The following is a 111,926-nucleotide window of genomic DNA, read 5'->3' on the forward strand; positions in this document are numbered from 1 at the left end:
CGGACAGTGCCGGGCCAGGTGGTGGCTGAACATGATCGCCTCGACCTCGATGCCGTTCATCGTGATGATGCGGCACCGCGTGTACGGGTCGGCGTGGTCGGGATCGGTCGGCGTGACGTTCAGCTCCCGCCAGTTGCGCAGCTGTTTGTCCAGCGGGATGCCCCGCTCCTGCAGTGGGTTGAAGGTCATGTGCGTGCGCTCCTTCGCGCTGGGTTCGAGTGAGCAAACGTGGCTTGCCCGGCTACCCGAGGGCTTCCCGGCGCAATCTCTGCGCGCGCCCCGCTGGACCTCCGCGTTCGGTAATGATGCCCGGATACGGCCGGTACGGACGATCCTTGGCCCGCGCCGGATGCTCCCTTGACGGGCGGCGGGGCAGGTCCACCCCCGGACTCACCGCTACGGGAAGACCGCTACGGGAAGACAGGGCGTGGAAGGGACGACAGGTAGGGCAGTCAGGCCGGCCCGCGTGCTCGGCGCGCTGTCGCTGCTGGCCATGACAGCCGTGCAGGTGGTGTCAGGGCTGGACGCGCGGCCTGACCGGTACGTCACGGTCATCGTGGCGCTGCTCGCGGCGTCCGCGGTCGCCTTCGCGGCGGAGAGCTGGGGGGCGCGCAGGGCGGTGCGCGCCTTCGGGGCGGCGGTGCTGACCGGGTACGCGGCCGAGCTGATCGGCGTGCTGACCGGGTTCCCGTTCGGCTCCTACCGCTACACGGACGTGCTGTGGCCGCAGATCGGCGGCGTACCCCTGGTGGTGACGCTGGCCTGGGGCGGCATGGGGCTGGCGGCGTACGCGGTGGGCGCGGCACTCGCCACCGGCTGGGGCCGCGTGTGCGCGGGGGCGGGCGCGCTGACGGCGTGGGACCTGTTCCTCGACCCGCAGATGGTCAGGCTCGGGCTGTGGACGTGGGCCGAGGACGGCTTCTACCGCGGCATCCCGCTCACCAACTTCGCCGGCTGGCTGCTGGTGTCGGCGCTGGTCATGCTCGCCATCGGGCGCGTGGCCGGCGACCCGCCGCCGGTCGGCGGGCTGCTCGTGCTCTACACGGTCATGGCGGTGATGGAGACGGTCGCGTTCGCGGCGGTGTTCGTCCCCGCCGACCCGCTGGTGGCGGCGGCCGGCGGGATCGCGATGGGCGCGTTCGCCGCGCCCGCCTGGAGGCGGTCATGGCAGAGGTGACGGTGATCGGCGGCGGCGTGGGCGGCATGGTGTGCGCGCTGCTGCTCGCCAGGCAGGGCCACGAGGTCCGCCTGTACGAGCAGTCGCCGCGGCTCGGAGGCAAGCTGGCCGAGCATCACAGGGACGGTTTCACCTTCTCGCTCGGCCCTTCGCTGCTCACCATGCCCGGCCTCTTCCGCGAGCTGGGGCTGCGGCGCGAGCTGGTGGAGCCGGAGCCGCTGTGCCGCTACCGGTTCGCCGACGGAAGCGTGCTGGACGCGCGCCGGGACCCCGCGCTGATGGCCGCGGCCGTGGACCGCCTGGCGCCGGGCGAGGGGCGGGCGTGGCACGCCTTCCACGACTGGGCCCAGGGCTGCCTGCGGGCGGCCGGACGGACGGTCTTCGCCGGACCGCTGATCCAGTTGCGCGGCAGCGGGCGGGCGGCCGGGGAGGCGCGGCTGTCCGACCTGATGGCGGTGGCGCCGGGGCGGACGCTGGACGGGCTGGCCCGCCGCTTCTTCCGCGATCCCCGCCTGCGCCAGTACGTCGGCCGCTACGCCACCTACGCCGGGTCGAGCCCGTACCGCGCGCCCGCGGCGCTGGGCTGCGTGCCGGCGCTGGAGCACGGGCAGGGCGTCTGGTACGCGCCTGGCGGCCTCGCCCGGCTGGCCGACGACCTGGTCCTGCTGCTCAAGGCCGCGGGGGTGCGGGTGTTCCTGTCGGAGCCGGTCGCCGCCGTCGAGACGTCGTGCTCCCGCGTCACGGGGGTGCGGCTGGCGAGCGGGCGGCGGGTGCGGGCGGACGTCGTGGTGGCCAACACCGACGCCGCCGCCCTGTACGGGAACCTGCTGCCGGACCGCCGCCGGCTGCGCGGCATCGCCCGGCTCGGCCTGTCGTCGTCGGCGCTGCTGGTGCTGGCCGGGGTGGAGGGCCGCACGCCGGGGCTGCCCCACCACTCGGTGCTGTTCTCGGGCGACTACGAGCGGGAGTTCGCCGACATCTTCGACCGCCGGGTGCCGCCCCAGGATCCGACCGTCTACGTCGGCTGCTCGGCGGTGGACGACGCCTCCCAGGCGCCATCGGGCTGCGAGAACTGGACGTTGCTCGTCAACGTCCCCGCCCGCAACCCGGCGCGCTGGCCGATGCGGGTGGACGCGTACCGGGACCTGGTCTTCGAACGGCTGGCCGAGCGCGGCCACGACCTGTCCGGCCGGCTGCGGTTCGCCGACGTGTTCACCCCGGCCGACCTGCGCGACCGCTACGGCGCTTGGGGCGGCGCCATCTACGGCGCCGCGCACCACGGCCGCCTCGCCCCTTTCCGCCGCCCCGCCAACCGCGGCCCCCGGCGCGGCCTGTATCTGGTCGGCGGATCCACCCACCCGGGCGGCGGCCTGCCGATGGTGACGATGGGCGCGAGGATCGTCGCCGGCCTGGTCGCACACGACTTCCCCGGAAGCACGCGAGCCATCGCCGGCCCGGCCGCTGGCGGCGGGCGATGAGGGCGCTCACCGCCGAGCCGCCTCGGCGGCGGATGAGCAGGGCGCTCGGCGTCGCGCAGGCGGTCGCGGGGGCTGTCGTCGCGGTGCGGCTCGCGAGAGGGCGGCGGCGAATGGCGGCGCTCTCCCCGGTCACCAAGGTCGCTGGGACGATCTCCGTGGTGGTGCCGGCGCGCGACGAGGAAGGGCGCATCGGGCCGTGTCTGCGGGCCGCGCTCGCCGACCCGGCCGTGTCCGAGGTGATCGTGGTGGACGACGGCTCACGGGACGGCACCGCCAGGGTGGCCGCCGAGCTGGGCGCCAAGGTGATCACCGGGGCGCCGCTGCCGGACGGGTGGGTGGGCAAGCAGTGGGCGCTGCGCCAGGGCGTGTCCGCCGCCACCGGTGAGGTCGTGGTCACGCTGGACGCTGACGCGCGGCCGGCGCCTGGGCTGTTCGGGGCGATGGCGGCCGCGCTCGAACGCTACGACCTGGTGAGCGCAGGCCCCCGGTTCGTCTGCGACGGGGTGCTGGAGCAGGCGCTGCACGCGTCGATGCTGGCGACGCTGGTCTACCGGTTCGGCCCCGTCGGGCCGGCGACCCCGCCACCGCCGCACCGCGCCGTCGCGAACGGCCAGTGCCTGGCGTTCCGTCGCGGGCAGCTGGCCGCCGTGGACGCCTTCGCCCTCGTACGCGACCGCATGACCGACGACGTGGCCCTGGCCCGCTGCCTGGCCCGCCGCGGCTGGTCGGTGGGGTTCCTGGACGCGGGCGCGCTGCTGGAGGTGGACATGCACGACTCGGTCGGCGAGCTGTGGCGGGAGTGGGGACGCTCGCTGCCGCTGCGCGACGTGACCGGGCCGGGATGGCAGGCGGCCGACCTGGCCGTCCTCTGGCTGACCTGCGCGCTGCCGGCGCTGCGGGTGATCGCGGGCCGCCCGACCGGCCTGGACGCCGGGCTGCTGGCGATGCGGCTGCTGCTGGCGTACGCGCTGCGCGGCAGCTACCGCGACCCGGGCGCGGGCCTGCTGCTGTCGCCGCTGCTCGACCCGGCAGCCGCGGCCCGGCTGACCCAGGCGACGCTCAGCCCGGTCCGTACATGGCGCGGCCGCACGTACCCGAAGCTCACCGGCGGCGCCCGGCGAGTGCGGCCTGAGCGAAGCGCAGCCCGATGAGGCACATCAGCCCACCGGTCGCCGCCACCATCTCGACGGGCGCGAACAGCAACTGCAGCACCGGCACCCCGAACACCGCCACCCGCGCCCCCACCGCGAACGACCGCGCCGCCCACCCCACCACCAGCAGCGCCACGAGCCCCAGCAGGAACGCCGCAGGACAGATGACCGCCACCCCACCCGCGAACGTCAAGATCGACCGTCCGCCACGGAACCCGGCGAACACCGGCCACGCGTGCCCTGCCATCGCCGCCGCCGTGGCGAGGTACACCGGCGCCACGCTGTCCCCCGTGACCGTGCCGACCCCGGTGACGTGGGCCCCGCTGACCAGGAGCGCGACCAGCGCGGCCAGCGTCCCCTTCAAGGTGTCCCCGGCGAGCACCGGCACCGCCGCCCGTCGCCCGAGCTGCTCCTTGACGTTCCAGTACCCGGGGTTGCGGTCGCCCGAGCGGCGCGGATCGACGCCGTGCCCGCGCGCCACCAGCACCGCGACCGGCACAGAGCCGAGCAGGTAACCGGCGATGACCGCCACCAGCGCCTCACCCATCGCGTCGTTCCATCTCGTCCGGTACGCCGACGCGGGCGCGATGAGCCACATGGCCTTCGACCGGCCGCTGCTGCGCGCCACCCCTGGGCTGCGGTTCTGGCGGCTCCTCGGGACGGGACGCGGGCGGGCCATGTCGCTCGGCGCCGATCTGCGGCGGTGGGCGCTGTTCGCGGTCTGGCGCGGGGAGGCGGATCTGGAGGCGTTCCTGCGGACGTCCTCGATCGCCGCCCGCTGGCGGAAGGAGGCGCGCGAACGCTGGCAGGTTCGGCTGGCGCCGCTGTCCTCCCGGGGCACCTGGTCCGGCCACGACCCGTTCCCCGCCACCGGGCAGGCCGCTCGGAGCGGCGGCGCGGTGGCGGTGCTCACCCGGGCGTCGATCAGGCCCCGGCGGCTGGTCGCGTTCTACCGGTCGGTGCCGCCGGTGGAGGAGCTGCTGCGGCGGCAGGACGGCTGCCTGGCCTCGATCGGCATGGGCGAGTGGCCGGTGGCCAGGCAGGCGACGTTCTCGCTGTGGCGGGACGCGGACGCCATGCGCGCCTTCGCCTACCGGGGCGCCGCCCACCGCCAGGTCATCGACCAGGTACGCGCCCACGACTGGTACGCGGAAGAGCTGTTCGCCCGCTTCACCCCCTACGCCAGCGAAGGCGCCTGGGACGGCGCCGACCCCCTGCGCCTTCCCTGAGGCCGTCATGGGACCGGCTCACGGGCTGTGCTGTCGTGCCGGGCCAGGTCGCGGGCGACGACGCAGGCGCGGGCGATGGTGGCAGGGGGTGAGGAGCCGTGGGCGACGACGACCGTGCCGCGCAGCCCCAGCAGGGCCGCGCCGCCGTGCGTCTCGGGGTCGTAGCGGCGGGCCACCTCGGCCAGCCGCCCGGGGGACGCGATGCCGGCCTCGGCGACCATGGCCAGCGTCGTGCGTACGCAGCCTTCGACGTTCTTCAGCAGCACGTTGCCGGTGAAGCCGTCGGTGACGATCACGTCCACGACGCCCGCCAGCGCGTCGTGGCCCTCGATGTTGCCGTGGAAGCGCACCGGAAGGCCGGCCAGCAGCTCCTCGGCGCGGCGGGTCAGCCGGTTGCCCTTGCCCGGCTCGGCGCCGATCGACAGCAGCCCCACCAGCGGGTCCGGCCGTCCGAGCACCGCCCGCGCGTATCCCGCGCCCAGCAGGGCGAACTGGGCCACCATCGCCGGGCTCGGGTCGGCGGTCGCGCCCGCGTCCACCAGCACGCTCCCGCCGCCGCGCAGCGCGGGCAGCACCACGGCGAGCGCGGGCCGCAGCACGCCGGGGGCGCGGCCGATCCCGCGTACCGCGCAGGAGACGGCCGCCCCGGTGGACCCCGCCGTCACGAACGCGCCGCCCTCGCCCCGCCCGACCAGCGCGCATCCCACGGCGAGACTCGACCGGGTCAGCGCGGCGGCCCCCGCCCCGCTCCCGGCCATCGGCACGACCTCGTCGGCGTGCGCGACCGGCAGCTCACCGAGCGCCTCGTGTTTGCGCAGCTCCGCGTCGATGACGTCGCTCGCCCCGGCCAGCATGACCGGCACCCCGTGCTCGCGCCACGCCAGCAGAGCCCCCGCGACGGTCGCGACGGGCCCGTGATCGCCGCCCATCGCGTCGAGCACCACCGGCGGGTTCATGGGAGCGTCACCTGGACGCGGCGCTCGGCGCGGGCGGCCCCGGCGGAGGCCAGGAGGTGGCGGGCGAAGATCGCGCCCTTGCGGTGGCCGGGGACACGGACGCGGGCCGCCAGCACCTCGTACGATCGCCGCTCGATCTCGTCCAGGATGCCGCCGTAAAGCTCGAAGGCGGCGCGCACGCACGGTCGTGACGACGCGGTGAGCAGGCCGATCCCCTGGGCGGCGGCGCGGTAGTGGTCGCGGGCGCGCTCCGCCTCGTAGGCGAGCAGCTCGCGGACGGCGGGCCCGGCGCGGCGGGCGCCCAGCGCGTCCGGGCGGACGCCGAACTTGTCCAGGTCGGCCATCGGCAGGTAGACGCGGCCACGGGCGTGGTCCTCGCGGACGTCGCGCAGGAAGTTCGTGAGCTGGAAGGCCAGGCCGAGCTGGCGGGCGGGCTCGCGGGCCGCCTCGGCGCGGCCCGGCTCCGGCTCCAGCACGGGCAGCATCATCGTGCCGATCGCGGCGGCCGAGCCCGCCATGTAGCCGAGCAGGTCGTCGTAGGTGGCGTAGCGGGTGACGGACAGGTCGGCGCGCATGGAGGCGAGGAAGACGGCGACGTCGTCGTGGCCGATGCCGAACGAGCGCACGGTGTGCAGGAACGCCGGCAGCACCGGGTCGTCGGCGGGCCCGTCGCCGGCCAGTCCCGCCTCGACCCGGGCGGTCAGCCGGTCGAGCGCGCGGGCGCGGTCGTCGGTCATCGTGAACGAGTCCACGATCTCGTCGGCGTACCGGGCGAAGCCGTACAGGGCGTGCACGTGCCGCCGCTTCCACTGCGGCAGCAGCCGGGTGGCCAGGTAGTAGGAGCGGCCGTAGCGGGCGTGCAGCCGGCGGCAGCGCTCGTAGCCGGCGGTGAGCGTCACCGGTGCTCCTCCAGGATGCGCGCGGCGGCGAGCCGCCCCGAGATCAGCACCGGCGGCACGCCGACCCCCGGCGCGGTGTACATGCCGGCGAAGTGCAACCCGGGCACCCGGCGGGCCACGGCCGACGGGCGCAGCCAGGCGGTCTGGGTGACGCGATGGTCCAGCGCGAACGGGGTCCCGGCGCTGTGCCCCCTGGCGGCCCAGGCGGGCGGGTCGAGCACCAGCCTGGGCGCGTCCGCGAGGTCGCCGTAGCCGAGCTGGGCCAGGCGCTCGAGCAGCCGCCCCTCCAGCCGGGGGCGCAGCCTCCGCCAGTCGGTGCGGCGCAGGTTGGGCGCGGGTTCGAGGACGCTGAGCGTGGCGTGGCCGGGCGGCGCCGCCTCGCCGTCGGGGCGCGGGCAGGTGACCAGCAGGCTCGGGTCCGGCTGCGGCCGGCCCTCCTCCAGCGCCGTGAACGTCTGCCGCCAGGCCCGCCCGAAGTGCAGCGTGTGGTGCGCCTGGTCGGGCAGGACGCGGGCGAGGCCGGCGTGCAGCACCAGGCAGCTCGGCGAGTGGCGGGGCCGGCGCAGCCGCCAGTCAGCCGCCAGGGCGGGCAGCATCCGGCGGGCCGCCAGCCGGTCGCAGGCCACCACCACGTGGCGGGCGGGCAGCCGCTCGCCGTCCTCCAGCAGCACGCCGGTGACGCCGTCGCCGTCGGTCAGCACCTCCTGGGCGCGGACGCCGTACCGGGTGGTCGCGCCCAGCTTCTCCAGCAGGGACGCCAGGGCGAGCGGGATGGCGTGCATGCCGCCGCGCTCGGGGAAGTAGACGCCGCCGATCGTGTCCATGTGGGCGATGACCGCGTAGATGCCGAGGGCGCGCTGGGGTGACAGGCCGACGTACAGGGACTGGAAGGTGTGGGCCATGATCAGCCGCGGGTCGGTGAGGTGGCGGGCCGCCAGGCGGTCCAGCCGCCGGAAACCGCCCAGCGCGGCCAGCCGCAGCAGCGCGGCCGGCCTGGCGAGGGCGCGCAGCCTGGTCATGTCGGCGTCGATGAACGCCGGCCACTCCACCCTGAACAACTCGCCGAGCAGCCGGCGGTAGCGGGCGTAGCGGGCCGCCTCGGCGGGGCCGCACAGCGTACGGACCTGCTCGGTCATCGCCTCCGGCGCCGCCCGCACGTCCAGCCGCGACCCGTCCTCGAACACCATCCGGTACGCCGGGTCGAGGCGGCGCAGCGGCACCCAGTCGCGCAGCTCCTCGCCGGCCGCGCCGAAGACGTCGGCGAGCACGTCCGGCATGGTCAGCACGGACGGCCCCGCGTCGAACCGGTACGGCCCCACTCTGGCGACGCCGCAGCATCCGCCGGGCTCGGCGGTGGCCTCGACCAGGGTGACCTCCCGCCCCGCCGCCGCCAGCCGCACCGCCGCCGCCAGCCCGCCGAGCCCGCCCCCGATGACCACGACCCCGCTCATCGCCCCTGCCCTTCCTGCCGCGTCGCGGTGACCGCAGGCTCGCTCACCGCCGGCTCGGTCGCGGGCGCCGTAGCCGGCTCGGTCGCGGCCGGGGTGGCCGTCGCAGTGGCCGTCGCAGTGGCCGTCGCAGTGGCCGTCGCAGTGGCCGTCGCAGTGGCCGTCGCAGTGGCCGTCGCAGTGGCCGTCGCAGTGGCCGTCGCAGTGGCCGTCGCAGTGGCCGCCAGGTCGGTCAGGGCCTTCCTGGCCTGCGGTGGGAGGCCGGGCGGGTGGGCGAGGGCCGCGACCGCCTCGGCGGCGAGGCCGGTGATGCGCCGCTCCGCCGCGTCCAGGGCGCCGCACTCGACGATCAGCCGGCGGGCCGCCGCCACCCCATCTGCGTCCTTGATGTCGTCGAGCGCGTCCGCGCCGCCGGTGCGCCTGCGCGCCTCGGCCAGCAGGTACGTCGCCTTGCCCTGGAGCAGGTCGGCCCCGGCGGGCTTGCCGGTCTCGGCCGGGTCGCCGAACACGCCGTTGACGTCGTCCCTGAGCTGGAACGCCTCCCCCAGCGGCAGCGCGTACGCGCTGAGCAGCCGGCGCGTCGGCGCGCACCCGCCCGCGACCGCATGCCCGAGCAGCAGCGGCCGCTCGACGGTGTACTTGCCCGACTTGTAGAGCGAGATGAGCCGCGCCTGCTCCTCCTCGCCGCCTTTGGACGAGCCCTCCCCGCACGCCTCACGACCGGCGCGGGTCCCGGAGGCAGGGGTGTCCGCGCCGCGTTCCTCCCAGTCGGTGCGGGGACCGGAAGCGGAGGTGTCCGCCCCGCGCGCCTCGCGGGCGGCGCGGGGCCCGGAGGCGGGGCTGCCCGCGAGACGGGCGCCCCAGGTGCGGGTCAAGTCGAGGTACTGGCCGCCGATCGCTTCCACGCGGAGCCTGGTGAGGTGGTCGAGGGCGGCGGGCAGGTGCGGGCCCGACTCCAGGAGCGCCGCGTCGGCCCAGGTCAGCGCGAGCAGGGCGAGCAGCGTCGCCGCCGACTCGCCGAACCGGTCAGGGTCGCCCCGGCGCCCCCTCGCCCGGTGCAGGCCGGCCAGGGCGACATGGGCCGCCGGGCGGCCACGCCGGGTGCCTGCCTCGTCCATCATGTCGTCGAGCAGCAGCGCCGCCGCGTGCACGAGCTCCACGGCGCACGCCGCGGGCAGCACGTCCTCGGGACGCTCCCCGCCCCCGGCCAGGTAGCCCCAGTAGACGAACTCGGGACGCAGCCGCTTGCCGCCCCCGAGCACGAAGGCGACGAGGTGCTCGCGTATCAGGCCGGCCTCCTCCTCGCCCAGGAAGGCGAGCCGGCCGAGCTGCCGTTCGAGCAGGCGCTCCAAGTGCCGGTCGACCAGCTCCTTCACGTGGCCGGTCCGCGCCGTCACCGTGTCCATGCACACAGCTCCTTGTCGCCGTTCGAATGTCTTCAGGAGGAGCTGACTCCATCACGCAGAGTTATGACCCGAAGCAACACGGTAACCATCGGACGCCGGTTCCCAACCGGGACACGCCAGGAAAGGCGGCCAAGCATCCCTTATCGCCAGCCGACCAGAACCCGCGAAATTGCGAAATATCGCAATTCATAGGAAACTTATCCCCGTCCCCCTATGGCTCCCCGGCGAAAGGACGCGCGTGCCCATGTCGGTGCCCCTGTACGAAGCCAAAGCGGAGCTCTTCCGGCTGCTCGGGCACCCCGTACGCATCCGCGTCCTGGAGCTGCTGCAGGACGGCCCCAAACCGGTGCGCGACCTGCTGGCCGAGATCGAGGTCGAGCCCACCGGGCTCTCGCAGCACCTGGCCGTGCTGCGCCGCTCCGAGCTGGTCACCGCCCGCCGCGACGGCTCCACCGTGGTCTACGCGATGTCCGGCGGCGACGTGGCCGAGCTGCTGCGCGCGGCCCGCCACCTGCTCCAGGCCAAGCTGTCGGGCCGGCACGAGCTGCTGAACGAGCTGCTCGAGGCGGAGGCCGAGGAGAAGTGAGCACCGTGCTTTCGTCGGGCTGGGCCCGCCTGCGCTCGATCCTGCCCGCCCGCTCCGACCTGGCCGCCATGGGCCGCCACCCGCGCCGCGACCTGCTGGCCGGGCTGACGGTGGCGATCGTGGCGCTGCCGCTCGCGCTGGGCTTCGGCATCTCCAGCGGGCTCGGCGCGGCGGCCGGCCTGGCCACCGCCGTGGTGGCCGGCGTCCTGGCCGCCGCGTTCGGCGGCTCCGCGCTGCAGGTGTCGGGCCCCACAGGGGCGATGACGGTCGTGCTGGTGCCGATCATGCACGCGCACGGCACCTCGGGGGTGCTGACAGTCGGCGTGCTGGCCGGCCTGCTGCTGCTCGGCCTGGCGCTGGCGCGGGCCGGGCGGTTCATGACGCTGGTGCCCGCCCCCGTGGTGGAGGGCTTCACGCTGGGCATCGCCTGCGTGATCGGGCTGCAGCAGGTGCCCGCCGCGCTCGGCGTGCCGACGCCCGAGGGCGACAAGGTGCTCGTTGTGGCCTGGGAGGCGGTGCTCGCCTTCGCCGCCCGCCCGCACTGGACCGCTCTCGCCGTGTCCTGCACGGTCGCGGCGGTGATGCTGGCCGGCGGGCGGTGGCGGCCCTCGGTGCCGTTCTCGCTGCTGGCGGTGGCCGCCGCGACGATCGTCGCCGAGCTGGCGAGCCTGCCGGTGGCCCGCATCGGCACCCTGCCCGCCGGGCTGCCCGCCCCTTCGCTCGGCTTCCTCGACGTCTCGGCGCTGCCCTCGCTCATCGCGCCCGCGATCGCGGTCGCCGCGCTGGCCGCGCTGGAGTCGCTGCTGTCGGCCGCCGTCGCGGACGGCATGACCGTCAACCACAAGCACGACCCCGATCGGGAGCTGTTCGGGCAGGGGCTGGCCAACCTGGTGGCGCCGCTGTTCGGCGGGGTGCCCGCCACGGGGGCGATCGCGCGTACGGCGGTCAACGTGCGGGCGGGGGCCGCGTCCCGGCTGGCCGCGATCGCGCACGCGGTGATCCTGGGCGTGATCGTGTTCACCGCCGCGGGGCTCGTGGCGCGGATCCCGCTGGCGGCGCTGGCGGGCGTGCTGCTGGCCACGGCGGTGCGGATGGTCGAGGTCGGCTCCGTACGCGCGATGCTGCGCTCCACCCGCTCCGACGGCGTCGTGCTGGCGCTGACGGCGGTCGCCACGCTCGCCCTCGACCTGGTCGCGGCGGTCATCCTCGGCCTGATCGTGGCGGGGGCGCTCGCGCTGCGCGCCATCGCGGGCAACGTGCGGCTCGACCCCGTGCCGCTCCACCCCGACCTGCCCGGCGATCACGACGCGGAGGAGCACGCGCTGCTCGCCGAGCACATCGTGGCCTACCGGCTCGACGGGCCGCTGTTCTTCGCCGCCGCGCACCGCTTCCTGCTGGAGCTGTCGGAGGTGGCCGACGTCTCGGTGGTGATCCTGCGCATGTCGCGGGTGACCACGATCGACGCCAGCGGCGCGCTGGTGCTCGGCGACGCGATCACCCGCCTCGAGCGGCGCGGCGTCACGGTGCTGGTCTCCGGCATCCGCGACGACCACCACCGGCCGCTGCACGCGCATGGCGTCATCGCCCGCCTGGACGAGGCCGGCCAGGTCTTCGCCTCCACCCCCGAAGCCATCGCCGCGGCCCGCCACCACCTCCGCGAGACCGGCATCCTCCCCCCGGCGCCCGGCCCGACGTCGTCACAGCCCGAGCCCGCCGGCTAGGGCAGCGGCTCAGGCGGCCGGCCGAACAGAACGTCAGGGGTCAGGCGATCGCGTCGGCGGCGGCGCGGCCGGCCTGGCGGCCGGAGAAGAGACAGCCGCCGAGGAAGGTGCCCTCCAGGGCGCTGTAGCCGTGGACGCCGCCCCCGCCGAACCCGGCCGCCTCGCCCACCGCGTACAGGCCGGGGACGGGTGATCCGCCGGCCGCGAGCGCGCGGGAATCGAGGTCGGTCTGGATGCCGCCGAGCGTCTTGCGAGTCAGGATGTGCAGCTTGACGCCGATGAGCGGCCCGGCCGCCGGGTCGAGCACGCGGTGCGGCACGGCGGTACGGGTGAGCCGATCGCCGAGGAAGCGCCGCGAGTTGTGGATGCCCTGCACCTGCACGTCCTTGCTGTAGGGGTTGGCGATCTGCAGGTCGCGGGCCTCGATCTGGCGGCGCAGCTCGGCGGCGTCGAGCAGCGGCTTGTCGGTCAGGTCGTTCATCTTGGCGACGAGCTCTTCGAGGGTGGCCGCCACCACGAAGTCGGCGCCGTGCCGCTTGAACGCCTCGACCGGCGCGGGCGCGCCCTTGCCGAACACCCGGCTGCGCAGCACCGCCTTGCGGTCGCCGCTGGTGATGTCGGGGTTCTGCTCGGAGCCGGACAGCGCGAACTCCTTCTCGATCATCCGCTGGGTGAGGATGAACCACGAGTGGTCGTACGCGGCGATGTCAGGCGTGGTGCGCAGGTGGCGAAGAGTCGCGAGCGTGTCGTAGCCGGGCAGGCAGGGATCGGGAAGGCGGCGGCCGAGCGCGTCGAACCACAGCGACGACGGCCCCGGCAGGATGCGGATGCCGTGGCCGGGCCAGATGGGGTCCCAGTTCTGGACGCCTTCGGTGTAGTGCCACATGCGGTCGCGGTTGACCATGCGCGCGCCGGCGTCGGCGGTGATGGCGAGCATGCGCCCGTCCACGTACGCCGGAACGCCCGTGATCATGCTCTGCGGCGGCGCGCCGAGCCGCTGCGGCCACGACTGGCGGACGAGGTCGAGGTCGGCCCCGATGCCGCCACTGGCGACGATGACGGCCTGCGCGGTCAGCTCGAAGGCGCCGGTGACGTCGCGGTTGGAGGCGACCCCGCGCGGCGAGGAGTCGTCGGCCAGGACGCTGCCGCGCACCCCGGTGACGACGCCGTCCTGCACGATCAGCTCGTCCACCCGGTGGCGGTGGTGAAAGCGGAGCAGCCCGGCGTCGGCGGCCCGCTGCGCGGCGCGCACGAACGGCGCCACCACCCCGGTGCCGGTGCCCCAGGCCACGTGGAAGCGGGGCACGGAGTTGCCGTGGCCGTCGGCGCGCAGGCCGCCGCGCTCGGCCCAGCCGACCATGGGCGTCAGCTTGATGCCGTGGCCGTCGATCCAGGAGCGCTTCTCCCCCGCGGCCCACTCCACGTAAGCGCGTGCCCACCGCGCCGCCCACAGGTCCTCGTCGTCGAGGCGGTCGAAGCGGGCGCTGCCCTGCCAGTCGTTCCAGGCCAGCTCGAAGGAGTCCTTCACGCGCAGCCGGCGCTGCTCGGGCGAGTCGACGAGGAACAGCCCGCCGAACGACCAGTACGCCTGCCCGCCCAGGTTGGCCGCGCTCTCCTGGTCGACCAGCGCCACCTTGCGTCCCCTGCTGGTCAGCTCGTGGGCCGCGACCAGTCCGGACAGGCCCGCGCCCACGACGATGACGTCCGCGTCCATGGCGGAACTCCTTTCTCCAGCACCCAGGCGGCGTGCTGCTGCTGTGGCGAGGAAATCGTGACTCCTCCGCTCCCTGAAGGGAGCGGCTTCTCGCTAAGCCGCTTCCGCAGCCTGGCGAAGGGCAAGCCCTGCCCTGAGGACGTTGGTGGCCGCGTTCACGTCGGCGTGCGCGGCATGCCCGCACCCCTGACATCGGAACACGGCCTGGCTGACGCGGTTCTCCTTCGCACCATGCCCGCAGCGCGAGCACGTGCGGGAGGTGCCGGCGGGGTTCACCGCGATCAGCTCTCGACCGGCGCTTTCAGCCTTGTACGCGAGGACCGTCAGGAACACCCCCCAACCCGCGTCGAGAATGGACCGGTTCAGGCCGGACTTGGCGGCCACGTTCCGGCCGGGCTGGTCGATCGTGCCGGACGCACTGCGGGTCATGTTCCTGATACGCAGGTCCTCGTGCACGATCACGTCGTACCCGCGGACCAGCACGAGCGCGGCCTTGTGCGCGTGGTCCAGCCGCTGGCGGCGGACCTTGCCGTGCAGGGCGGCCACCCGTGCGACGGCCTTGCGGCGGCGCTTGGAGCCGCGTTTCTTGCGGTCCAGGACGCGCTGCGCTTCCGCGAGGCGACCGGAGGTCGTGGCGAGATGGCGCGGGTTGGCCAGATGCGCGCCGTCGCTGGTGGTGACCAGCGAGGCGACACCCATGTCGATGCCGGCCGTCGCGCCTGTGGCGGGCAGCGGCTCGGCGGGCACGTCGTCGCACGACAGGACCACATACCAGCAGGAGCCTTCCCGCTTGGCGCTGATCGTCTTGACCCGGCCCCGGATCGGGCGGTGCTGGTGGACGCGGACGTGCCCGACGCCCTGGAGCCGGACGTAGGTCGCGGTGGGGTGCTCGGGCTGGGAGTCCCACCGGCAGCCGTCACCGTCTTTCGGCCATTCCACGCTGTCGAACCGGCCCGGGCCCTTGAACCGGGGGAAGCCCGGTGTACGCCCGGCCTTGACGCGGTCGAAGAACGCGCGGAACGCCCTGTCCAGCCGCCGCAGCGTGGCCTGCTGAGAGGAGAACGACCACCGGCCCTGCCCACCGGGATCGTCGGCACGGATGTGCTTCAACTCGGCCGACTGGTCACCGTACCGGACGCTCACCCCGGCCTTGGCATAGGCCGTACGCCGGTGCTCCAGCGCGGCGTTGTACAGCGCGCGGTGATCCTCCAGACACGCCACCAGCGCGGCGGCCTGCTTGCTGGTGGGGCGCAGCAGGAACCTGTACGACCTACGCACGGCCACCACCCTTGGACGGCCGCTCGTACCACGTCTCGATGCAGCGCTGCACCGTCTCGGCCGACACCGCGCCCGGGGAAGTGCGCACCTGACGAGCCACACGATCATTATCACCGTGTCATCCATCCCACGCGCGACGAACGGAGATCTCTGATGCAGGGACCTGACGCGTCATTGCACGCTCGGGCCTTGACGGCGCTCCCGCCCCCGATTCCCCCGTCCGCTGAAGGCGACGGTCCCCTCGGGAGAGTCTGATGGCGTATCGGGGCGGCGTTCCCTGACGCGGGCGGCGACGGCCTGGCCGAGCTCGACGGTGGTGCCGTGGCCGCCGAGGTCGGGGGTGAGCGGCGCGTCGGCGGGACCGGCGGCGAGGACGTCCTCGATGGCGCGCAGCAGGTGGGCGCCGGCGTCGGGGTGGCCGAGATGGTCGAGCATCATCGAGGCGGACCAGATCTGCCCGACAGGGTCGGCGATGCCGCGGCCCGCGATGTCGGGGGCGGAGCCGTGGACGGGCTCGAACAGGCTCGGGTGGGCGCCGTCGGGGTTGATGTTGGCGCTCGGGGCGATGCCGATGGTGCCGGTGCAGGCCGGGCCGAGGTCGGACAGGATGTCGCCGAACAGGTTGCTGGCCACGACGACGTCGTAGCGGTCGGGGTGCAGCACGAAGTTCGCGGCCAGCGCGTCGATGTGGCACTTGTCGTGCCTCACCTCGGGGAACTCGGCGGCCATCGCCTCGACGCGCTCGTCCCAGTAGGGCATGGAGATCGAGATGCCGTTGCTCTTGGTGGCCGAGGTGAGGTGGCGGGCGGGCCGCCGCTCGGCGAGCCTGAAGGCGTAGCGCAGGACGCGGTCGACGCCGACGCGGGTCATCACGGTCTCCTGCAGCACGGTCTCGCGCTCGGTGCCCTCGAAGATGCGGCCGCCGATCGAGGAGTATTCGCCCTCGGTGTTCTCCCTGACGACGAGGAAGTCGACGTCGCCCGGCTCGCGGCCGGCCAGGGGGCTGCGCACGCCGGGCATGAGCCGGCAGGGGCGCAGGTTGACGTACTGGTCGAACGTGCGCCTGAACTGCAGCAGGCTGCCCCAGAGCGACACGTGGTCCGGCACGACGTCGGGCCAGCCGACGGCGCCGAAGAAGAGGGCGTCGTAGGAGCCGAGGACGTCCTGCCAGTCGTCGGGCAGCATCGTGCCGTGGCGCTGCCAGTAGGTGGCGCTGGCGAAGTCGAAGTGGTCGAAGCGCAGGTCGAGCCCGAAGACGGCGGCGGTGGCCTCCAGCGCGCGCAGCCCTTCTGGGACGACCTCCGTGCCGATGCCGTCGCCGGGGATCACCGCGATGCGGTGGGTCATGCCTGCTCCTTTCGTGGCCGGGTGCGCAGCGCCGCGAGCCCGCCCTGGGCGTCCTCGATGACCAGGCGCTCGGCGGTCGCGGAGTCGCGCTCGCGCAGGGCGCGGACGAGCGCGCGGTGGGTGGCGTAGCGGTCGAGGCCGAAGCGGTGGTCCTCGGCGATGCGCTCCAGGCGCAGGGCGCGGCGCTCGGAGCGGGAGAAGACCTGGGTCTGCTCCAGCAGCCTGATCAGCACCGGGTTGTGGGCGCAGGCGTTGACCGTGTCGTTGAACTCCTGCATGCGGTCGAGCAGCGCGCTCAGGTGGCGCTCGACGTCCTCGCCCTTGCCGTGCCGGGTGACGATGACGATGAGCAGGTCGTCGGCGGCGTCGAGGATCGCGTCGAGGGCGTCGAGCTGCTCGGGCGTGGCGTTCCTCGCGGCGAACCTGGCCACCAGGCCGCGCAGGCCGATCTCGACCTCGGCGAGGTCGTCGATGGCGCGCTCGGCGATCTCGGCGACGACGACCGTGCGGGGGCCGGTGCGCTCGATGAGGCCGTCCTGCTCCAGGCGGCGCAGCGCCTCGCGCACGGGGGTGGGGCTGACCGCGAGCCGCTCGGCCAGGCCGCGCTCGGTCACCTTCTGGCCGGGGCGCAGCGCGCCGCTGCCGATCGCCTCGCGCAGGGCCTGGTAGGCGTGGTCGGCCCGCGTCTCGGCACCGGTGGTCGCGTTGACCTTCATGCGATCACCCTAACATCGCTATGGCAAAACCAAATGCCATCGTTGACATTTTTGCTATAGCAAGTCATCGTGACTCCTGCCCCCACCCCCCGAGGAGGACGTCATGGCCGGCGTCACGCGAGCCGAAGGCCGTCCCACCAGCACCCGAAGAATCACCTTTTATGTGGCTCTAGCGGTCTTCGCGCAGGAGTCCACCTGGAACTTCTACGACAACCGCGTCCCCGAGCTGCTGCGCGACCACGTCGCCAGCGCCGCCGTGATCGGCCTGCTCATGGGCATGGACAACCTGCTCGGCGTCTTCATCCAGCCCTACATGGGCAACAGGTCCGACAACACCCGCACCTCCTGGGGGCGCCGCATCCCGTACCTGGCGGTGCTGATGCCGGTGGGCGCGGGGCTGTTCCTGCTCATCCCGCACGCCACCTCGCTCGGCTGGCTGATCCTGGTGATCTTCCTGTACGCGCTGGTGATGAACAGCTTCCGGCCGGTCAGCGAGTCGCTCATGCCGGACTTCATCGCGCCCGAACGCCGCAGCAGGGCCAACGCCGCCGTGAAGACCGCCTCCGCGCTGACCACGATCGTGGCCGCACTGGTCAGCCTGCTGCTGGTGGACGACCATCCGAAGCTGGCCTTCGCCGTCCCCGCCGCGCTCATGCTGATGGCGGCGGGCGTGCTGGTCTGGCGGGTGCGCGACAGCCGCTCCCCCGCCTACCAGGCGGCGCTGGCCGAGGACGCCGAAGCGAGCAAGGCGGCGAACGGCGAGGCGGCCGTCAAGGTGCGGATGTGGTCGATCATCCGTGACGTCCTGGTCGATCCCGACCGGAGCCGGGTGCTGCTGATCGTCGCCGTGTTCGTCTTCGCCTCGGCCTGGTTCTCCTCGCGCTCGCTGCTCACCCCGTACGGCGTGCAGGTGCTCGGGCTGTCCGACGGCGAGGCGGGCGGGCTGACACTGCCGAGCGGCATCGCGTACATCGCGGCCGCCTTCCCCGCCGCGTTCCTCGCCGAGCGGTTCGGGCGGCTGCGGGTGATCGCCGCCGGGATCGCGGTCTTCACCCTGGCCCTGGCCTTCGCGTCCCTGTTCCGCGACCCCACGGTGACCGTGGTCGCGATGTGCGTGGCCGCGGCCGGCGCGGCGGCGTTCACCATCAACGCGGTCGTCGTGCTGTGGAACCTGGCGCCGTCGAGCCGCGTGCTCGGCACGTACAGCGGCCTCTACACGGTCGGCTGGGCGAGCGGCGGCATCGCCGGGCCCGGGCTCGTCGGCCTGGCCGTCGACCTCACCGGCTGGCACCTGCTGCTCCTGCACATCGCGATCCTGTCGGCCGCCGCCGCCGTGCTGGTCGTCCACATCGACCGGCGGCGGCGGGCGGCGGGCCTACAGGAAGGCGCACGATGAGCACGATCCTGATCACCACCGACTACCTGGCGCCCGGCGACGAGGTGGACCTGTTCCTGGGCGCCGCGGGCCACACCACCCGGCACCATCCGCTGCGCGGCCCCAGGAGTGCGGACGAGCTGGTCACGATCCTGGCCGGCTGCGCGGGCGCGCTGATCGCCAACGAGCCGATGACGGCCGAGGTGTTCGCGCGCGCGCCCGCCCTGCGCGCGGTCGTCCGCACCGGCGTCGGGTACGACTCCGTGGACGTCGAGGCGGCCACCCGCGCGGGCGTCTCGGTGAGCAACCTGCCCGGCGTCAACGCGAACGCGGTCGCCGAGTACACGATGGGCCTGCTGCTGGCGCAGGCGCGCCGGCTGGTCCCCGTGGCGACCGGCGTCCAGCAAGGCCGCTGGCCCCGCGACGACGGTCGCGAGCTGCGCGGCAAGACGCTCGGCCTGCTCGGCTACGGCGCGGCGGCCAGAGCCGTGGCGCCGCTCGCGCGGGCGTTCGGGATGAGCGTGCTCTGCACGACCGGCGTCAAGGACGATCTCGACCCCTCCGTACGCTTCGTGGCCCTGCCCGAGTTGCTGGCCGAGTCGGACTTCCTGTCCGTGCACACCGCACTCACCCCCGCCACCAGGCACCTGATCGACGCCGCCGCGCTCGCCCTGATGAAGCCCACCGCGCACCTCGTCAACACCGCCCGCGGCCCCATCGTGGACGAGGCGGCCCTGGCCGCCGCCGTGGGCGCGGGCCGCCTCGCCGGCGCGGCGCTCGACGTCGCCGAGACCGAGCCGCTCCCGCCCGGCAGCCCGCTGCGCGGCGTGCCCGGCATCACCGTCTACTCCCACCTGGCGGGGCAGACCGCCGAGGCGCGCAGGGCCGCGGGCGTCGACGGCGCCCGCGAACTCGTGGCCGCGCTGCGCGGACATCCCCGTTCCTCGCTCAACGCCCATGTGCTTACAGAAAGGACATCATGACGAGTACCGAGGCGATCAGGGTCCTGGCGCCCAGCGGAATGCTGGGGGCGGGATTCCCGCCGGAGTCCATCGACCGCGGGATCGAGCTCGGGGCCGACGTGATCGCCCTCGACGCCGGCTCCACCGACTCGGGCCCCTATTACCTGGGCTCGGGCACGCCGAAGACGACCGCCGCGGCCGTCGCCCGCGACCTGCGGATCCTGCTGCGCGCCGCGGCCGGCGCGGGCATCCCGCTGATCGTCGGCTCGTGCGGCACCAGCGGCACCGACTCGGGCGTGGACTGGGTCGCCGGCATCGCCGGGACGATCCTGCGCGAGGAAGGGCTGAGCCTGAAGGTGGCCCGTGTCTACAGCGAGCAGCGGGCCGACGCGCTGAAGGAGCGGCTCAACGAGGGGCGCGTCCATCCGCTGCCGCCCATGGGCGACCTGGACGCCGCCACGCTCGACGGCTGCACCCACATCGTCGGCATGATGGGGCACGAGCCCATCGTGGCGGCCCTGGCGGCGGGGGCGGACGTCGTGCTCGCCGGGCGGGCCACCGACACCGCGCTCGCGGCGGCGTACCCGCTGATGAAGGGCCTGCCGGCGGGCCCGGCCTGGCACGCGGCCAAGATCGTGGAATGCGGCGGGCAGTGCACCACGAACCCGCGCTCCGGCGGGGTGCTCGCCACCGTCGATCACGGCGGCTTCACGATCGAGCCGCTGGACCCGGCCGTGGCGTGCACGCCGACGTCGGTGGCGGCGCACATGCTGTACGAGACGGTGGATCCGTACCGGATGCGGGAGCCCGCGGGGACGCTGGTGGTGGACGAGGCCACGTACACGGCTCTGGACGACCGCCGGGTGCGCGTGGAGGGGTCGCGCTTCGAGCCCGCCCCGCACACGATCAAGCTCGAAGGGGCCCGCGTCACCGGCTACGAGACCATGTCGTTCACCGCGATCCGCGACCCGCTCATCCTCGGCGACATCGACGCCTGGCTGGCGCTGCTGCACGAGGTGCTCACCGCCCGCGTACGCCAGACGCTCGGCCTCGACCCCGACGCCTACGTCGTGGACATCCGTCCCTACGGCTACAACGCCGTGCTGGGCGACCTCGACCCCTCGTCCGCGCCGCCCCGGGAGGTCGGGGTGATGCTGCTGGTCAACGCGCCCGACCAGGCGACGGCCACGGCCATCGCCAAGGTGGCGAACCCGCTGATGCTGCACCTGCCGACGCCCGGCATGGACTACCTGCCGAGCCTGGCCTTCCCCACGTCGCCGGCCGAGACCGAGCGCGGCCCCGCGTACGCGTTCGTGCTCAACCACGTGGTGGCCGTGGACGATCCGACCGAGATGTTCCGCATCGAGCTGCTCGAGGGGGTCTCCCGATGACCGACGACCGCAGGCCCACGCTGGGCGACCTCGCCCTGGAGGTGCGCTCCAAGAACGCGGGCCCGTTCTGGGTGACGATGGAGCTGTTCATGCGCGACGCGGCGGGCTACGCGATCGTCGCCGACGAGGGTTTCCTCAACGAGGAGGTCATCGCCCGCCTCTACGCCCTCGTCCCGGCCGACGTGCGGATCTTCCGCATCCCGGCGCTGAACGTGGTGAAGATCTCCTTCCCCCGCCCGACCCCGCAGGGCAGCCCGCTGGATCGCGACATCCACGCGGGCCAGCATCACGTGCCGCTGGCGGCGCTGGTGCCCTGATCGCCGGGCGGCGGGTACGTCAGCAGCCCGTCGCGGACCCGCGCGTGCTCGTTGAGCTGCGCGGGTCGCACCGACGTGGCGGACATGAGGTGCACGACCTCGACGCCGGCCACGATCAGCGCGTCGGTGATCAGCCGGCGGTGGCAGCGCCATGGCACGGCCTCGCTGCACATGATCGCCGGTCGTTCGTGCTCGGCGAGCCGGAGCAGCTCGTCCAGGCCGCGCCGGAACTCGGGGGTGGCCATGTGGTCGGCGTAGTCGCGGAACGCCTTGACCTCCCACGCGCCGTTGGGGCTCGGGACGCCCTGCGGCGTGTGCCGCCGCCCGCCCAGCTCGCGGATCCAGCGGTAGCCGATGTCCGGGGGCAGTGCGGCGGTGATGGCGGGCTGGTTCCACTGCGGGAACTTGCGCGACGACGGGTACGACCTGACGTCCACCAGGCAGGTGACGTCGTGGGCGCGCAGCATCTCCAGCACCTCGCCGAAGGTGCGGTTGGAGTGGCCGAGCGTGCGGACGCGGTTCGTCATCGTGTCGCCTCCCCCGAGGAGCACACCTCCACGCTAGCGCGGGGGCCCGATCAGGCCACGTTCCAGGGCCACGACCACGGCTGCGGCCCTGGTGTCCACGCCGAGCTTGGCGAAGACGTGCTTGAGGTGGGTCTTCACGGTCGTCTCGCTGATCAGCAGGGTCCGCGCGATCTCCTTGTTGGCCGCGCCCCGCGCGACCAGGCGCAGCACCTCCAGCTCGCGCGGGCTCGGGTCCTGCGCGGGCGGGCGGCCGATGAGGGCGGAGGCGACCGAGGGGGCGAGCACGGCGCCGCCGGCCGCCGCGGCGCGCACGGCGCGGTGCAGCTCGTCCCTGGGCGCGTCCTTGAGCAGGTAACCGGCCACGCCCGCGGCCATGGCCCGCGCCACGTCGGCGTCGGTGTCGTACGTGGTCAGCACGATCACCTTGATCTCCGGATGGTCGGCGCGCAGCCGCTGGATCGCGCCGAGGCCGTCGAGGCCGGGCATGCGCAGGTCCATCAGCACGATGTCCGGCCGGGCCCGCCTGGCCATGGCCAGCGCCTCGAACCCGTCGGCCGCCTCGGCCACCACGTCGATGTCGGCGATGCCGTCGAACATGCCGCGCAGGCCGTCGCGGACCACCGGGTGGTCGTCCACGATCATCAGTTTGAGGGGATGCGCAGGCACAGGGCCGTCCCTTCTCCCGGGGCCGACTCGACCGTCAGCATGCCGCCCACGCCGTCGGCCCGCTCGCGCATGGCGGCCAGGCCGTAGCCCCGCGTGCCTGCTTCTGGGTCGAAGCCGGTGCCGTCGTCGTACACGTCCAGCGTCACCTCGTCGTCCATGTAGGTCAGCGTGATCGCCACCCGGCCGGCGCGGGCGTGCTTGGCGGCGTTGGCGAGGCCCTCCTGCGCGGTGCGCAGCACGGTGGCGGTCACCTCGGGCGGCAGCGGCCTGGGCGTGCCCTCGACGGCCACGCCGGCGGTCGTGCCGTGGGCGCGCGACCACCGCGCGGCGACCTCCGCCAGCGCCGCCTCCAGCGAGGCGTCCTGGAGCGGGCCTGGGCGCAGCGCGTCGACCGAGCGGCGGGCCTCGCGGAGGTTGTCCCGCGCGAGTTCCTTGGCGAGGGCGATCCTGCGGCGTACGGCCGGCAGGTCGGGGGTGTCCTCGATGGCCTGCTCGGCGGCCTCAAGCTGGGTGATGATGCCGCTCAGGCCCTGGGCGATGGTGTCGTGGATCTCCCTGGCCAGCCTGGCCCGCTCCTCCAGGACGCCGACCGTGCGGTTCTGGGCGCTCTGGCGGGAGACGTACGCGACGAACAGCCCGATCGCCACCACCAGGCCCGAGCTGCCGGCGAGCTGCCACAGGGCGCCGGGGTCGTCGAGGTAGCCCCTGGCGGCGAACGTGCACAGGATCGTCGCCACCGCGCCCGCGTAGGACCAGGGCGCGGGCAGCATCAGGTACGGCTGCGGCATCAGCCCGAAGATCACCACGTCGAACGAGCGGTCGGCCGTCACCAGCGCGACGTACAGCCCGCAGAGCACCGCGACGTGCAGCGCCATGGGGTTGAGCCGGCCGAGCCGCTCGGGCCTGCGCCCGACGAAGAACCAGTGCCAGCCGGCCAGCGCGGCGAGCAGCGCCAGCGGCAGCGGGCCAGGGGCGGAGCCGGCCCCGAGCGACAGCACCAGGCCGAGCGCCAGGCAGGCGTAGAACAGCACGTGGAAGGCGCGCAGCCAGCGCGCCTCCCAGACGTTCACCTCGTCACTCCCATCGGAACAGCGCCGCGGCCGCAGCCGTGCCCGCGACGATTATCCCGGCCAGGATCATCATCGGGAAGAGCGCGGCGGTGCCCGACCAGGCGCTGGTGAGCGCGTCCACGCCGGGGGTCAGCGGCAGGAAGTCGCCGATCTGCCGCAGCGAGTCCGGCAGCGCCCTGCGCGGCACCGCCGCGCCCGCCAGGAAGATCATCGGAAACATGACCAGCATGCCGACCAGGTTCGCGCCTCTGGCGTTGCCGACGACGGCGGCGATGACGAAGCCGAGCGCGCACACCGTCACCGAGCAGAGCACGAACGCCAGCGCCAGGAGCGGCACGCTGCGCGGCGCCGCGGCCCCGAACGCGGTGATCGCGGTGACGATGAGCAGCGCCGACCCGGCGAGCGCGGCCGTCACCTGGGCCACGAGCTGCGCGCCGAGCAGCAGCAGCGGCGAGACCGGCGTGGTGGCCAGCCGCTTGAGCACCTTGCGCTCCCGGTAGGAGGCCACCACCCCCGGCAGCGCCCCCATGCCGCCGATGGCCGCGATCATCGCGACGTAGCCGGGCACCGCGCCGCTGTCGCCGCGCTTGAGCACCAGCAGCATCAGCGGGAAGGCCATCATGAAGAACACCGAGGCGGGGTCGCGCAGCAGCAGCCGCAGCTCCGTCGTGACCAGTGCGGTGAACGCTCTCATCGGTCCGCTCCTTCCAGCGCGAAGTACGCCTCTTCCAGCGACCCCGTGCCGGTGGCCGCCATGATCTCCGCAGGGGTGCCGGTCGCCTGGACGCGGCCGCGCGCGAGGATCGCGAGACGGTCGCACAACGCCTCGGTCTCGTCGAAGTAGTGGCTGACCAGCACCACCGTGGTGCCGGACGCCCGCAGGTCGTTCACCAGCCGCCAGGTCTCCCGCCTGGCCACCGGGTCGAGGCCGGTCGTCAGCTCGTCGAGCACCACCACCTCGGGGTCGCCGACCAGCGCCAGGGCCAGCATGAGCCGCTGCTTCTGGCCGCCCGACAGGTCGCCGTACGCCTGGCGCGCCAGCGGGCCCAGCCCCCAGCGCTCCATCACCTGCCGCCAGTCGGCGGGGGCGCGGTAGAAGGCGGCGTACGCCCGCAACGCCTCGGCCACCTTCATCCGCTCCGGCAGCGCGCTCTCCTGGAGTTGCACGCCGATCCGCTGCGCCACGGCGCGGCGCCGGCGCGCCGGGTCCTCCCCCAGCACCCGCACGCTGCCCCCGTCGGGCCTCCGCAGGCCGATGAGGCATTCGACGGTGGTCGTCTTGCCCGCCCCGTTGTGGCCGGCGATCCCGAAGATCTCACCGGCGTGGACCGTGAACGTCACGCCGGCCACGGCCGGGGTGCTCCCGTACACCTTGCGCAGGTCCTTGACCTCGATGGCTTCCATGCCTCAAGGCTCCCGCCGCCCCGCTCGCGGCGGCATCGCCCGTCACGTCACCCGGCATCCTCCGTTCGGGTGAGTTGACACCTGGAGGGGTGACCGCTATTTCTTGGCTAACCGTTAGGGGGGTAGGCAAAATGTCGCATTTCTCCTGCGGATCTTGTCGCCGGATGAGTGAATAGGGACCTGTGAGTTACGACAGCTACGAACCGGAGCCGTCCGGACGGCCGGACGACGCCCAGGAGCGGCCCCGGCCCGCGGCGCGTCAGAGCAGGCGGCGGCGCCCGTCCAGTCGCCGCCCGTCCACCCCACCTACGTCCGCCTCTCCTGCCTCCGCCCCTGGTGCGTCCCCTGGTGCGTCCCCTGGTGCGTCCACCTCTCGCGCGTCCGCCCCGAGCCGGGCGGACGCGGCCGGCTCGGAGCCGCGGCAGGGTGACGGTGGCGGTGGCGGGCGGCGGCGTACCGGGTGGCGGCGGTTCGTGCCCGGGTGGAAGGCCGTGGTGCTCGGCATCATGGTCCTGGTGACCGGCCTGTTCGGGATGATCATGGTGGCGTACGCGAACACGCCGCTGCCGACCGACACGCAGGAGCACGCCACCGAGCAGGGCAGCATCCTCTACTACCGGGACGGCAAGACCGAGCTGGCCAGGCTCGGCACCAAGCGCGAGATCGTCCCCATCTCGAAGATCCCCCGGCACGTCCAGGACGCCTTCATCGCCGCCGAGAACCGGTCGTTCCGCACCGACCCCGGCTTCTCGATCTCGGGCATCATGCGCGCGGCGTACAGCACGCTCACCGGCCAGCAGGTGCAGGGCGGCTCGACGATCACACAGGAGATGGCGCGCGGCTACTACGACGGCCTCAGCCAGGAGCGGACCGTGCAGCGGAAGGTCAAGGAGATCTTCGTCTCGATCCGCGCCAACCAGGAGATGTCGAAGGACGAGATCCTCGCCAACTACCTCAACACCATCTACATCGGGCGGGGCGCGAACGGCATCCAGGCCGCCGCCCAGGCGTTCTTCGACAAGGACGTCGACGAGCTGACCCCCGCCGAGGCCGCCTACCTGGCCGGACGCACCCAGCAGCCGGACCGCTTCGACAAGGCCGAGCAGGAGAAGAACTGGGCGCTGACGCGGGAGCGGTTCGCGTACACCATCGACGGCATGGCGAAGGTCGACCCGGCGCGGTACGGCGACCTGCCGAAGACGGCGAAGTTCCCCAAACTGGCCCGGCAGCAGAAGGTGGAGACCTTCAAGGGCATCAAGGGCTACATGGTCGACATCGTCCAGCGGGAGCTGGCCTCGCGGGGCATCGACAAGAAGGCGCTGAGCATCAGCGGCTACCGGGTGACGACCACGTTCGACAGGAAGCTCATGCTGGCCGCGAAGAAGGCGGTGGAGAGCAACCTGCGGGCGCTCGGCGACAAGCACATCCGCGCGAACATGGCCGCCGTCGATCCGCGCAACGGCCGGGTGATCGCCTTCTACAGCGGCCACGACTACCTCAAGAGCTTCACCAACAACGCCTTCGACGCCTACAAGCAGGCGGCGTCGGCGTTCAAGCCGTACGTGCTGGCCGCCTGGCTGGAGCGGGGCTACAGCCTCAAGAGCCGCGTCTCCGGCAAGGGCCCCGTCACGCTGCCCGGCACCAAGCCGATCCGCAACTCCCACGACCTCGGCGCGGCCGTGACCATCGACCAGGCCACCGCCCAGTCGGTGAACACCGCGTTCGCCACCATGGCGCAGGAGGTGGGGCTCGAACAGGTCGCGAAGATCGCCGAGGACGCCGGGATCAGCGAGAAGAACCTCGAAGAGGCGATCGAGACCCACGCGTACGGCATGTCCATCGGCGCGGGCCTGGTCACCCCCGTGCAGCAGGCGACGGGGTACGGCATCTTCGCCAACGGCGGCGTGCACCACGACGCGCACGTGGTCGTCGCGGTCAAGACGGCCGACGGGAAGACCGTGATGAAGGAGGTCGACCCGCCCAAGCCGGTCATCAGCCCGGAGAGCGCGGCCGACGCGACGTACGCGATGCAGCAGGTCGTCAGGTCGGGCACGGCCAGGGGCACCGCGCTGCCCGGCGGCCGGCCGATCGCCGGCAAGACCGGCACCAACAACGAGAACAAGGAGGCGTGGTTCGTCGGCTACACCCCGCAGCTGTCCACGGCGGTCGGGATGTACAAGGAGGTGCCGCAGACGAACCCGAAGACCGGGAAGGCCCTGCGGGATCCCAACGGGTACGTGCTGCAGCGCGAGGTCTCGCTGGGCAGCATCGAGGGGGCCGGCACGCCCACCAAGGTCTGGCGGGACTTCATGGCGGTGGCGATGGCCGGCAAGCCGGTGGAGGAGTTCCCGCCGCCGTCGTTCACCGGGCAGGAGCACGACCTGGTGACCGCGCCCGACCCCAAGCCGACCAAGGACCCGTCGGACGAGCCCACCGACGGTCCTGACGACGGCGTGGACGACGGCGTGAACGACTCCGTGGACGACGGCGTCCAGGACGACGTGGACGACGGCATCGACGACGCCCCCACCGACCCGGCCTGCGCGGACGACCCGGCCTGTTCGGGTCAGCCCGACGACACGCCGACCGACCAGGGCGACGATCCGCTGAACGACAGCGGCGATCCCGCGCTGCCCGAGGACTCGCTGGGCGAGGCCGGCGGCTGAGGTCAGGCGGTTCGCCGGCCGGCCGTGGTGTCGAGCAGGGCCCGCAGGGCGCCGGCGACCGCCGGGATCTGGCCGGCCTCCCGGTGATAGGTCAGGTGCAGGGTGCGCGGGCGGAGCTGGAGCGCCGGGCGTACGGCGACGCCGGGGTGGAGCGCGGCGTCCAGGGCGAGCTGGGGCAGCAGCCCGACGGCCAGGCCGCGGGCGATCAGCGCCTGGGCCGCCACGTAGTCGTCCGTGCCGTGCCGCACGTCCGGCGCGAACCCGGCCGCGCCGCACGCCTCGCGCAGGTTCGCGGCGCACCGCTCGCACCCGGCGATCCACTTCTCCCCTGCCAGCACTTTCAGGTCGACCGGCGCCCCGGGCGGGCCGGCATGGGGATGATCGTCAGGCAGCACGAGCCGCACGGGATCACCCCCGACCACCACCCGCACCAACCCGGGCCCCGCGCCCTGCTCCCCTGCGATCGGGTCGGCGGTGTGGGTGAAGGTGACGGCGACGTCCACCTCGCCGGCTTCCAGGAGCGCGAGGGCCTGGGGCGGCTCGGCCTCGCGCAGCCGTACGTCGATGCCGGCGTGGCGGCGGCCGAGCAGGCTGATGGCGTCGGGCACGATCGTCGCCCCCGCGGAAGGGAACACCGCCAGCCGCACCGTGCCGGCCCGCCGCTGGCCCAGCGCGTCGAGGTCCTCCTCGGCCGCCTGCAGCCGGGCGGCGATCGCGTCGGCGTGGCGCAGCAGCGCCCTGCCCGCCTCGGTGAGCTGCACCCCGCGCGGGCGGCGCAGCACGAGCGGCGCCCCCGCCTGTCGTTCGAGGTGGCGCAGGTGCTGGCTGACGGCAGGCTGCGTCCACCCGAGCGCCCTGGCGGCGCCCGCGATCGACCCGGTACGGGCGATCTCCCGGAAGATGAGCAACCGGTTCGCGTCCATGCCTTAAGTATTACTTGGGTCAGCGCCAAGAAGTTCAAGCCTTCCTAAGAGCAGGAGCACGCGGCAAGGTGGGACGCGTGATGCGAACCATCGGCCTGATCGGCGGCATGAGCTGGGAGTCCTCCGCCGAGTACTACAAGATCCTGAACGAGGAGACCCGCCGCCGCCTCGGCGGTCACCACTGCGCGAGGAGCGTGATGCTGACCGTCGACTTCGCCGAGATCGAGGCGATGCAGCGCGAGGGCGCGTGGGACCGCGCCGGCGAGCTGCTGGCGGGGGCGGCCAAGAGCCTGGAGTCGGCGGGCGCCGACCTCGTGCTGCTGTGCACGAACACCATGCACCAGGTGGCGGACGCCGTCGAAGGCGCCGTCGGCGTGCCGTTCCTGCACCTCGTGGACGCCACCGCGCGTCGCGTCGCAGCGGCAGGTCTCACCAGGGTCGGCCTGCTCGGCACCCGCTTCACCATGGAGATGGACTTCTACCGGGCGCGGATGCGCGATCACGGCATCGACATCCTGGTGCCGGACGAGCCGGCCCGCACCCTCGTCCACGACGTCATCTACCAGGAGCTGACCCTGGGCCGGGTGGAGCCCGCCTCGCGGGCGGCGTACCGGGAGATCATCGCGGAGCTGGCCGGGCGCGGCGCGCAGGGCGTCATCCTCGGCTGCACCGAGATCACCCTGCTGGTGGGCCAGGACGACAGCCCCGTCCCGGTGTTCGACTCCACCCGGATCCACGTGGAGACCGCCCTCGACCTGGCCCTGAGCGAGCCGCCCGGCTAACCGAGCGCGGCGCGCGAGCGGGCCGCCTGGTCGCGGGCGCGGGCCGTCCAGACCGGCTCGTTGAGCGGGTCGAGCCGGTCGAGGCAGGCAGTGAAGTGCGCCAGCGCGGCCCGCTCGTCGCCGCGACGGCGGCTGATCTCGCCCAGCGCGTACGCCACCATCGCCTGCCCCTGCGCGTCCCCGGCGTCCTCGAACATCTCGGCGCACCTGGCCAGCCGGGCGACGGCGGTGTCGTAGTGGCCGAGCGCGGCCTCGGCCTGGGCCAGCCGGCGCAGCGTCACCCGTTCGCCGTAGCTCCAGCGCAGCTCCCTGCTGAGGTCGATGGCGGCCCGGTAGTGGCCGATCGCCTCGTCGGCGCGGCCCGTCTCGTAGCAGGCGATGCCGAGCGAGCGCAGGAACCGGGCCCGATGGACGGCGCTGTGGACGGCGCTCTTGACGGCGCTCTTGATGGCGCTCTTGACGGCGCTGTGGCCCTCGGCCCTGGCCAGGGCCCGCCGCAGGGTCGCCGCCGCCGCGTCGTAGCGGGACAGGTAGAACTGGATCCCGGCGATCTCGGTCCAGGCGGCCAGCAGGCCGTGCTCGTCGCCGAGCGCCTCGAACCGCTCGGCGGCCATCGTGGCGGCGGCCAGCGCGGAGCCCAGGTCGGACTCCAGCGTGGCGGCGACCCCGAGCAGCGCGTACGCGGCGGCGTGCCGGTCGCCCGTCTCCGAGCCGCGCGCGAGGAGCATCCTGAACTCCTCCGCGACCGCGCCCGCTCGCCTGCGGTCCACCTCGGCGTCGCCGCGGATCAGGCGCATCCTGATCTCGGCGGCGGTGTCGCCGGCCTCGGCGGCGGCCTCCGCGACCGTGCCGAGCAGGCGTACGGCGTCGTCGTGGAAGCCGCGCACGATGAGGAACGGCGCCAGCGCCTGGGCGAGCAGGGCCGCCTCCCGGACGAGGCCGGTCCGGGCCGCGGCCACGGCCAGCGCGACGAGCACGGCACGTTCCGCGGCGAGCCAGGCGCCGCCCTCGGGGCAGGGCGGGGTCCTCGCGGGCAGCCCGGGCGGCGGCGGGGCGAAGGCCGGCGGCAGCTCGCGGGCCGCCTCCGTGGTGCGCGCGCACGCCTCGGCGGCGGCGCGGCGCAGCGCCGCCGTCCTGCTCCGCGCGCTCTCCTCGGTCGCGAACAGCTCGCCGGCGAAGCCGCGCAGCAGGTCGTGCATGCGGTAGCGGGGGGCGGCCGCGGCGTCGCCGTCACCGGCGGTGATCAGGCCGGCGGCGGCCAGCTCCTCCAGGGACGCGTCCACGTCGTGCGCGGAGACGCCGGCCAGCGCGGCCACCGTCCAGGCCGCCACCCCGTCCGCCGGCACCGCACCCAGCAGGCGGAACGCTCTGCGCGCGGGCTCGGACAGCGCGGCGTAGCTCGCCTCGAACGTGGCGCGCACGTCCAGGGGGCCGGAGCGCAGCTCGTTGAGCGGTGAGGCGGTGCGGAGCCGGCGCGCCAGCTCGGCCGGCGGCCAGGCGGGGCGGGTGGCCAGGCGGGCGCCGGCGATGCGCAGCGCCAGCGGCAGCCGCCCGCAGGAGCGCACGATCGCCTCGGCCGCCTCGGGGTCGCCGGCCATGCGCTGCGCCCCCGCCACGCCGGCCAGCAGGTCGCGCGCGTCGGCGAGCGGGGGCACGTCCAGCGCGTACGACGTCGCGCCGGGCAGTGCGGGCAGCGGGCCTCTGGAGGTGACGAGCACGGCGGACCTGGGTGTCCCGGGGATCAGCGGCTGCACCTGGTCCTCGGCGGCCGCGTCGTCGAGCAGCACGAGCACCGCGCGGTCGGCGAGCCTGGCCCGGTAGAGCGCCGCCCGCTCCTCGACGCCGGTGGGCAGGGCGGCGAAGTCGGCGCCGAGCACCCGCAGCAGCTCGGCCAGCAGGTCGGACGCGTCGCGCGGAGCCGCCGACGCCCCCGCCAGCCGCACGAACAACTGCCCGTCGGGATACCGCTCGCGCAGCCGATGCGCGACGTGCACCGCCAGCGTGCTCTTGCCCACGCCCGGCTGCCCCGAGACGGTGACGATCGGCGGCGCACCCCCACCACCCTTGAGCGCCGCGACCAGCTCAGCGCTCTCCCGCTCACGCCCGACGAAGTCAGCGATGTCCGCAGGAAGCGAGCAGGCCCCCGCCCAGGAGGGCTCCCGGCTCAAGGAAACGCCTGCGTCGCGGGAACGGACGACACCACCATCCTCGCCAAGGGCGCGGCCGGCACCGCAGGAAGCGCCCGCACGGTGGCCGGCGGCGCCCCCAGGCTCACCGGCCTCGCCAACGGCGCGGACGGTGCTTGGAGGCATGGGGTCGGTGTCGTTGAGGAGGGCGGTGTGGAGGGTGCGTAAGTCGTGGCCCGGCTCGATGCCCAGTTCGTTCACGAGGGTCGAGCGGGCGCGGCGGTACGCCTCCAGTGCCTCGGCGCGGCGGCCGGCGCGGTGCAGCGCGAGCATCAGGCGGTGCCACAGGCGTTCGTTGAGCGGGGCGCTGTCCACCAGCGGGGCCAGCTCGCCCACGAGCTCGTCGTGCAGCCCGAGCCGCAGGCGGACGTCGATCCAGGCGAGCCTGGCGTTCTCGCGGCGTTCCTCCAGCTCGGCGATGCGGGCCTGGACGGTCGCCGCCAGCGGCACGTCCTCGGCGGGCCGGCCGCGCCACAGCGCCAGCGCCCGGCCGAACAGGCGGTGCGCGGCCGCCAGGTCGCCGCGGGCCGCCTCCAGCCGCGCCCGGTGCGCGGCCTCGTCGAAGGTGAGCAGGTCGAGCCGGTCGGGGTCGAGCCGCAGCAGGTAGCCGTACGGCGCCGACTCGACGCCGATCCCGGCGCGGCGCAGCGCGGTCACGTACTGCTGCAGGTTCGGCACGGCGGAGCGGGGCGGGTCGTCCCACACCGAGGCGATCAGCCGGTCCCTGGACAGGACGGTGCCCGGGTGGAGCAGGAAGACGCCGAGCACGGCGCGCGCCCTGGCGGCCAGCCGGATCGGCCGTCCCTCGTCGAGGACCCTGACCGGTCCGAGGATCGTGAAGTCCACCGTCCTCCCTGCCACGATCAGCCGTTTCGTCCTTCTCTATGGCGACTTTATGGGCTTTCTGTCGGCGAGAGGAGGAAGTTGATCGACGACATCCCGCCGGGGAGCCAGGAAGGAGGTGCCGTAGATGAAGATCGAGGTTCGCAAGGTCGAGGCCGTGAAGGCGACGCAGTTCGTGACCTGAGGCATCGCCTCTCAGCCGGCCGGGAGGCGGTCCGCCGCCTCCCGGCGGCTCCATCCCGACGACCGATGACGGCCGGCCGAGCTGCCGCCGGCCGATGACGAACGATCCGGTGGGAAACGATGCGGGTGATGGTGAAGGAATGCGCCTGGGAGTCCCTGGGCGACGAGCTCGTGGTCGTGCACGACCCGCGCGAGGCGTACACGCTGGCCGACCCGGGCGGGCGGGTCGCGGCGCTGCTCGATGAGCTGGCCAGGGGGCCGGCCACGGCGGACGAGCTGAGCGCGGCGCTGACCGCGCGCGGCGTCCCCGTCACGGCGGACGACGTGCGCGACGGGCTGGCCGGGCTCGACTCCCTGGGGCTGGTCGAGGACGCCGACGAGCGGCTGCTGGGCGATCCCGAGGCCGACGAGCGGCATTTCTCCAATCTGACGTTCTTCGGGGCGTTCGCCCGGCTGGGGACGTCGCGGGCGGAGTTCGTCCGGCGGCTGCGCGCGTCCCACGTGCTCGTGCTCGGCGCGGGCGGCGGCGGCTCGGCCCTCGTGCAGTGCCTGGCCGGGCTCGGCGTCGGCGCGCTGACGCTGGTGGACCGCGACGACATCGAGCCGCGCAACTTCGCCCGCCAGTTCCTCTACCGGCGCGCCGACGTCGGCCGGTCGAAGGTGGAGCGGGCGGCGGAGTGGGTCCGCGAGTACGACCCGGACATCGAGGTCCGCGCCGTGGACCGGTGGATCTCCGGCCCAGACGACCTCAAGGACCTGACCGGCGACGCCGACGTGATCGCCGGCGGCCTGGACGGCGCCCCCGACGCGAACCTCTGGGTCAACGAGGCCGCGTTGCGCGCGGGCGTCCCGCTGGTGGCCGGTGGCATGACGCGGACCCAGCTCATCTACTTCTCGGTCGATCCCGGCAGGAGCGCCTGCCTGCGCTGCGACGAGTCCGACCTGCCTAACCCCGGCGAGCGGACGACCGCGGCGGTGGCCCAGCGGCTCACCCGCGGGCTGCGGCTGGCGAACGGGCTCACCGGCCCGATGGCGATGCAGGTCGGGTCGCTGGTCGCGTACGAGGTCATGCGGTATCTGACGAAGGTCGAGCCGCCGCGGGCGGCGGGGGCGCGCGTGGTGCTCGACCTGCTGGACGGGCTGGTCCCGGTGCGGCAGCCGTTCCCCCGCGACCCCGCCTGCCCGGCGTGCGCGGCGGCCCCGCAGAACGACGCCGGGCGCGTCCCGTGACCACCGTACGGCTGCGCCCGCTCACGGTGGTCGGGGAGGGCGAGGAGGTGCTGGTCGGCGACCCGGCCACCGGCATGTTCGTGGCGATGCCCGCCGTGGGCGGCGTGGTGGTCGCGGCGCTGCTGCGCGGCGCGACCGAGGAGGAGGCCGCCGCCGAGGCCGCCGCGTTCGCCGGCGAGCCCGTCGATCTGCCCGCGTTCATGGCGACCCTGGCCGAGCTGGGGTTCCTGGACGACCGGCCGGACGACGAGCGCCGAGCCGTCAGGACCGCGCCGATCCAGATGCGGCGCTGGCTGGCGGGGGTGAGCACGCGCGTGGCCCGTCCCTTCTTCGGGGAGGTCGCGTGGGCTTGTTACGTCGTGCTCGCGCTGTTCTGCCTGGCGGTCTTCATCACCTCGCCGTCGCTGCTGCCGGACCCGGCCGAGGACGCGTTCGTGCTGGACGACGTCGGGTTGAGCGCGCTGCTGCTGATGCCGTTCGTGCTGGTCTCGACGGCGCTGCACGAAGGCGGGCACTGGCTGGCCGCCCGTGCGGCGGGGCTCACGGCCAGGTTCGGGGTGGACCGGCGGATGATGCTGCTCGTCCTGGAGACCGACCTGTCGCAGTTGTGGTCGGTGCCGCGCCGCCGCCGCTTCGGGCCGCTGCTCGGCGGGATGGCGGTGGACGTGGTGGTGCTCGCCGCGCTGCTGACCGCCCGCCTGCTGATCCAGAAAGGGGTGTGGTCGCCGGAGCCGGTGGTGGACGCCACGCTCGCCGCCTGGGTGTTCGTGAAGCTGGCGGGCCTGCTGTGGCAGTGCATGATCTTCCTGCGCACCGACCTGTACGGGGTGCTCGTCCACGCCCTCGGCTGCCGCGACCTGTGGCGGGTCAAGACGTTGCTGCTGCGGCACGCGTTCGGCCGGCTCACCCGGGCGCAGGCGGCCGAGGTGGTCCGGGCCTCGCCCGCCGACCTCAGGGTGGGGCGGTGGTTCCGGTGGGTGTGGCTGGCGGGGTTCGCCGTGGTGCTGGCCTGGTTCGTGGTCTTCGTCCTGCCGGTGGTGGTGAGCGTGCTGGGGTGGGCGGCCGGCCGGTTCGTGCTCGGGCCGCTCGACCCCGCCTTCTGGTACGCGCTGCTCTGCGTCGCGCTGCTGCTCGGCCCGTACGTGCTGGCGGCCGGCCTGGCGGTCCGCGAGCACGTACGGCGCTGACCCCCGGGGGTCGGCGGGGGTCAGGTGTCGGCGAGCAGGATGGCCGGGTTCTCCACGCAGTCGGCGACGTGGCGCAGGAAGCCGCCCGCCGCTCCCCCGTCGCAGACCCGGTGGTCGAACGTCAGGGAGAGCTGGGCGATCTTGCGGGCGGTGACGACGCCGCCGTGCACCCACGGGCGGTCGATCACCCGGCCGACGCCCAGCAGCGCCGCCTCCGGGTGGTTGATGATCGGGGTGGAGCCGTCCACGCCGAAGACGCCGTAGTTGTTGAGCGTGAACGTGCCGCCCGTCAGCGACTCGGGGGGCAGCTTGCCCTCCCTGGCCAGGCCGGTGAGCCGGGTCAGCTCGGCGGCGAGCTGGGCGGTGGTCATCAGGTGGGCGTCGCGGACCACCGGGACGACGAGGCCGCGGTCGGTCTGGGCGGCGAAGCCGAGGTTGACGTGGCCGTACCTGACGATCTCCGAGCGGTCGGTGTCCACCGTCGAGTTCAGCTCGGGGAAGCGGCGCAGGCCGTCCACGCAGATGCGGGCGAGCAGGGCCAGCAGGCCGATGCCGAGCTGGGGGCGGGTGCGGCGGAGCGCGTCCCTGGCCGCGACCAGGTCGGTGGCGTCCACGTCCACCCAGGTCGTGGCGTCGGGGATCTCGGTGCGGCTGCGGCTCATCTTCTCCGCCACGGCCCGCCGGACGCCGCGCAGCGGGATGCGCTCCAGCGGTCGCGGGGTGGCGGGGCTCGCCGCGCCCGCTCGCTCGATGGCCTGCTCGACGTCGCGGCGCAGGATCACCTCGCGGGGGCCGGTGGGGGTGACCTGGGCGAGGTCGATGCCGTGCTCGCGGGCGATCCTGCGCACCAGCGGCGAGATGACCCGCGGCGCCTGCCCCGGCGTCCTGGAGCTCGCCGCCTCCTGCCTCAGCGGACGCGGGCCCGCCGAGGACGTCTTGAGCGGGCGCGCGTCCGCAGCCGAGGGCTGAAGCGGGCGCGCCTCTCCCGCGGCACTCCTGAGCGGCCGCGCGTCCTCAGCCGGCGCCTTGAGCGGGCGGGCGTCGGGGGCCGGCGCCTTGAGCGGGGCGGGGCGGCGACGGCGGCGGGAGGTCCCGTGGTGGCCGGTGCCGTAGCCGATGAGGACGTTGCCGCTGCCGGCCCGCTCCTCCTCGCGGTACCGGGACGCCGCCGGGTCCTCGGCCGGTGCTGCGCCGCCGATCTCGATGAGCGGCTCGCCCACCGACAGGACGGCGCCGGGGGCGGCGTGCAGGGCGAGGACGGTCCCCGCGTACGGCACCGGCACCTCCACGGCCGCCTTGGCCGTCTCGACCTCGACCACGATCTGGTCCACCTCGACGGTGTCGCCGACGGCGACCTTCCAGTCGAGCACCTCGGCCTCGGTCAGCCCCTCGCCGAGGTCGGGCAGGCGGAACACCTGCCGCGTACCGGTGGCCGTCATCAGAAACCTCCGGGGAAGCCCCCGCCCGCAGGCGGGGAGGGAATTGGATGCTTGCGGAACAGGACGGGGAGAGGCGATTGGCTGCCGGACAGACCGGAATCATCGAACACGCGCGCGATCGGTGGCTGAAGATGGACGCCCCGTCGGACATCGTGTGGTCGCGCCCGCTGCCGCAGGGCGGCGAGCCGTCCACGGTGACCGTGTCGAACGTGCTTGCCGCCGGGCTGGTGGAGAGCTGGAACTCCTGTGGAGCTGGTGTAAGACCTCGACGAGAGTCCTCTCGCGGGCGACCGGCTGTGAAGCGGGGAAGACCCATGGGCGACCGTGGGACTCCCCCTCCTTCGAGAGCGGGAGGATGTCAAGACGCCTCCCTGCTGAGGTGCAGCAGGTCGGGCCGGTCGTCGAACTGGAGCCGGTCCACCGCGTCGAGCACCCGGTCCACGTCGGGCAGGTGGGTGTGCTCCAGTTTGGGCGGCGGGTACGGGATGTCGAAGCCGGTGACCCGCAGCACGGGCGCGGCCAGGGAGTGGAAGCACCGCTCCTGTACGCGGGCCGCGATCTCGGCCCCCACCCCGGCGAACCCCTGCGCCTCCTGGATCACCACGCACCGCCCCGTCCTGCGTACGGACGACACCACGGTCTCGTCGTCGAACGGGACGATGCTCCGCAGGTCCACCACCTCCAGCGAGCGGCCCTCCGCGGCGGCCGTCTCGGCGGCCTGGAGCGCGACGGGCACGCCGGGCCCGTACGCGACGAGCGTGGCGTCACTCCCCTCGCGCCGCACCACGGCCCGCCCGAAGCCGGGGGCGCGGCGCTCGGCGGGCGAGAAGTCGTCCTTGGCCCAGTACAGCTTCTTGGGCTCCATGAAGATCACCGGGTCGGGGTCGTCGATGGCGTCGCGGAGCAGCCAGTACGCGTCCTCGACGGTGGCGGGCGTGACGACCTTGAGCCCTGGGGTGTGGGCGTAGTACGCCTCGCTGGAGTCGCAGTGGTGCTCGACCCCGCCGATGCCGCCGGCGAACGGGATGCGGATCACCATCGGCAGCGACACCCGGCCGCGGGTGCGGTTGCGGGTCTTGGCGACGTGGGAGGCGATCTGCTCGAAGGCCGGGTAGGCGAACGCGTCGAACTGCATCTCGACGACGGGACGGAAGCCGCCCATCGCCATCCCGACCGCGAGACCGACGATGCCGGACTCGGCGAGCGGGGTGTCGAAGCAGCGTTCCTCGCCGAACTCCCCGGTCAGCCCGTCGGTGATGCGGAACACCCCGCCGAGCGGCCCGACGTCCTCGCCGAAGACGAGCACCCGCTCGTCCTCGCGCAGCGCGTCGCGCAGGGCGGCGTTGAGTGCCTGGGCCATAGAGGTCGGCTTGGACGCGGCGACGGGTCCTGGTGCGGACACGGGCATGGCGGTCATCGTCACTCCTCCGTGGCGCTCAGCTCGGCCCGCAGCAGCTCGCGCTGCTCGCGCAGCTGCGGCGTGGGCTCGGCGAAGACGTGGTCGAACAGCTCGAACGGGTCGGTCTCCGGGTCGGCGTTCATGCGGTCGCGGACGCGGGCGGCGTAGGCGTCGGCGGCCTGCGCGGCGGCCGCGACGCCGGCGTCGTCCAGCAGGCCCCGGCCGCGCAGATAGGTCTCCAGGCGGGCCAGCGGGTCGGCCGACTCCCACCGCGCGGCCTCCTCGGCGTCGCGGTAGCGGGTGGGGTCGTCGGCGTTGGTGTGCGGGTCCATCCGGTACGTGTGCGCCTCGACCAGGAACGGGCCGCCGCCCGCTCGGGCCCGCCCGACGGCCTCGGTCAGCACCGACAGCACGGCGACCAGGTCGTTGCCGTCCACCTGCTCGGACGGCACCCCGTACCCGACGCCCTTGTACGCCAGCGCGGGCGCGGCGGTCTGCCTGGCCAACGGCACCGAGATGGCGTACTTGTTGTTCTGCACCAGGAACACGACCGGGCAGCGCAGCACGCCGGCGTAGTTGAGCGCCTCGTGGAAGTCGCCCTCGCTGGTGCCGCCGTCGCCGATGAAGGCCAGCACGACCGCGTCCTCGCCCTTGCGGCGCAGCGCCTCGGCCATGCCGACCGCGTGGATGGTCTGGGTGGCGAGCGGCGTGCACTGGGGGGCGACGCGGACGGCGGCGGGGTCGTAGCCGCAGTGCCAGTCGCCGCGCAGGAGGGTGAGCACCTCGACGGGGTCGAGGCCGCGGGAGACGAGGGCCACGCTGTCGCGGTAGGTGGGGAACAGCCAGTCGTCGTCGCGCAGCGCGAGCACCCCGCCGATCTGGCAGGCCTCCTGTCCCAGGCTGGAGGGGTAGACGGCGAGGCGGCCCTGCTTGGTCAGCGCGGTCGCCTGGCGGTCGAAGCGGCGGCCGATGACCATCCGGCGGTAGGCCTCCGTGAGCTGCTCGCCGGCCGGCATCGGGTACGCGGCGGGGGGATCGACGGCGGTGCCGTCCTCGGCGACGAAACGCACGGGGACGGGCGCGGGGAGGAGACCGTCGACCACCTGGGGATGAGACATGGCGACGCTCGCTTTCTCTGGACGGTGGACAAGAGAAGCGTCCGCGTAGCGAGCCATTCGTTCAAGACATCGGCGGCGATAGGCGACAAATGGCTGCAAACCACGCTTCTCACGGCCATTTGTCGATTTGGCCAGCGGAGGAAGCTATGACCAGCCGGACGTTTTGCCGCCACCCGCGCCACCCCTGATCCACCGGCCCTCACCCGCCGCCCTCGTTACCCCCGGGCTCGGCTCCAGTGGGCGCCCTGGCCGCGGGCCTCGTCGAAGACGAGCCAGGTCCGGGTGGCGCGGACGCCCGGGATGTCCTGGATGCGTTCGAGCACGACGTGCCGCAGCGCCGCGTTGTCCGGCGTCCTGACCAGGGCCAGCACGTCGTAGTCGCCGCCGACCATGGCGAAGTGCTCGACGTAGGCGATCTCGCGCAGCCGGGCCGACACCTGCCGCCAGGAGTTCTGCTCGATGGTGATCGACACGTACGCGCTGGTGCCCAGCCCGGCCTTGGCCGGTGCGATCTCGGCGGTGAAGCCGGTGATCACGCCGTCCTCCATGAGCCGGGTCAGCCGCGCGTACGCGCTGGCCCGGGAGATGTGCACGTGCTCGGCGAGGGTGCGCACGGACATGCGGCCGTCGCGCCGCAGCTCGGCGATGATCGCGCGGTCCACGTCGTCGAGCGCCGCGGCGGCCCGTTCTGGCCACTCCTCACCGGCCGGAACGCTCGTCGCCGTGGACGGATGGCTCTCCATGCCCCTCACTCCTTGCCGAAGGTCTCCAGGTGGCCGCCTGCCGAAGCGCTGCCCCGGCGAGCGGCCGTCACTCAGGCCGTGGCCCGGACGGCGGCCCAGGCCGTGGCTCGGACGGTGGGGTCAGCGGCCGTCGAAGGCGGGGCGGCGTTTCGACAGGAACGCCGCCACGGCGCCGGCGTGGTCGGCCGTCAGGCCCAGGCGGGCCTGGGCGCGCGCCTCGGCGGCCAGCGTCGCCCCGAGGTCGCGCCCCCACGAGTCGGCGATGAGCCGCTTGGACTCGGCGTACGCGAGGGTGGGCCCGGCCGCGAGCCGTTCGGCCAGCTCGCGCGCGGCCGGAGCCAGCTCGTCCTGCGGCACCAGCCGCCCTGCGACGCCCCACTCGACGGCCTGCCGCGCCGTGAACGGCTCGGCGAGCAGCACGAGCTCCCTGGCCCGCGACTCGCCGACCGACCGGGTGAGCGTGGCCGACAGCCCGGAGTCGCAGGTCAGCCCGATCGCGCCGAACGCCGTGCCGAGCACCGCGTCCTCGGCGAACACCCGCAGGTCGCAGGCGAGCGCCAGGGCCAGCCCGGCGCCCACGCAGGTGCCGCCCACGGCCGCGACGACCGGCTTGGGCATCGTGGCGAGCAGCCGCACCACGGGCGCGTAGTCCTCCTCGACGGTGTCGAACGCGTGCGCCGCGTTCTCGCGCAGCGCCGCCGCGTGCTCGGCCAGGTCCTGGCCGGCGCAGAACGCCCGTCCCGCCCCGGCCAGCAGCACCGCGCGGACGGACGCGTCACCGGCGACGTCCTCCAGCGCGAGGCGCAGCTGCAGCTTGGTCTTGGCGTCCAGCGCGTTGCGGCGCTCGGGCCTGTTCAGCGTGACGGTCGCCACGGCGCCGTCGCGTTCGAGGAGAACGGCGGCGCCGTTCACCGGGCGTCACCGTCCCAGGTCTTGGCGACCAGGGTGAGCACGTCGTACGTGGCCACGGGCTGCCCCTCCTGGTTGGTGACGACGGCGTCCCAGCGCACCTCGCCGTAGTCGGCGTTGCTGCGCGGCGTGATCTGCTTGACGGTGAGCGTCACCGCGATGCCGTCGCCGGCCTTGACCGGGGTGAGGAAGCGCAGCGCGTCCACGCCGAAGTTGGCCAGCACCGGGCCGGGCGCCGGGTCGACGAAGAGCCCGGCGGCCAGCGAGACGACCAGGTAGCCGTGCGCGACGATGCCGCCGAACAGCGGGTTGCGGGCGGCCGCCTCGGGATCGGTGTGGGCGTAGAAGGTGTCGCCGGTGAACTCGGCGAAGCGCTCGATGTCCTCCCGTGTGACCGTGCGCGGCGCGGAGGCGATGGTGTCGCCGATCCGCAGCTCGGCCAGCGACTTGCGGAAGGGGTGCACGTCGCTCGCGGCGCGGGCGGCGCCGGTCGTCCACCGTCCTGTGACGGCGGTGAGCAGGTCGGGCGAGGCCTGGACGGCGGTGCGCTGCATGTGGTGCAGCACCCCGCGGATGCCGCCCAGCTCCTCGCCGCCGCCGGCCCGGCCCGGCCCGCCGTGGACGAGGACGGGCAGCGGCGAGCCGTGCCCGGTGGACTCCTTGGCGTCGTCGCGGTCGAGCACCAGGACCCGGCCGTGCCACGGCGCGAGCCCGAGCACCACGGACCTCGCGACCTCGGGGTCGTGGGTGGCGACGGAGGCGACCAGGCTGCCGCGCCCGCGGGCGGCCAGGGCGACGGCCTCGTCCAGGCCGTCGTAGGCGAGCACGGTGCTGACCGGCCCGAACGGCTCGACGTCGTGCGGCTCAGTGGCACCCGGCCTGGCCCGCAGCAGGAGCGGGGTCATGAACGCGCCGCGGGTGGCGTCGCCGTCGAGCAAGGCGCCGCCCGCCGGCTCGCCGTACACGACGTCGGCGCTCGCGCGCAGGGCCTCGACGGCCTTGCGCACCTCCTCGCGCTGGGCGAGCCCGGCCAGCGCGCCCATGCGCACGTCGGGGTTGCGCGGGTCGCCGACGCTCACCTTGGCCAGGCGGGCGGCCAGCGCCTCCTCGACCTGCCCGGCCATGGCCGAGGGCACCAGCACCCGGCGGATGGCGGTGCACTTCTGCCCGGCCTTGACCGTCATCTCGGTGACGACGCCCTTGATGAACAGGTCGAACTCGGGGTCGTCCGCGCGCACGTCGGGGCCGAGGACGGAGCAGTTGAGCGAGTCGGCCTCGACGCCGAGCACGACGCCGCCGTCCAGCACGTTGGGGTGGCGGCGCAGGATGCCGGCGGTGTGGGCGGAGCCGGTGAAGGCGACGGAGTCCTGCACGGTCAGCTCGTCGAGCAGCCCGCCCGCGCTGCCCGCGAGGAGCTGCAGCGCGCCCTCCGGCAGGATGCCGGACTCGATGATCATGCGGACGGCCAGCTCGGTGAGGTACGCGGTCTGGCTCGCCGGCTTGACGATCGAGGGCAGGCCGGCGAGGAAGGCGGGGGCGAGCTTCTCCAGCATGCCCCAGACGGGGAAGTTGAAGGCGTTGATCTGCACGGCCACGCCCGGCCGCGAGGTGTAGAGGTGCTGGCCGACGAACGTGCCGCCCTTGCCGAGGCGTTCGAGGCCCCCGTCCAGGAAGACCGTGTCGTTGGGCAGTTCGCGCACGCCCTTGCTCGCGTAGCTGAACAGGGTGCCGATGCCGCCGTCCACGTCGATGGCGGTGTCGCGAGAGGTGGCGCCGGTGCGTACGGACAGGGCGTACAGCTCCTCCTTGCGCTTCAGCAGGTGCTTGGCGAGCGCCTTGAGCAGGGCGGCGCGCTCGTGGAAGGTGAGCGCGCGCACGGCGGGACCGCCGGTCCGCCTGGCGTACGCGACCATCGCGCCGACGTCGAGGCCGCGGCTGGAGATGCGCGCGACCTCCTCGCCCGTGGCCGCGTCGAGCAGCGGCTCTCCCTCGTCGGCCGCGCGGAACCACCGTCCCGCGGCATAGCTCTCCAGCAGCGTGCTCACACTGTCTCCTCTCCCCGGGCGCGACCTTGCGCGGGCACCCCTCTGTGTGCGACCTTATTACTGACCGAGCGATAAGTAAATGAGCCCGAGGCGTCGGAGGAAAGATGACGACCACCCCAGCGGAGCCGGACCTCGAGGCCCGCCTGCAAGCCGGGTTCGACGCGACCATCGCCCGCCACGACCGCATCGAGCCGCGCGACTGGATGCCCGACGCCTACCGCCGGACGCTCATCCGCCAGATCGCCCAGCACGCCCACTCCGAGATCATCGGCATGCAGCCCGAGGGCAACTGGATCGGCCGCGCCCCCTCGTTGCGCCGTAAGGCGATCCTGCTGGCCAAGGTGCAGGACGAGGCGGGGCACGGGCTCTATCTGTACTCCGCGTGCGAAACCTTGGGCGTCTCCCGGGCCGAGCTGACGGAGTTGCTGCTCAGCGGCAAGCAGAAATACTCCTCGATCTTCAACTATCCGACGCTCTCGTACGCCGACGTCGGCACCATCGGCTGGCTGGTGGACGGCGCCGCCATCTGCAACCAGGTGCCGCTGTGCCGCACCTCCTACGGCCCCTACGGCCGCGCGATGATCCGCATCTGCAAGGAGGAGTCGTTCCACCAGCGGCAGGGGTACGAGCTGCTGATGACGATGATGCGCGGCACCGACGAGCAGCGGGCCATGGTGCAGGAGTCGGTCGACCGGTTCTGGTGGCCGTCGCTGATGATGTTCGGGCCGCCGGACGACCAGTCGCCCAACAGCGCGCGCTCGATGGCCTGGGGCGTCAAGCGCAACTCCAACGACGAGCTGCGGCAGAAGTTCGTGGACATGACGGTCCCGCAGGCCGAGGCGCTCGGTGTCACGCTGCCCGATCCCGATCTGCGCTGGAACGAGGAGCGCGGCCACCACGACTTCGGCGAGCCCGACTGGGAGGAGTTCGCCGCCGTGCTGCGCGGCGACGGGCCGTGCAACGCCCAGCGCATGGCACACCGCAGGGCCGCCCACGAGGAGGGCGCCTGGGTACGCGAGGCCGCCATCGCCTTCGCCGAGCGCTCACAGCAGGAGGTCGCCCGATGAGCGCCGACCGCCGGGAATGGCCGCTGTACGAGGTGTTCGTCCGCGGCAAGCGCGGGCTCAACCACGTGCACGTCGGCTCGCTGCACGCCCCTGACGACCAGATGGCGCTGCGGCACGCCCGCGACGTCTACACCCGCCGCAACGAGGGCGTCAGCATCTGGGTCGTACGGGCCGACGCCATCACCGCCTCGTCCCCCGACGAGAAGGACCCGCTCTTCGCGCCCAGCGGCGACAAGGTCTACCGGCATCCGACGTTCTACGAGATCCCGGGCGACGTCCCGCACATCTGATCGGACCTGCTCATGAGCGACGAACCCCGCAGCGAACCCCGGAGCGGACACAGCAGTGAACACAGCAGCGAACACGGCAGCATCTTCGACGGCCTGATCGAGGGCGGTGACTCCGCTCAGTGGGCTTTCGGCACCGACTTCGAGGACCCGCTGGCCGGGGTCGACACCACCGTGCCCGAGGGGGTGGACCCGGCCGCGCTGGCCGCGTACTGCCTCATGCTCGGCGACGACGCCCTGGTCCTGTCGCAGCGGCTGTCGGAGTGGTGCAGCCGCGCGCCCGACCTGGAGGAGGACATCGCGCTCGCCAACATGGCGCTCGACCTGCTCGGGCAGGCGCGGCTGCTGCTAGCGCGGGCGGCGGCGGCCGACCCCGGCGTGGTGCCGGCGCTGCCCGACGGCTCGCCGGTGCCGGCCGAGGACGCGCTGGCGTTCTTCCGCGACGACCGCGACTTTCGCAACGTGCGGCTTTGTGAGGTGCCGAACGGGGACTTCGCGCACGTGGTGGTGCGGCTGCTGCTGTTCTCCGCGGCTCGGCTCGCCCTGTTCGAACGGCTGCGCGCCAGCCGGGACCAGGTGCTCGCCGCCGTCGCGGGGAAGGGCGTCAAGGAGGTCGCCTACCACCGCGACTGGGCCGGGCGCTGGTTCCTCACGCTGGCGCGCGGCACCGAGGAGTCGCACCGCAGGCTGCTGGCCGCGCTCGACGCGCTGTGGCCGCTGCGGGCCGAGCTGGTCACCGCCCACCCGCTCGAACGGGTTCTGGCCGACGCCGGGGTGGGCGTGGACCCGTCGTCCCTGGCGGGCGAGGTGGACGCCGTCCTGGACCAGGTGCTCGCGGTGAGCGGCGTCGACCGTCCCGAGCGGGCGCCGCTGGCCGGCGTCGCCGGACGCACCGGCAGACACGGCCTGCACACCGAGGCCCTGAGCAGACTGCTCACCGAGATGCAGGTGGTCGCCCGCGCCCACCCGATGGGGCGCTGGTGACCCCCGCTCGGCCCCGCGCGGGGTCCACGCCGGGCGACGGGCCGCCCGCTGGGCGGGCGCGCGAGGATGCGGCCACGCGGCAGCCTGCCGAGACGGCCGAGCGAGCGCGTGACAGCGCGGCCACGCGGCAGCCTGCCGAGACGGCCGAGCGAGCGCGTGACGGCGCGGCCGCGCGGGCGGACGCGGCGGTCGAGGTGGCGAGGCAGGTGCGGGATCCTGAGATGCCGATGCTGACCCTCGCCGACCTGGGCGTGTTGCGCGGTGTCGAGGTGACGCGGGACGCCGGTGGCGGCGGCGGCGAGGTGGTGGTCGCCTCGATCACGCCGACCTACACCGGCTGCCCGGCCATGGCGACCATGCGCGACGACCTCGTCCACCGGCTCAAGGACGCCGGGTTCGAACGGGTGGAGGTGCGGGTGGTGCTGGATCCGCCGTGGTCGAGCGACTGGATCTCCGAACGCGGCCGGGCCGCCCTGCGCGACGCCGGGCTGTCGCCGCCCGGCCCCGCGCCCCGGCGTACCGGGCCGGTGCTGCTGACCCTCGGCCCCAAGCGCGCGGCACCGCGCTGCCCGCGCTGCGGCTCGGCGGACACCCGGCTCACCTCCGAGTTCGGCGCCACCGCCTGCAAAGCCCTCTACCGCTGCACGGGCTGCCTCGAACCGTTCGAGCACGTCAAGGAGATTTAACGATGACCATGCCGGCGACCGCGCCGTCCAGGGCCGCCGTCTTCCACCCGCTGACCGTGGCGGCGGTGGACCGGCTGTGCGACGACGCCGCCGCGATCACCTTCGAGGTGCCGCCCGAGCTGCGCGACACGTACGCGTTCAAGGCCGGCCAGTCGCTCACCCTGCGCCGGATGGCCGACGGACGCGAGGAGCGGCGCTCGTACTCGATCTGCGCCCCGGCGGGCGCCGCGCCGCGCATCGGGGTCAGGGAGATCCCCGGCGGCCTGTTCTCCTCCTGGCTGGTCCACGACGTACGGCCGGGCACGGTCATCGAGGTGCAGCCGCCCACCGGCTCCTGGCAGGCCGACCCGGACGGCGGCGAGCGCCACCTGTGCGTGGCGGCCGGCTCGGGCATCACGCCGCTGCTGTCGATCGCCTCGACCGTCCTCACCCACCCCCGCGCCCAGGTCTCCCTCCTGTACGGCAACCGCACCAGCCGCACGGTCATGTTCGCCGAGGAGCTGGGCGACCTGAAGAACCGCTACGGCCCCCGCCTCCAGGTCGTGCACGCGCTCTCCCGCGAGCCGCGCGACGTCGAGCTGCTGTCAGGAAGGCTCGACGGCGACCGGCTGCGCCGCCTGCTCACCTCGCTCGTCCCGGTCGAGGTGTTCGACCACGTGTGGCTCTGCGGGCCGCTGGAGATGATCGAGCAGGCCAGGCCGGTGCTCGCCGAGCTGGGCGTGCCCGCCGAGCGGGTGCACGTCGAGCTGTTCTACGCCGACGCGCCGCCGCCCCCGCCGCACAGGGACGACTCGGCCCCGCCCGGCGCCACCACCGAGCTGACGACCGTGCTCGACGGGCTGCGCACCACCTCGACCGTCTCCCGGGAGACGACGCTGCTCGACGGCGCCCAGGCCACCCGGGCGGACCTGCCGTTCGCCTGCAAGGGCGGCGTGTGCGGGACGTGCCGGGCCGTCGTACGGTCGGGCGAGGTGGACATGCGGCGCAACTACGCGCTCGAACCGTCCGAGCTGGCCGCCGGATTCGTCCTGACCTGTCAGACGTATCCGGTGGGCGAGCACGTCACCGTCGACTACGACGCCTGAACAGGAGCCCACGTGACAACTTCCAGCTGCGGGGAGCGGGCATGAGCGGGCCGAGTCTTCTCATCGAGGAGGGCGCGGACCGGGTGGTGTGGCGGCTCAACCGGCCCGAGGTGCGCAACGCCATCGACCGCGAGCTGGTGGCCGCGCTGCACGAGGCGTGCGCCGCCGTCGAGGCGGACCCGAAGGTCGTGCTGCTCGTCGGCGAGGGCGGGACGTTCGCGGCCGGCGCCGACATCGCCCAGCTGCGTGAACGTGGCCGCGAGGACGCGCTGCGCGGCATCAACTCGAAGATCTTCGACCGGGTCCACCGGCTGCCGATGCCCACCATCGCCCTCCTCGACGGGTACGCGCTGGGCGGCGGCGCCGAGCTGGCCTACGCCTGCGACTTCCGCATCGGCACGCCCCGCACCAGGATCGGCAACCCGGAGACCGGCCTCGGCATCCTCGCCGCCGCCGGCGCTGCCTGGCGGCTGGCCGAGCTGGTGGGCGAGCCGCTGGCCAAGGAGATCCTGCTCGCCGGCCGCGTACTGACGGCCGAGGAGGCCAGGGACGTGCGGCTGCTGCACGAGGTCGCCGAGCCGGACGACCTGCTCGCCGCCGGGCACCGCCTGGCCGACCGCATCGCCGCCCAGGCCCCGCTCGCGACCCGCCTGATGAAGGCCGTCTTCCACGCGCCGCGCCAGGCGCACCCGTTCGTGGACGACGTGGCGCAGGCGGTGCTGTTCGAGACCGAGGAGAAGTACGCGCGCATGACGGCGTTCCTGGAACGCCGCGAGCGGAAGGGACCGCGCCCATGACCACCGACCACCCGGACCACGCCCACCCGCCCACCGACCGGCCCACCGACCGGCCCACCGACCGGCCGACCGACCGGCCCGGCGCCTTGCCGGGTGACGTCGGTGTCTTCGGCGGGGGCCGCATGGGGGCGGGCATCGCGCATGCGTTCCTCGTCGCGGGCAGCGCCGTCGTCGTCGTGGAGAGCGGCGAGGAGACGGCCGCCGCCGCTCGTGCCAGGGTCGAGGGCAGCGTGGGCAAGGCCGCCGCCAAGGGCACGCTCGGTGAGCCGCAGAAGGCCGTGCTGGCCCGGCTGCGGATCACGACCGACCCGGGCGACCTGGCGGGCTGCCATCTGGTCATCGAGGCCGTGCCCGAGGATGCCGCGCTCAAGGCGGAGGTGCTGGCCGTCGCCGAGAAGCGGGCGCCCGGCGCGGTGCTCGCCACGAACACCAGCAGCCTGTCACTGACCGGGCTCGCCGCCGGGCTGGCCGCCCCGGAACGCTTCCTCGGCCTGCACTTCTTCAACCCGGTCCCGGTGAGCGACCTCGTCGAGATCGTCGCCGCGCCCACGACCGAGTCCGGGTTGCTGACCCGGGCCCAGGGCTGGGTGGCGGCGCTCGGCAAGACGCCCATCACCGTGACCGACTCGCCGGGCTTCGCCAGCAGCCGGCTCGGGGTGAGCCTGGCGCTGGAGGCCATGCGGATGCTCGAAGAGGGCGTGGCGAGCGCGGCCGACATCGACACCGCGATGACACTCGGCTACCGCCACCCGGTGGGGCCCCTGCGCACGACGGACATCGTGGGGCTCGACGTGCGGCTGGCCATCGCCGAACACCTGGCCCGCGAGCTGGGCCCGCGCTTCGAGCCGCCCCGGATCCTGCGCGACCTGGTCGCCGCAGGCCACCTCGGCCGCAAGACCGGCCAGGGCTTCTACACCTGGTGACACCGCCTGACCAGGCCACTCCCCTGGTCAGGCCGGCCGGTCAGGTTTCGTGCTTGGCCAGGCCGTCGAAGGCGATGGAGGTGATGGCGGCGGCGACCATCGCCTGGTCGTAGGCGCCGTCGGGGCGGTACCACTCGGCGAGCGAGTTGACCATGCCGAACAGCAGGCGGCTGACCAGCGCGGGCGGTACGTCGTCGCGCAGCGCGCCCTCGGCGACCGCGTCGGCCACCAGGGCGGCGAGCCGGTCGTCGAGCCAGCGGCGCCGTTCGAGCGCGGCCAGCTCGACCTCGCTGTTGCCCCGGACGCGCAGCAGCAGCGTGACCGACGGCTGGTGCGCGACGAGCACCTCGACGCTGCGCCGCACGACCTCGCGCAGCCGCTCGTACGCGCTGCGCCCGCCCGGCTCACGGGACGCCTCGGTCACCACGGCGGTCAGCTCGTCGAGCGCGTCGTCGAGCGCCTGGCCGAGCAGCTGCTCCTTGCTGGTCACGTGGTGGTAGATGGCCGGCTTGGTCAGCCCGAGTTCCTTGGCCAGGTCGCCCATGCTGGTGGCGTCGTAGCCGCGGCGGTTGAACATCTCGACGGCGGCGCGCAGGATCGCGGACTGGTCATAGCCGGGACGGCCCCGCCGGCGGCGTGGGGCCGGTTCGGCCTGCTCAGTCGTGGTCACAAATGCAGCATCTCACGCGTCCGCCCCACGCATCGCCGGGACCGCCACGTACGGACACCGTTCTCAATCACTTGATTTACTTAAGCGGATTGACTTAGCTGGGCCTCACAAGCACCTCTGGGAGGACGTGTGAGCGCGCAGCAGGTTCCCGACTACCCGTTCGCCAACCCCACCGCCCTGGAGCCGCCGCCCGAATGGGCGGAGCTGCGCTCGGGCTGCCCCGTCGCCCCGATCAGGCTCGCGAGCGGCGACCAGGCGCTGCTGCTGACCAGGTACGACGACGTCAAGCAGGTCCTGTCGGACCCGCGCTTCACCCGCCAGCTCGACGCGCCGGACGCCGCCAGGGTGACCGCCAACGAGTCGGGCGGCGTGTTCGGCAACCGGGGCAGGAGCATGACGGGCGATGAGCACCGCGCCTGGCGGCAGCTGGTCGGCAAGGCGTTCACCGCCAAGCGGGTCACCGCGATGCGGCCGCGCATCGAGGCGATGGCCGAGCACCTGGTCGAGGAGATGATCGCGGGCGGCGCGCCGGCGGACCTGGTGTCCGCGCTGGGGTTCCCGCTGCCGGTGTGGGCCATCTGCGACCTGCTCGGGGTGCCCGACGCCGACCGCGCCAGGTTCGCGTACTGGTCGGACACGATGCTCAGCATGACCAGGTTCACCCAGGAGGAGATCGACGCCGCACAGGCCGACTTCGACGCCTACCTGGTGGCGCTGGTGGACGCCAAGCGGAAGGAGCCGGGCGACGACCTGATCAGCGAGCTGCTCGCGCTCGTCGAGGGCCTGGACGGCAGGCTGACCGAGCAGCTGCTGATCGGCACCGCCAGGGGCCTGCTGGTGGCCGGGCACGAGACGACCGCCAATATGATCGGCAAGATGATGTCGATGCTGCTGGCCGACCGCGGGCGCTGGGAGGCGCTGCTGGCCGACCGCACACTGATCCGCTCCGCCGTGGAGGAGGCGTTGCGCTTCGACGCCAACCCCGGCTTCGGCATGCCCCGCTACCTCACGGAAGAGGTCTCCGTGAGCGGCCAGACGCTGCCGAAGGGCACCACCGTCGTGTGCAGCATGGCCGCGGCCAACCGTGACGAGCGGCAGTTCGACGAGGCGGACGAGATGCGGCTCGACCGCTCACCCAACCCCCACGTCGCCTTCGGCGCCGGCCCGCACTCCTGCCTCGGGCAGGCGCTGGCCCGCACGGAGCTGCAGGCCGTGCTCAAGGTGCTGCTGGACCGGCTGCCCGGCTTGGAGCCGGCCGTCCCCGCCGCCGAGCTGCGCCGTCGCGAGGGGCTGGTGGTCGGGGGGCTGGAGGAGGTACCGGTGCGATGGTGACGTCCTCGGGGCCCGCGCCCGAGCGCCGCGGGGTGCGGGCCAGGGACACGCGCGAGGCGCTGCTCGACACGGCGGAGCGGCTGTTCGCCGAGCGCGGCGTCGGCGAGGTGTCCAACCGGCAGATCAGCGAGGCGGCGGGCCAGGCCAACAACTTCGCGGTCGGCTACCACTTCGGGTCGAAGGCCGGTTTGGTCCGCGCGATCGTCCGCCGCTACACCCACGACCTGGAACGGCGGCGGCTGCGGCTGCTGGCCGAGATGGGCGAGTCGGGTGAGCTGCGCGACTGGATCTCGTGCCTGGTCCGCCCGGCCACCGACCACCTGGCGGCGCTGGGCGTGCCGAGCGTGCGAGCCCAGTGCATGGCGCAGATCAACACCGTGCCTCCGATGCGGGAGATCGTCATCGACGAGGCCGTCTCCACGCCGTCCATGCGGACGAGCCTGGCCGGCATGTTCCGGCTGCTGCCCGGAGTGCCGGAGGGGACGCGCCGCCACCGCGCCGACATGAGCCGCCTCCTCCTGGTGCACGCGCTGGCAGAGCGGGAGCGGGCGCTCAACGAGGGCGACCCGCTCAGCCCCACCTGGGACGCCACCGCGACCAGCCTCATCGACGCCCTGACTGGCCTCTGGACGGCTCCCGCCACCGCTCCGGCCCCACCCGCCGCCATGGAGGCCACCGGCCCCACCGGCCCCGCCTGACCCGCCTGACCCGTGAGGCGTCAGCGGTTCCGGAGGCCCACGTCGGAGACCGGGCCGAGGTGGTGCAGCTTGTCGGGGTTGGCGACCGAGTGGATCGCCTGCACGTACCCGTCCGCGATCGACAGCTCGACCACGCTCGCCACCCGTCCCTCGGCGTCGTGCAGGACCGCTCCCGGGCGGCCGTTGACCCAGGCGAGACTGAGCGTGACGCCGAGCGCCCTGAACCGGCGCAGGCCGCCGAGGAGCAGCCGCGCGACCCGCAGGCGGTCGGTCGCGGGCCACGAGAGCGCGGGCACCTTGCCGCCGCCGTCCCCGTGCAGCACCACGTCGGGGGCCAGCATGTCGAGCAGCGCGTCGAGGTCGCCGCCTGACGCGGCCTCGAAGAAGCGCTGGGCCAGCTCGGCGCCCTCCGCCCGCCGCGCGGGGGCGAGCGGCCCGCCGGGTTCCCGTGCCCCCTCGGCGATCCTGCGGCGGGCGCGGGCGAAGATCTGCCGGCAGTTCGCCTCGGTCTTGCCGGTGACGCGGGCCACGTCGGGGTAGCCGTACCCGAAGACCTCGCGCAGCATGAAGACCGCCCGCTCCACCGGCGAGAGCGCCTCCAGCAGCACGAGGAACGCCATCGACAGCGAGTCGGACAGTTCGGCGTGCTCGGCGGGCCCAGCGGCGGGGCCTGAGGTGAGCCCCGCACCGAGGCCGGGGACGACGACCGGCTCGGGCAGCCAGTCCCCCACGTACGTCTCCCGCCGTACCCGCGCCGACCGCAGGTGGTCAATGCCGAGCCGGGTCACGGCCGTCGTCAGGTACGCCTTCGGCTCGGCGACCGTGGTGCCCGCCTGGCGGGCCCTGGTGAGTCGGAGGTAGGCGTCCTGGACGATGTCCTCGGCGTCGCCGACGGATCCGGTCATCCCGTACGCGATGGAGAACAGCAGGGGCCGGTAGCCCTCATCGTCCGCTCGCGACATATCCGTACCCTTCCCGAAATGTCCGGTGCTCACCAGGCCACCGGTCCCAGGCGGTCGATGAAGACGCCGCTCGGCCCGTCGGCGTCGAGGGTGGCGAGCCTGATGATCGGGTCGCTGCCCTGGGTGACGGTGAGCGTGCCGGTGTGGTGGTTCATGTCGGTGGCGGTGTAGGCCCGGTTGACGATCTCGCCGGGGGTGAGCACGTTGAACTTGATGTGCGGCAGCGCCTGCGCGTACCGAACGGTGATCATGTTGAGGGCGGCCTTCGACGAGCTGTACGCCAGCTCGTGCATCTTCGAGACCGGCTGGCCGGGGTCGGTGACCACGCCGAAGGAGCCGCCGCCGCTGCCGACGTTCACCACGCGCGGGTTGTCCGACGCCTCCAGCAGGGGCAGGAAGGCGTGGGTGACGCGGACCGGCCCGTAGACGTTGGTGTCGTAGACGGCGTGCAGCTCATCGGCCGTGGCCTGGGCGGGCGGCAGCACGTTGCCCGGCGCGCCCGCGTTGTTGACCAGCACGTCCAAGTGATCGGTGTGCTCACGGACCAGGCTCACGGCCGCCGCGACCGACTCGTCGGAGGTCACGTCCAAGGGAATCACGACGACCTCGATGCCGTCGGCGGCCAGTTTCTCGGCGGCCGCGCGGCCCCGTCCTGCGTCGCGGGAGCCGAGGAAGACCTGCCAGCCCATCTCGCCGAGCCGCCTGGCCGTCTCCAGGCCGAGCCCCTTGTTCGCACCGGTGATCACTACACTCGTTCGTTCCATGCACTCAAAGACGAGATGGCCCGCCCGGTTGTGACGGCTGTGAGTGAGGTCACCCGGCTGAGGAGAGATCGTGACGCTGCCGCCCGTACCGAAGCTCGACGTCCAGCAGGCCCTGCGCGACCTGCCCGTGCCGCTCGCCTACGAGGGGCCGTGCCCCGGCGGGCAGGTAGGCGCGGCCTACGTCCGCTGGCCCGACGGCCGCCGGTCGGTCCTGACCCGGGGGCCCGACGTCGGCCCGCTGCTTGAGGTGGCGCGGGCGGCGGGGGTGCCGGCGCCCGCGTACGAGCTGGTCCACCCACCCCTCCTGGTCCAGGAGCTGCTGCCGGGCCGTGTCCCGGAGAAGGCCACGGCGGAACTGGTCGAGCAGATGATCGAGATCAACCGGCGGTGCCGGGGCGTGCTCGCGGGCCGCTCCGACCTGCCGCCGCTACGGTTGTTCCTGCTGGAGGACGGGCCCGGCTTCTGCCTGCACGGCTCGCTGCGCTCCTACGACGGCCGCACCCGCCGCCTGCTCGACCAGATCGAGGAGGTCGGCAGGGCGTTCCCCGGCGACGTCCTCGACGGCGACGACCTCGTGCACACCGACTTCCACCCGGAGAACGTCCTGGTCGACGCGGACGGCGTCATCACCGGCGTGATCGACTGGGACGGCGCGACGCGCGGCGACGCCGGCTTCGACCTGTTCACGCTCCGCTTCGACCTCGCGCACCGGGCCCCCGGCCTGCACGTGGACGTGCCCGAGCGGGTGGCGCTGCGCTGCTGGGCGCACATGAGCCTGCGCCTGGTGGACTGGGCGATCCGCCACTTCAGCGCCTCCGAGGTGACGCGGTGGCTGGAGGTGGCCGGGCGGCTCAGACCCTGACGAAAGTAAGGGTGCGTGCCCGTCTTTCGAGCATGTCGAGCGGCCTGGGCCCGTCCGTACCGTACTCGCCATGAACAGAACCACCGTTGCCCTGCTCGCGCTCACCCTGCCCCTCACCGCGTCGGCGCTCCCCGCGCAGGCCGCCGGCACCGCCGAGGTGACCTTCGCGATTCCCCGGCCGACCGGCGCGTACCAGGTCGGGCGGGACGTCCTGCACCTGCAGGACACCGGGCGGCGCGACCCCTGGATGCCGTCGGCGCGCTCGCGCGAGCTGATGGTCTCGATGTACTACCCGGCACGTTCCGGCGGCGGCGCCGCCCCTTACATGACGACCGCGGAAGCCGCGGCGCTGCTCAAGTCACAGAAGCTGGACCAGGTGTTCAAGCCGGAGCAGGTCACCGGCGTGCGCACCAACGCGCGGACCGGCGCCCGGCCGGCCGCCGGACGGCACCCCCTGGTGGTGCTGTCGCCCGGATTCTCGCTCAACCGGGCAACGCTGACCATGCTCGCCGAAGAGCTGGCCTCGCGCGGCAACGTGGTCGCGCTGGTGGACCACGCCTACGAGTCGTTCGGCACGACGTTCCCCGGCGGCCGCACCCTGACCTGCGCCGCGTGCGACGCGGTCGAGCAGGCCCCGTCCGACGCGGCGAGCAGGCGCATGATGGCCAAGGTCGCCACCGGCCGGGCGGCCGACCTGTCGTTCGTGATCGGCCGGGTCACCCGCGCCTCCGGGTGGAAGCGCGCGGCGATGATCGACGGGAAGCGCATCGGCGCGGCAGGACACTCGATCGGCGGCAACGCCGCCGCCCTCATGGCCGCCGACCGCCGGGTGCGCGCCGGGGTGAACATGGACGGCACGTTCTTCGCGCCCGTCCCCAAGAGCGGGCTCGCCAAGCGGCCGTTCCTCATGCTCGGCACGAAGGCGGGGCACTCCCCCGGCTCCACCGACACGTCCTGGCCGCGCGACTGGCGGCGGCTGGACGGCTGGAAGCGCTGGCTGACCGTGGCCGACTCCGGCCACTTCACCTTCATCGACGTGCCCGTGCTGGGCGCTCAGGCCGGGATCACCGACCCGGAGGCGCCGCTGCCTGGCAAGCGGTCGGGCGAGATCACCACCTCGTACGTGGGCGCCTTCTTCGACCGTCATCTGCAGGGCGCGAAGCGGCCGCTGCTCGACGGGCCGACCGCCGCCAATCCCGAGGTCACCTTCCAGAACCCGTGATCTCCGCTCGTTTCCCTGACCGGAACACTTTCCATGTCTGCTGATAGGGCCATCTGGAATCAGGGAGTGTGGTCGCATGCCGTACGGACCAGAGGACCTGCCGGGCAGGCGCGCCCTGCTCCGCCCGCTCCCCGCACCGGCGGCGTACCGGCTGCACGGCAGGTCGTGGTCGGGCCGCGGCCGGATCACCCGCGTCCAGGCCGCACGGAGCTGCTGGCCCGCGCCACCGACTCGACCGGCGCCGTGCAGCCCGTAAACCACGCCCTTCAATACCTTGGGGTACCTGTTCGGCGCGATCGTGTCCCATCCGGTGCAGGTGATCTGAGCCGGCGCGGGCAGCCCCTCAGGCACCGCCCCGCCCGAGCCGGGTCAGCCGAGGAAGCCGATCAGATGGGGTGCCAGGACCTCCCAGGAGACGTTGTGGTCCTGGCCGTCGAGCACCGTGTGCCGCGCCTCGGGCAGCGCGTCCAGCAGGGCGCGGGCGGCGGCGTCCGCCCAGGGGCCGGTGCGGGAGCCGGTCAGCACCAGGACGGGCGCCGTGACGGCGGCGAGGCCCGGCGGCAGGCCGCCGTCGCCGAGGACGGCTGCGTCGTACGCGAGCGTGGGCGCGATCTGTTCCATGGACGGCCACATGGGAGCGCGACGCATACCCTCGATCGCCTCGGCCGGCATCCCGACCGAGCGCAGGAACAGCGCCATGGCGTCCCCCGGCCGCCCGCCGTCCAGGCAGGCCGCCAGCTCGTCCGCGTACGCGCGGGCGCGGGCGGGCGCGCCGGGGTCGAGCTGGAACGGCGGCTCCCACAGCGCGAGCCTCGTGATCGGCAGGCCGGCCGCGGCGGCACGCACCGCCAGCACCGCGCCCGACGAGTTCCCGAACACCGCCGCCGCGCCCCCTGCCGCCTTGATGACCGCCGCGAGGTCCTCGACCTCGCGCTCCACCGCGTAGGGCGAGGGGTCGCCGCTGTCGCCCCGGCCCCGCCGGTCATAGTTGATCACCGCACGCTCGCCGGCCAGCAGCCGGGCCAGCGGCTCGTGGACGCCCCTCGTGCAGGACGCCCCGCTCACCAGCACGACGGGCTCCCCGTCGCCCATGACGTCGAACGCGATGGGGGTGCCGTCGGCCGAACGGGTGGTCTTCATGGTCATGCCTTTCATAGAGGACGACTGTTTCCGCCCTGCCTACGAACGGGAACCGCCCAGACGGACACCCCTCCCGGAAAAGGTTCGTGCAGGCGGCGGATCGCGTGCCGCTCAGACGTGCGCGACCTCCCCGAGCCGACGGGTCAGGTGCCGTCGCTCGGGGCCGTCGGGGGCCAGCTCCACGGCCCGCCGGTAGTGCTCGGCGGCCTCCTCCGCACGGCCCAGGCGGCGCAGGAGGTCGGCGCGGGCGGCGTGGAGCACGTGGTGGCCGTCGAGGCGGGCTCCGAGCGGCTCGGTCATGGCCAGGCCACGGGCGGGGTCGGCCATGCCGGCGGCGATGGCCCTGTTGAGGCGGACGATGTCGGAGGGGACGTGGCGTTCGAGCGCGCCGTACAGGGCGGCGATCTCCGTCCAGGGCGTCTCGGCGAACGACGGCGCGGTCGCGTGGCAGGCGGCGATGGCGGCCTGGATCCGGTACGGCCCCGCGCCCGCGCCGCCTTGCCGCAGCACCTCGTCGAGCAGCGCCACGCCCTCGTCGATCTGCTCGCGCCGCCACCGTGAACGGTCCTGCTCCTCCAGCGGCACCAGTTCCCCGCCGTCCTCGCGGGCCGCGCTCCTGGCGTCGTGCAGGAGCATCAGCGCCAGCAGCCCGCCCGCCTCAGGCTCGCCCGGCAGCAGCCCGTGCACCAGCCGCGCCAGCCGGATCGCCTCGTCCGTGAGCGACCGCCTGATCGACTCGTCGCCCGCGCCGGCCGCGTACCCCTCGGAGAAGAGCAGGTAGAGCACGCCGAGCACGGCCGGCAGCCGCTCCGGCAGTTCCTCGGCCGGCGGCACATGAAAGGGCAGCCCCGCGTCGCGGACAGCACGCTTGGCGCGGGTGATCCGCTTGGACATCGTGCCCTCGGACACGAGAAACGCCCGCGCGATCTCCGCCGTCGTGAGCCCGGCCAGCGTCCGCAGGGTGAGCGCCACCCGCGCCTCGAACGGCAGGCGCGGATGACAACACGTGAAGATCAACCGCAACCGATCGTCCTCGACGACGGTCCCCGGGCCGCCGCCGCGCGAACCGGCGGGTCCGCCGGAATCGAGCAGGGTGGTGGCGTGCAGGGCGGCCAGTTCGCGGAGCTTCGCGGCGCCTGTCGAGGCGCGGCGGAGGCGGTCGATCGCCTTGTTGCGGGCCGTCGTGGTGAGCCAGGCGCCGGGGGCCGGCGGCACGCCGTCCGCCGGCCAGCGGGTCAGCGCCTGGGTGAAGGCGTCCTGGGCGCACTCCTCGGCGAGGTCCCAGTCGCCGGTCTGCCGAATCAGGGTCGCCACGACGCGGCCCCACTCCTCGCGGAACAGGGCCGCCACCGTCTCTTGGACGCCCGCCGACGCCGGTTCCTGTGGCGTCACGGTTGGAGGGCGCGGAGTTCTATCGTGCCGTGGCGGGCCACCGGGTGGGTCCGCGCGGCCTCCATGGCCTCCTCGCGGGACGCGCACTCGATCAGGCTGAACCCGGCGACGACCTCCTTCGACTCGACGAAGGGACCGTCGGTCATCAGCACCTCGCCGTCGCGCACCCGCACCGTGGTGGCGTCGGCCGGGGGTTCGAGGCCTCCGGTCGCGATCAGCCCGTCGCCGCGCGCCGCGGCCCACGCCTTGCAGTCGGGCAGGAAGCCCGGATCGGCCAGCATCGCCTGGTAGGACTCTTCGTCCCCGCAGACCAGCAGCAGGTACTTCATCCGGTCAGCCTAAAACCCCCGGCCGCCCGCCGGGGTCAGCGGAAGTCGGAGATGCGCAGCACCGCCAGCATGTCCTTGGCGCGGGAGCCGTCCGTCGAGAAGGACGCCTCGGCGCCGACCCAGCCGCGGAACGCCCCCGAGTCGTCGATGATCTGCATGAGCGGCTTGACGTGCGAGTTCCCGGTGTAGCAGAACTGGCCCCGCTCCATCGCCAGGCAGGTGCACCAGTGCCAGAGCGTGTCGCGGCGGTCGGTCTTGGAGATCATCGTCAGGTAGTACTGGATGGAGGAGATGTTGGCCTTCGTCCCGCCGCCGTACCTGGGGCAGCCGCCCTCCTTCTGGCAGGCGCTGTTGGACGAGGGCTGCAGGTACGTCAGGCACGAGGTCGTGCCGGAGCACTGGCGGAACGACGAGAGCCCGAACGGCTGGTTGGCCGACCTGACCAGCTTGCCGCCCGCCCAGCTCGTCAGGTCCTGCCTGAGCGAGCTGGGGAACGCCTTCACCGAGCTCATCGCGCGGCGGGTGGCGTAGGAGGCGTTGCTGCCGTAGCCGTAGCCGTGCGTGGCGAGCGTGCTGCGCTTGAGGTCGAGGCGGGCGAGCTTGCCGTCGGGCGACTTGCGGACGTACCACTGCTCGGTCCAGGTCTGGGCGATCTTCCACTTGATGGTGAGCACGTCGCCCGCCACCGAGTACGTCCCGGTGCGCCGCTCGCTCGGGCCGCCGGTGAAGCCGCCGGCGGTGAGCACCTTGCACCCGCGCACCCGGGTGGACTTGCCGCCGGCCTTGGTGCTGCAGCTCGCGTCGGGGGCGGTGCCGGTGCTCTGCCTGGCCTTCGGGCTCCGCTGCCACCACAGGTAGAAGCCGGCGTTCACGGTGCCGTTCCTGGCGAAGGTGTAGTTGCCCAGGCGTAGCCAGTTCTGCTGGGAGGCGGCCTTGAGATGACCCTGCGAGACCACGAACGTCGACTTGCCGCCCGGCAGCGCCGTGGCGGCGGCCGCCGGGCCGGAGGGGAGAAGGGTGAGGCCGAGCAAGAAGGTGAGGATCGCGGCTGCGATGCGCATGTGGCGTCTCCGGGGGGTTACAAGGCGTGTCCGGCTCAGCACGACACGGTAATAGGCCTGGACCGGATATGTCATCGAAACACCGCCACAAGTCCCGCTCGTCACCTCCCCAGCTCCCGCCCGCCCGCTGCGAGGGTGGGGGGCGGGGGTGAGGGTGGGCGACGGCCCCATACCCGGCGCCACGGACGGGCGAGCGCATAGCCGGCGCCACGGACGGGCGAGCGCATAGCCGGCGCCACGGACGGGCGAGCGCATAGCCGGCGCCACGGACGGGCCTGCGCATAGCCGGCGTCTCGGGCAGGCGTGCCCCTCGCCCCAGGCAGGCGGGCGCGGGGTGGTGTCATGTGACGGCGGGGTCGGACTCCGATTCCGTGCCGGGGAGCAGGTCGTCGCCCGGTTCCGGGGGCGGGGGCGCGACCGGGCGGACGTGGCGCCGGCGGCCGCCGGCGAGGCGGGTACGCCAGCGCAGGCCCGCCCGCCGCCTGCCGGGCGCCGGTGTGGCGGCGGGGGCGGGACGCGATTCCGGGGACGTCGCGGGTGCGTGGCCGTTGTCGGGCTCGCCGTCCTCGCCGTGCCAGTGGGCGAGGCGGCCGCCCCTGCCGACGGCGCGCAGCCGCCGCTCGACCTCGGTACGGGTGGCGGGCGTGGTGACGATGAGCACTTCGTCGCCCTCCCGCAGCCGGGTGTCCGGCTCGGGGACGAGCGTGTCGCCGCCCCGGATGACGAGGGTGACGATCGACGGCTTCGGCAGCCGTAGCTCGAAGATCTCCACGCCGTGCAGCTTCGAGCCCGGCGGGACGGTCAGCGTGAGCAGCTCGGCCGCGAGGACGTCGAGCGGCGCGGCCTCGATCTCGACCTCCTTGGCCTGGTGCGGCTGGATGACCTTGAGCAGCCTGGCCACCAGCGGCAGCGTGGGGCCCTGCACCAGGGTGTAGAGGATGACCAGGACGAACACGATGTTCAGCAGGTGCCTGCTGCCCGGCACCTCGGCCACGATCGGGTAGGTGGCCAGCACGATGGGCACCGCGCCGCGCATCCCGGCCCAGGCGATGAACGCCTGATGCCGCCAGCCCGTACGGAAGAAGGTCAGGCACGCGGCCACGGACACCGGCCTGGCGACCAGCATCAGCACCAGGCCGATGACGACGGCCGGGATCAGCGCGCTCGCCAGCTCGTGCGGGGTGACCAGCAGGCCGAGCATGACGAACAGGCCGATCTGCGCCAGCCAGCCGATGCCGTCGGCGAACGACCGGGTGGCGGCGCGGTGCGGCAGTACGGCGTTGCCGAGGACGAGCCCGGCCAGGTACGCGGCGATGAACCCGGAGGCGTGCACGGCCCCGGCCGCGGCGAAGGCGATGATGCCCATGCCCACGGTGGCCAGCGGGTACAGGCCGGTGGCGGGCAGCGCGACGTAGCGCAGGGCGAGCGTGCCCGCCCAGGCGCAAGCGAGCCCGATCGCGGCGCCGACCGCCAGCTCGTACGAGATCTGCGTGGCGATCGAGGCGGGATCGGGCAGGTCGGTGAACGCCGTCGAGAACACCAGCACCAGGATGACCGTCGGCGCGTCGTTGAAGCCCGACTCGGCCTCCACCATCCCGGCCACGCGGCGCGGCAGCGGCAGCGCGCGCAGCACGGAGAACACGGCGGCGGCGTCCGTGGAGGACACGATCGCGCCCAGCAGCAGCGAGAGCTGCCAGTTGAGGCCGAGCAGGAAGTGCGCGCCCGCGGCGGTGATCGTCACGCTGACCGCCACGCCGAGCGTGGCCAGCAGTCCGGCGGGCACCATCAGCCGTTTGATGTCGGACCACCGGGTGCTCAGACCGCCCTCGACCAGGATGACGCCCAGCGCCGACGTCCCCAGGGTCTGCGCGAGCTGCGCGTCGTCGAAGTCGATGCCCAGCACGTCTTCGCCGAGCAGCACCCCGAGCGCGAGGAACAGCAGCAGGCCGGGCAGACCGAGCCGGCTGGCCGTGCGCGCCGCGGCGATGCTCGCCAGCAACACCAGGCCACCGGCCAGTAAAACCCCGTAGAGCTGCTGCAGACTCATCGTGAACCCCCACATGGCATCGTTGGAGCAGTTATGTGGCGATCATTACTCATTGCACGCAAATCATGCTGAATCGGCGGACTCCTCCTGTCGCAGGGACGGCTCCTCCATCTTCACGGGCGGACCGGCCGGTGGGGGTGCGGCGCGGCCGGTGCATTCGCGTGTCGATGGGCGCGGGGTCTGTCGTACCCCGAAAAGACGTCCGAAGCTCCGGAAATCGCACCTGCCGTCCACTTACGCGAATCTGTCATCCTCGGAAAGGATCGTTCTGGGACGCCCGCGCCACGCGCCGGAGCGCTCCCGAACGGTGCGGCGCAGGACGGACGTGAGGTGACCGGTGGAGATCGAACAGACAGCGTTGCCAGGAATCGGACTGCGGCACGAGTTCACGACGAGCTCAGGGCGGCGCGTCGCCGTCGTCTCCCACCGCACCGGCCGCCGCGACCTGGTGATCTACGATCCACACGACCCCGACCAGGCGTGCGAGACCGTCACGCTCAACGACGACGAGGCCGACGCGCTGGCCGGGCTGCTCGGCGCGCCGCGCATCATCCGGCGGCTCGACGACCTGCACCGGGAAGTGGAGGGGCTGGTCAGCGAGAAGTTGCCGATCGGCACCGAATCGCCCTACGCGGGGCGGCCGATGGGCGACGCGCAGGTGCGCACCCGCACGGGGGCCTCCATCGTGGCGGTGGTGCGCAAGGCGCAGATCGTCGCCAGCCCGGCACCGGGCTTCGTGCTGGACGCGGGCGACGTGGTGGTCGTGGTGGGCAGCGCCGACAGCGTCCAGGCGGTCGCCGGCATCCTCGCCGGCGGCTGAGCGCGCCAAGGCGTCAGCCTTCGGGCGGGTGGTGTTCCTCGGACGCAGGCAGGCGCAGGGTGGCGACGGCGCCGCCGTCGGCGGCGTTGGTCAGGGTCAGCTCGGCGCCGATCACGCGGGCCTGGCCGGCGGCGATCGTGAGCCCGAGCCCGTGGCCGTGCCCGCGTTCCGCGGCGCCCGTACGAAAGCGGCGCGGCCCCTCGGCCAGGAGTTCGGGCGGGAACCCCGGCCCCCGGTCGCGGACCTCGATGACGTGGTCCCCCGCGACGATCTCGACCGGCGGGGCGCCGTGGCGGTGGGCGTTGAGCGCGAGGTTGGCGAGGATGCGGTCGAGCCGGCGCGGGTCGGTCCTCGCCTCGGGCCGCCCCTCAGCCAGCACCCGCGCCTCCACGCCCACCCGGGCGGCCGACTCGGCGGCCAGCTCGGCCAGCGGCACGCGGACGCGGTCGGCGACCTCCGCGCCGGTGTCCAGGCGGGAGACCTCCAGCAGGTCCTCCACCAGCGAGCGCAGCACCTGGACGCGGTCGCGTACCAGATCGGCCGCCTGGCCCTCCTCCAGCAGCCCGGCGGCGGCGACCAGCCCCATCAGCGGGGTGCGCAGGTCGTGGGCGACGTCGGCGGTGAAGCGCTGCTCGGCCTGGAGCCGGTGCTGGAGCGCGGCCGCCATGGAGTCCACGGCGGCCGAGATGTCGGCGATCTCGTCCCGGCCGGACCGGCGCGGCGGGCCGGCGGTGATGCGGGCGTCCAGGTCGCCGTCGGCGATGCGCCGTGCGGTACGCGCGACGCGCCGCAGCCGCCGGTTGGCCAGCTCGGCGAGGCCCACCGAGACCGGCACCACCCCGGTCAGGGCGAGCAGCGCGGCCTTGATCATGTCGCGGTCGAGCGCGTGCAGGCTGAGCAGGTCGGAGCCCATCGAGATCTGCGCCAGCACGGCGTTCTCGCCGTCGCCGTACGGCTGGACGGCCCACATCCAGGGCTCGTCGCGATGGTCGGTGCCGTACCAGGTGACGCGCCGGCCGGGCCGCACCTGGGCGGCGAGTTCGCGGGGCAGCCCGGCGACGCTCACCAGGTTCGCCGCCGGGTCGGCCAGCGCCTGGTCGAGCGCGATCTCGGCCTCGCCGCGTCCCGTCGCCAGGGAGCGGTCCCAGGTGGCCTGGTGCACCAGCAGCCCGACCACGAGGGCGACGACGGCGCAGGCGAGCGTGACGAGGGCGGCGATCTTCCAGCGCAGCGAGGCGGGGTTGGCGATCCGCCAGGTCAGCGCGGCCCGGTTCACGTGGCGCTCAGCTTGTAGCCGAACCCGCGTACGGTCTCGATGCGGTCCGTGCCGATCTTCCTGCGCAGCCGCTGGACGCACAGGTCGACCACGCGGCTGTCGCCGTCCCAGCCGTAGTCCCAGACCGTGCGCAGCAGGGTGGCCCGTTCCAGCACGATCCCCGGATGCGCGGCGAACTCCAGCAGCAGCCGCAGCTCGGTCGGCGTCAGCTCGACCCGCTCGCCGGCGCGCCTGACCTCCAGCGCGGCGGTGTCGACGGTCAGGTCACCGAAGCTGAGCGGGGCAGGCCGCCCACCGGCGGGCTCGGGCTCCGGCCGGGCGGCCGCGGCCCGGCGCAGCAGCGAGCGGATCCTGGCCACCAGCACCGGCAGGTCGATCGGCTTGACCACGTAGTCGTCGGCGCCGCCCTCCAGCCCGGCCACGATGTCGAGGCCGTCGCCGCGGGCCGACAGCATGAGGATCGGCACCTGGCTGGACTCCCTGACCCTGCGGCACAGGCTGATGCCGTCGAGCCCGGGCAGCATGACGTCCAGCAGCAGCAGGTCGTGGCCGCCCGCCAGGGCCGCCTCCAGGCCGCTCAGCCCGTCGGCGGCGGTGCTCACGCGGTAGCCGTAGCGCTCAAGGGCCAGGCCGACCGACTCGCGGATGACGGCGTCGTCCTCGACGAGCAGCAGGGATGTCATGAAAAAGCACGATATCCAGCGAAGTGCACTGTTCTCAGCATCGGCTGCCGCTCGGCCCCGTATCGGCGGTGTATCGGCCGTGTATCAGCGGCCTCCCCCGCCCGGGCGGCCATGCTCCCCCGGCAGGGGGAGGCGCCACCCGCTCCGCGCCCAGGAGCCTGTCCTCATGACCATGACCTCCACGGCGATCCGCCCGGTGCCGCACTGGGCGGCACGGGCCGCGCACGCGATCGCCCTCGTCACCTTGCCGTCAGGACTGTGGCGGGTCGCCCTGGTGACAGGGCTGCCCATCGGGTACGTCGCCGGCCGGCCCCCCATCCCCGCCGGCGAGTCCGCGTACATCATCGGCCTCAGCGTCGTCAGCGAGCTGGCCGCCCTGCTGACGATCGGGCTGGTGAAGCCCTGGGGCGACGTGCCGCCCCGGTGGGTGCCGCTGGTGGGCGGCCGGCGCATGCGCCCGCGCGCCGTGCTCGCCGCCGCCTACACCGGGGCCACGCTGATCACGCTCTTCTGCGGGTACGCGGCACTGGCCGCGATCCTGGGGCTCGGCTCGGGTTTCCCGTTCCTGTCGGCCACCGGGCACGCGATCCTGATCGTCTGTTACCTGCCGCTGCTGGCGTGGGGGCCGCTGACGTACGCGGTGGCCTTCTCCTACCAGCGCCGTCACCGGCCCGTCCGCTGAGCCGTCAGAGCGGGTCGAGGCGGCGCCTGAGCAGGCAGAAGACGTTGCCCTCCGGGTCGGCGAGCACGTGCCACGGCTCCTCGCCGCTCTGGCCCACGTCGGCGCGGCGGGCGCCGAGCTTCAGCAGGCGTTCGAGCTCGGCGTCCTGATCGCGGTCGGTGGCGTTGACGTCGATGTGCAGCCGGTACGTGTGCGCCGGCGACAGGTCCTCCTGAGGGCTGAGGATGATCGTCGGCTGCGCCCCGCCGAACCCCTCACGCGGCCCGATCTCGATGGCGCCGTCGTCCTCCCGGTCGAGCACCACGAAGTCCAGCACCTCGCACCAGAACCGCGCCAGCAGTTCGGGATCGCGGCACGCGAGCACCAGTTCGCTGATCCGTGACGCCACGCGACAACACCCCACCTTCGGTCAGAGACCCCCGAACAGTCCGTTTCCTGGCCTTCGGGCGTCAAAACGGTCCGGGGATCGTAGCGGAGCGGCCCGCGCGGACGCGACCGGAATTGCGGCGGAAGTAGCGGCCAGACCCTGTCCGCTACCCCTGGAACGGTGGTCACACCAGCAGGAACGAGCGACGAAGGAACGTCCATGTCCATCGATGTTGTGACCCACCTGAACTTCCGGGGCGACGCCCGCGCGGCGCTCACCTTCTACCAGTCGGTGTTCGGCGGCGACCTGGCCGTGATCACCTATAAGGACGCCGGGAACGTGACGGAGGAGGCCGAGGCCGACCAGGTGATGTGGGGGCAGGTGAGCGCGGGCAACGGGTTCCGCGTGATGGCCTACGACGTGCCGGGGCACCTGCCGTACGAGCCGGGCGAGAAGCCGTTCTTCGTCTCGGTCAGGGGCGGGGACGTCGAGGAGATCAGCGGCTTCTGGGAGAAGCTCGCCGACGGCGCCACCGTCGTGCAGCCGCTGGGGCCCGCCCAGTGGGCGACGGTCTACGGGATGGTGAAGGACCGCTTCGGCGTCACGTGGGTGCTGGACGTCCTCCCCCCTTACATCCCCTCCTGACCACGGCTTCCAGGGCCGGCGGGCGTCCCCCCGCCGCCCTTCTTCACAAAGGACACAAGTGATGAGAACGCGACCCCTGGGCCGTACCGGCATCCAGGTCTCGCCGTACGCGCTGGGCACGATGATGTTCGGGCAGACGGGCAACCCCGATCACGACGCGTGCGTCCGCATGATCCACCGGGCGCTGGACGCGGGCGTGAACGTCATCGACACCGCCGACGTGTACGGGCCCGGCGGCGAGTCCGAGGAGATCGTCGGCAAGGCGCTGCAGGGCAGGCGGGCCGGCGTCGTGCTGGCCACGAAGGTCAACGGCGTCATGGGCGAGGGGCCCAACCGGGGCGGGAGCTCGCGGCGGTGGATCGTGGCCGAGGTCGAGGAGTCGCTGCGGCGGCTGCGTACCGACCACATCGACCTCTACCAGATCCACCACCCCGACCCTGACACCGACATCGAGGAGACGCTGTCCGCTCTGACGGATCTGGTGCGGGCCGGGAAGGTGCGGGCGATCGGCCTGTCCAACACGCCCGCGTCGGAGATCGTCGAGGCGCAGTGGACGGCGGAGCGGCGCGGGCTGCACCGGCCGCGTACGGAGCAGGCCACGTACTCCATCCTCAACCGCGGCATCGAGCGCGAGGTGCTGCCCGCGTGCCGCCGCCACGGGATGGGGGCGCTGGTGTGGAGCCCGCTCGCGATGGGGCTGCTCACCGGCCGCTACCGCAAGGGCGGTTCCGGCCCTTCGGGGGCGCGGCTGCGCTGGGTGCCCCGGCACATGACCGACGAGCGCAAGCTCGACGCCGTCGAGCGGCTCATCCCGCTCGCCGAGGAGGCCGGGCTGCCGCTGACGCATCTGGCGATGGCGTTCGCGATCGCCCACCCCGGGGTCAGCTCGGCGATCATCGGCCCCCGGACCATGGAGCAGCTCGACGACCTCCTGGCCGGCGCCTCGGTCACTCTGGGCGACGACCTGCTGGACCGCATCGACGAGATCGTCCCCCCGGGCACCGACCTCGGCCCCATCGACGTCGCCCATCCCCCACCCGCACTCACCGACGCCACCCTCCGCCGCCGCCCCGAAGCCGACCGCCCAGCCGCCTGAGGCACGTGAAAGGAGGGGAGCGCCCGGAACTCCCGCCCTGAGCCGGCGCGTCTTGGATTCGCTCGCCGCTGAACCCGCCCGCGGTCCCCGGAGGGGCGGGTCAGTTCGGGTTGGGGCGTTCGCTGTCCAGGGCGGCCATGAGGGCTGTGGGGTAGCGGTCGCCCTTGGCGGCGTTGCGGGGGACGAGGTCCTCGATCAGGGCGAGTTCCTGGGCGGTGAACGTCACCGCGTCGGCGGCGATCATGGTGGTGACCTGGTCCGGGGTGCGGGAGCCGACGATGGGGACGATGTCGTCGCCCTGCGCGGCGACCCAGGCGATGGCGAGCTGCGCGACGGAGACGCCCTTGGCGGCGGCCAGGTCCTGGAGGCGGCCGGCGAGAGCGGCGTTGTGGTCGAGGTTGGCGCCCTGGAAGCGGGGCGAGCCGGCCCGGAGGCCCGCGACGGTGCCGCTGCCGCCGATCAGGCCGCGCGACAGCACGCCGTACGCGGTGACGCCGATGCCGAGCTCGCGGCAGACGGCCAGGATCTCGTCCTCGACGCCCCGGCTGAACAGCGAGTACTCGATCTGGACGTCGCAGATCGGCGCGACGGCGGCGGCCCTGCGGATGGTCCCGGCGCCGACCTCGCTGAGCCCGATGTGCCGCACGTATCCCTTCTGGACCAGCTCGGCGATCGCCCCCACCGTCTCCTCGATCGGGACGGACGGGTCGAGCCGGGCGGGACGGTACACGTCCACGTGATCGGTGCCGAGCCGCTGCAACGAGTAGGCCAGGAAGTTGCCCACGGCGGCAGGACGCCCGTCGATGCCGCTCATCTGCCCGGACGGGTCGCGCATACCGCCGAACTTGACCGACAGCACGACGTCGTCGCGGTCCCGCTCTCCGAGCGCCCGCCGGATGAGCAGCTCGTTGTGTCCGGAGCCGTAGAAGTCGCCGGTGTCGAGCAGCGTGCCGCCGGCGTCCAGGTACGCGTGCACGACCCGGACGCCTTGGCGGTCGTCCACAGGACCGTAAGAGCCGGACAACCCCATGCAGCCGAGCCCCGGCGAGGTGACAGTAGGACCGGTACGGCCGAGCCGGCGCGTACCGAGGTGAGTCGTCGTCATGCCTCCACTGTCCTCCCGGGCGAGAAGCGCGTTCCAGGCACTGTCAATGCCATGACGGCCGGTCACAGGCCCGGCCGGAGGGGGCGGAATGAACCGGCGGCGAGGCGTGCTGTGACGGGTGCAGCCACAGAGGAAAGAAGGCGTTTCGCATGTCAGCGCAGGCCACGCAACGGACGGCGGCCCAGCTCATCGTGCAGGCTCTGGAGGCCGAGGGCGTCGAATACGTCTTCGGCATCCCGGGCGAGGAGAACATCCATTTCGTCGACGCGCTCAACGACTCCTCCATCCGTTACGTCCTCGTCCGCCACGAGCAGGGCGCGGCGTTCATGGCGGAGATCTACGGCAGGCTGACCGGCAAGGCCGGCGTCGCGTCGGCCACGCTCGGCCCCGGCGCGATCAACCTGCAGCTCGGCGTGGCCGACGCCACGACCAACAGCACGCCGGTGGTGGCGATCACGGCGCAGGTGGGACTCGACCGCATCTACAAGGAGTCGCACCAGGTGGTGGACCTGGTCTCGCTGTTCAGGCCGATCACGAAGTGGTCGGAGCTGGCGCCGTCGCCGCAGGCGCTGCCCGAGCTGATCCGCAAGGCGTTCAAGACCGCGCAGACCGAGCGGCCGGGCGCCGTCTACCTGGCCATCCCCGAGGACGTCGAGTCGGCGCCGCTGCCCGAGGGGCTCGCGCCGCTGCCGCTCAACGTCGTACGCCCCCAGGACCCCTCACCTTCGCAGGTCGCCCGCGCCGCCGAGATCCTCGCCACCGCGCGCCGCCCGATCGTGCTGGCCGGCCACGGCGCCACCAGGGCGGGCGCGTCCGACGCGCTGGTGCGGTTCTCGGAGAAGCTGGGGCTGCCGGTGGCGACCACGTTCAACGGCAAGGGCGTCTTCCCCGACGACCACCGGCACGCGCTCGGCGCGGTCGGCTTCATGCGCCACGACTACGTGAACTTCGGCTTCGACGAGGCCGACGTGCTCATCACGGTCGGCTACGAGCTGCAGGAGTTCGACCCGGTCAAGATCAACCCGGCCCGCGACAAGAAGATCATCCACGTGCACCGCTTCCCCGCCGAGGTGGACGACCACTACCCGGTGGCGGTCGGCGTGCACGGCGACATCTCCCGCTCGCTGCACGCGCTCGGCGACGCCGTCCACCGCCGCTTCACCATGAACGGCACCGGCGAGAAGATCCGCCGCATGCTGCGCGAGGAGCTGGAGGAGGGGCGCGAGGAGGACGGGTTCCCGCTGTCGCCCCGCCGTGTGGTGAGCGACATCCGCGCGGCCATGGGCCGCGAGGACATCGTGCTGGCCGACACGGGCGCGGTGAAGATGTGGATGGCGCGCATGTACCCGACGTACGAGCCGAACACGATGCTGGTCTCCAACGGGCTGTCGTCGATGGGGTTCTCGGTCCCCGGCGCGCTGGCCGCCAAGCTGGCCCACCCGCGGCGCAAGGTGCTGGCGGCGACCGGCGACGGGGCGTTCCTGATGAACTCGCAGGAGCTGGAGACCGCCGTGCGCGAGCGCATCCCGTTCGTGGTGCTGGTGTGGGAGGACGGCGCGTACGGGCTGATCGAGTGGAAGATGGACCTCGAGCTGGGCCGCGACTCCCATGTGGCCTTCGGCAACCCCGACTTCGTCAAGTACGCCGAGAGCTTCGGCGCCCGCGGCTACCGGATCTCCAGTGCGGGCGAGCTGCTGCCGACGCTGCGCAAGGCGCTGGCCGACGACGTGGTGTCGGTGATCGCGGTGCCCGTCGACTACTCGGCGAACCTCGGGCTGACCGACAAGCTGGGCGAGCTGACCGGACCCTTCTAAGATCGTCCGGGTGAGCCTGCCCGCCGTATCCGCCGCGGGGGCGCCGCCGGTCGAGCCGGCGCGCGACCCGTACCACGTCTATCTCGACTCCCTGACCAGCCCCGAGTCGCGCCGCACGATGCGCGGCTGCCTCGACCGGCTGGCCCGCATGCTGACCGGCGACGAGCACGCCACGGGCGCGGGCCAGCCGTGGCATCTGCTGCGCTACGAGCACACCGTGCGCATCCGGACGATGCTCACCGATCAGGGCTGGTCGGCGGCTTACGTCAACAAGCACCTGGTGGCGCTGCGCCGGGTGCTGAAGGAGGCGTGGCGGCTCGGGCAGACCAGCGCCGAGGACCTGGCGCGCGCCTCCGACCTGGCTCCGGTGCGGCAGAGCCGGCTGCCCGCCGGGCACCACGTGCCGCCCGAGGTGGTGGGGGCGGCGCTGGCGGCGTGCGACGACTCCCCGGCCGGCAAGCGCGACGCGGCGCTGATCGCGGTGCTCTACTCGACCGGGTGCCGCCGCGCCGAGCTGGGCGGGCTGTCGCTGGCCGACTACGACCCGGGCGCGCGCTCGCTGCGGGTGCGCGGCAAGCGCGACAAGGAGCGCCTGGTCTACCTGACCGCCGACGCGATCGGGCTGGTGGAGCGGTGGCTGGCGGTGCGCGGCACCGCGCCGGGGGCGCTGTTCAGCCCGATCAGCACCGCCGGGCGGCTGCGGATGCGCGACGGGCGGCCGGTGGGGCTGACCGGGCAGGGCATCTCCGACATCCTGACCCGCCGGTTCGGGGCGGCCGGCGCGGCTCGCCGCACGCCGCACGACTTCCGCCGCACGTTCATCGGCGAGCTGCTGGACGCCGGCGTCGACCTCGCCACCGCCCAGGCCCTGGTCGGCCACGCCAGCCCCGCCACCACGGCCCGCTACGACCGCCGCCCGGAGCGCACCCGCCGCGAAGCCGTCGACCGCCTCAACCTCCCCAAACCCCGCCCCCTGGCCTGAACCACGCTTTCCCCCTGAACGGGTCAGGTGGCTCGGGGGCGGTCGAAAGCGCGCGCCCGCCGGGGGCTGGGCGGGCGCGGGAGGGTCAGGAGACGGCGGTGGCCTCCAGTTCGACCAGCAGGCCAGGGAGGGCCAGGCGGGTGACGCCGAGCATCGTGGTGGCCGGTGCCACGCCCGCCGCGCCGAGGCGGCCCGCCAGGACGCCGTAGTGCTCGAAGAGGCGGTCGACGTCGGTGGTGTAGACGTTCAGCCGGACGACGTCCGCCAGCGACATGCCGGCCTCGGCGAGCACCGCCTCCAGGTTGTCGAGGCTGAGCGCGAGCTGTGCGTCCATGTCATCGGCGTGCTGCGGCTTGCCGTCGGCGTCCATCGCGGTCTGCCCGGAGCAGTACAGCGTCCTGGTCTCCCCCGAGACGATCTCGCCCTGGTTGTAGCCCAGGTTCAGCGACCACGGCCACGGGTTGACCGCCGTGCGTTCCATCGTGGAGTCAGCTCCTTCTACAAGATCGGCCGACGCGGGTGAGCGCCGGCGCGGTTGTTCGCGTCAGTGATCAGCTTTCCGGCAAATCACGACATCTTGTGTCGTGTATCTCTGTAGGGTTTCGGCGTGCGTGCCGACCGCTTGGTCTCCCTGGTGTTGCTGCTGCGGCAGCACGGCCGGATGTCCGCCGCCGCGCTGGCCCGCGAGCTGGAGGTGTCCACGCGTACGGTGCTGCGGGACATCGAGGCGCTGTCCGCCGCCGGCGTCCCCGTCTATGCCGAACGCGGCCGGCACGGCGGCTTCGCGCTGCTGCCCGGCTTCCGTACCGAGCTGACCGGCCTGAATCATGACGAGGCCCTGGCCCTGCTGGTCGCCGGGTCGCGGCGCGGCGCACAGGCGTTCGGGCTGGGCTCGGCGCTCGCCTCGGCGATGCTCAAGGTGGTGGACGCGCTGCCCGACAGCTACCGCGACACCGCGGCGGGCGCGGCGGAACGCCTGCTCATCGAGCCGGAGACCGACCTGCTCGCGCGCCGTCAGCCCTCCGACGAGGTGCCTGACGCGGTGGTGGCGACGGTGCTGCGGGCGGTGTTCGGCGGGCGACGGCTGCGCCTGCGCTACGCGCCGCCCGACCGGGAGCCGTCGTGGCGCACGGTGGACCCGATCGGGCTGGTCACCGTGCGCGGGCGAGGCTACCTGCTGGCGACCCGGTCGGGCGAGGACCGTACGTACCGGCTGTCGCGGGTGCTGGCCGTCGAGGAGCTGGCCGAGCCCGCCCAGCGGCCCGACCGGGTGGACCTGGACCGGGCGTGGCAGGAGCGCAGCACCCGGTTCCGGCATGGCGACGACCAGGTCGGCGTGGTCGTACGGGTGCATCCCGAGCGGCGCGAGGAGCTGGTGGGCACCGCCCTGTCCGTACGCAGCGAGGAGACCGGCGAGGACGGGTGGCTGCGGCTGGAGGTGTCCTTCCAGGACCGCAGGCACGCCGTCTGGGCGCTGTGGCAGCTCGCGGCCGGGGCGGAGGCCCTGGAGCCGCAATGGCTGCGGGACCTCCTCCACGCCCGCGCCACCGCCATCGCCACCCGCTACCAGCCCCGCGCCTGACCCATCCCGCACGGACCCGCCGTCCTGGACGGCCGAAGCCCGACTGGGCCAGGCCGCCTGGACACCCGCTGGCCGCACCGGCTGAACATCGCCCGGCGCGGGCCGCGCAGGGAGTCAGCCGGCCAGGCGGGGGACGATGCCGGTGGTGTGGAGGCGTTCGCGGGCGGCTGCGATGGCCACGTCGGTGGTGGCGAACACGCGGCTCGCCTGGTGCAGCCGGCCGATCACGCCGAGCGCCTCGAGCGGCCGGTGGTGCCCGTCGGGGATGCCGGACACGTACACGGCGATGCCACGCTGCTCCAGCCGGGCGACGGCGTCACCGAGCACGAGCGCGCCGCTGGCGTCGATGGTGGTGACCCGGCTCATGCGCAGCACCACCACCGACACGCCGGTCACCGCCGACACCTCCAGCAGGAAGCGGTGGGCGGCGGCGAAGAACAGCGGCCCCTCCAGGCGGTAGGTGACGATGTGCTCGGCCAGCAGGGCGTGCTCCTCCACGGTGTGCTGCGGCTGCAGGTCGTGGCGGAGCGGCTCCTGGTCGAAGCGGACGTTCCCGGCGATGACCCGCAACGCCAGCGCCCCGGCCACGACCAGCCCGAGGATGACGGCCCACACGGTGTCGAGGGTCAGCGTGGCCACGGCGGTGAGCACGAGCACCACGGCGTCGGCGCGGGTGGAGCGGACCATCGCGCGTACGGCGCCGACCTCGATCATGCGGACGGCCGTGGCGAGCAGCACCCCGGCCAGCGCGGCGAGCGGGATGCGGGCGACCAGGCCGGCGGCGGTGCAGACGAGGGCGCCCAGGATGAGCGCGTGGGCCAGCGCCGCCAGCCGGGACCTCGCGCCCGAGCGCACGTTGACGGCGGTGCGCACGGTGGCGCCGGTGCCCGGCATGCCGCCGAACATCGGGGCGACGAGGTTGGCGACGCCCTGCCCGAACAGCTCGCGGTCGGGGTCGTGGCGGGTGCGCCCGGTCATGCCGTCGGCCACGGTCGCCGACAGCAGCGACTCCAGCGCCGCCAGCGCGGCCACGGCGACGGCGGGCGCGAGCAGGGACGGCAGCGCGGCCAGGTCGAGGAAGCCGAGCGAGGGCGCCGGCAGCCCGGCGGGCAGGGCGCCGATGCGGGCCAGCGGCAGCCCGGCCAGCTCGGCGACGATGGTGACGGCGGCCACGGCGACCAGCGAGAACGGCACCGCGGGCCGCAGCGCGGCCCCGGCCAGCAGGGCGACGGCGACGGCGAGCGTGGTGCCGAGTGCCCACCAGTGCGGTGTGGCGAGGAAGCCGGCGACGGCGTGCCAGGCGATCACGGCCACCTTGTCGCTGTCGTACGCGGGCACGCCGAGCGCGTGCGGGAGCTGCTGCAACGCGATCACGCAGGCCATGCCGACGGTGAACCCCGCGACGACGGGGGCGGGAACCATGGACACGTGGCGACCGGCCCCGGCCAGGGCGAGCCCGAGGAGCAGCAGACCGGCCAGCAGGCCGACGGTGAACACGCCGGTGGCGCCGTGGGCGCTCATGATCGGCATGAGGATGACGGTCATCGCGCCGCTCGCTCCCGACACCTGCACCGCGGACCCGCCGAACAGCGCGGCCAGCGCCCCGGCGACCACGGCCGTGGCCAGCCCCGAGGCGGCGCCCAGCCCGGAGGAGACCCCGAACCCGAGCGCGAGCGGCAGTGCCACGACGGCCACGGTCAGCCCGGCCATCAGGTCGGTACGCGGATGACGCCGCATCTCCGCCAGATCGCCGCGCCGCGGCAACAACGCCCGACCGCGCCGAAACACTGCGGATTCCCCGCAATACGCCAGCATGCGCCCGAACAACCCGCCAGGCCGACGGCGGAACCCCACCCGCACGCGCCCGAACAGCCCGGCGGACAGGCGGCGGGATCGCGCGGTGCGGCCGCCGCCCCCGGGCTCGGCCATCACGTCGAGTTACCGATCGGATCGTTGCTGTGACGGCATTGGCGCGCGAAAGAACCGCTCACGCTCACTCCCTCCGAGTGCCAGACAACCCCGCGAATGTCCCGAATTGCAGAGGTTTGCAATCGGTCAAGAGGTTGTCAGAATATCAACTACACCCCCTCTCACCTGCTTAAACGTCACCCCAATCGGGCATCGCGCGAGTAAGCTCTCGGCGATCACGCGGGCAACAGGGCGAAGGCGCGCTCGGCGGCCCGCACCGCCTCGGCCTCCACCTCGGCCAGCGGCCGGCCGTCGGCCAGCATCGCCCAGTTGCGCCGCGCCAGCACCCGCTGGGTGGACACCAGCAGCCCGGCCAGCAGGGTCGCGGTCAGCTCGTCGGAGGTCTCGGCCAGTGCCTCGGCGAGCAGCTCCTCGTCTCGCGCCATGTGCTGGTGCAGCCGGGCCAGCAGGCCGGGCGCGGTGAAGAAGACCATCCGGTGGTACGCCACCACCTCGGGCTCGTCGTTGAGCCCCGTCACGGGATCACGCCCGGCCAGCCCGTCGAGGAAGTGCCGGCGCAGCGCCCGCACGGGCGACTCCCCCGAGACCCGCTCGCGCACGACGCGCGCGGACTCCCCCAGGTGGTCGGCGATGCGGTGCAGGACCAGGTCCTCCTTGGTCGGGAAGTACTTGAACAGCGTCGGCTTGGACACCCCCGCCGCCGCCGCGACCTCCGTCACGGGCACCTCGTCGAAGCCGCGCTCCAGGAAGAGCGTGATGGCGGCCGAGGAGATGGCCTCGCGCACCCGCTGCCGCTGCAGCTCCCGCAGTCCCGTCATGAAGCCCACCCTAGCAAAAGTGTTAACCTGGTTAATCTCTTAACCGAGTTAACACTTTTGGGAGGTGTGATGGCGACGCTCGACGAGGAGCGCGCGTACGTCGAACGCTGCAAGGACGGCCTGCGCAGGATGCTCAAGGACGCACGGGACAACGTCATCGTGGGCGAGACCGTGGCCGGCGACCGCTACAGCGCAGAGCGGCTGGGACGCCACCTCAAGAGCCTGGCCAAGGAGCTGAGCGAGGCGCCCGAAGGCCCGCCGTTCTTCGGCCGGCTCGACTTCGGCCACGACCCAGGCGAGCATCGGGGACGCGCGTACCACATCGGCCGCCGCCACATCGCGGGTGAGCACGGCGGGACGCCCGTGGTGGTCGACTGGCGCGCGCCGGTCGCGCGGGCCTTCTACCGGGCAAGCGCCCGCGACCCGCAGGGCGTCGCCGTACGCCGCCGCTTCGGCTGGTCCGGCACCACCCTGACGAGCTTCGAGGACGAGCGGCTCGGCCAGGGCGAGCAGGGCGAGAGCAGGATCCTCGCCGCCGAGATCGAACGCCCCCGCGTCGGCCCCATGCGCGACATCGTCGCCACCATCCAGCCGGAGCAGGACGACCTCGTCCGCGCCGGCCTCGACACCTCGCTGTGCGTCCAGGGCGCGCCGGGCACCGGCAAGACCGCCGTCGGCCTGCACCGCGCCGCGTACCTGCTCTACGCCCACCGCCGCAGGCTCGAACGGTCGGGCGTGCTCGTCCTCGGCCCCAACCGCGCCTTCCTCGGCTACATCTCCGCCGTCCTGCCCGCGCTCGGCGAGATGGACGTCGAGCAGACCACACTCGAACGGCTGCTCGCCACCGTCCCCGTCACCGCCGCCGACGCCCCCGCCACGGCCGCCGTCAAGCACGACGTCCGCATGGCCGAGGTGCTGCGCAAAGCGCTCTACGGGCGCATCGGCAAGCCGGTCGAGCCGGTCGCCGTCCCCGACGGCTCCTACCGCTGGCGGGTCTACGAGGACGAGCTGCGCCGCATCGTGGACGACACCCGCCGCGCGTCCCTGCCGTACGCGGTCGGCCGCGAACGCGTGCGCGCCCGCGTCGTCGAGGCCGTCCGCCGGCAGGCCGAGTCGCGCGGCGCCATCCCGAACGCCGCCTGGCTGCGCAAGATCGGCCGCGCCGTCACGACCTGGCTCGACACCGTCTGGCCGGCCGTCAAACCCGTCCAGGTCCTGTACGAGGTCCTGCGCGGCCCCACCGGCGACGCCCCCGATCCCGCCCGCGGCCTGCTCACCGACGCCGAACGCGAAGCGCTCACCTGGGCCAGGCCGCCCCGGAGCGTGAAGACCGCGAAGTGGTCGGCGGCCGACCTCGTGCTGCTCGACGAGGTCGCCGGCCTCATCGACCGGCCGCGCGGCTACGGTCACGTCATCGTGGACGAGGCCCAGGACCTGTCGCCGATGGAGTGCAGGGCCGTCGCCAGGCGCAGCGAGCACGGCTCGCTCACCGTGCTGGGCGACCTGGCCCAGGGCACCACCCCGTGGGCGGCCACCTCGTGGGAGGACCGCCTGGCCCATCTCGGCAAGCCGGACGGCCAGGTCGTCGCGCTGACCACCGGCTTCCGGGTGCCGGCCGCCGTGGTGGACCTCGCCAACAGGCTGCTGGCCGCGCTGGAGGTGCGGGTGCCCGAGACGCGCTCGTACCGGTCGGACGGGCGGCTGCGCGTCACCCCCGTCACCGGCCTGGGCAAGGGGGTGGTCGCGGCGGTGCGCGAGGCCATGACGTTCGAGGGGTCGATCGGGGTCATCGCCGCCGACGCCGACGTCCCCGCACTCACCGCCGCGCTCAGGGACGAGGGCCTCGACGAGGACGAGCGCCTGAGCGTCATGCCCGCCACGCTGTGCAAGGGCCTCGAGTACGACCACGTCGTCGTCGCGGAGCCGGCCGCCATCGCCGAGGCCGAGCGGCGCGGGCTCAACCGCCTGTACGTCGCGCTCACCCGCGCCGTCTCCCGCCTCGACGTCCTGCACGCCCGCCCGCTCCCTCGGCAACTCGCGGCTTGAGACGGGCGGATGCCGGGAACGAACAGACCGTCACCGCCTTGAGAAGAGCCGGCAATGACCTCACCTCATGACCCGCCCGACGGCGCCCCGCGCACTCCGCCCGACGCCCGGCCCCGCGCCGGCGACCAGATGCTGTCCATCATCGGGTTCGCCTGTGCGGCCATGGCCCTGCTGTTCATCCCCATCCTGTTCGGGCTGGCCGGGGTGGTGCTCGGCATCGTCGGGCACACCCGCGGCGAGCCGCTCGGACGGTGGGCCGCCACCGCGGCGGGTGCGGCCATGCTGATCGGCACCCTGCTCGGCATCATCCTGACCACCACCTGACCCGGTCCGGGCGCCGCAACGGGCACCGTGAGGCGTGAGATCCTTGACGGATGCTTCCGCCCATCGACGAGCTGCGTCCGCAGGTCACCGCCCGGCTGGCCGCCTTCGGGCGGCGGGAGGTCCCGGTCGCCGACGGGCTGCGCAGGGCCGGGGTCACGGTGTGCGTGCTGGAGGACGCCCGCCGCAGCCCGTACGTCGTGGTGATCCGCCGTGCGGCGGCCGGGCGCAACGCCGGCCAGTGGGCGCTGCCCGGCGGGCGGGCCGACGACGGCGAGCGGCCGGAGGCGGCGGCGCTGCGCGAGCTGGCCGAGGAGACCGGCGTCACGGGGGTCGAGGTGGCCGGGCTGCTCGACGACTTCGTCACCGACTCGGGGTTCGTGATCACGCCGGTGGTGGCTTTCGGCGGGCGGCAGGAGCCGGTGGGCGATCCGCGGGAGGTGGCGTCGGTGCACGCCGTCCCCTTGGAGCGCTTCCTCGCGCCGGGGGTGCCGCGCTGGCGGGGCGACCTGCTGCAGATGCCGCTGGGCACGTCCATCGTGATCCACGCGCCGACGGGGGCGATCCTGTGGCAGTTCGCCGAGGTGGCGCTGCGGGGCCGTGAGCAGCGCGTCTTCGACGTCGCCCAGCCCCGCTGGACCCGCACCTGACCGATCTTCGCACACCGCCCGATTCCGGGTGATTCGGGACGGTACGGAGTGCCTGGTCAGAGCCTCGGGACCCCTTCCCAACAGGCCCCCAAGAGCGCGCCACGATTACCTTCAGGGCCCCCTGGTGTGCTTAACTCAAGACTGCCGATGTGGTTTGTGTCCCCCGGGCCGCAAATTACCGCCTTCACGGAATACCGTTCGGCTGGAGCCGTGTTGTGCACCTCGCCGAGGAGGCGACCGCCACATCGGCCTAACACCTTCCCAGGCGCCCCGCACACCCGCGGGGCGCCTGCTTTATTGTGGGGTGGCCGTCAGCCCGATCATCAGGAGAGCTCGTTGCTTTACCACGTGGCCAAGTTCGCCTCGACGCCACTCGTCCATGCGATGTGCCGTCCGCACATCTCCGGCGCCGCCCACGTGCCGCGCACCGGACCGGCGATCCTGGCCGCCAACCACCTGTCGGTGCTCGACTCGTTCCTGCTGCCCGCGCTGCTGCCACGGCACGTGACGTTCACGGCCAAGAACGAATACTTCTCCGGCAACCCCGTCTCGGGCTTTTTCATGCGTCTGGGCCGCAGCCTGCCGATCGACCGCGAGAGCGCGCACGCCGCGCAGGCCATGCTGGAGGAGGCCGCCGCGCTGCTGGAGCGGGGCGAGCTGTTCGGCATCCACCCCGAGGGCACCCGCTCCCCCGACGGCCGCCTCTACCGCGGCAAGATCGGCGTGGCCTGGCTGGCGCTGCGCACCGGCGCCCCGGTGCTGCCCGTGGCGCTCAGCGGCACCGAGAAGGTGATGCCGTTCGGCGCGAAGGTGCCGCGGCCCGCGCCCATCGGCATCGCCATCGGCGCTCCCCTGCGCTTCACCGGCGACCACACCAAAGCGCAGGACCGGCGCCGGGTCACCGACGAGATCATGGCCGCCATCCAGCGGCTCTCCGGCCAGGAGTACGTCCCGAAGTACGCGGCCAGCGTCAAGGCTGAGAATGGTATGTCCTGATTGGGAGCTCCCGCTAGGCTCGGAAGCTGTCGTCGAGGAGCAGGGGGCTGATCAGTGGCGCGGGGCCGTACCATCGCGATCGTGTCCGTGGCGTCGGTGCTCGCGGTGGGGGCCGCGGCCGGGGGCGCCTACTATGTGCTGCACACCCGCGGCACGCCGGCTGAGACCGCGCAGCGGTTCGCTGCGGCGTGGCAGGCGGGCGACAAGGGCGCGATGACGAAAGAGCTGGCCAAGGCGCAGCCGCTCACCGCCTACGACCAGCAGCGCAGCGCGCTCGCCGTCGAGTCCACCGCGATCGAGCTGGGCCGGGTCACCGAGGGCGACGGCCGGGCCAGCGTCCCCTACACCGCCAAGCTCGAGCTGAAGAACATCGGTAAGTGGACGTACGAGGGCAAGATCGACCTCGTGGTGGCCGACCGTACGTGGAAGGTCGACTGGAAGCCCTCGACGCTGCATCCGTCGCTGACCTCCGGCGCCGAGTTCTCGCTCAAGACCCGCTGGCCTGAGCGCGCCGCGATCACCGATGCCGAGGGCTCGCGCATCGACGACGGCACGGCCGGCGGGTCGGTGCAGCAGCTCGTGGGCTACCTGGTCAAGGCGACCAAGAAGGACGTCGCCAAGCTCGGCTCGTCCTACAAGGTCGGCCAGGCGGTCGGGAGCCACGGGCTGCAGGCGACGTTCCAGAAGCAGCTGGCCGGCACGCCCACGACCGAGATCAAGCTCGGCGACAAGACGCTGAAGACCATCGAGGGCGCCGAGGGCGAGCCCGTGGAGACCAGCCTCGACCCGCGCGCCCAGGCCGCCGCGGTGACGGCGGTCAAGGACATGAAGAAGCCCACCTCGCTGGTCGCGATCAAGGCGTCGACCGGCGAGATCCTGGCCGTGGTCAACAACGTGGGCGGGTTCAACCGGGCGCTCGACGGCCGCTACCCGCCCGGCTCGACGTTCAAGGCGGTGACCGCGATCGGGCTGCTCGCCGCCGGCGTGTCCCCGCAGGACAAGGTCACCTGCCCCATGTACGCCACCGTCGGCGGCCTGAAGGTCCGCAACTCCGACAAGGAGGAGTTCGGCTCCATCTCGTTCCTCGACTCCTTCGCCCACTCGTGCAACACCACGTTCGCGCCGCTCGCCCAGTCGAAGCTGGGGGCCGCGAAGCTGCTCGACGCGGCGGAGGACGTCGGCTTCAACCAGCCGCTGACCATCGGTGTGCCGGCCACCAAGGCCAGCTTCCCCAAGGCGCAGTCCGACGCCGAGCTGGCGGCGGAGTCGTTCGGGCAGGCCAGGATCACCGCGAGCCCGCTGTCGATGGCCTCGGTCGCCGCCGCGATCGCCGACGGCACCTGGCGCCCGCCGACGCTGGTGCCGTCGATGAAGCAGAAGCTGTCAGAGCGCGAGCTGCCTGCCAAGGTGAAGGCGGGGATGCACCAGATGATGTCGGCCGTGGTGACCAAGGGCACCGCTCGCTCGGCCGGCCTGCCCGCGGGCACCCACGGCAAGACCGGCACGGCCGAGTTCGGCACCGGCGAGAAGCTGGAGTCGCACGCCTGGTTCATGGGCTTCAAGGGCGACGTGGCGTTCGCGGTGGTCGTCGAGGGCGGAGGCGGTGGCGGCGCGGTCGCCGCCCCCGTCGCCGCCACGTTTCTGAAGAACTACTGATCGGCCCGCTCGTCACCGATCCTTGAGGAAGCGGCGGATCTCCTCGGCCGCGCGGCCGGGCCGGCCGCGGTCGGCGGTGTTGGAGGTGGCGCTGTGGTCGAGGCCCTCCATGAGCACCTTGGTGGCGTGCGGCAGCACCTCCTCGAGACCGGCGAGGGCCGCGCGCAGGTAGGGGCGGGTCCTGGTGCCGCCGAGCAGCAGCACCTCCTGCCGCACGGCCCGATACCTCTCCAGGTCGCCCGCCGCCTCCCTGGCGAGCTGGAGGTCCTGGCGCAGGGTGGGCGCCAGCTCGGCGAACGTCGCGCCCGGGCCTTTCAGCATCCTGCGGGTGAGCAGTTCCAGCAGCTTGCGCGGCACCAGGTTGAAGACGGGCGGGCCGAGCTCGGCCGCCTTCATGCCGGTGACCAGTGCGGCAGGGACGTTCCCCGCGGTCAGCTCCTGGTCGAGGCGGCTCAGATGGACGTCCAGGGCGGCGCCGTCGGGGAGCAGCGGCGGCTCGAAGACGACGGCCCCGTGCAGGTCGGGACGGACGGGCAGGGTGCGCAGCGTGATGATCGCCCCTGAGCTGACGCCCGCGACGTGGCGGGCGCCGGTGGCCTCGATGAGCGCCGAGAGGTCGGCCACCTCCCGCTCCAGCCCGTACGCGGTGCCGGCAGGACCGCTCGAGCCCCTGCCGCGCCGGTCGGGCAGGTAGCAGGTGAAGTCGGCCGACAGGGCCTGCGCGAGGTCGAGCTGGCTGCGGCCGGTCTGCATGGCGCCGTGCAGGATCACCAGCCCTGGGCCGCGGCCGACCTGGTGGTAGCCGATCGTCGCGCCGTCATCGGACGTCACGGCGCCTGTGGTGGTCATGATCATGAGAGCTCCCTCATCGGTCGGTGAAGGGGAGCCCGGCTATCGTTGTCGATGCCTTCTCGTGGCCGGGGCTCCGCTTCGGGTGCGAGATCCGCCCGGCGGCGGTGTTGCAGCACCGCCGCCGGGCCTGTCCGGTCAGTCGTCCTGCGTGCCTCGGGCGGCCAGGTCCTCCAGCCCGTCCGGCAGGTCGCCTGTGCGGTGGAAGGCCCGCCACTCCTCGATCCCGGGGAACGTGCCCCCGTCCAGCTCGGCCACCAGCGAACGCACCCAGGCGGCCTGGGCTGCGCGCATCGCCAGCGCGTACTCCGACTCGACGACGAAGAGGCGCGGCAGCTCCGCCCGCTCCGCCTCCAGCGCCCGCCGGTCGGCCTCGATCTGCTCCTCCAGCCGGGCCAGCCGCTCCCGCAGCAGCGCGCCGACCTCGTCGGGACCGAGCCCGCCCATCACGGACAGGCCGGCCTCGAACGCCGTCGGCTCCCTCTCCGGCGTGGACAGCAGCTCGCGCGTCCAGTCGGCGGCTTCGTGGCGGCCGGCGTCGGTGATGCGGTAGACGGTCCGCTCGGGCCGCGCGCCCTGCCGCCCGCTCTCCACCGCCTCAAGGAAGCCGTGTTTGTGCAGGTTGCGGACGACGGTGTAGAGCGAGCCCCACTTGATGGGCATGTCCTGGTCCTTGTCCCGGGCGCGCAGGACGGAGGCCATCTCATACGGATGCATGGGGCGCCGGCCGACGACGGTGAGCACGGCCAGCGCCAGCAGGTTCGTCACCGGTCGCCGCTTCGCCATGACCCGCTCCTAGCCATCGAATACTCGCCTGCGAGTATACGCACGCGAGTAACCGAGAGACAAGGACGCGCGTCGGCCTCTGCTCGCGGTTCGACACGTTCGCCCTGAGCCCTGACACACCCCGAGCGAGAGCGGACTTCCCCGTCCGGAACGAACCCTCGGTTCGCCTCGCCGGCTGAGGCGAAATCTCCGCGGCGCGTGATTGTGCGGCTTTTCCGGGCAGACCCCATCCCGTGATCGCCGGAAACGCACAAGAAGAGGCGACGAGCACGGAGGCTCGACGCCGGAGATCTTCGTGTGGGCCGTCCGCGGCCAGGGCTCAGAACATGGTGGACAGAGCCATGGCGGCGGCGGCTTCGTGGCGGAGAACCATGATCAGCAACGTGGCGACCAAAGTGGCGATCAACACCCAGCTGATCAAAATGATGACCGTCGAGCGGCGCGGCCCGCGCTTGGGGCCCGATTGCCCCGTGGACCTCGCCTCGCTGCGACGAACCCGCTCGTTGAACGACTCAAGCCGCGCCACAAGTCTCGGATCGTCGTCGACGAGGTGCTGCTCGATCTGGGCCAGCATCCGCTCCTCGTCCTGCGACCAGGCCATAGGTGCACCTCCCGAACGCAAGCTCCGTGGCGTCTTTCTGCCCAACCATGAAGATCATTAGCCCCAAGCTGACCATGTAATTGCGACGTCTTTCAGTTTGCGATCAACCTCGAATACTTGTTCTAATCATGGGATGCGCTGGGACAACCTGCGCCTGGCCGAGCCTGGCCGGGACGATCCGGCCGTGCCGCTGTTCGCTCGCGGCGCGGTCACCCGAACGTTCGACACGCCTGAGTTCCGCGGCATGACCTTCTACGAGATTCAGGCCCGATCCATCGTCAACCGCGTGCCCGCCGCGAGCCGGGTGCCGTTCGAGTACACGATCAACCCCTATCGCGGGTGCACCCACCGCTGTATTTACTGTTTTGCCCGAAAAACGCACGAATATCTAGATTTGGATGCCGGGGCTGACTTCGACTCGAAGATCGTGGTCAAGGTCAACGCCGCCGAGCTGGCCCGCAAAGAGCTGGCCTCACCGCGCTGGGGCGGCCATCACATCGCCATGGGCACCAACGTCGACTGCTACCAGCGCGCCGAGGGCCGCTACAAGCTGATGCGCGGCATCCTCGCCGCGCTGCGCGACGCCGCCAACCCGTTCTCCATCCTCACCAAGGGCACCCTGATCCTGCGCGACCTCGACCTGCTCACCGAGGCCGCCGAGGTGACCGAGGTGGGCGCCGACGTGTCGGTCGGGTTCGTCGATCCGGAGACGTGGCGCGCGGTCGAGCCGGGCACGCCGCACCCGGGCCGGCGGCTGGAGACGTGCGCGACGCTCAACGACAACGGCATCGCGTGCGGGGTCCTGATGGCGCCGATCCTCCCCTACCTCACCGACTCGCCCGCCCAGCTCGACCGCACGGTCAAGGAGATCGCCGCCGCCGGCGCCACCCACATCTCGCCCATAGTGCTGCATCTGCGTCCTGGCGCGCGGGAGTGGTGGCTGTCGTGGCTGTCTCGCGAGCACCCGCGGCTGGTGCCGCGCTACCTGGAGCTCTACGGCCGCGGCTCCTACGCGCCGAAGGCGTACCAGCAGCGGGTCGTCGGCATGGTGAAAGAGCTGGCCCGGCGCCACGGCGCCGGCCGCGCCACCCCCGCTGTGGCCCGCCGCCTCCCACCGGCCCGCCCTGCCACTCCCCCTGAGCCGCCCGAGCCCGAGCAGCTCCGCCTGCTCTAGCGGGAAAAGGGTTGGCGGCGGCCGTCCGGCGGATGGCAGGATGGCGGGCACCCCGACGTCGAAGATCAGGAGTTCGGAATGAGGTGCCTCGGAGTCTCCCAGCGCCCTGTTGGCTCGAGAGTTTCCCGAGGGTTCCTCAACCGTGCACATCCTGAACATCGGCATCCTCGCGCACGTGGATGCGGGCAAGACCAGCCTGACTGAGCGGCTGCTGTTCGAGACCGGCGTCATCGACCGGCTCGGCAGCGTCGACACCGGCAGCACCCAGACCGACACCGGCGAGATCGAGCGGCGCCGCGGCATCACCATCCGCGCCGCCGTCGCCTCCTTCACGCTCGGCGATCTGCGGGTCAACCTCGTGGACACGCCGGGGCACGCCGACTTCGTGGCCGAGGTCGAGCGGGCGCTCGACGTGCTGGACGGCGCCGTGCTGGTGCTGTCGGCCGTCGAAGGGGTGCAGCCGCACACCCGGGTCCTCATGAAGACCCTGCGCAGGCTGCGGCTGCCGACGCTGATCTTCGTCAACAAGATCGACCGGGCCGGCGCGCGCGAGCACGAGCTGCTGGCCGAGATGCGGCGGCGGTTGTCGCCGTCCTGCGTGCCGATCACCACCGTCGAGGGCATCGGCGGGCGCGCGGCCGTCACCCGGCCGCTCCCCTCGCTCCGGCCGGCCGCCGAGGTGCTCGCCGAACGCGACGACGACCTGCTGGAGCTGCTGGTCGAGGGTGGCGAGCCGGGCGCCGGCCAGGTGCGCGCTGCGCTGGCCCGCCAGTGCGGCGCCGGTGAGGCGTATCCGGTGCTGTTCGGCTCGGCGATCACCGGGCAGGGCGTGCCCGAGCTGCTCGACGGCATCGCCGAGCTGCTTCCCGCCGTGCCCCAGCCCGCCGAGGGCGGGCGACCGGGCGGTCCTGTGTTCGCGGTCGAGCGGGGCCCGTCCGGGGAGAAGGCGGCGTACGTACGGGTGCGCGAGGGCGTGCTGCGCACCCGCGAGAAGATCGGCTTCTACCGGGACGGGACGCACGCCTACGACGGGCGGCTGACCGCGCTCGCCGTGGCGGGCGCGCCGCAGCGGCGCACGGCGCTGGCGGGCGACATCGTCAAGGTCTGGGGCGTGCCCGAGCTCCGGGTCGGCGATCACCTGGGCGGGCCTGGGTCGTCGGGGCGGGCCCACTTCACCCCGCCGAGCCTGGAGACGGTGGTCAGGGCGCGCGTGCCGGGCGAGGAGCCGCGCGTGCACGCGGCGCTGCTCGCGCTGGCCGAGCAGGACCCGCTGATCGGCACGCGCACGGTGGCGGGCGGCGAGACCTCGGTCCTGCTGTACGGCGAGGTGCAGAAGGAGGTCATCGGCGAGACCCTGGCCAGGGAGTACGGCGTGGAGGCGGTGTTCGAGCCGAGCCGCCCCGTCTACTTCGAGCGGCCCGCCGGCACCGGCGTGGCGCTGGCGGAGATCCAGCGCCGCGGGCCCAACGAGTTCATGGCGACGGTGGGGCTGCGGGTGGACCCGGCGCCGCGCGGCTCGGGGGTGGGCTACCGGCTGGAGGTGGCGCTCGGGTCGCTGCCGCTGGCCTTCCACCGGGCGATCGAGGAGAGCGTGCGCGCGGCGCTGCACGAGGGGCCGCACGGCTGGCCGGTGACCGACGTGACGGTGACGCTGACCAGGACCGGCTACAGCGCGCCGGAGACCGTGGCGGCCGACTTCCGCGGCCGTACCCCGATCGTGCTGGCGCGGGCGCTGCGCCGGGCGGGCACGATCGTGCACGAGCCGTGCCACCGGTTCGAGGTGGAGGTGCCGCTGGAGACGTTCGGCCCGGTGACCGCGCAGCTCGCGGCGCTGGGCGGCGAGCTGCGCGACACGGCGCGGCGCGCGGACACGTGGGTGCTGGGCGGGGAGATCCCGGCGGCGGCGGTGCACGTCTTCGAGCGGCGGCTGCCCGGGTTGTCGCACGGCGAGGGGGTGTGGTGGTCGGAGGCGTCCGGCGACCGGCCGGTCCGCCAAGGGGTCGCGAGCGGCCGTTGACGGACGTCGGTGAGCGATTTCGAGAGCTGCGTGCCCGAGTAGCTAAGGGGTTACGAAGAGTACATAAGAGGCATGTCGGGTTTCGTCGTTCGATGGGTATTAAGGGGCTTGGTGTACCAATCAGGTGCATCACGTCCGTACAGGGGGGATGATCTCCATGGCTGACACGAAGAAGAAACCCACGGCCAAGTCCGGCAAGTCCAAGAAGCAGGCCATCAAGACCAGCCGGCAGGCCAAGGAGACCAAGCGGGAAGGCACCAAGCCGACCGGCGAAGAGTGATCTTCCGGGCAGCCCTCCCAGGCTGCCCGTCCGGTGAGCTGATCGGACGGCCGAGGCTGGGGGCCTCGACCGTCCGATCGACTGTGGAGCTGCGCTCATGTCGGCTTACCTGCGCTTCCCCGCCGTGTTCCAGGACGTGGTGGTGTTCGCCGCCGAGGACGACCTGTGGATGGTCTCCGCCCAGGGCGGACGGGCGTTCCGGCTGACCGCGGGGCTGGCCGAGGCCGGCTACCCGCGCATCTCACCGCGCGGCGACCAGCTCGCGTTCGTGGGGCGCGAGGAGGGTCCTGAAGAGGTGTACGTGATGCCGGCCGGCGGCGGCGCGGCCCGCAGGGTGACCTTCCACGGCGCCCGCTGCACGGTGACCGGCTGGGACCTGGACGGCCGCATCCTGTACGCCAGCGACCAGGGCCAGCCCTTCGAGGGCCGCAAGTGGCTGCACCGGGTGGCGCCCGGCGGGGTGCCGGAGCGGCTGCCGTACGGGCCGGCGAACTCGATCGCGTACGCTCCGGGCGGCATGATCGTCCTGGGCCGCAACACCGCCGACCCCGCCCGCTGGAAGCGCTACCGCGGCGGCACGGTCGGCGACCTGTGGATCGACCCGCGCGGCGACGGCGAGTTCCGCCGCCTGATCCGGCTGCCCGGCAACCTCGCCTCGCCCTGCTGGAGCGACGGCCGGGTGTGCTTCATCTCCGACCACGAGGGCGTCGGCAACGTCTACTCGTGCACCCCCGACGGTGACAATCTGCGCAAGCACACCCATCACGACGACTATTACGCCCGTAACCTGTCGGGCGACGGGCATCGCCTGGTCTACCACGCCGGCGCCGACCTGTACCTGCTGGAGCCGGGCGAGCGTGCGCGCCGGCTGGAGGTGCGGCTGGCCAGCTCCAGGACGCAGCGCAACCGCAGGTTCGTGGACGCCGCCGAGTTCCTCGACAGCGCCACCCTCGCCCCCGACGGCAGCGCGGTGGCGCTCACGACGCGCGGCAAGGCGTACGCGATGGCGAACTGGGAGGGCCCCGTGCGGCGGCACGGCTCCACCGACGGCGTCCGCTACCGCTTCCTGACCTGGCTGAACGATGGCGTCAGGCTCATCGCGGCAGCCAGCGACGACGGCGACGAGGAGCGCCTGGTGGTCCTGGAGCCGGCCGACGCCGGCGCGAGCGCCGCCCGGGAGGCGAAGGCGGGCGCAGGAGCAGACGCGGGGGCGGGCGCGAGGGCGGACCCGGCTGCGGGGGCGGGTGCTGGGGCGGGTGCTGGGGCGGACGCGGGTGCTGGGGCAGACACGAGGGGGGACGCAGGTGCGGGGGCGGGGGCCGGGGTCGAGGTGGCACGGCTGGGGCGGATCAACGAGCTGGTGCCCGACCCGGCACACGACCGGGTGGCGATCGTCAACCACCGCCACGAGCTGTACCTGCTCGACCTGTCCCAGGGCCGGTCGGTGCTGGTGGAGGCCAACCCGCACGGCGCGCCGGAGGATCCCGCCTGGTCGCCGGACGGGCGGTGGCTGGCGTACGCGAGCCCGCTCAACGCCCAGACCACCGCGATCAAGCTGCACCACCCGGAGACCGGCCGCACGGTGCAGGCCAGCGAGCCGGTGCTGAAGGACTCGATGCCGGCTTTCGACCCGGATGGCCGATACCTGTACTTCGTCGGGCAGCGCGTCTTCTCGCCGGTCTACGACCAGCTCCAGTTCGACCTGGGTTTCCCGCTGGGCACCCGGCCGTACGCGGTGGCGCTGCGCGCGGACGTGCCCGACCCGTTCGTCCCCCGGCGGCACCCGCTGACGGACAAGGACGACGAGGACGACGAAGAGGAAGAGCACGAGGAGCCGCTTCGGGTGGACCTCGACGGGCTGGCCGGCCGGGTGACCGCGTTCCCGCTGCCGGAGGGCCGCTACGAGCAGGTGGCCGGGCTGCGCAAGGACAAGGCGCTGCTGCTCACCAGCCCGCTGGAGGGCGACGGCACGCTGCACCTGTTCGACTTCGCCAAGGGCGAGAGCGAGACGTTCGCCGAGGGCGTCACCGCGTTCGAGCTGGGCCGCGACCACCGCACGCTGCTGTACCGCGCGGACGACCGGCTGCGCGTGGTCAAGGCCGGCGAGGTGCCGGGCGACGGCGACACGCCGGGGCGCGACAGCGGCTGGATCGACCTGTCGCGGGTCAAGGTGCCGGTCTGCCCTGAGGCGGAGTGGCGGCAGATGTTCCGCGAGGCGTGGCGGCTGCAGCTGGAGAACTTCTGGACCGAAGACATGGCGGGCGTGGACTGGGCGGCCGTCTACGACCGCTACCAGCCGCTGGTCGACCGGGTCACCACCCGCGGCGAGTTCTCCGACCTGCTGTGGGAGCTGCACGGCGAGCTGGCCACCAGCCACGCCTTCGAGAGCGGCGGCGAGTACCGTCCAGGGCCCGACTACAGCCAGGGCAAGCTGGGCGTGGACTGGGAGCACCGGGACGGCGTCTATCACATCCGCTCGATCGTGACCGGCGACCGGTGGGACCCGAAGGCCACCTCGCCGCTGAACCGGCTCGGTCTCGACGTACGGCCGGGCGACGCGGTGCTGGCGATCAACGGCGCGCCGATCGGCACGGCGGCCACCCCGAACGAGCGGCTGGTCAACCAGGCGGGCGAGGAGGTCGAGCTGACGCTGCGGCGCGGCGAGCGGATGTTCACGGTCACCGTACGCGCGCTCGCCGACGAGCGCCCGGCCCGCTACCGCGACTGGGTGAACCTCAACAGGGCCCGCTGCCACGAGCGCTCCGGCGGCCGGGTGGGCTACCTGCACGTGCCCGACATGGGGGCCGAGGGGTTCGGGGAGTTCCACCGGGGTTTCCTGGCCGAGTACGACCGGCACGCGCTCATCGTGGACGTGCGCTTCAACGGCGGCGGGCACGTCTCGGCGCTGCTGCTGGAGAAGCTGGCCAGGCGGCGGCTCGGCTACGACTACCCGCGGTGGGGCGACGCGGAGCCGTACCCGCCGGAGTCGCCGCGCGGCCCGCTGGTGGCGGTCACCAACGAGTGGGCGGGCTCCGACGGCGACATCTTCAGCCACACGTTCAAGCTGCTCGGCCTGGGCCCGCTGGTGGGCAGGCGCACGTGGGGCGGCGTGATCGGCATCTGGCCGCGCCACCAGCTCGCGGACGGGACGGTGACGACGCAGCCGGAGTTCTCGTTCGCGTTCGACGACGTGGGCTGGCAGGTGGAGAACTACGGCACCGATCCCGACATCGAGGTGGACATCACCCCGCAGGACTACGCGAGAGGCGTGGACACGCAGCTGGAGACGGCCATCGACACCGCTCTCGCGCTGCTCGCCGAGCATCCGCCGCACACCCCGGACCCCCGGCACCGGCCCGGAATGCAACCTTAGTCACCTCCCCGGCGTCTAATGATCATAGGTGGGGAAAGCGCACAGGGGATGAAGGACGCGTATCCCGCCGAGCACGACCGAGCCGGTGGTGAGGCTGACGCCCTCACCACCGGCGATGTGTATGTCCAGCTTTTTTGACGCTGATAGGAGACATGACAGGTGCGCGCACTGGCACGCAAGGGCAAGTCGGCGATGGTCCGGCTGTATCGGGGGTACGACCGGCGCAAGGCACGCACCGCGCCGCCGCCCTCGACCAGGCGGATCCGCATCCTCCTCCTGCACGCGCACGGGATGGGCGGCACGATCAGGACCGTGTTCAACCTGGCCGGTCACCTGGCCGACGAGCACGAGGTCGAGATCGTCTCCGTCCTGAAGGAGGCCGAGCAGCCGTTCTTCCCGGTCGACCCGCGGGTGACGTTCCGCTATCTGGACGATCGTCTCAACCCCGGGCACGACCCCGTACGCGCGATGTTGTCGAAGCTGCCTAGCCGGCTGATCCCGAAGGAGGAGTCGGCGTACCACCGGTTCAATCTGTGGACCGACCTCAAGCTGGCCCGGTTCATCCGCTCGCTGGACGACGGCGTGCTGATGGCCACCCGTCCCGGGCTGAATCTCGCGGTCGCCCAGTTAGCGCCACCGGGCGTCATCACGATCGGGCAGGAGCACGTGGCCCTGGCCACCCAGCCGGAGCCGGTGCAGGAGCTGATCAAGTGGCGCTACCGCCGCCTGGACGCGCTGGTCACGCTCACCAAGGCGGACCTGAAGGACTATCAGGACACGCTGAAGAAGGCGCCGCGCAAGCTGGTGCGCATCCCGAACGCGGTGCCGCCGATGAGCGGCGAGGTGTCCAAGCTCGACGCCAAGGTGGCCGTCGCGGTCGGCAGGATGACCCGGATCAAGGGCTTCCACCGGCTGATCACCGCCTGGGAGACGGTCGCGCAGGCGCACCCCGACTGGAAGCTGCGCATCTTCGGGGCCGGGCCGCAGGAGGAGAACCTGGCCAGGCAGATCGCGGAGGCCGGTCTGGAGGGCAAGGTCGAGCTGCCGGGGCCCACCACCGACGTCGGGGCCGAGCTGGAGAAGGCGTCGATCTACGTGATGAGCTCACGTCATGAGGGCTTCCCCATGACGATCCTGGAGGCCATGGCGAAGGGGCTGGCCATCGTCAGCTTCAACAGCCCGCACGGGCCGAAGGAGATGATCAAGAACGAGGCGGACGGGCTGCTGGTCAAGCCGCGCACCAACGCGAACCTGGCGGCCGCGATCATCCGCGTCATCGAGGACGAGCAGTTGCGGCGTGACCTGGCGGCGGGGGCGCTGGAGAAGGCGGAGAAGTACGACGTGCACGTGATCGGCCAGAAGTGGGACAAGCTCCTCGCCGACCTGCTGACCCACCGCGAGGCCCGCTACCGCAGACAAGTGGCCGCCCGGCAACCGGCATCGCCCACCGCCACGTGAGCTCGCAGGGGTGGTAGCGGGGGCCCGCCACCGTCAGGGGCTCCCGAACGCCCAGCGCACGGTCAGGCAGCGCACGGTCAGGCAGCGCACGGTCAGGCAGCGCACGATCGCCGGGAGGTCCGAAGCCGCCGCCGGCCTCCTGCGGTCAGACGCCGGTGCCGGTGAGTTCCACCGGCTCGGCGATGACGTCCACCAGAGCGCCGTTGCGGTGCACGGTGATGGGGAGCGGGCGGCCGATGGCGTCGGCGAACATCAGCCGCTGGAGGCTCTGCGCGTCGCCCACCGGGGTACGGCCCGCGCTCAGCACCAGGTCGCCCGCGCGCAGCCCGGCGCGTTGCGCGGGCGAACCGGGCACCACCTCGACCACGCGCAGCGCGCCGTCCTGCCCGGTGCGCCGGCGCAGCGGCTCGGGCAGCGGCGCCGGCGAGGTCACCAGGCCGAGGAACGCCCGCCTGACCCGGCCGTCCCTGATGAGCGCGGCGATGATGGACCTGGTGGTCGCGTTGACCGGCACGGCCAGGCCGACGCCGACCCCTGCGACGGCCGTGTTGATGCCGACCACCCGCGCCTGCGCGTCGGCCAGTGCGCCGCCCGAGTTGCCGGGGTTGAGTGCGGCGTCGGTCTGGATGACGTCCTCGATCAGCCGCATGCCGGCCCCGCTGCGGGCGGGCAGCGAGCGGCCGAGACCGGACACCACACCGGCGGTGACCGACCCGGCCAGCCCGAGCGGGTTTCCGACGGCCACCACGAGCTGCCCCACCACGAGGTCGTCGCTGTCGCCCAGCTCGGCGGGCGGCGGGATGGGGGTCTGCGCCCTGATGACCGCCAGGTCCGACAGCGGGTCGCGGCCGACCACCTCGAACCCGCCGGAACCGCCGTCGGCGAACGCGACGGTGCCGGACCGTGCGGTGCCGACGACGTGCGCGTTGGTCAGCAGGAACCCGTCGGCGGTGAACACCACCGCCGACCCGCTCCCCCGGCCGGCCCGCACACTGGCCACTTTCGGCAGCACCTCGGCCGCCACGGACGACACGACGCGAGAGTAGGCGTCGAGGGGATCCGCCATCACGCCCTCCAGGAGATGATTACGTGCTTACACGCTAACTCCCGGAGCGCGCCTCACGGGCACGGCCGGGGCGGAAACAACCGGGCGGTCAGACCAGGGCCTGGGCGGAAACAACCGGGCGGTCAGGCCAGGGCCTGGGCGACGGCCATACCGCAGTAGGCGGCGCCGAGACCGGCGACCACGCTGGCCAGCGCGCTGGCGATCGCATGGAAGCGGGCGCCCTCCTCGGCCAGCCGGACCGTCTCGTACCCGAGCGTCGAGTACGTCGTCAGCGCCCCGCAGAACCCCGTGCCCGCCAGCGCCATCACCGAGCCCTCCGCGGGCAGCGCGGCCAGGAAGCCCAGCAGCGCGGACCCGGCGACGTTGACGCTCAGCGTCCCCCAGGGGAAGGCGGTCTCGTGCCGCGCCTGCACGGCCCGGTCCGCCAGGTAGCGCAGCGGCGCCCCGACGGCCGCCCCGATCACGATCAGCAGCACCGTCATCGGGCTCGCCCTCCGGCCACCCGGCGGGTGAGCCACATGCCGGAGGCGACCGCCAGCAGCGCCGCCGCCATGGTGGCCGCCAGGTAGACCAGCGCCGTCACCGGCGCGCCGGCGGCGACCGTACGCTGCGCGTCCACCACGTACGTGGAGAACGTGGTGTAGCCGCCCAGCACCCCCACCCCCAGGAACGGCCGCACCAGCCGGTGGGCCGTGCGGACCTCCGTGATGACCACCATGAGCACCCCGATGAGCAGGCAGCCCGACACGTTGACGAGGAACGTCGACCACGGGAACCCGCCGGGCGGCGTCGGCAACAGGGCCTGCAGCCCGTGGCGGGCCAGCGCCCCCAGTGCCCCGCCGGCCGCGATCACCGCGATGACCGGCCAGTGGAGCTCGGCGCGCTGGGCGGGGACGTGAAGATCGACGTCAGGATCGATGGGACGATCAGTCACATAACCCTCCCCGTGTCGAAATACCGCGCGCCGGGAATCTCTCTAGACAACCCGGAGCTCATGGAGGTCTGCTTGAGCACCAAGGACGCCATCGCCGTCCTCGCCGGAGCCATCATCGTCGCTTCCTTCGTCGGCACTGCCAGAACCCCGCCCGCCACCGCGGCCAGCCCGCTGGGCAACGTCAGCGGCACGTTGCCCGGTTTGGCCCCCATCATCTCGGACGCGGAGAAGGGCGAGGCACGCGGGATCATCAAACGGCTGCGCACGAAGGGCTTCGGCCCCAACACCGGCTACGCCCGCACCCGCTACGGCGGCAACTGGGCCGACTCGGCCATGGGCGTCCCGTACGCCCGCAACGGCTGCCGCACCCGCGACGACCTGCTGGCCCGCGACGGGCGGAACGTGAAGTACCGCAAGGGCTCCGACTGCGAGGTCGTCTCCATGGAGCTGACCGACCCCTACACCGGCCGGGTGATCCACTGGCACAAGGACAACGCCGACGAGGTGCAGGTCGATCACGTGGTGCCGCTCAACTACGGCTGGCGGATGGGCGCGCCGCGCTGGTCGATGTCCAAGCGGCTCGACTTCGCCAACGACCCGCTCAACCTGCTGCCCGTGGACGGGCACGCCAACGAGCAGAAGGACGCCTCGGGGCCGGCGAGCTGGCTGCCCCCGAGACGCGGCATCCGCTGCGCCTACGTGACCCGCTTCGCGCAGGTCGCGCTCAAGTACGACGTGCCGGTCCGCCCGGCCGACAAGAAGATCATGCTGAAGCAGTGCCGGTAGGTCAGCGCGGGTCGAGCCAGCGGAAGCCCCGCCGGTACGTCTGCTCGGCCAGCACCCGCTGTCCCTCCGAGTTCGGGTGGAAGTAGTCCCAGCGGCTGACGTGCTCCAGCGTGAACGGGTAGGAGAACACCGCTCCCCCGTCGGTGCGGCAGCCGGGCCCGTACGCGGCGCACGCCGCGGCGGCGGCCCTGTTGTAGGCGATGACGCGGGCCCGCACCCTGGCCCGGCGCTGGTCGTCGGCGCGGCGGGTGGAGGCGGGGTTGTCCAGCATCGACTGGCAGATGCGGCCGGCGCCCCAGAACGTCCTGGCCAGAGCGCTGGACTTGCCGACCTGCCACAGCCGCCGCAGGTCGGGAACGCTGGCGAAGAACACCCTGGCCCCCGGCATGCCGGCGCGCAGCTCGGCCAGGGCGGCGTCGACGCGGCGGCGGTAGGTGGCGACCGGGGTCATCTGCTGCTCGGTGCGGACGCAGGCGTCCTGGGCGCCTATGAGGATCGTCACATAGTCGGCCTTGGCCTCGACCGCCTTCTTCACCTGGCCGAGCAGGTCGGCGCTGGTCGCGCCGGGCTTGGCGAAGTTCAGGTTGTTCTTCTGGAGCGTTCCAGACAGCTCGGACAGGCGCAGGTAGTGGCTGTTGACGTCCTTGTTGTCGCCGGACGACCAGGAGCGGGCGGTGCAGGAGACGTACCAGCCGCAGGCGTTGAACCCGGTCGAGATGGAGTCGCCGAGCGCGGCCATGACCTGCGGCACGGGCTGGGCGAAGGGGGCGGCCCGCACGGCCGTGCCCGAGGCGGTGAGAACGACGGCGGCGGCGAGCACGGAGCCCAGGCGAGCGATCATGGGCACCAAGGTAGGGACGCGATGACCGGCCTGCCACGATCTCGAGGCGCGTACTGCCTGTTCAGGACCATCTTCATAGGGCGGCTTGACAGCGGGGGCCGGCCGGGGCGGTGCACAACAGCGGGCGGCGGCCGGTTCTTTCCCGGTTCTTGACGGGTAACAATGCATTCACGGGGGTCCGAGTCGAACGTGTTCAGTTCCCGCATAGAGTGTCTTGAGTGAGTGTCGCGCTCGGAACAACCCGCCCGCTGCCGGTTCGCACCACCCCTGTAGGCGACCCCGGTGACCTGCTGGCGTCCCTCCCCCACACGGCCCCCTACGCCTGGGTCAGGAACGGAGAGGGCCTCGTCGGATGGGGTGAGGCCGCCAGGGTGGCCGTCCCTCCGGGGCCAGGACGGTTCGCTTGGGCCCGCAAGTGGCTGGCCACCGTCTTCGGTGAGGCGCAGGTCGACGACTCCGTACGCACGCCGGGCTCCGGGGCGGTCGCCTTCGGCAGCTTCACCTTCGACGAGGACGCCCACGGCTCCGTGCTGGTGGTTCCCCGGGCCGTGCTGGCCCGCAGGGGCGGCCGGGCGTGGCTGACCACGGTCGGCGAGTCGCCGCTGGAGAGGTTCACACCCATCCGCGACCCCGGACGCATCAGCTATGGCGACGGCAGCCTGTCCGCGCCCGAGTGGGAGCATGTGGTGGCGCAGGCCGCCAAGCGCATCCGCGAGGGCGAGCTGGAGAAGGTGGTGCTGGCCCGCGACCTGGTCGCCACCGCCGAACGGCCGATCGACGTGCGGCTGCTGCTGTCGCGGCTGTCCGCCCGCTACCCCGAGTGCTACACGTTCTCGGTCGCGGGGCTCGTCGGCGCCACACCCGAGCTGCTCATCCGCCGCACGGGGCAGGAGATCGAGTCGCTGGTGCTGGCCGGCACCACCCCGAGGGGCACCGGCCCGGCCGACGACCTCGCCCGCGGCGCCGCGCTGCTCGCCTCGGCCAAGGACCGGCACGAGCACGAGTGCGCGATCGCCTCCGTACGCCAGACGCTGGCCCCGCTGTGCTCGTCCCTGACCACGCCCGACGAGCCCGAGCTGCTGATGCTGCCCAACGTGCAGCACCTGGCCAGCCACGTCACCGGGCGGCTGGCCGACGGGGCATCCGTGCTCGACGTGGTCGCCGCCATGCATCCGACGGCGGCGGTCGGCGGCACCCCGACCTCGACGGCGATCCAGGTCATCCGCGAGCTGGAGGGCATGGACCGCGCGGGTTACGCCGGTCCCGTCGGCTGGATCGACGCGCACGGCGACGGCGAGTGGGGCATCGCGCTCCGCTCGGGCCTCGTCCAGGGCCGCCGGGCCCGGCTGTTCGCGGGCGGCGGCATCATGGGCGACTCCGACCCGGCCGCCGAGCTGGCCGAGGCCCAGGCGAAGTTCCGCGTCATGCAGTACGCCCTGGAGGGCTGACCGCCCGGGTCAGGCGGGGACGTGGAGGGGGTCGCCGAGGTCGACGCGGGCGCGGCCGGCCGTCAGCGTGGCGACCCAGTCGGTGAAGGCCGCCACCTCGTCCTCCCCCACCGCGACGGCGAAGGTCACCTCGCCCGCGTACGTCACGTCGCGCACCGCGTGACGGGAGGCCCGCAGGTCGTTCTCCACCCGCCCGGCCTGGTCGTGCGCGACGGCGACGTGGACGAGCCTGGCCGGCACCATCCGCACCGGCTCGGCCCGGTCGAGCGTCTCGGTGACGGCCGAGCCGTAGGCGCGCACGAGCCCGCCCGCGCCCAGCAGGGTGCCGCCGAAGTAGCGGGTCACCACTGCCACGATGTCGCTGAACCCCCGCCCCACCAGCGCCTGCACCATGGGTGTGCCCGCGGTGCCGCCCGGCTCGCCGTCGTCGTCGCCCTTCTGGATGCGCTCGCCGATGACGTAGGCGGTGCAGTTGTGGGTGGCGTCGGAGTAGAGCCTGCGGCGCTCGGCGATGAACGCGGCGGCCTCGTCGACGCTGCGCGCCGGGGCCAGCGCGCAGATGAAGCGCGAGCGCCGCGCCTCGGTCTCGTGCTCGACGACGGTGTTCAGGGTGAGGTACGGGGCTGGCACATCCGACAGGGTAGTCCCCCGCCGCGCGGCCCCGGCGAGAGCTAACATGCCGTCAGGTCGTCAGGACCGGGAGGGGTCTCATGGACAGTCCCAACGACACCGCGACCGCCGTCATGCCCTACGTGACGGCGGCGATCGACGCCTACGGCACCGGCGTGCTGGCCAGGACTCGCGAGCTGGCCGCCGACACGGAGATGGCGAGGGGCGCGCGCATCCTGCAGCGGGTCTTCGGCCGCGGCGACGCCGCCTCCCGCGAGGTGATCGGCCGGGTGGCGGGCGCCAAGCCCGACGACGAGACCTGCCGCACCGCGCTGAGGCTGGCGCTCGCGGCAGAGCTCCGCGCCGACCCCCTGCTGCGCTTCGAGGTGGCGGCCATGCTCCCCCGCACGCCCGCCTGACGAGGGGCGCGGCGAGCGAGGCCCCCGCCTTCCGATCGGGAGCGTGACGGCCTTCCCAGCACCCCCATCCTCGCCCCCGGCCTGAGGGGCGGTGCGGGGTGCACGGGTGCGGAGTGGCGGGTGTGCGGGACGCACAGGACGGCGGCGCGGGCTTCCGCGTACGGTGCGGCACATGAGTTATCGCGTCGCCATGGACATCGGCGGCACCTTCACCGACGTCGTCTGCTACGACGACACGACGGGTGCCGTCACCGCCTCGAAGGCGCCCACCACGCCGGGAGACCTCGCCGAGGGCGTCTTCGCCGCGCTCGGACGGGTGATGGACGACCCGTCGGAGATCTCGTTCTTCGTGCACGGCACCACCCAGGGGCTCAACGCGCTGCTGGAGCGCAAGGGCGCGAGGGTGCTGCTGCTGGCGAGCGGCGGCGCGCGTGACGTCTACCGGATCGCGCGCGGCAACCGCGACCGCATGTTCGACCTGCGCTACCGCAAGCCGGAGCCGCTGGTGCCGCGCCGCGACGTGATGGAGGCGGGCGGCCGGCTGGACTACCGGGGCCGCGAGCTGCAGCCGCTCGACGAGGAGTCGGTACGCGCGGCGGGCCGCAGGGCGCGGGCCGAGGGGTTCGACGCGGTGTCGGTGTGCCTGCTGTTCTCCTACGTCAACCCGGACCACGAGCTGCGGGCGGGCCGGATCCTGCGCGAGGAGCTGGGCGACGACGTGCTCGTGGTGCTCTCGCACGAGGTGGCGCGCGAGTGGCGCGAGTACGAGCGCACCTCGTCGGCGGTGCTGGAGGCGTACACGGGGCCGGTGGTGCGGCGCTACCTCGCGGGCATCGAGCGGCGCTTCTCCGAGCGCGGGCTCGGCGTGCCGGTACACGTCATGCAGTCGTCGGGCGGGCTGGTCAACGCCTCGTACGCGATGCGCAGGCCGCTGCAGACGCTGCTGTCGGGGCCGGTCGGCGGGACGATGGGCGGCGTGGCGGCGGCCCGGCTGCTGGGCCGCGACAACGCGATCTGCATCGACATGGGCGGCACCTCGTTCGACGTGTCGCTCGTGGTGGACGGCCGGCCCGACGTGAGCGCGGAGGCGAGCATCGAGGGCCATCCGGTGCTGATGCCGATCGTCAACCTGCACACGATCGGCGCGGGCGGCGGCTCGATCGCGTACGCCGAGGCGGACGCGCTGCGCGTCGGCCCCGAGTCGGCGGGCGCCGATCCCGGGCCCGCCTGCTACGGCAGGGGCGGCACGCGGGCCACCGTCACCGACGCGAATGCGGCGCTCGGGCGGGTGGATCCCGCCTGGTTCGCGGGCGGGCTGATGACGCTGGACGCCGAGGCCGCGGGGGCGGCGGTGGCGGAGCTGGCGGGGCGGCTGCGGCTGGACCCGCTGGAGCTGGCCGAGGGCGTCTGCGCGGTGGCCAACGCGAAGATGGCGCAGGCCATCCGCACACTCACGGTGGAGCACGGGGTGGAGCCGCGCGAGTTCGCGCTGGTGGCCTTCGGTGGTGCGGGGCCGATGCACGCCGCGTTCATCGCGCGGGAGCTGGGCATCTCCGAGGTGGTCGTGCCGCGCTTCCCCGGCGCGTTCTCCGCCTGGGGCATGCTGGAGGCGGACGTGCGCAGGGACCTGACGGACCCGTACTTCCGGCCGCGGGACGTCCTCGACGGTGGCGACATGTCGCAGCGGCTGGTGGCCCTGGAGCGGGAGGCGCTCGACGCCCTCGACGCGCAGGGCGTGCCCGAGGAGCGGCGCCGCGTGGAGCACGCGGTGGACATGCGCTACGAGGGCCAGGACTACACGCTGACCATCCCGCTGCGCGACGCCACCGAGCCCGCCCAGGCCGGGTTCCTGGAGTGCGTGGCCGCCCGCTACGCCGAGGCGCACACGAGCCGCTACGGGCACGCCACCCCGGAGGCGCCGGTGGAGTTCGTGATGCTGCGCAGCACCGGGTTCGGTTCCTTCCCCCGCACCGCCGCCCCCGCGGCCGGGGCCGAGGCGCCTCAGGAGATCGGCGTACGGGATGTGATCTTCGACGGTGAGGTGCACCGCACCCCCGTGCTGCGCCGCGCCGGCCTGGACGGCGAGCTGGCCGGGCCGGCGATCGTGGTGGAGGAGACCGCGACCACGGTCGTCCCGCCCGGCTGCCTGGCGAGCGTGGACGACAACGGCTTCCTCATCATGAAAGTGAACACGTGATCGACCCCGTCACCACCGAGATCATCCGCTGCGCGCTGCTGCAGGCGGCGGAGGACATGAACACCACCCTCATCCGCAGCTCCTACACCCCCGTCATCTACGAGGCCAAGGACTGCGCGGTCGCGCTGCTCGACCGCGACCACAACGTCCTCGGCCAGTCGTCCGGGCTGCCGATCTTCCTCGGCAACCTGGAGGTGTGCACCCGCGAGACCGAGCGCCTGTACGGGCCCGAGGTGTGGCGGGAGGGCGACGTGTGGGTGCTCAACGACTCCTACATCGGCGGCACCCACCTCAACGACGTCACCGTCTACGGGCCGATCTTCGCGGGCGGCGAGCTGGCCGGGTTCGCCGCGTCGCGCGCCCACTGGCTGGACGTCGGCTCCAAGGACCCCGGCGGTTCCATGGACTCCACCTCGATCTTCCAGGAGGGCCTGCGGATGGGCCCCGTCAAGGTGTACGAGGGCGGCGAGCCCTGCCGTGACCTGCAGGAGCTCATCGCCCGCAACGTGCGCTTCCCCCACGCCACGCTGGGCGACCTGCGCGCCCAGGTGAGCTGCGCGATGACCGGGCAGCGGCGGCTGAAGGAGATCGTCGACCGGTGGGGCCTCGCCACGCTCGCCGAGGCGCGCGAGCAGATCTTCGCCCAGACCGAGCGCATGGAACGCGCGGCCATCGCGGCCATCCCCGACGGCGTCTACCGGGCTTCGGGCTTCCTCGACAACGACGGCATCGACCTGGACACGCCGCTGCCGGTCACGGTGGCGGTCACGGTGTCGGGCGAGAGCATGCACGTGGACCTCACCGACTGCGCCGACCAGGCGACCGGCCCGGTCAACTGCGGCGCCGCGCAGGCGGTGGCCGCCGTGCGGGTCGGCTACAAGCTGCTGGTCTCCGGCGACGTGCCGTTGAACGGCGGCTCGTTCCGGCCGCTGTCGGTGCGCACCAGGCCGGGCTCGATGCTGGCCGCCGAGTCGCCGGCCGCCTGCCAGTACTACTACTCCCACCTGGGGCTGCTCATCGACCTGGTGGTCAGGGCACTGGCGCCGGTGCTGCCGGGCAAGGCGGCCGCCGCGTCGTACGGCGACTCGATGATCGTGCAGTTCACCGGCACCGACCCGCGCACCGGCAAGCTGTACGTCTCCCAGGAGGCCACCGTCGGCGGCTGGGGCGCCTGGGAGGGCGGCGACGGCGAGAGCTGCCTGATCAACAACGTCAACGGGTCGCTGCGCGACATGCCGATCGAGGTGCTGGAGACGTTGTTCCCCGTCCGCGTCACCCGCTACGAGGTGCGCCCCGACACCGGCGGCGCGGGGCGCTGGCGGGGCGGCAACGGCGTGGTGCGCGAGTACGAGTTCTGCGGCGACACCTCGCTGTCGCTGTGGTTCGAGCGGTCGGTGACGCCCGCGTGGGGCCTGGCGGGCGGCGCCGACGGCGCGCCGCCGCACGTCACGCTCAACCCCGGCACGCCGGGCGAACGGCACATGCTCAAGGTCAACGCGCTGCCCGTCAAGGCCGGTGACGTGCTGCGCTGCGAGTCGGGCGGTGGCGGCGGCTACGGGCCGCCCGAGGAGCGCGCGCCCGAGGCGGTGGCGGAGGACCGCGCGGAAGGCATGGTCACCGGATGAGACCCGCCCGCCGTCCCGGTGCTTTCCCCTGGCATCGGGGCGGCGGGCCTCCCCCTTCCACGCCTCGCTCTTCTACGCCTCCCCCTTCTGCGCCTCCGGCAGCACGTCACGCAGCAGCCGCCGGCCGCCGGGACGGCGTTTCCACTCGCGCGGGTAGCCGAGCGACACCTCCTCGAAGCGCACGCCGTCGTGGCGGGTGACGCGCGGGATGTGCAGGTGGCCGTAGATCATCGCGGCCGTGGGGTGGCGTACGTGCCAGCCGGCCGTGGCCGTGGTGCCGCACCACTGGGCGAACTCGGGGTAGCGCAGGATGTCGGTCGGCTCGCGTACCAGGGGGTAGTGGTTGACGAAGACCAGCGGCACGTCGTCGTCCAGCTCGGCCAGCCGGCGCTCGGTGCGCGCCACGCGCTCGCGGCACCAGGCGTCGCGGGTGGGGTGGGGGTCGGGGTGCAGGAGGAACTCGTCGGTGCAGACGACGCCGGTGCTGTGGGCGTAGGCGAGCGCGCTCTCCTTGGTGGGGTGGCCTTCGGGGAGGAACGTGTAGTCGTACAGGAGGAAGAGCGGCACGACCCGCACCGGGCCGCCCGCACCCTGCCATAACGGATAGTCGTCCTCCGGCGTGACGACGCCCAGCTCACGGCAGATGCGCACCAGCTCGTCGTAGCGGGCCACGCCGCGCAGCTCGGGCGGGTCGCCGGGCGGCGTCCACAGCTCGTGGTTGCCCGGCACCCACACCACCCGCTCGAACCGGCCGGCCAGCAGGCCCAGGGCCCACCTGATGTCGGCCAGCCGCTCGCCCACGTCGCCGGCCACCAGCAGCCAGTCGCCGGGCGCGAGCGGTTTCAGCTCCTCCACGATGGCGCGGTTCTCGGGGTAGGCGACGTGCAGGTCGCTGACGGCGAGCAGTCTGGCGTCCGGCAACGGGGGTCTCCTTTCCTGCTGCTCTCAAGAGGATGTCACGTCGGGCGTCCCCGGTGATCGCAGCAGCACGTGGCAGGCGAGCTGCAGGGCCAGCCTGGCGGGGGCGTCGTCGAGGTCGAAGCCGGCCGCCTTGATGCGTTCGAGCCTGGTCGTGATCGTGTTGCGGTGCACGCCCAGCCGTTCGGCGGCGCGCAGCGCGCCGCCCTCGTCCAGCACCGCGGACAGCGTCTCCAGCAGCGTGCCGTCCTTGTCGACGGCCAGCAGCGGGCGCAGCACCACCTCCGCGGGCGCCCGCAGCCCGCCGACCGGCAGCGCGCCCAGCAGCTCGGCGGGGCCCATGCGGTCGGCCCGCGCCACCGTGCCGGGCGCGGCCACGAACGCCGCCGCCTGCGCGCCGAGCAGCGACTCCTCCGCCGCGGCGAGCCCGTCCACCTGGGCTCCGACGCCCGCGGCGGCCGGCCACGGCATCGCGGGGAGGCAGCGCAGCAGCCGTTCGGCGACGTCCTGCGGCGGCAGCGCCGACCAGCCCGCCCAGCCGCCGGCCCGCACCAGCACCGGCACCTGACCGAGCGCGGCAGCGATCAGCGTGCCGGCGGGCACCGGGTCGGCCGGCGCCTCGGCCAGCGGGCGCACGTGGTAGGCGGTCAGCGGGCCCCGCACCGCCCAGCCCAGCGCGACCGCCGCCGCCTCCTCCTCTTCCTCGATCGGCGCGCCCGGCCGCTTCGCCTCCCGCAGCAGCCGCTCGGCCAGCGACGTCTGGAGGGCGAAGTCGTGCGAGGCGCGCAGCCGCTCGCCGGCCGCCCACGCGGTCAGCGGCGCCACCGCGAGCCCCAGTACCGTGCGCACCACGGCGGGCCAGCCGGGCGAGCGGGACGAGCCGGCCGCCACCAGCCGGCCCAGCGCCTCGCCCGCCAGGTCGGGCACCTCCACCTCGGCCGACCACCGGCCGCGCCCGGTCTGCGGGTCGAGGGCGTCGCGGCGGCCCGCGAGCGGCAGGCCGTAGCGGTCGAGGAAGGCCACGGCGGTGCCGGGCAGCTCGGCGTTCAGCACGCCCAGCACCCGCCGCGGCGAGGTGCCCGCCTCGGCCAGCCGGGTCGCGCAGCGGGCCACGAGCTGGGTGCGGGCCGCGTCGGGACGTGCCGCCGCCGACGCCACGCGTACCGCGACGAGCAGCGGGTCGTCGTCCACGAAGACCAGCGTGACGCCGAGCCGCTCGGCCAGCACCTCGCCCGAGCCCTCGCTGAGCCCGCCCGACGGCGCGATGACGCACGCGGCGGCCTGCTCCCAGGCCCGGCGCATGGCCATCTCGACCGCCCAGCCGCCGCCGGCCGCCGCCCCGCTCAGCACGACCGCCGTGTGCGGCGTGACCGTGGCGAAGACGGCCAGCTCGTCCACGATGCGCACGCCGCGTACGGGATGCTCGCCCGCGCCGTACATGCGGGCTCCCGCCAGCGGCCCCGCGTTGACCAGCTCGGCCACCGTGACGGGGGCCTCCCAGCCGGCCGTCCGCACGTCGCTCACAGCGGGATCCCGAACGCGCGCGGCCCGCCGAGCGCGAGGCCCCGCTCCGTGTGCCACACCGGCGCCGCCCGCACCACCATGATCTCCACCTCCAGGCCGGGCTCGGCCTTGTCCACGTCCACCACCATGCCGTCGAGCAGCGAGATCATGCAGATCTGGTCGGGCACGACGGCCACCACGGCGCCGTCGGCGAGCGCCAGCACCACCTCGTTGTGCGCCTCCAGCCGGACCAGCCGGCCGAGCCCTTCCGACTCGCGCAGCACGATGGACGACGGCTGCGACGGCAGCCCCATGTCGGAGCCGTGCCCGGTGCTGCCCTCCACCGCGAGTATCCGGCCCCGGCACAGCGTGCGCGCGCCGTACGGGGCCGCCGCCGCACGCGGCACGCCCGGCTCGCCCGCCCGCATGAGCAGGCTCACCGTGCCGGGCACCACCACCCGCGCGAGGTCACGGGCCGTCATCGGGTAGCAGGCGGCCACCGCCCAGCCGCCGACCGACAGCACGACGGGCCGCAGCAACTCCTCCACCCGGTCGGCCGCCGTCTCCAGCACCACCAGCTCCCCCGAGCCGCCGGCCAGCGCCAGCGGCGCCGCGCTCACCCCGCCCAGCCTGTACGTCGTCTGCTCCACCAGCGGGAACACCCGCCCCGTCCCGTCGCCGTCCACCAGCGGCACGCCCAGCGCGGCCGCCGCGATCAGCGGGACCAGCGCGTTCTCCGCGGCCAGGTTGAGCGCCACGACCGCGCCCACCCGCTCGCCCAGCCGCCGTTCCAGTGCCCGCACCGCCCGCTCGGGCTCGTCACCGGCGGGCAGCTGCTCGCCCAGCGCGGTCGTCGAGCCGACCAGGCTGACCGCCACGCACACCGTCTCATCGGGCAGCTCGCCGGCCGCCGCCAGCTCCACGCCGCCGCCGACCACCGAGTGCGCCCAGTCCAGCGCCAGGTTGTACGACGACTCCGCCGCTCCCGTCGCGAGCACCCGCGACCCGGCGGAGAGGCGGTCGAGACCGGCGGGGTCGATCAGCCGGACCACAGCTGACCGCCCGCCGTCACCCGCACCCGGTAGAGCCCGTCGGGCAGGTACGACAGCGGGTTCACCGTCGTCTCCGCGATGCGGGCCGACCCCGGCGCAGCGCCCGCGCTCACCACCCTGGTCAGCGCCTCGTCCCTGGCGTCCTGCAGTATGCGGTCCAGCTCGGCCCTGCCGCGGGCCTGCACGATCCGCTCCACCTGGGCGGCCGGCTCGCCCAGCAGCGCCCCGTACGCCGCCGCCACTCCGTCGGGCACGTCGGGGCCCAGCTCCGCGCGGCCCCGCGCGGAGCTCGCCGTCGCGCCCAGGTCGCAGGCCAGCGGGAAGCGCCGGAAGTAGTGCGCCGACACCACCCCGCCGCCGGAGCGCGCGAAGTAGGCCGGCACGCCGGGCAGCTCCCTGGCGACGTCGTCGGCGATGCGGTCGGCCTCGGCCGACAGGGCGGCGTTGCGGATGGTCTCGGCCTCGCGCTCGCGCAGCCCGGGATGGCCGAACTCGTACGACAGGGTGATGCGCGCGCCCGGCACCTCGGCGGCGATGATCGCGGCCACCTCCAGCTCGTGCTCGGGCAGGACCGGCGAGCCCGTGGCGGTCACCGCGAAGTCGAGCAGCCCGCACTCCGCCGCGAACCGGCGTACGGCCTCGGTGTCGAGCGGCGCCAGCCGCCGCCCCGTCACGCTGTGCCCGCCGCGCACGATGGTCGCCACGCCGGGGTCGGCCACCGGCCGCAGCGCCTCGGGGCAGCGGCCGCCCACCCGGATCGCGGCCACCGGCGCCACCGGCGCGCCGGTCAGGTCGAGCGCCACGCACACGCGGGCCGCCGTGCGGGCCGCCGCGCGCGACACCGGCCACACCGGACCGCCCTCGTCCGCCGCCACCAGCATCGGGGGCGGGCCCGGCCCGCCCGCCGCCTCCAGCGCGACGCCGAGTATCACTCCAGCTCGCGCCCTTCCGTCTCGGGCAGCGGCAGCGCCAGCAGCGCCGTGGCCACCATGAACGCGTTGATGATCAGCATGGTAGCGGTGAAGCCGGTGGCGCCCGCGAGCAACGCGCCCACCGCGGAGGGCGCCACGGTGGTGGCGACGAGCTGCGCGGCCGTGGCCCACGAGTAGCCGGTGCCGCGCAGGGCGGTCGGGTAGAACTCGCCGTTCCAGGTGTTCCACACACCCCACGCGCCGAGGCTGAAGAACGACAGCACGAAGTTGCCGAGGTAGAGGCCGGTCGTGGAGGAGGCGGTGGCGAACCACAGGCCGCCGAGGGCGGCGGCGACCACGTACACGAGGAAGACCTTCTTGCGGCCGTAGCGGCCGGTCAGCCAGGAGGCGCTGACGTAGCCGGGGATCATCATGAGCGCGCTCAGCGCCGCGAACCCCAGCGAGGCCGACAGCGTCAGCCCGCGCTCCTGCAGCAGCGTCGGCAGCCACGTCTGCAGCCCCCAGTAGCCCCAGTTGAAGACGAAGTTGAGCGCCAGCATGGCCAGGGTGATCCGGCCGAGCCCGCCCTTGAACAGGTCGAGCGGCCGCCCGACCCGCTCGCTCGCCACGGTGAACGTGGCATCGGCGTCGGGGCTGCCCAGCTCGCGCAGCACCGCCCGTGCCTCCTCCTGCCGGCCGCGCGCGGCCAGCCAGTACGGCGACTCGGGCACCCAGGCCCGCACCGCGAACGCCCACAGCCCGGCCACCGCGCTGGCGATCACCACGACGTGCCAGCCGAGGTCGCCGAGCAGCACGGACGCGCCGATGGCGGCCAGCATGCCGATGGGCCACCCGATCGACAGGTAGACCGCGGCCCGCCCACGGTGCCGGGTCGGCAGCAGCTCCAGGAAGAACGGGAACGTGATCGTGTAGACGCCGGCCAGCGCCAGCCCCGACGCCACCCGCAGCGCCACCAGGGCCTCCGCGCCGGTGGCGAAGGCCGAGGCCAGCGCGAGCACCCCGTAGGCGAGCAGCGACCAGAACGCGGTCGGCCGGCGTCCGATCCTGTCGGCCACCGGCCCCCAGACCAGCACGCCGGGGATCATGCCGAACGCCACCGCCGACAGCACCACGCCGATGCCCGCCTCGCCGATGCCCAGCTGAGCGCCGAGGTCGCCGGAGACGTAGACGAGCGCGAGCTGCTCCCACGACTCGATGACGAACGCGACGAAGAGCGCGAGCGCGATGAGCACGTGCCGGCGGGTGAACGGCATGCGGTCGAACGCCGCGCCGATGGGCAGCGTCCGCGCTTGGGTGGCGGTCATGGATGCTCCTCGGAGGGGGGCGGAATGCTGGCGGCACCTTACGTCCGGCCTGTGCCGGCGCGGCTGTGCGCGCCGCCTTATCCGGCCTCCGCGACCTGTGCGGACCGCCCTCCAGGAGCGGTCCGCCGCATCGGTCGCCCGGGTAATAACGGCCCCGGGGGTGGCCCCTGCCACAGGGTCATGCCGGCCGCCCTACCGCGGAGCTTCCAGCCACCGGCGGAGCTTGCCGGTGGCCAGCGCCATGGCGGCCCCGGCGGCGTTGGTGTCGCGCAGCACGTCGAGCATGACGAAGTCATGCACCATGCCCGCCATCCGCACGGTGGTCACGTCGCCGCCCGCCTCGCGCAGCCGGGCCGCGAACGCCTCGCCCTCGTCGCGCAGCACGTCGGCCTCGTCGGTGATGATGAGCGCGGGCGGCAGGCCGCGCAGCTGCTCGGTGCTCGCCCGCAGCGGCGAGGCGTGCGGGTCGGCCCGCTCGGCCGGGTCGGTGGTGTACTGGTCCCAGAACCACTTCATGCCGTCGCGGTTGAGGTAGTAGCCGGTGGCGAACTGCTGGTAGGAGCCGGTGTCGAAGGCCGCGTCGGTGACGGGGTAGAACGCGAGCTGGCCGCGCAGCCGTACGTCGCCGTGCTCCTTGGCCATCATGGCCAGCACGATCGCCATGTTGCCGCCGACGGAGTCGCCCGCGACCGCCATCCTGGAGGCGTCCAGGTGCTTCTCCGCGCCGTGCCGCATCACCCACTGGGCGGCGGCGTAGTTCTGCTCGATCTGGGTGGGGTACTTCGCCTCGGGCGCCCGGTCGTACTCGGGGAAGACGACCGCGGCGTGGACCCGTGCGGCCAGCTCGCGGACGAGCCGGTCGTGGGTGCGGGCGGAGCCGAAGACCCATCCCGCGCCGTGGATGTAGAAGATGACCGGCAGCGTGCCGGTGGCGGCCTTCGGCCTGACGATCCGCACCGGCACCGTCCCGGTGGGGCCGCCCTCGACCTGGATCCACTCCTCGTCGATGTCCGGCTTGTGCACGCCGGTGCCGGACTGGAGTTTCTCCAGCAGGTCACGGCCCTGCTGGGGCGGCAGCTCGTAGATGAAGGGCGGCGTGGCGGTGCCCTCGGCGAACTCCTGGGCCGCCCGTTCCAGCACGACCTTGCCGGTGGCGGTCGTCATGGCGATCACCTGCGCCTCTCGTGTTCGGCATGCCAGATGTCTCTGCCTGCCTTTTCCTCCAGGCGATCGCCCTATCGCGTCAAATGTCTCCCAAAGGTGGTTCGCGGCGCAGCTCGTGCTCCAGCTCCTCCAGCTCCGCGCCGCCCGCCATGAGGGCGGTCAGCTCCTGTGGGGTGATGTCCGCCCTGCCGTACTCGCCGATGGCGGTCCCCCGGTTGAGCAGCAGGAACCGGTCGCCCACCGGGTAGGCGTGGTGCGGGTTGTGGGTGATGAAGACGACGCCGAGCCCCCGGTCGCGGGCGCGGGCGATGTAGCGCAGCACCACTCCCGCCTGCTTGACGCCGAGCGCCGAGGTGGGCTCGTCGAGGATGAGCACGCGGGCGCCGAAGTACACCGCCCTGGCGATGGCGACCGACTGGCGCTCGCCGCCCGACAGCGTGCCGACCGGCTGGTCCACGTCGCGGATGTCGATGCCCATCGCGCGCAGCTCGTCGCGCGCCACCCTGCGGGCCTTGGCCACGTCGAAGGCCAGGCCCTTGCGCGGCTCCGAGCCGAGGAAGAAGTTCCGCCAGACCGACATGAGCGGGATCATCGCGAGGTCCTGGTAGACGGTGGCGATGCCGCGGTCGAGCGCGTCGCGGGGGCCGGTCAGCCGCACCTCCGCGCCGTCCACCAGGTACGCGCCCGCGTCGTGCTGGTGCACCCCCGACAGGATCTTGATCAGCGTGGACTTGCCCGCGCCGTTGTCGCCCAGCACGCAGACCACCTGGCCGGCCGCCACGCTCATCGACACCTCGCGCAGCGCCAGCACCGAGCCGAACGTCTTGCCGATGCCACGGGTCTCCAGGATCGGGGTCAATGCCGCACCTCCTCGGCGTAGCGCCGGACCAGCCGGTTGGCCAGCGTCGCCAGCAGCAGCATCGCGCCCAGGAAGAAGGTGAACCAGTCGGCGTCCCAGCCGAGGAACACGATGCCCTTGTCGGCCATCCCGAAGATCAGCGCGCCGATGGCGGCGCCGATCGCGGAGCCGTACCCGCCGGTGAGCAGGCAGCCGCCGATGACGGCCGCGATGATGTAGATGAACTCCTGGCCGATGCCGATGTTGGCCTGCACCGACGTGTAACGCAGCGCCAGCATCGAGCCGACCAGCCAGGCGGCGAACGCCGTCGTCATGAACAGCGCGATCTTCGTACGGGCGGCGGGCACGCCCACCGCCCGCGCGGCCTGCTCGTCGCCCCCGACCGCGAAGATCCAGTTGCCCGCCCGCGACCGCATGAGCACCCAGGTCGCCACCGCCGTCACCACGATCCACCACAGGATCGCCACCCGGAACGAGGTGCCGCCCACGTCGATCGTGCCGGCGAAGATCGCGTTGGCCGCCTCGAAGCCCTCGGCCCTGCGCAGGCCGCTGACCTGCACGGTGCCGGTGATGGCCTTGGTGACGCCCAGGTTGACGCCCTGCAGCATGAGGAACATGCCCAGCGTGACGATGAAGCTGGGCAGCCGGGTCCTGGTGACCACGAGCCCGTTGGCGAACCCGACCGCCAGCGCCACGACCAGCCCCACGAGCATGGCGGTCCAGACGTCGAAGCCGAACCTGGTGGCCAGCGTCACCAGCACGAGCCCGCTCGTCCCGGTCAGCACGCCCGCCGACAGGTCGAACTCGCCGCCGATCATCAGCAGCGCCACCGCGACCGCCATGATGCCCAGCGTCGCGGCCGGGTCGAGCCAGTTGGCGATGCCGTCCGGCGAGCGGAACACCGGCGACTGCGCGGCGAAGAACACGAAGACCGCCACCAGCCCGACCACCGCGCCGAGCTCCGGCCTGATGAGCAGGCGGCGGGCCAGGCCGACCCGGGCCACCCGCTCGTCCGCCGCCACCGTCATCGCGTGCCCGCCTCCGCCAGCTCGGCCACCTGCGCCGCGTTGTCCTTGGTGACGAACCCCGGCCCGGTGTTGACCGGCAGGCCGCCGCCGACCGTGTTGAGGTTGGACTTGTAGAGGGTGAGGAACGTGATCGGCAGGTAGCCCTGGAGGTATTGCTGCTGGTCCACGGCGAACAGGATCTCGCCGTCGTTGATCGCGCTCACCACGTCCGCCGACAGGTCGAACGTGGCCAGCCTGGCCGGTGAGCCGGCGTCCCTGATGGCGTCCCTGGCGGCGACCGCGACGGCCGGGTTCAGCGCCAGCACGCCGTTGACCTGCTGGTCGGTCTGGAGCTTGGCGGCGACCTTGGAGGTGACGTCGGCGAGGTTGCTGACGTTGACCTGCAGCCGCTCGACCGTGCCGCCGAGTGTCTCCTCCGCTCCCTTGCAGCGCTGGTCGAGCCCGACGTTGCCGGCTTCGTGGATCACGCACAGCAGCTTGGTGACGCCGGCCGCCTTGAGCTGCTCGCCCGCGCCGCGCCCTGCGACGTCCTCCGACTGGCCGACGTGGGTGAGCGCGCCGAACTCCTTGGAGGAGTCGGCGCCGGAGTTGATGGTGACCACCGGGATCTCGGCGGCGACGGCCTTGCCGATGGACTCCTTGAGCGCGTCGGGGTTGGCCATGGAGACGACGATGCCGTCCACCTTCTCCGAGACGGCCTGGTCGATGAGTTGCGACTGCCTGGCCGGGTCGTCGTCGCCCTGGTAGCTGACGGTGACGCCGTACTGCTTGCCCGCGGCCTCGGCGCCGTTCTTGACGACGTCCCAGAAGGAGTCGCCGGCGGCGGCGTGGGTGATGACGGCGTAGCGGCCGTCGCCCGCCTGCGCCGCCGTGGCGGGTGGCGCGCTGCTGCTCTCACCGCCTCCGCCGCCTGAGGAGCAGCCGCTGAGGGCGAGCGTTCCCAGCAGGGCCAGCACGATCGGGGTACGTCTCACGAGACACCTCCAGAACCATCGGGCTCGCCCTGGTTGTACCTCAATATCAACTTTATGTATAGACATGCTGACCAATGCCGTCAGCGCGCCCCGCCTATGCCCTGGTACGCGCCCTGAACGTGCGCCGGTAGGCGTCGGGAGCCACGCCGACCGTGCGGCCGAAGTGGCGGCGCAGCGTCGTCGCGGTGCCCATGCCGGTGGCCGCCGCGATGCGCTCCACGCTGTCGTCGGTGACCTCCAGCAACTCCTGGGCGCGGCGGACGCGCTGGGTCAGCAGCCAGCGCAGCGGCGTGGTGCCGGTGACCGCCCTGAAGTGGCGGCCCAGGTTGCGGGCGCTCATGTTGGCCCTGCGGGCCAGGTCCTCGACCGTCAGCGGCTGGTCGAGCCTGGCCAGCACCCACGGGAACAGCTCGCCGAGCGGGTGGTCGCCGCGCTCCGGCACCGGCGTGGTGACGAACTGGGCCTGGCCGCCCTCCCGGTGCGGCGGCACCACCAGGCGGCGGGCCACCGCGTTGGCGGCCGACGAGCCGTGGTCGCGGCGTACGAGGTGCAGGCACAGGTCGAGGGCGGCGGCCTTGCCCGCCGAGGTGAGCACGCTGCCGTTGTCGACGTACAGGACGTCGGGGTGCACCTCGACGCGGGGGTGGCGGGCGGCCAGCACGCCGGTGTGCGCCCAGTGCGTGGTGGCCCGCCGCCCGTCCAGCAGCCCGGCGGCGGCCAGCACGAACGCGCCCGTGCACAGCGAGGCCACCCTGGCGCCCGCCTCGTGGGCCGCGCGCACCGCCGCGACCAGGTCGGCGGGCGGGTCGACGTCGATGTCCGCCCAGCCGGGGACGATCACGGTGCCCGCCTGGGCCAGCGCGTCGAGGTCGCGCTCGGGCTCCACCAGGAACCGGCCGACCCTGACCGCCTCCTGGCCGCACAGGACCAGCTCGTACCAGTCCTCGGCGGGGCCGCCGCCGAAGACCTCGTACGCCAGCGACAGCTCCAGGTGCAGCATGCCGTCGGTGACGGCCAGCGCGACGGTGTGCATGTCCGAAAGTGTACGGGTGACGGCGTTCCCGACACTCGTGCCCGGCGATCACCGGCGCCAGGATGGTCACCGATGACGAACGAGGAGGACATCATGGCGGTGGCGGTCTACGGCGCGTACGGGCACACCGGGCGTTTCGTGCTGGCGGAGCTGAAGGAACGGGGGCTCGTCCCGATCGCCTTGGGGCGCGACGCGATCAAGCTGAAGGAGCTGGCGGCGGCCGACCCGGGGCTGGTCACCCGGCAGGCGTCGACCGACGACCCGGAAGCCCTGGACAAAGCCCTTGAGGGCGCCACGGCGGTGATCAACTGCGCCGGGCCCTTCGCCACGACGGCGGCGCCCTTGATCGAGGCCGCGCTGCGGGCGGGCATCCCGTACGTGGACGTGGCGGCCGAGATCGAGGCCAATCTGGACACGTTCGCGGACTTCGCCGAGCGCGCCCGCGCGGC

Annotated in this window: 104 protein-coding genes and 1 pseudogene (1 of these 105 running past the window's edge); 49 read left to right on the plus strand and 56 right to left on the minus strand. The window is 73.3% G+C overall.

From position 1 onward, the window contains the following. Nucleotides 1-189 (minus strand): annotated as a pseudogene (locus tag ACFFR3_RS06055) (hypothetical protein); the annotation flags it as partial. A 277-nt stretch (nt 190-466) separates the two neighbouring features. On the opposite strand from ACFFR3_RS06055, the gene ACFFR3_RS06060 reads away from it, so the two are divergent. Genes ACFFR3_RS06060 through ACFFR3_RS06070 form a run of 3 tightly spaced genes read left to right on the plus strand, consistent with a single transcriptional unit; the run spans nt 467 to nt 3,806 of the window. After that, complete coding sequence (locus ACFFR3_RS06060; protein ID WP_364379829.1) at nt 467-1,177, plus strand: carotenoid biosynthesis protein; 711 nt, start codon at nt 467-469, stop codon at nt 1,175-1,177. Continuing rightward, complete coding sequence (locus ACFFR3_RS06065; protein ID WP_379482724.1) at nt 1,165-2,655, plus strand: phytoene desaturase family protein; 1,491 nt, start codon at nt 1,165-1,167, stop codon at nt 2,653-2,655. The genes ACFFR3_RS06060 and ACFFR3_RS06065 overlap by 13 nt, the downstream gene beginning before the upstream one ends. Continuing rightward, nucleotides 2,652-3,806: a glycosyltransferase family 2 protein gene (locus tag ACFFR3_RS06070; protein ID WP_379482725.1), complete on the plus strand. Its 1,155-nt coding sequence runs from the start codon at nt 2,652-2,654 to the stop codon at nt 3,804-3,806. Before ACFFR3_RS06065 ends, ACFFR3_RS06070 begins: the two co-directional genes overlap by 4 nt. On the opposite strand, the gene ACFFR3_RS06075 is transcribed toward ACFFR3_RS06070, so the two are convergent. Next, entirely contained in the window at nt 3,757-4,353 is a 597-nt protein-coding gene (locus ACFFR3_RS06075; protein ID WP_364379820.1) for a glycerol-3-phosphate acyltransferase, read from the minus strand. The two genes, ACFFR3_RS06070 and ACFFR3_RS06075, sit on opposite strands and share 50 nt — an antisense overlap. Here ACFFR3_RS06075 and ACFFR3_RS06080 point away from each other — a divergent pair. Further along, on the plus strand, nt 4,328-5,035 hold the full coding sequence (locus ACFFR3_RS06080) for a spheroidene monooxygenase (RefSeq protein ID WP_345385376.1): 708 nt from the start codon (nt 4,328-4,330) through the stop codon (nt 5,033-5,035). The two genes, ACFFR3_RS06075 and ACFFR3_RS06080, sit on opposite strands and share 26 nt — an antisense overlap. A gap of 5 nt (nt 5,036-5,040) precedes the next feature. On the opposite strand, the gene ACFFR3_RS06085 is transcribed toward ACFFR3_RS06080, so the two are convergent. Genes ACFFR3_RS06085 through ACFFR3_RS06100 form a run of 4 tightly spaced genes read right to left on the minus strand, consistent with a single transcriptional unit; the run spans nt 5,041 to nt 9,744 of the window. After that, a complete protein-coding gene (locus ACFFR3_RS06085; RefSeq protein ID WP_345385377.1) occupies nt 5,041-5,991 on the minus strand; it encodes a phosphate acyltransferase in 951 nt (316 codons plus the stop codon). Continuing rightward, nucleotides 5,988-6,890, minus strand: coding sequence for a phytoene/squalene synthase family protein (locus tag ACFFR3_RS06090; RefSeq protein WP_345385378.1), 903 nt, complete (start codon nt 6,888-6,890; stop codon nt 5,988-5,990). Before ACFFR3_RS06090 ends, ACFFR3_RS06085 begins: the two co-directional genes overlap by 4 nt. Continuing rightward, nucleotides 6,887-8,341: a phytoene desaturase family protein gene (locus tag ACFFR3_RS06095; RefSeq protein WP_345385379.1), complete on the minus strand. Its 1,455-nt coding sequence runs from the start codon at nt 8,339-8,341 to the stop codon at nt 6,887-6,889. The genes ACFFR3_RS06090 and ACFFR3_RS06095 overlap by 4 nt, the downstream gene beginning before the upstream one ends. After that, nucleotides 8,338-9,744: a polyprenyl synthetase family protein gene (locus tag ACFFR3_RS06100; RefSeq protein ID WP_379482726.1), complete on the minus strand. Its 1,407-nt coding sequence runs from the start codon at nt 9,742-9,744 to the stop codon at nt 8,338-8,340. Before ACFFR3_RS06100 ends, ACFFR3_RS06095 begins: the two co-directional genes overlap by 4 nt. A gap of 244 nt (nt 9,745-9,988) precedes the next feature. On the opposite strand from ACFFR3_RS06100, the gene ACFFR3_RS06105 reads away from it, so the two are divergent. Then, nucleotides 9,989-10,330 (plus strand): ArsR/SmtB family transcription factor, encoded by a 342-nt coding sequence (locus ACFFR3_RS06105; protein ID WP_345385380.1) that lies wholly within the window; start codon nt 9,989-9,991, stop codon nt 10,328-10,330. Between the two features lie 68 nt (nt 10,331-10,398). Then, nucleotides 10,399-12,051 carry a SulP family inorganic anion transporter gene (locus ACFFR3_RS06110; protein ID WP_379482768.1) on the plus strand — a complete coding sequence of 551 codons (1,653 nt, stop codon included), beginning with the start codon at nt 10,399-10,401 and terminating at the stop codon, nt 12,049-12,051. Between the two features lie 40 nt (nt 12,052-12,091). Here the strand turns inward: ACFFR3_RS06110 and ACFFR3_RS06115 are convergent, their stop codons facing one another. The 4 genes from ACFFR3_RS06115 to ACFFR3_RS06130 all read right to left on the minus strand — a co-directional run bounded on the left by ACFFR3_RS06115 (nt 12,092) and on the right by ACFFR3_RS06130 (nt 17,106). Beyond that, the gene (locus tag ACFFR3_RS06115; RefSeq protein ID WP_379482727.1) at nt 12,092-13,765 is read right to left on the minus strand and encodes an FAD-binding dehydrogenase; all 1,674 of its coding nucleotides are present in this window, start codon (nt 13,763-13,765) and stop codon (nt 12,092-12,094) included. A gap of 93 nt (nt 13,766-13,858) precedes the next feature. Then, nucleotides 13,859-15,043: an RNA-guided endonuclease InsQ/TnpB family protein gene (locus ACFFR3_RS06120; protein ID WP_345385381.1), complete on the minus strand. Its 1,185-nt coding sequence runs from the start codon at nt 15,041-15,043 to the stop codon at nt 13,859-13,861. A gap of 171 nt (nt 15,044-15,214) precedes the next feature. After that, the gene (locus ACFFR3_RS06125; protein WP_379482728.1) at nt 15,215-16,390 is read right to left on the minus strand and encodes a tartrate dehydrogenase; all 1,176 of its coding nucleotides are present in this window, start codon (nt 16,388-16,390) and stop codon (nt 15,215-15,217) included. Continuing rightward, a complete protein-coding gene (locus ACFFR3_RS06130; RefSeq protein ID WP_355423781.1) occupies nt 16,387-17,106 on the minus strand; it encodes a GntR family transcriptional regulator in 720 nt (239 codons plus the stop codon). The genes ACFFR3_RS06125 and ACFFR3_RS06130 overlap by 4 nt, the downstream gene beginning before the upstream one ends. A gap of 103 nt (nt 17,107-17,209) precedes the next feature. Here ACFFR3_RS06130 and ACFFR3_RS06135 point away from each other — a divergent pair, with 103 nt between their 5' ends. The 4 genes from ACFFR3_RS06135 to ACFFR3_RS06150 are packed head-to-tail and all read left to right on the plus strand — an operon-like array spanning nt 17,210 to nt 21,151. Then, nucleotides 17,210-18,502 (plus strand): MFS transporter, encoded by a 1,293-nt coding sequence (locus tag ACFFR3_RS06135; protein WP_379482729.1) that lies wholly within the window; start codon nt 17,210-17,212, stop codon nt 18,500-18,502. Then, nucleotides 18,499-19,464 (plus strand): NAD(P)-dependent oxidoreductase, encoded by a 966-nt coding sequence (locus ACFFR3_RS06140; protein ID WP_345385388.1) that lies wholly within the window; start codon nt 18,499-18,501, stop codon nt 19,462-19,464. The genes ACFFR3_RS06135 and ACFFR3_RS06140 overlap by 4 nt, the downstream gene beginning before the upstream one ends. Next, nucleotides 19,461-20,834 carry an acyclic terpene utilization AtuA family protein gene (locus ACFFR3_RS06145; protein ID WP_379482730.1) on the plus strand — a complete coding sequence of 458 codons (1,374 nt, stop codon included), beginning with the start codon at nt 19,461-19,463 and terminating at the stop codon, nt 20,832-20,834. The genes ACFFR3_RS06140 and ACFFR3_RS06145 overlap by 4 nt, the downstream gene beginning before the upstream one ends. Then, a complete protein-coding gene (locus ACFFR3_RS06150) occupies nt 20,831-21,151 on the plus strand; it encodes a DUF4387 domain-containing protein (protein ID WP_364379786.1) in 321 nt (106 codons plus the stop codon). The genes ACFFR3_RS06145 and ACFFR3_RS06150 overlap by 4 nt, the downstream gene beginning before the upstream one ends. Here the strand turns inward: ACFFR3_RS06150 and ACFFR3_RS06155 are convergent. From ACFFR3_RS06155 to ACFFR3_RS06175, 5 genes are read right to left on the minus strand one after another with little or no spacing between them, the layout of a single operon-like run. Then, nucleotides 21,121-21,678 carry a DUF488 domain-containing protein gene (locus ACFFR3_RS06155; protein ID WP_364379783.1) on the minus strand — a complete coding sequence of 186 codons (558 nt, stop codon included), beginning with the start codon at nt 21,676-21,678 and terminating at the stop codon, nt 21,121-21,123. The genes ACFFR3_RS06150 and ACFFR3_RS06155 overlap by 31 nt on opposite strands. Nucleotides 21,679-21,711: 33 nt before the next feature. Beyond that, entirely contained in the window at nt 21,712-22,320 is a 609-nt protein-coding gene (locus ACFFR3_RS06160; protein ID WP_364379950.1) for a response regulator, read from the minus strand. Further along, on the minus strand, nt 22,320-23,414 hold the full coding sequence (locus tag ACFFR3_RS06165; protein ID WP_345385391.1) for a sensor histidine kinase: 1,095 nt from the start codon (nt 23,412-23,414) through the stop codon (nt 22,320-22,322). Before ACFFR3_RS06165 ends, ACFFR3_RS06160 begins: the two co-directional genes overlap by 1 nt. 4 nt (nt 23,415-23,418) lie before the next feature. Then, entirely contained in the window at nt 23,419-24,108 is a 690-nt protein-coding gene (locus ACFFR3_RS06170; protein ID WP_364379777.1) for an ABC transporter permease, read from the minus strand. Next, nucleotides 24,105-24,818, minus strand: a complete 714-nt coding sequence (locus ACFFR3_RS06175) for an ABC transporter ATP-binding protein (protein WP_379482731.1) — start codon at nt 24,816-24,818, stop codon at nt 24,105-24,107. Before ACFFR3_RS06175 ends, ACFFR3_RS06170 begins: the two co-directional genes overlap by 4 nt. A 473-nt stretch (nt 24,819-25,291) precedes the next feature. Between ACFFR3_RS06175 and ACFFR3_RS06180 the strand changes: the two genes are divergently transcribed. After that, on the plus strand, nt 25,292-27,484 hold the full coding sequence (locus ACFFR3_RS06180) for a transglycosylase domain-containing protein (protein WP_364379771.1): 2,193 nt from the start codon (nt 25,292-25,294) through the stop codon (nt 27,482-27,484). 2 nt (nt 27,485-27,486) lie between these two features. On the opposite strand, the gene ACFFR3_RS06185 is transcribed toward ACFFR3_RS06180, so the two are convergent. Beyond that, nucleotides 27,487-28,407, minus strand: a complete 921-nt coding sequence (locus tag ACFFR3_RS06185; protein ID WP_379482732.1) for a LysR family transcriptional regulator — start codon at nt 28,405-28,407, stop codon at nt 27,487-27,489. Nucleotides 28,408-28,487: 80 nt separating this feature from the next. Here ACFFR3_RS06185 and ACFFR3_RS06190 point away from each other — a divergent pair, with 80 nt between their 5' ends. After that, nucleotides 28,488-29,189 carry an aspartate/glutamate racemase family protein gene (locus ACFFR3_RS06190; RefSeq protein ID WP_345409216.1) on the plus strand — a complete coding sequence of 234 codons (702 nt, stop codon included), beginning with the start codon at nt 28,488-28,490 and terminating at the stop codon, nt 29,187-29,189. Here the strand turns inward: ACFFR3_RS06190 and ACFFR3_RS06195 are convergent. Further along, nucleotides 29,186-32,221 (minus strand): AfsR/SARP family transcriptional regulator, encoded by a 3,036-nt coding sequence (locus tag ACFFR3_RS06195; RefSeq protein WP_379482733.1) that lies wholly within the window; start codon nt 32,219-32,221, stop codon nt 29,186-29,188. The genes ACFFR3_RS06190 and ACFFR3_RS06195 overlap by 4 nt on opposite strands. 309 nt (nt 32,222-32,530) lie before the next feature. Between ACFFR3_RS06195 and ACFFR3_RS06200 the strand changes: the two genes are divergently transcribed. Further along, nucleotides 32,531-33,631: a ThiF family adenylyltransferase gene (locus tag ACFFR3_RS06200; RefSeq protein ID WP_345385405.1), complete on the plus strand. Its 1,101-nt coding sequence runs from the start codon at nt 32,531-32,533 to the stop codon at nt 33,629-33,631. After that, complete coding sequence (locus ACFFR3_RS06205; RefSeq protein WP_345385407.1) at nt 33,628-34,818, plus strand: hypothetical protein; 1,191 nt, start codon at nt 33,628-33,630, stop codon at nt 34,816-34,818. Before ACFFR3_RS06200 ends, ACFFR3_RS06205 begins: the two co-directional genes overlap by 4 nt. Before the next feature lie 20 nt (nt 34,819-34,838). Here the strand turns inward: ACFFR3_RS06205 and ACFFR3_RS06210 are convergent, their stop codons facing one another. From ACFFR3_RS06210 to paaZ, 6 genes are all read right to left on the minus strand, one after another. Next, complete coding sequence (locus tag ACFFR3_RS06210) at nt 34,839-36,257, minus strand: dihydrolipoamide acetyltransferase family protein (protein ID WP_379482734.1); 1,419 nt, start codon at nt 36,255-36,257, stop codon at nt 34,839-34,841. A gap of 358 nt (nt 36,258-36,615) precedes the next feature. Further along, nucleotides 36,616-37,674 (minus strand): alpha-ketoacid dehydrogenase subunit beta, encoded by a 1,059-nt coding sequence (locus ACFFR3_RS06215; protein ID WP_446686037.1) that lies wholly within the window; start codon nt 37,672-37,674, stop codon nt 36,616-36,618. A 2-nt stretch (nt 37,675-37,676) separates the two neighbouring features. Continuing rightward, nucleotides 37,677-38,774, minus strand: coding sequence for a pyruvate dehydrogenase (acetyl-transferring) E1 component subunit alpha (gene pdhA, locus ACFFR3_RS06220; protein ID WP_379482735.1), 1,098 nt, complete (start codon nt 38,772-38,774; stop codon nt 37,677-37,679). A gap of 215 nt (nt 38,775-38,989) precedes the next feature. Beyond that, nucleotides 38,990-39,517 (minus strand): Lrp/AsnC family transcriptional regulator, encoded by a 528-nt coding sequence (locus ACFFR3_RS06225; protein ID WP_364379752.1) that lies wholly within the window; start codon nt 39,515-39,517, stop codon nt 38,990-38,992. Between the two features lie 120 nt (nt 39,518-39,637). Then, on the minus strand, nt 39,638-40,429 hold the full coding sequence (locus ACFFR3_RS06230; RefSeq protein WP_345385409.1) for an enoyl-CoA hydratase/isomerase family protein: 792 nt from the start codon (nt 40,427-40,429) through the stop codon (nt 39,638-39,640). Further along, the gene (gene paaZ / locus ACFFR3_RS06235; RefSeq protein ID WP_364379747.1) at nt 40,426-42,471 is read right to left on the minus strand and encodes a phenylacetic acid degradation bifunctional protein PaaZ; all 2,046 of its coding nucleotides are present in this window, start codon (nt 42,469-42,471) and stop codon (nt 40,426-40,428) included. The genes ACFFR3_RS06230 and paaZ overlap by 4 nt, the downstream gene beginning before the upstream one ends. A gap of 104 nt (nt 42,472-42,575) precedes the next feature. Here paaZ and paaA point away from each other — a divergent pair, with 104 nt between their 5' ends. The 7 genes from paaA (at nt 42,576) to ACFFR3_RS06270 (ending at nt 48,300) form a co-directional block, all read left to right on the plus strand. Beyond that, nucleotides 42,576-43,538, plus strand: coding sequence for a 1,2-phenylacetyl-CoA epoxidase subunit PaaA (paaA, locus tag ACFFR3_RS06240; RefSeq protein WP_345385411.1), 963 nt, complete (start codon nt 42,576-42,578; stop codon nt 43,536-43,538). Next, complete coding sequence (paaB, locus tag ACFFR3_RS06245) at nt 43,535-43,828, plus strand: 1,2-phenylacetyl-CoA epoxidase subunit PaaB (protein WP_379482736.1); 294 nt, start codon at nt 43,535-43,537, stop codon at nt 43,826-43,828. The genes paaA and paaB overlap by 4 nt, the downstream gene beginning before the upstream one ends. 12 nt (nt 43,829-43,840) lie before the next feature. Then, nucleotides 43,841-44,809, plus strand: a complete 969-nt coding sequence (paaC, locus tag ACFFR3_RS06250; protein WP_345385413.1) for a 1,2-phenylacetyl-CoA epoxidase subunit PaaC — start codon at nt 43,841-43,843, stop codon at nt 44,807-44,809. Between the two features lie 194 nt (nt 44,810-45,003). Beyond that, nucleotides 45,004-45,495 carry a 1,2-phenylacetyl-CoA epoxidase subunit PaaD gene (paaD, locus tag ACFFR3_RS06255; protein ID WP_345409217.1) on the plus strand — a complete coding sequence of 164 codons (492 nt, stop codon included), beginning with the start codon at nt 45,004-45,006 and terminating at the stop codon, nt 45,493-45,495. 2 nt (nt 45,496-45,497) lie between these two features. Further along, nucleotides 45,498-46,580: a 1,2-phenylacetyl-CoA epoxidase subunit PaaE gene (paaE, locus tag ACFFR3_RS06260; RefSeq protein WP_379482737.1), complete on the plus strand. Its 1,083-nt coding sequence runs from the start codon at nt 45,498-45,500 to the stop codon at nt 46,578-46,580. A gap of 41 nt (nt 46,581-46,621) precedes the next feature. Continuing rightward, complete coding sequence (locus ACFFR3_RS06265; protein ID WP_345385416.1) at nt 46,622-47,377, plus strand: enoyl-CoA hydratase/isomerase family protein; 756 nt, start codon at nt 46,622-46,624, stop codon at nt 47,375-47,377. After that, the gene (locus ACFFR3_RS06270; protein ID WP_379482738.1) at nt 47,374-48,300 is read left to right on the plus strand and encodes a 3-hydroxyacyl-CoA dehydrogenase family protein; all 927 of its coding nucleotides are present in this window, start codon (nt 47,374-47,376) and stop codon (nt 48,298-48,300) included. The genes ACFFR3_RS06265 and ACFFR3_RS06270 overlap by 4 nt, the downstream gene beginning before the upstream one ends. Nucleotides 48,301-48,340: 40 nt before the next feature. Here ACFFR3_RS06270 and ACFFR3_RS06275 read toward each other — a convergent pair whose 3' ends face one another. Next, nucleotides 48,341-48,970 (minus strand): TetR/AcrR family transcriptional regulator, encoded by a 630-nt coding sequence (locus ACFFR3_RS06275; protein WP_345385420.1) that lies wholly within the window; start codon nt 48,968-48,970, stop codon nt 48,341-48,343. 129 nt (nt 48,971-49,099) lie between these two features. Here ACFFR3_RS06275 and ACFFR3_RS06280 point away from each other — a divergent pair, with 129 nt between their 5' ends. Next, complete coding sequence (locus tag ACFFR3_RS06280; RefSeq protein WP_379482739.1) at nt 49,100-50,302, plus strand: cytochrome P450; 1,203 nt, start codon at nt 49,100-49,102, stop codon at nt 50,300-50,302. Beyond that, entirely contained in the window at nt 50,296-51,000 is a 705-nt protein-coding gene (locus tag ACFFR3_RS06285) for a TetR/AcrR family transcriptional regulator (protein ID WP_345385422.1), read from the plus strand. The genes ACFFR3_RS06280 and ACFFR3_RS06285 overlap by 7 nt, the downstream gene beginning before the upstream one ends. Before the next feature lie 20 nt (nt 51,001-51,020). Here ACFFR3_RS06285 and sigJ read toward each other — a convergent pair whose 3' ends face one another. After that, nucleotides 51,021-51,962, minus strand: a complete 942-nt coding sequence (gene sigJ / locus ACFFR3_RS06290; protein ID WP_379482740.1) for an RNA polymerase sigma factor SigJ — start codon at nt 51,960-51,962, stop codon at nt 51,021-51,023. Between the two features lie 29 nt (nt 51,963-51,991). Next, nucleotides 51,992-52,726 (minus strand): SDR family NAD(P)-dependent oxidoreductase, encoded by a 735-nt coding sequence (locus ACFFR3_RS06295; protein ID WP_364379726.1) that lies wholly within the window; start codon nt 52,724-52,726, stop codon nt 51,992-51,994. Between the two features lie 70 nt (nt 52,727-52,796). On the opposite strand from ACFFR3_RS06295, the gene ACFFR3_RS06300 reads away from it, so the two are divergent. The 3 genes from ACFFR3_RS06300 (at nt 52,797) to ACFFR3_RS06310 (ending at nt 55,066) form a co-directional block, all read left to right on the plus strand. Continuing rightward, entirely contained in the window at nt 52,797-53,588 is a 792-nt protein-coding gene (locus ACFFR3_RS06300) for an aminoglycoside phosphotransferase family protein (RefSeq protein WP_379482741.1), read from the plus strand. A gap of 70 nt (nt 53,589-53,658) precedes the next feature. Next, complete coding sequence (locus ACFFR3_RS06305) at nt 53,659-54,810, plus strand: alpha/beta hydrolase family protein (RefSeq protein ID WP_345385430.1); 1,152 nt, start codon at nt 53,659-53,661, stop codon at nt 54,808-54,810. A 76-nt stretch (nt 54,811-54,886) separates the two neighbouring features. Continuing rightward, a complete protein-coding gene (locus tag ACFFR3_RS06310) occupies nt 54,887-55,066 on the plus strand; it encodes a hypothetical protein (RefSeq protein ID WP_345385432.1) in 180 nt (59 codons plus the stop codon). 113 nt (nt 55,067-55,179) lie between these two features. Here ACFFR3_RS06310 and ACFFR3_RS06315 read toward each other — a convergent pair whose 3' ends face one another. The 5 genes from ACFFR3_RS06315 to ACFFR3_RS06335 form a co-directional block, all read right to left on the minus strand. After that, complete coding sequence (locus ACFFR3_RS06315; protein ID WP_379482742.1) at nt 55,180-55,950, minus strand: alpha/beta fold hydrolase; 771 nt, start codon at nt 55,948-55,950, stop codon at nt 55,180-55,182. A 111-nt stretch (nt 55,951-56,061) separates the two neighbouring features. Then, the gene (locus ACFFR3_RS06320) at nt 56,062-57,342 is read right to left on the minus strand and encodes an RNA polymerase sigma factor (RefSeq protein ID WP_379482743.1); all 1,281 of its coding nucleotides are present in this window, start codon (nt 57,340-57,342) and stop codon (nt 56,062-56,064) included. Next, a complete protein-coding gene (locus tag ACFFR3_RS06325) occupies nt 57,339-57,671 on the minus strand; it encodes a YciI family protein (protein WP_345385436.1) in 333 nt (110 codons plus the stop codon). Before ACFFR3_RS06325 ends, ACFFR3_RS06320 begins: the two co-directional genes overlap by 4 nt. 35 nt (nt 57,672-57,706) lie before the next feature. Further along, nucleotides 57,707-58,732: a hypothetical protein gene (locus tag ACFFR3_RS06330; RefSeq protein ID WP_364379709.1), complete on the minus strand. Its 1,026-nt coding sequence runs from the start codon at nt 58,730-58,732 to the stop codon at nt 57,707-57,709. A 340-nt stretch (nt 58,733-59,072) separates the two neighbouring features. Next, nucleotides 59,073-60,779: a potassium/proton antiporter gene (locus ACFFR3_RS06335; RefSeq protein WP_379482744.1), complete on the minus strand. Its 1,707-nt coding sequence runs from the start codon at nt 60,777-60,779 to the stop codon at nt 59,073-59,075. Nucleotides 60,780-61,116: 337 nt separating this feature from the next. On the opposite strand from ACFFR3_RS06335, the gene ACFFR3_RS06340 reads away from it, so the two are divergent. Continuing rightward, entirely contained in the window at nt 61,117-61,599 is a 483-nt protein-coding gene (locus tag ACFFR3_RS06340) for a cation:proton antiporter regulatory subunit (RefSeq protein ID WP_345385442.1), read from the plus strand. A 13-nt stretch (nt 61,600-61,612) separates the two neighbouring features. Here the strand turns inward: ACFFR3_RS06340 and ACFFR3_RS06345 are convergent, their stop codons facing one another. Further along, on the minus strand, nt 61,613-62,875 hold the full coding sequence (locus tag ACFFR3_RS06345; RefSeq protein ID WP_379482745.1) for a sensor histidine kinase: 1,263 nt from the start codon (nt 62,873-62,875) through the stop codon (nt 61,613-61,615). Beyond that, nucleotides 62,872-63,558 (minus strand): two-component system response regulator CseB, encoded by a 687-nt coding sequence (gene cseB, locus ACFFR3_RS06350; protein WP_345385444.1) that lies wholly within the window; start codon nt 63,556-63,558, stop codon nt 62,872-62,874. Before cseB ends, ACFFR3_RS06345 begins: the two co-directional genes overlap by 4 nt. 166 nt (nt 63,559-63,724) lie before the next feature. On the opposite strand from cseB, the gene ACFFR3_RS06355 reads away from it, so the two are divergent. Then, nucleotides 63,725-64,240, plus strand: coding sequence for a hypothetical protein (locus tag ACFFR3_RS06355; protein ID WP_364379696.1), 516 nt, complete (start codon nt 63,725-63,727; stop codon nt 64,238-64,240). Nucleotides 64,241-64,244: 4 nt separating this feature from the next. On the opposite strand, the gene ACFFR3_RS06360 is transcribed toward ACFFR3_RS06355, so the two are convergent. Further along, on the minus strand, nt 64,245-64,628 hold the full coding sequence (locus ACFFR3_RS06360; protein ID WP_345385446.1) for a VOC family protein: 384 nt from the start codon (nt 64,626-64,628) through the stop codon (nt 64,245-64,247). 198 nt (nt 64,629-64,826) lie between these two features. Between ACFFR3_RS06360 and ACFFR3_RS06365 the strand changes: the two genes are divergently transcribed. Both ACFFR3_RS06365 and ACFFR3_RS06370 read left to right on the plus strand, forming a co-directional pair. Continuing rightward, entirely contained in the window at nt 64,827-65,252 is a 426-nt protein-coding gene (locus ACFFR3_RS06365) for a VOC family protein (RefSeq protein ID WP_379482746.1), read from the plus strand. A gap of 61 nt (nt 65,253-65,313) precedes the next feature. Continuing rightward, nucleotides 65,314-66,348 (plus strand): aldo/keto reductase, encoded by a 1,035-nt coding sequence (locus ACFFR3_RS06370; protein WP_379482747.1) that lies wholly within the window; start codon nt 65,314-65,316, stop codon nt 66,346-66,348. Between the two features lie 100 nt (nt 66,349-66,448). On the opposite strand, the gene ACFFR3_RS06375 is transcribed toward ACFFR3_RS06370, so the two are convergent. Continuing rightward, complete coding sequence (locus tag ACFFR3_RS06375) at nt 66,449-67,453, minus strand: aldo/keto reductase (protein ID WP_364379686.1); 1,005 nt, start codon at nt 67,451-67,453, stop codon at nt 66,449-66,451. A 149-nt stretch (nt 67,454-67,602) separates the two neighbouring features. Here ACFFR3_RS06375 and ACFFR3_RS06380 point away from each other — a divergent pair, with 149 nt between their 5' ends. Together ACFFR3_RS06380 and ACFFR3_RS06385 are read left to right on the plus strand one after the other, a co-directional pair. Then, nucleotides 67,603-69,267 carry an acetolactate synthase large subunit gene (locus ACFFR3_RS06380; protein WP_379482748.1) on the plus strand — a complete coding sequence of 555 codons (1,665 nt, stop codon included), beginning with the start codon at nt 67,603-67,605 and terminating at the stop codon, nt 69,265-69,267. A gap of 10 nt (nt 69,268-69,277) precedes the next feature. Continuing rightward, nucleotides 69,278-70,249: a tyrosine-type recombinase/integrase gene (locus ACFFR3_RS06385; protein WP_355423653.1), complete on the plus strand. Its 972-nt coding sequence runs from the start codon at nt 69,278-69,280 to the stop codon at nt 70,247-70,249. Between the two features lie 85 nt (nt 70,250-70,334). Here the strand turns inward: ACFFR3_RS06385 and ACFFR3_RS06390 are convergent, their stop codons facing one another. Continuing rightward, entirely contained in the window at nt 70,335-70,730 is a 396-nt protein-coding gene (locus ACFFR3_RS06390) for a RidA family protein (protein ID WP_345385458.1), read from the minus strand. Nucleotides 70,731-70,856: 126 nt separating this feature from the next. On the opposite strand from ACFFR3_RS06390, the gene ACFFR3_RS06395 reads away from it, so the two are divergent. Then, nucleotides 70,857-71,831, plus strand: coding sequence for a helix-turn-helix transcriptional regulator (locus ACFFR3_RS06395; RefSeq protein WP_345385460.1), 975 nt, complete (start codon nt 70,857-70,859; stop codon nt 71,829-71,831). A 114-nt stretch (nt 71,832-71,945) separates the two neighbouring features. Here ACFFR3_RS06395 and ACFFR3_RS06400 read toward each other — a convergent pair whose 3' ends face one another. Both ACFFR3_RS06400 and ACFFR3_RS06405 read right to left on the minus strand, forming a co-directional pair. Beyond that, nucleotides 71,946-73,568 (minus strand): SulP family inorganic anion transporter, encoded by a 1,623-nt coding sequence (locus ACFFR3_RS06400; protein ID WP_379482749.1) that lies wholly within the window; start codon nt 73,566-73,568, stop codon nt 71,946-71,948. Between the two features lie 407 nt (nt 73,569-73,975). Beyond that, entirely contained in the window at nt 73,976-74,578 is a 603-nt protein-coding gene (locus ACFFR3_RS06405; protein ID WP_345385466.1) for a TetR/AcrR family transcriptional regulator, read from the minus strand. A gap of 69 nt (nt 74,579-74,647) precedes the next feature. Between ACFFR3_RS06405 and ACFFR3_RS06410 the strand changes: the two genes are divergently transcribed. The 5 genes from ACFFR3_RS06410 (at nt 74,648) to ACFFR3_RS06430 (ending at nt 80,247) form a co-directional block, all read left to right on the plus strand. After that, nucleotides 74,648-76,624 carry a HelD family protein gene (locus ACFFR3_RS06410; RefSeq protein WP_379482750.1) on the plus strand — a complete coding sequence of 659 codons (1,977 nt, stop codon included), beginning with the start codon at nt 74,648-74,650 and terminating at the stop codon, nt 76,622-76,624. 54 nt (nt 76,625-76,678) lie between these two features. Next, on the plus strand, nt 76,679-76,948 hold the full coding sequence (locus ACFFR3_RS06415; RefSeq protein WP_345385472.1) for a hypothetical protein: 270 nt from the start codon (nt 76,679-76,681) through the stop codon (nt 76,946-76,948). Between the two features lie 50 nt (nt 76,949-76,998). After that, nucleotides 76,999-77,595, plus strand: coding sequence for an NUDIX hydrolase (locus ACFFR3_RS06420; RefSeq protein ID WP_379482751.1), 597 nt, complete (start codon nt 76,999-77,001; stop codon nt 77,593-77,595). A 336-nt stretch (nt 77,596-77,931) separates the two neighbouring features. Continuing rightward, nucleotides 77,932-78,591, plus strand: a complete 660-nt coding sequence (locus ACFFR3_RS06425; protein ID WP_364379665.1) for a lysophospholipid acyltransferase family protein — start codon at nt 77,932-77,934, stop codon at nt 78,589-78,591. Nucleotides 78,592-78,672: 81 nt separating this feature from the next. Next, nucleotides 78,673-80,247, plus strand: coding sequence for a penicillin-binding transpeptidase domain-containing protein (locus ACFFR3_RS06430; protein ID WP_379482752.1), 1,575 nt, complete (start codon nt 78,673-78,675; stop codon nt 80,245-80,247). A 12-nt stretch (nt 80,248-80,259) separates the two neighbouring features. On the opposite strand, the gene ACFFR3_RS06435 is transcribed toward ACFFR3_RS06430, so the two are convergent. The 3 genes from ACFFR3_RS06435 to ACFFR3_RS06445 all read right to left on the minus strand — a co-directional run bounded on the left by ACFFR3_RS06435 (nt 80,260) and on the right by ACFFR3_RS06445 (nt 82,483). Then, a complete protein-coding gene (locus ACFFR3_RS06435) occupies nt 80,260-81,096 on the minus strand; it encodes an alpha/beta fold hydrolase (RefSeq protein WP_345385483.1) in 837 nt (278 codons plus the stop codon). A gap of 138 nt (nt 81,097-81,234) precedes the next feature. Then, nucleotides 81,235-81,882: a PadR family transcriptional regulator gene (locus ACFFR3_RS06440; protein ID WP_379482753.1), complete on the minus strand. Its 648-nt coding sequence runs from the start codon at nt 81,880-81,882 to the stop codon at nt 81,235-81,237. A 319-nt stretch (nt 81,883-82,201) separates the two neighbouring features. Next, a complete protein-coding gene (locus ACFFR3_RS06445; protein WP_345385487.1) occupies nt 82,202-82,483 on the minus strand; it encodes a DUF3040 domain-containing protein in 282 nt (93 codons plus the stop codon). A gap of 133 nt (nt 82,484-82,616) precedes the next feature. Here ACFFR3_RS06445 and ACFFR3_RS06450 point away from each other — a divergent pair, with 133 nt between their 5' ends. From ACFFR3_RS06450 to ACFFR3_RS06470, 5 genes are all read left to right on the plus strand, one after another. Next, on the plus strand, nt 82,617-83,657 hold the full coding sequence (locus tag ACFFR3_RS06450; RefSeq protein WP_364379653.1) for an Rv2578c family radical SAM protein: 1,041 nt from the start codon (nt 82,617-82,619) through the stop codon (nt 83,655-83,657). 142 nt (nt 83,658-83,799) lie between these two features. Further along, nucleotides 83,800-85,674 carry a GTP-binding protein gene (locus ACFFR3_RS06455; protein WP_345385493.1) on the plus strand — a complete coding sequence of 625 codons (1,875 nt, stop codon included), beginning with the start codon at nt 83,800-83,802 and terminating at the stop codon, nt 85,672-85,674. Nucleotides 85,675-85,831: 157 nt separating this feature from the next. After that, nucleotides 85,832-85,954 (plus strand): hypothetical protein, encoded by a 123-nt coding sequence (locus tag ACFFR3_RS06460; protein WP_345385495.1) that lies wholly within the window; start codon nt 85,832-85,834, stop codon nt 85,952-85,954. 97 nt (nt 85,955-86,051) lie between these two features. Next, the gene (locus ACFFR3_RS06465) at nt 86,052-89,327 is read left to right on the plus strand and encodes a S41 family peptidase (protein ID WP_379482754.1); all 3,276 of its coding nucleotides are present in this window, start codon (nt 86,052-86,054) and stop codon (nt 89,325-89,327) included. A gap of 159 nt (nt 89,328-89,486) precedes the next feature. After that, nucleotides 89,487-90,785, plus strand: a complete 1,299-nt coding sequence (locus ACFFR3_RS06470; protein WP_364379644.1) for a glycosyltransferase family 4 protein — start codon at nt 89,487-89,489, stop codon at nt 90,783-90,785. A gap of 145 nt (nt 90,786-90,930) precedes the next feature. On the opposite strand, the gene ACFFR3_RS06475 is transcribed toward ACFFR3_RS06470, so the two are convergent. The 3 genes from ACFFR3_RS06475 to ACFFR3_RS06485 all read right to left on the minus strand — a co-directional run bounded on the left by ACFFR3_RS06475 (nt 90,931) and on the right by ACFFR3_RS06485 (nt 92,785). Next, entirely contained in the window at nt 90,931-91,851 is a 921-nt protein-coding gene (locus ACFFR3_RS06475; RefSeq protein ID WP_345385503.1) for a S1C family serine protease, read from the minus strand. A gap of 122 nt (nt 91,852-91,973) precedes the next feature. Beyond that, nucleotides 91,974-92,333, minus strand: a complete 360-nt coding sequence (gene crcB, locus ACFFR3_RS06480) for a fluoride efflux transporter CrcB (RefSeq protein WP_379482755.1) — start codon at nt 92,331-92,333, stop codon at nt 91,974-91,976. Further along, nucleotides 92,330-92,785, minus strand: a complete 456-nt coding sequence (locus ACFFR3_RS06485) for a FluC/FEX family fluoride channel (RefSeq protein WP_379482756.1) — start codon at nt 92,783-92,785, stop codon at nt 92,330-92,332. The genes crcB and ACFFR3_RS06485 overlap by 4 nt, the downstream gene beginning before the upstream one ends. A gap of 72 nt (nt 92,786-92,857) precedes the next feature. Between ACFFR3_RS06485 and ACFFR3_RS06490 the strand changes: the two genes are divergently transcribed. After that, nucleotides 92,858-93,571, plus strand: a complete 714-nt coding sequence (locus tag ACFFR3_RS06490) for an HNH endonuclease family protein (protein WP_379482757.1) — start codon at nt 92,858-92,860, stop codon at nt 93,569-93,571. Between the two features lies 1 nt (nt 93,572). Here ACFFR3_RS06490 and ACFFR3_RS06495 read toward each other — a convergent pair whose 3' ends face one another. Beyond that, complete coding sequence (locus tag ACFFR3_RS06495) at nt 93,573-94,412, minus strand: GDSL-type esterase/lipase family protein (protein ID WP_379482758.1); 840 nt, start codon at nt 94,410-94,412, stop codon at nt 93,573-93,575. A 218-nt stretch (nt 94,413-94,630) separates the two neighbouring features. Between ACFFR3_RS06495 and ACFFR3_RS06500 the strand changes: the two genes are divergently transcribed. Then, the gene (locus tag ACFFR3_RS06500; protein ID WP_364379630.1) at nt 94,631-95,860 is read left to right on the plus strand and encodes an isochorismate synthase; all 1,230 of its coding nucleotides are present in this window, start codon (nt 94,631-94,633) and stop codon (nt 95,858-95,860) included. Nucleotides 95,861-95,869: 9 nt separating this feature from the next. Here the strand turns inward: ACFFR3_RS06500 and ACFFR3_RS06505 are convergent, their stop codons facing one another. Beyond that, nucleotides 95,870-96,490, minus strand: a complete 621-nt coding sequence (locus ACFFR3_RS06505; RefSeq protein ID WP_345385516.1) for a YigZ family protein — start codon at nt 96,488-96,490, stop codon at nt 95,870-95,872. An 80-nt stretch (nt 96,491-96,570) separates the two neighbouring features. Here ACFFR3_RS06505 and ACFFR3_RS06510 point away from each other — a divergent pair, with 80 nt between their 5' ends. The 3 genes from ACFFR3_RS06510 (at nt 96,571) to ACFFR3_RS06520 (ending at nt 100,710) form a co-directional block, all read left to right on the plus strand. Further along, nucleotides 96,571-96,888 (plus strand): hypothetical protein, encoded by a 318-nt coding sequence (locus tag ACFFR3_RS06510; RefSeq protein WP_345385518.1) that lies wholly within the window; start codon nt 96,571-96,573, stop codon nt 96,886-96,888. A 172-nt stretch (nt 96,889-97,060) separates the two neighbouring features. After that, complete coding sequence (locus tag ACFFR3_RS06515) at nt 97,061-99,085, plus strand: hydantoinase/oxoprolinase family protein (protein WP_379482759.1); 2,025 nt, start codon at nt 97,061-97,063, stop codon at nt 99,083-99,085. Continuing rightward, the gene (locus ACFFR3_RS06520) at nt 99,082-100,710 is read left to right on the plus strand and encodes a hydantoinase B/oxoprolinase family protein (protein ID WP_345385524.1); all 1,629 of its coding nucleotides are present in this window, start codon (nt 99,082-99,084) and stop codon (nt 100,708-100,710) included. Before ACFFR3_RS06515 ends, ACFFR3_RS06520 begins: the two co-directional genes overlap by 4 nt. 72 nt (nt 100,711-100,782) lie before the next feature. Here ACFFR3_RS06520 and ACFFR3_RS06525 read toward each other — a convergent pair whose 3' ends face one another. The 10 genes from ACFFR3_RS06525 to ACFFR3_RS06570 all read right to left on the minus strand — a co-directional run bounded on the left by ACFFR3_RS06525 (nt 100,783) and on the right by ACFFR3_RS06570 (nt 111,477). Further along, nucleotides 100,783-101,631, minus strand: a complete 849-nt coding sequence (locus ACFFR3_RS06525) for a metallophosphoesterase family protein (RefSeq protein ID WP_379482760.1) — start codon at nt 101,629-101,631, stop codon at nt 100,783-100,785. Between the two features lie 24 nt (nt 101,632-101,655). Next, complete coding sequence (locus tag ACFFR3_RS06530) at nt 101,656-103,152, minus strand: PucR family transcriptional regulator (RefSeq protein WP_379482761.1); 1,497 nt, start codon at nt 103,150-103,152, stop codon at nt 101,656-101,658. Beyond that, entirely contained in the window at nt 103,149-104,183 is a 1,035-nt protein-coding gene (locus ACFFR3_RS06535) for a DUF917 domain-containing protein (protein ID WP_345385528.1), read from the minus strand. Before ACFFR3_RS06535 ends, ACFFR3_RS06530 begins: the two co-directional genes overlap by 4 nt. Then, nucleotides 104,171-105,115 carry a hypothetical protein gene (locus tag ACFFR3_RS06540; RefSeq protein WP_345385530.1) on the minus strand — a complete coding sequence of 315 codons (945 nt, stop codon included), beginning with the start codon at nt 105,113-105,115 and terminating at the stop codon, nt 104,171-104,173. Before ACFFR3_RS06540 ends, ACFFR3_RS06535 begins: the two co-directional genes overlap by 13 nt. Then, nucleotides 105,112-106,419, minus strand: a complete 1,308-nt coding sequence (locus ACFFR3_RS06545; RefSeq protein ID WP_345385532.1) for an MFS transporter — start codon at nt 106,417-106,419, stop codon at nt 105,112-105,114. Before ACFFR3_RS06545 ends, ACFFR3_RS06540 begins: the two co-directional genes overlap by 4 nt. A 192-nt stretch (nt 106,420-106,611) precedes the next feature. Next, on the minus strand, nt 106,612-107,583 hold the full coding sequence (locus tag ACFFR3_RS06550) for an alpha/beta hydrolase (RefSeq protein ID WP_345385534.1): 972 nt from the start codon (nt 107,581-107,583) through the stop codon (nt 106,612-106,614). A gap of 79 nt (nt 107,584-107,662) precedes the next feature. Next, a complete protein-coding gene (locus ACFFR3_RS06555; protein ID WP_364379605.1) occupies nt 107,663-108,442 on the minus strand; it encodes an ATP-binding cassette domain-containing protein in 780 nt (259 codons plus the stop codon). Continuing rightward, complete coding sequence (locus ACFFR3_RS06560) at nt 108,439-109,470, minus strand: ABC transporter permease (RefSeq protein ID WP_364379602.1); 1,032 nt, start codon at nt 109,468-109,470, stop codon at nt 108,439-108,441. The genes ACFFR3_RS06555 and ACFFR3_RS06560 overlap by 4 nt, the downstream gene beginning before the upstream one ends. Next, complete coding sequence (locus ACFFR3_RS06565) at nt 109,467-110,444, minus strand: sugar ABC transporter substrate-binding protein (protein WP_345385536.1); 978 nt, start codon at nt 110,442-110,444, stop codon at nt 109,467-109,469. Before ACFFR3_RS06565 ends, ACFFR3_RS06560 begins: the two co-directional genes overlap by 4 nt. 94 nt (nt 110,445-110,538) lie before the next feature. Then, entirely contained in the window at nt 110,539-111,477 is a 939-nt protein-coding gene (locus tag ACFFR3_RS06570) for a helix-turn-helix domain-containing protein (RefSeq protein ID WP_364379596.1), read from the minus strand. A gap of 72 nt (nt 111,478-111,549) precedes the next feature. Between ACFFR3_RS06570 and ACFFR3_RS06575 the strand changes: the two genes are divergently transcribed. After that, a protein-coding gene (locus ACFFR3_RS06575) for a saccharopine dehydrogenase family protein (protein ID WP_364379593.1) crosses the window boundary here: on the plus strand, nt 111,550-111,926 show its 5' end (the start). Its footprint extends 655 nt past the window's final position; only the first 377 of its 1,032 coding nucleotides appear in the window; its start codon is at nt 111,550-111,552; its stop codon lies beyond the right edge, outside the window.

This window comes from Nonomuraea salmonea, from assembly GCF_042428605.1.
Classification (GTDB): Bacteria; Actinomycetota; Actinomycetes; order Streptosporangiales; family Streptosporangiaceae; genus Nonomuraea; species Nonomuraea salmonea.

Excerpts from the sequence above, each read along its gene's own strand:
- ACFFR3_RS06370 (WP_379482747.1), top strand. The coding sequence starts at position 65,314 with ATGAGAACGCGACCCCTGGGCCGTACCGGCATCCAGGTCTCGCCGTAC.
- ACFFR3_RS06380 (WP_379482748.1), top strand. The coding sequence starts at position 67,603 with ATGTCAGCGCAGGCCACGCAACGGACGGCGGCCCAGCTCATCGTGCAG.
- ACFFR3_RS06415 (WP_345385472.1), top strand. The coding sequence starts at position 76,679 with ATGACCTCACCTCATGACCCGCCCGACGGCGCCCCGCGCACTCCGCCC.
- ACFFR3_RS06200 (WP_345385405.1), top strand. The coding sequence starts at position 32,531 with ATGGTGAAGGAATGCGCCTGGGAGTCCCTGGGCGACGAGCTCGTGGTC.
- ACFFR3_RS06365 (WP_379482746.1), top strand. The coding sequence starts at position 64,827 with ATGTCCATCGATGTTGTGACCCACCTGAACTTCCGGGGCGACGCCCGC.
- ACFFR3_RS06510 (WP_345385518.1), top strand. The coding sequence starts at position 96,571 with ATGGACAGTCCCAACGACACCGCGACCGCCGTCATGCCCTACGTGACG.
- ACFFR3_RS06175 (WP_379482731.1), bottom strand. The coding sequence starts at position 24,818 with ATGGAAGCCATCGAGGTCAAGGACCTGCGCAAGGTGTACGGGAGCACC.
- ACFFR3_RS06420 (WP_379482751.1), top strand. The coding sequence starts at position 76,999 with ATGCTTCCGCCCATCGACGAGCTGCGTCCGCAGGTCACCGCCCGGCTG.
- ACFFR3_RS06355 (WP_364379696.1), top strand. The coding sequence starts at position 63,725 with ATGACCATGACCTCCACGGCGATCCGCCCGGTGCCGCACTGGGCGGCA.
- sigJ (WP_379482740.1), bottom strand. The coding sequence starts at position 51,962 with ATGTCGCGAGCGGACGATGAGGGCTACCGGCCCCTGCTGTTCTCCATC.
- paaC (WP_345385413.1), top strand. The coding sequence starts at position 43,841 with ATGAGCGACGAACCCCGCAGCGAACCCCGGAGCGGACACAGCAGTGAA.
- ACFFR3_RS06515 (WP_379482759.1), top strand. The coding sequence starts at position 97,061 with ATGAGTTATCGCGTCGCCATGGACATCGGCGGCACCTTCACCGACGTC.
- ACFFR3_RS06115 (WP_379482727.1), bottom strand. The coding sequence starts at position 13,765 with ATGGACGCGGACGTCATCGTCGTGGGCGCGGGCCTGTCCGGACTGGTC.
- ACFFR3_RS06570 (WP_364379596.1), bottom strand. The coding sequence starts at position 111,477 with ATGCACACCGTCGCGCTGGCCGTCACCGACGGCATGCTGCACCTGGAG.
- ACFFR3_RS06160 (WP_364379950.1), bottom strand. The coding sequence starts at position 22,320 with ATGATCGTGGACGACCACCCGGTGGTCCGCGACGGCCTGCGCGGCATG.
- ACFFR3_RS06065 (WP_379482724.1), top strand. The coding sequence starts at position 1,165 with ATGGCAGAGGTGACGGTGATCGGCGGCGGCGTGGGCGGCATGGTGTGC.
- ACFFR3_RS06185 (WP_379482732.1), bottom strand. The coding sequence starts at position 28,407 with ATGGACGCGAACCGGTTGCTCATCTTCCGGGAGATCGCCCGTACCGGG.
- ACFFR3_RS06270 (WP_379482738.1), top strand. The coding sequence starts at position 47,374 with ATGACCACCGACCACCCGGACCACGCCCACCCGCCCACCGACCGGCCC.
- ACFFR3_RS06460 (WP_345385495.1), top strand. The coding sequence starts at position 85,832 with ATGGCTGACACGAAGAAGAAACCCACGGCCAAGTCCGGCAAGTCCAAG.
- ACFFR3_RS06110 (WP_379482768.1), top strand. The coding sequence starts at position 10,399 with ATGGGCCGCCACCCGCGCCGCGACCTGCTGGCCGGGCTGACGGTGGCG.
- ACFFR3_RS06450 (WP_364379653.1), top strand. The coding sequence starts at position 82,617 with ATGCGCTGGGACAACCTGCGCCTGGCCGAGCCTGGCCGGGACGATCCG.
- ACFFR3_RS06265 (WP_345385416.1), top strand. The coding sequence starts at position 46,622 with ATGAGCGGGCCGAGTCTTCTCATCGAGGAGGGCGCGGACCGGGTGGTG.
- ACFFR3_RS06410 (WP_379482750.1), top strand. The coding sequence starts at position 74,648 with ATGGCGACGCTCGACGAGGAGCGCGCGTACGTCGAACGCTGCAAGGAC.
- ACFFR3_RS06210 (WP_379482734.1), bottom strand. The coding sequence starts at position 36,257 with ATGACGGCCACCGGTACGCGGCAGGTGTTCCGCCTGCCCGACCTCGGC.
- cseB (WP_345385444.1), bottom strand. The coding sequence starts at position 63,558 with ATGACATCCCTGCTGCTCGTCGAGGACGACGCCGTCATCCGCGAGTCG.
- ACFFR3_RS06560 (WP_364379602.1), bottom strand. The coding sequence starts at position 109,470 with ATGACGGTGGCGGCGGACGAGCGGGTGGCCCGGGTCGGCCTGGCCCGC.
- ACFFR3_RS06440 (WP_379482753.1), bottom strand. The coding sequence starts at position 81,882 with ATGGCGAAGCGGCGACCGGTGACGAACCTGCTGGCGCTGGCCGTGCTC.
- ACFFR3_RS06155 (WP_364379783.1), bottom strand. The coding sequence starts at position 21,678 with ATGACGAACCGCGTCCGCACGCTCGGCCACTCCAACCGCACCTTCGGC.
- ACFFR3_RS06315 (WP_379482742.1), bottom strand. The coding sequence starts at position 55,950 with ATGAAGACCACCCGTTCGGCCGACGGCACCCCCATCGCGTTCGACGTC.
- ACFFR3_RS06225 (WP_364379752.1), bottom strand. The coding sequence starts at position 39,517 with ATGGAGAGCCATCCGTCCACGGCGACGAGCGTTCCGGCCGGTGAGGAG.
- paaB (WP_379482736.1), top strand. The coding sequence starts at position 43,535 with ATGAGCGCCGACCGCCGGGAATGGCCGCTGTACGAGGTGTTCGTCCGC.
- ACFFR3_RS06095 (WP_345385379.1), bottom strand. The coding sequence starts at position 8,341 with ATGAGCGGGGTCGTGGTCATCGGGGGCGGGCTCGGCGGGCTGGCGGCG.
- ACFFR3_RS06135 (WP_379482729.1), top strand. The coding sequence starts at position 17,210 with ATGGCCGGCGTCACGCGAGCCGAAGGCCGTCCCACCAGCACCCGAAGA.
- ACFFR3_RS06145 (WP_379482730.1), top strand. The coding sequence starts at position 19,461 with ATGACGAGTACCGAGGCGATCAGGGTCCTGGCGCCCAGCGGAATGCTG.
- ACFFR3_RS06100 (WP_379482726.1), bottom strand. The coding sequence starts at position 9,744 with ATGGACACGGTGACGGCGCGGACCGGCCACGTGAAGGAGCTGGTCGAC.
- ACFFR3_RS06170 (WP_364379777.1), bottom strand. The coding sequence starts at position 24,108 with ATGAGAGCGTTCACCGCACTGGTCACGACGGAGCTGCGGCTGCTGCTG.
- ACFFR3_RS06390 (WP_345385458.1), bottom strand. The coding sequence starts at position 70,730 with ATGGAACGCACGGCGGTCAACCCGTGGCCGTGGTCGCTGAACCTGGGC.
- ACFFR3_RS06080 (WP_345385376.1), top strand. The coding sequence starts at position 4,328 with ATGACCGCCACCAGCGCCTCACCCATCGCGTCGTTCCATCTCGTCCGG.
- ACFFR3_RS06400 (WP_379482749.1), bottom strand. The coding sequence starts at position 73,568 with ATGCGGCGTCATCCGCGTACCGACCTGATGGCCGGGCTGACCGTGGCC.
- ACFFR3_RS06070 (WP_379482725.1), top strand. The coding sequence starts at position 2,652 with ATGAGGGCGCTCACCGCCGAGCCGCCTCGGCGGCGGATGAGCAGGGCG.
- ACFFR3_RS06495 (WP_379482758.1), bottom strand. The coding sequence starts at position 94,412 with ATGATCGCTCGCCTGGGCTCCGTGCTCGCCGCCGCCGTCGTTCTCACC.
- ACFFR3_RS06335 (WP_379482744.1), bottom strand. The coding sequence starts at position 60,779 with ATGAGTCTGCAGCAGCTCTACGGGGTTTTACTGGCCGGTGGCCTGGTG.
- ACFFR3_RS06130 (WP_355423781.1), bottom strand. The coding sequence starts at position 17,106 with ATGAAGGTCAACGCGACCACCGGTGCCGAGACGCGGGCCGACCACGCC.
- ACFFR3_RS06140 (WP_345385388.1), top strand. The coding sequence starts at position 18,499 with ATGAGCACGATCCTGATCACCACCGACTACCTGGCGCCCGGCGACGAG.
- ACFFR3_RS06550 (WP_345385534.1), bottom strand. The coding sequence starts at position 107,583 with ATGACGACCGCCACCGGCAAGGTCGTGCTGGAACGGGCGGCCCAGGAG.
- ACFFR3_RS06190 (WP_345409216.1), top strand. The coding sequence starts at position 28,488 with ATGCGAACCATCGGCCTGATCGGCGGCATGAGCTGGGAGTCCTCCGCC.
- crcB (WP_379482755.1), bottom strand. The coding sequence starts at position 92,333 with ATGACGGTGCTGCTGATCGTGATCGGGGCGGCCGTCGGGGCGCCGCTG.
- ACFFR3_RS06445 (WP_345385487.1), bottom strand. The coding sequence starts at position 82,483 with ATGGCCTGGTCGCAGGACGAGGAGCGGATGCTGGCCCAGATCGAGCAG.
- ACFFR3_RS06405 (WP_345385466.1), bottom strand. The coding sequence starts at position 74,578 with ATGACGGGACTGCGGGAGCTGCAGCGGCAGCGGGTGCGCGAGGCCATC.
- ACFFR3_RS06085 (WP_345385377.1), bottom strand. The coding sequence starts at position 5,991 with ATGAACCCGCCGGTGGTGCTCGACGCGATGGGCGGCGATCACGGGCCC.
- paaA (WP_345385411.1), top strand. The coding sequence starts at position 42,576 with ATGACGACCACCCCAGCGGAGCCGGACCTCGAGGCCCGCCTGCAAGCC.
- ACFFR3_RS06105 (WP_345385380.1), top strand. The coding sequence starts at position 9,989 with ATGTCGGTGCCCCTGTACGAAGCCAAAGCGGAGCTCTTCCGGCTGCTC.
- ACFFR3_RS06125 (WP_379482728.1), bottom strand. The coding sequence starts at position 16,390 with ATGACCCACCGCATCGCGGTGATCCCCGGCGACGGCATCGGCACGGAG.
- paaE (WP_379482737.1), top strand. The coding sequence starts at position 45,498 with ATGACCATGCCGGCGACCGCGCCGTCCAGGGCCGCCGTCTTCCACCCG.
- ACFFR3_RS06150 (WP_364379786.1), top strand. The coding sequence starts at position 20,831 with ATGACCGACGACCGCAGGCCCACGCTGGGCGACCTCGCCCTGGAGGTG.
- ACFFR3_RS06325 (WP_345385436.1), bottom strand. The coding sequence starts at position 57,671 with ATGAAGTACCTGCTGCTGGTCTGCGGGGACGAAGAGTCCTACCAGGCG.
- ACFFR3_RS06435 (WP_345385483.1), bottom strand. The coding sequence starts at position 81,096 with ATGACCACCACAGGCGCCGTGACGTCCGATGACGGCGCGACGATCGGC.
- ACFFR3_RS06310 (WP_345385432.1), top strand. The coding sequence starts at position 54,887 with ATGCCGTACGGACCAGAGGACCTGCCGGGCAGGCGCGCCCTGCTCCGC.
- ACFFR3_RS06285 (WP_345385422.1), top strand. The coding sequence starts at position 50,296 with ATGGTGACGTCCTCGGGGCCCGCGCCCGAGCGCCGCGGGGTGCGGGCC.
- ACFFR3_RS06475 (WP_345385503.1), bottom strand. The coding sequence starts at position 91,851 with ATGGCGGATCCCCTCGACGCCTACTCTCGCGTCGTGTCGTCCGTGGCG.
- ACFFR3_RS06305 (WP_345385430.1), top strand. The coding sequence starts at position 53,659 with ATGAACAGAACCACCGTTGCCCTGCTCGCGCTCACCCTGCCCCTCACC.
- ACFFR3_RS06215 (WP_446686037.1), bottom strand. The coding sequence starts at position 37,674 with ATGACCGCCATGCCCGTGTCCGCACCAGGACCCGTCGCCGCGTCCAAG.
- ACFFR3_RS06295 (WP_364379726.1), bottom strand. The coding sequence starts at position 52,726 with ATGGAACGAACGAGTGTAGTGATCACCGGTGCGAACAAGGGGCTCGGC.
- ACFFR3_RS06465 (WP_379482754.1), top strand. The coding sequence starts at position 86,052 with ATGTCGGCTTACCTGCGCTTCCCCGCCGTGTTCCAGGACGTGGTGGTG.
- pdhA (WP_379482735.1), bottom strand. The coding sequence starts at position 38,774 with ATGTCTCATCCCCAGGTGGTCGACGGTCTCCTCCCCGCGCCCGTCCCC.
- ACFFR3_RS06375 (WP_364379686.1), bottom strand. The coding sequence starts at position 67,453 with ATGACGACGACTCACCTCGGTACGCGCCGGCTCGGCCGTACCGGTCCT.
- ACFFR3_RS06075 (WP_364379820.1), bottom strand. The coding sequence starts at position 4,353 with ATGGGTGAGGCGCTGGTGGCGGTCATCGCCGGTTACCTGCTCGGCTCT.
- ACFFR3_RS06545 (WP_345385532.1), bottom strand. The coding sequence starts at position 106,419 with ATGACCGCCACCCAAGCGCGGACGCTGCCCATCGGCGCGGCGTTCGAC.
- ACFFR3_RS06330 (WP_364379709.1), bottom strand. The coding sequence starts at position 58,732 with ATGCGCATCGCAGCCGCGATCCTCACCTTCTTGCTCGGCCTCACCCTT.